Source organism: Photorhabdus sp. RM71S (assembly GCF_042879355.1).
Taxonomy (GTDB): Bacteria; Pseudomonadota; Gammaproteobacteria; order Enterobacterales; family Enterobacteriaceae; genus Photorhabdus; species Photorhabdus kayaii.
This window is the reverse complement of record NZ_JBHFKV010000015.1, coordinates 1-87,761: the sequence shown is the minus strand read 5'-3', so window position 1 is coordinate 87,761 and position 87,761 is coordinate 1. Positions and strand designations below refer to the sequence as shown.

Below are 87,761 nucleotides of genomic sequence, written 5' to 3'. Positions count from 1 at the left end.
AAGGGCAAGATGTACGATGACTGTCTGCATATTGCTAAAGCGTGGGCGAGTAAATACAGCTCGGTCAAGCCGTCAAAGTAACTCATTCAGAGCATTCTGCTGACAGAGTGCTCGATAGTAGTGATTTCTTTATGGGCGCCCAGCGAGCAGATACCGACTTTTTAGCATAAAGTTCTGATTACAACTGTTTCCGTGTTGGAAAGGGTTCAGAGAGGATTTAATATGAAATTTGAAGATTTAACAATCGAGTCACAACAGGCAGCACGTGAAGTATTAGCAGATATGTTGAGGATGGAATACCAACATGAACTTGGTTTAGATCCTAATGTGATTAGATTTCTAGGCCACAATGTAAGGAAAGCGTTTGTGGCCTTGGAGAGTGAAGAGCCTAAAATCGAATACGGAAGAACTGGTTCGTCATCTAGCAAATGATAACCAGGCTTCCCAGTCACCAGTCAAAGCACAAGCAATGATAGATGGACTTCCCTTTGATAGTGGAGATGCAACCCTGTTTATTCTGGAACATAATTCTTTCGCACTAAGGTTAGATTTTCCTTGATACGTTCCTTGTGGTAATTGCAGTGCTCTATTATTATCACCTAATATTGTTTTGTACAATCCGATGGATCCCATGCCTTCGTGGAGAGTTTCATATTCATTGCCTTCAGCGCCATATAGTTCAACTCTGACCATGTATCTTGCCATTTTTGTTATTCCTTAGTTTGACTGTGGGCTGACCAAAATATCAATTTTTCTTGACTGTGGAAAGCAGGAAGCCCGCGCCGCCTGAGTGGGTTAACAAAGCAGGCATAAATTCAATCCGGTCGCCCAGTGCGGCCTTTTTATTTAAGGGAAAGAGATGGGACGTCCAACCAAGTATCAGGAGGCGTATGCTGAGCAAGCACGTAAACTGTGCTTGTTAGGATATACAGACGCTGAATTAGCTGATTTCTTTGAAGTCAGTGAATCAACTATAAACAAATGGAAGATTGATTATCCTGGATTTTCGGAGTCCATAAAAAAGGGAAAACAAGTAGCTGATGGAAATGTGGCAGAACGTCTTTATTTACGGGCTATGGGATATGTAGCGCCTGATGTTGATATCAGGGTTATTAATGACCAGATAGTCGAAACGCCACTTGAAAAGCATTATCCCCCCGATACAACAGCCGCAATCTTCTGGCTTAAGAACAGGCAAGGTAGGAATTGGCGCGATAAACAGGAGATTGATTTAAGTTCTTCTGATGGCTCAATGACTCCAACAGGGTTAAATGATTTTTATGCAGACATTGGAAAAGCCAAGTCTGAATCCAGCACTCAGGCCATTTTGGACGACACAAGCGAGGAATAAGATCTTATATGGTGGTAGAACATCATCTAAGTCTTGGGACGCTGCTGGATTCGCCATATTCCTCGCAGATAATTATAAGTTACGTTTTTTATGCACTAGGCAAATACAAGAAAAAATAGAAGAATCGGTGTACGCTCTCTTAAAGATCCAAATAAACCGTTTTAACCTCCGTCACAGATTCAGAATTCTCAACAATAAGATTATCAATAAGGTCACTGGTAGTGAGTTCATGTTTTATGGGCTGTGGCGACACATTGATGAAATCAAGTCATTGGAAGGTGTTGATGTACTGTGGAACGAAGAAGCTCATGCAATGACTGAGGCGCAATGGGAGATATTAGAGCCAACAATTCGAAAGGAAGGATCCGAGTGCTGGTTTATATTCAATCCCGGCCTTGTGACTGATTTTGTGTGGCGGAATTTCGTTGTTAACCCACCACCTAAAACGATAGTTCGCCGTATTAATTATGATGAAAACCCATTCCTAAGTAACACCATCAAAGGTGTTATTGAAGCTGCAAAGCTGCGTGATCCTGAGACGTTTAACCATATTTATCTCGGTGTGCCCAGAAGCGACGACGATACAGCGGTCATTAAATTATCATGGGTGGAGGCGGCTATTGATGCGCATAAACTCATTGGATTTGAGCCAAGCGGGCGTAAACGTATCGGGTTCGACGTTGCCGATGACGGTGATGATAGGTGCGCTACGGTGTTTTCTCATGGCTCGGTAGCATTATGGTGCGATGAATGGAAAGGCAAGGAAGATGAGTTATTGAAAAGTTGTTCTCGAACTTACCAGGCTGCAAGAGTACGTGATGCTGAGATTTTCTATGACAGTATCGGTGTGGGGGCTAGCGCTGGTGGTAAATTCAAGGAACTTAACAAAGAGCACAAATCAAGCATCGGTTATCACAAATTTAATGCTGGCTCAGCGGTGATGAAGCCTGAGCAATATTATCAACCCAAGGTTAAGAATAAGGACTTCTTTTCTAACCTGAAAGCTCAGGCGTGGTGGACGGTGGCAGATCGATTCAGAAATACCTATGTAGTGGTTAATGCCATCAAGAATGGGGTAGAACCTGAGAAGTTTAGAGATGATGAATTAATCAGTATTTCTTCTGATATTCCATACCTTGAAAAATTGAAATTCGAGTTAGCTATACCTAAACGTGATTTTGATAACAATGGTCGAGTAAAAGTAGAGGGAAAAAAAGACCTTGCGAAGCGTGACATCAAGTCACCTAACATTGCTGACGCATTCATTATGTCATTTGCAAATATCAACTCTGGTATGCGCATCAGTCCTAACGCTCTAATGGGTATCTAAATGAAATGGTTTAAATCTGGTAAAAAGCAACGTCTGTTAGAGTTAGAATTGGAGTTGATTGAGCGGGAGCTGGCTATTGAAAAAGCTAAGACAGAGCAGGCTCAAGCTAAATTAGAACAATCGAAAGCCTATGAAAAAGCATTGCTGAACCTCATGAATGACAGCAATAACGCTAAGCAATCTGTCAAAATAGAACCACCTAAGATCCACCCCTCAGTGGTACCCAAAGGCAAGCAAGCGCCTGTAGCGATGGACTCAGTATCATGCAATGGTGTTTATGATTACGTCAATGCTGACCCGCAGTTCTATTCTGGATTTCTGGGCTACCCTGCTCTTGCCGTTATGTCTCAGTCAAGTGATTACCGAAGCGTACCTGAGACGACAGCCAAAGAGATGACCCGCGAATGGGGTAAAGTTAAGGCACGCAGCAGCGGGAAAATCAATGAAGGTGAAGATAAAACAGATAAAATCGCTGCTATTACTGCGGAGATGGAGCGGCTCAAGGTTCGTGACCTGATGCGTAAACATATTGAGAATGAAATGATATTTGGTCGTTCTCAGTTGTTTATCGATATTAAGGAGCATGAGGATAAAACTAAGTTACCACTAGTAATCAGTCCAACAGGTATAAAGGAAGGCTGCCTCAGAGGATTCAATCTGATAGAACCTATTTGGTCAACTCCAAGTCTGTATAACGCTCATGACCCGATGGCAGATGATTTTTTTAAGCCATCTCAATGGTTCGTGTTGGGTAAAGAGGTTCATGCTGACAGGTTGATGACACTGATAATGCGGCCTGTGTCTGACATTCTAAAACCTGCGTACAATTTCAGCGGTGTAAGTATGTTGCAGCTCATGAAGCCCTACGTAGAGCGCTGGCAGAGAACAACAGACTCAATCAGTGAACTAATACACTCATTTTCTATGACTGGGCTGGCGACTAACATGCAGGGCATTTTAAATGGCGAAGATGGCGCTGATATCAAGCTTAGAGCGGCTATGTTCTCTCTCTACAAAGACAATCGTAATTTGATGTTGTTGGATAAAGAGAATGAAGAGTTCTTCCAGTTCAACACGCCGCTCTCTGGACTTGACTCATTACAGAGACAAGCACAAGAACAGATGGCGGCACCCAGCCACACACCGTTAGTCAAACTATTGGGTTTAACCCCTAATGGACTGAATGCCAGTAGTGAGGGTGAAATACGTGTCTATAACGACTATATAGCATCATTACAGAGCGCTCATTTACTGCCGCAGATGACGATCATCTTGAAACTGATTCAGCTCCATTTGTTCTGTGATATCGATGATAGTCTCTATTTTGAGTTCAATTCGCTGCATCAACTGACGGATGAGCAGAGAGCGACAACAGAGAAAACTAAGGCCGAAACTGCGGTAGTTTACTATCAGGCTGGTGTGGTGGATGGTGAAGAGGTTCGGCAAGTTATTTCATCAGACGAAGAAAACCCATTCAGGTTTATCGACCCAGATAAAATAATACCATCACCGTTCGGAGTTCCAGATTATGGTGAAGAAACCGATGCTAAGGCCGATACAGCCCGGTCGTAATGTCATGCCAGAAATCAAGCCGAGTATTATCATTGAGGGTGACTATTATCATGCTCTCATGGATATCACCAAAGAGATGAGGAGTGATGTTGATGCTGCTCTGGTGCGTGAGTTCAGGAATAAGGCGCGGGCAGAACTGGCAAATGATGGCATCTCAGACTGGATAGCCCATGTTGTTGATTACATGCTCGACAAATGGAATAAGAAGCTGGATATATTATCTCAGGACATTGCTAAATTGTTTGTTGATAAGACCGTGAATAATTACGATATTCGGCTGGCTAACTTGCTACGGAAACGAGGGTTTACTGTTCGGATGCAAAACAACGAGCAGACACTCAATGCGCTCAGGGCGGTAATGGGAGAAAATGTTGGTCTAATTAAATCAATTGGCACTGAGTATTTGAGTAAAGTTCAAATGCATGTCTGGCAGACTGTAACTGGTGGTTATGATCTTGCTTCACTGACAGAAAACCTACAGCATGATTTCCATGTCACGCGAAATAGGGCTGAATTTATTGCGACCGATCAGGCGGGAAAAGCCCATGCGGTTATTGAACAAGCGAGGCGTAAAGAGCTGGGAATTAAAAAAGCCATCTGGATTCACTCACACGCAGGGAAGCAGCCTAGACCATCACATCTGGCAGCACATGGCAAAGAATTTGACGTTGAAAAGGGTATGTATATAGAGGGTGAGTGGATATTGCCAGGACAAAAGATTCGGTGCAAATGTGGCAGTAAGTCGATACTGCCGTTTTGATTTTGCTGTATTTTGTTTGAGCAATTGACCTATAATTGAGCCAGTTTAATTTATTCAGTGAGGTTTAACATGGAAGCAGGAATGCCCTATTTAACAATAATTACCATCGTTTCGTATGTGTTTTTGTTCGCTATAGCGTGGTTTATTGTAAAGAAAGCGTCAAAAACAGAACAGCAAATAGCAATGCTGAAAGAAATAGTTGAGAAGCAGGACAGTATTATCGCTGAGTTAAAACATATGAAGCGTGATTGAGGGCAAAGTATGTTAAAGAAAATTGTTATCGCTTTATTTCTAGTATCTGCTACTGCTAATTCTGCGAGCTTTGATTGCGCAAAAGCTACTAGTAAGGCTGAAAAGTTAATCTGCTCAACCCCGGCATTATCCCAAGCTGATGATGTTCTGTATGTCGATTATCTGCAAGCGAAAGTTGTCACTGGTAATAGTGATGACTTTAAAGCATTGGTTAAACAGAATTGGAAACTGCGTGAGAATAACTGCGATACAAAAGAATGTTTACTGAATTGGTATAAGAGATCTGCGGAACTATATAGGCAGATTGCAGCGGGAAGCGGCAAAGAGGACACAAAATCGAGCCAGGTGTCACGAGGACAACAGGTAGATGAGTTTGGTTTGCCCGCCCCTAAAAATAATATAGCCTATAACAACTATATGAAAATGATGTTCGAAGGGTTATCAGGTGATGGGGACATATTAGATAGATCCAACGTTATGGGGACGTTTACTGGAACTGAAATTTATGCTGATTACGAGAGCAACCTTCTCTCAGCAAGCAAAAAGTATACAGGAAAAAAAATAAGAATAACTGGCACCATTAATAGTGTAGGTACTGATTATTCTGATGAGCATGCTGTTGTGAATGTATCAGGGGATTCTGCAAACATTTGGGATACGCTCAGCATAGTCTCGTTGTACGCAGATAAAAATGATGATTATGTTTATGGTTTGAAGAAAAACGGCAAAGTAGACATGGTTTGTGTTGGCGCTGGTGCTGGTGATATGGATGAGCCATTATTTACTGATTGTGTTTCTTATGATGCTTTTGTCCGCAAAGCCACTAACATTGAAAATGCATTTATATACTCTCTGTACATGTCAAATGAAAATATCATGAGTCAGTGGTGTGCAAAAAGTGTCGATGAATGCAAGGATAATATCAAAAATGGCAAAGGTGGAGATACTAATAAAATAAGCGCAAATGTCAAAGCGTTTGTCTTAAAGTACGACAAGCAGCTTACAGCCAAATACGGACGAGTTAGTTAGAAGTGACTTAATTTTTAATAATTGTATTTATAAAACAGCAAATTACCAAAAGATAACCCGCTCTAATGGCGGGTTATTTAGAAAAATTAAGCATGTTTTGCCGGTTTTATTAAGCTTTCCGCTGGTATTCCGAACATTTTATGTAAATTCCATACCATAGGTAGAGTGAGGCTACGTTTGCGATTAAGTATTTCATACACGCGATTTACTTTGCCAATTGCTGGTACCAAGTCTTTTGCTGTCAATCCAGATTGTTCCATTCTGAATTTTATAGCTTCAATCGGATCGGGCGGGTCTATGTGATAGTGTTCTGCTTCATAAGCTTCAATGAGAAGGACCATCACTTCCATGTAATCAAATTCAGGTGTTCCGATTTCAGGCTGATTATCGAAAAGTGGCGAAATAGCCTTTAACGCTGCTTGATAGTCTTGTTCGGTACGAATAGGTTTAATGTTCATTTTTACTCCGGTTCTACGGTATTGGCATCTACAGTATCGTATTGTTTATGTGTGCCAATGAATTTTACGTACACCCAGCCGATGGGATAAACAATAGAAACTATCAGGCGGTAGCTGTTCCCTTTAATGTTAAATACCACGCGATTGTTTTTTAGAATACTTGCGTTACGGTACTGGGTTTTAATTTCAGCAGGGGTTTTCCAAGTTGCTTTCTTTGCCTCGTCAACCCACGCTTTTAACTGTTGTTCAGCATCGGGATACGTTTCCCAGAACTGTTTTAATGTACTGACTGAGATGATTTTCATAAAGTTATACTAGTCCCAATTTGGGATGAAAGCAACTATTTATCCCGCTTAACTGCGGTTTTTTTACGTCCAAATCTAAGAGGTGAGCCAATGACTGACAAACTCGCATTTGATAGATCAATGCGTAGTAAAGACGGTAACGGGCATCTTATTGTTGAACGTACCGTTCTATCAAAGGCGGCTGTTAATACATATCGGGGAAAAGAAATACCGGGTTATGAAAAGCTCGGACTCGACCCAGAACGGGTATATCACATGTTGCGTGACTCATACGAACTGGAGAAAGCAGCAAGTACATTTAGCAAGAAACAGCTACTTATCCGACATATCCCCGTCAACGCATCCGATCCCAAGAAAGAAGACACTGTAGGCGCAATAGGTTCTGACATCACCTTTGAGGATGGCAGGCTCTACGGCGACTTGGGTGTGTGGGATGAATATGCTATCGAGTTAATTGAGAGCGGGAAAATGCAGGAGCTTTCTTCGGCCTATGCCTACGTTCCTGACATGACTCCTGGGGAGTATCAGGGGGTTAAATATGATGGCGTGATGCGTGATATTCGCGCAAATCATGTGGCGCTGGTGGAGAAAGGCAGGATTGGGCCAGACGCAATTATTTCAGACCATAAAACGGTTGATTTGGAGAAAGAGATGAAATTAAAGAAAGGGGCACTGACAAAAATTGCCGAGAAAATTCGCTTGGCTATGGACTCAGATTTATCTGATGAAGGGCTGAGAGGGGTTGTTGATGAGGTGATGGAAAACGTCGAGAAAACAACCTCTAATGAAAAGCCAGAAGGTGCAAAAGATACCGCACCTGAGCCACCAGAAGGCGGGAAAAAACCAGAGGGGGCAAGTGATGAAGAAAATGACAAAGACAAGAAGGCCAAGGAAGAGGATAAGAAGCCAGCTATGGACGCAGCAATGATAGAACAGCGTGCGGTTGAGCGTGTGACTGCCTTATTTCAAGCACGTGAGGACGTTAAGCCACTGATCGGTATTGTGGCAATGGATAGTGCAGAAGATGTCTATGCAGCAGCGTTGAAACAGAAAGGGGTAGATGTTAGCGGTGTACACCCTAGCGCTTACAAATCAATGGTTGGCATGTTGCTGAGTAATCAGGCATCGGCAACCAAACCCAATGTAGCAATGGATTACGATTCATTCGCTGATGATCCATTAACGGCCCGTTTCGGCTAAGGAGAAAATATGAGCGGTTTCCAAAGAACAATGAATAATGACCTACCATTGGGTGTTGCTGGTGATTTCGCATCAGCTAACCCACATTTTTCAATGGTGGCAGGAGAGGGGCGGCTTAAATCCGGCACTGATGGTGTAACGGTCGGGTTATTTGCGTGGGCTGACGATAAAGGGATTGTATCAAATAAGAAGGTCACTGGCGGTGTTCTGGGCTTTGTTCATCGTAACAACCAGGCGATTGTCGATCAGTACGGTGCCGAAGCATCAATGAAAATCCCCAAAGGGCGTGAAGTTACGTTGATGACTGGCGGTGATTATCTCGTTGTACTGGCGGCTGGTGGAAAACTCGGCCAGTTTATTGTTGCTGACGTGAATACTGGTGAGGCTAAAGCCGTTGATGCTATTGATCCTGAGGATAAGGCAGTTGAAGCAACTAAGTATCGTGTTGCGAAGACTGTCCCAAGCGGTTTGACAAAAATGTCCAGTTCTCTGTAAGGAAAAATTATGCCATTGAATTTAAGTGCATTAGAAAGACGCGCAGGTGTCGTATTTAACACAGGTTATCAGATGCAGGAACTGACTAACCAGCTTCGCCACATGGCAATGGATAGCGCACTGGTGACAACGCCAAACGCAGGCATTTTGTCACTATTTACCACATTCGTTGATCCAAAAGTCATTGAGGTACTGGTTACGCCAATGCGTATGGCGGAGGCATTTCAAGAGGTGAAACGGGGCGACTGGACAACCCAAACCGCTGCGTTCCCCGTAGTTGAATCAACAGGTGAAACATCCACCTATGGTGACTACAATAACAATGGTTTAACTGGCGTAAACGTCAACTGGCCTACGCGTCAGCCGTACCACTATCAAACTTTTGTCCGTGTGGGTGAGCGTGAAATGGAAATGGCGGGAGCCGCTAAGTTGGATTGGGCATCGGCAAAACAACGCGCAGCCGTGCTGACTCTGAACAAATTCCAGAATAAAACCTATCTCTACGGTGTAGCTGGTTTGGAAAACTATGGTTATCTCAATGATCCTGGTTTATTACCTAATATCACCTCTGGGGCATGGGAAAAACTTGATGGAGGCGGAGTTTACGAGTCGATTCGTAAGTTGTTCCAGCAGTTAGTCAAGCAAACTGGTGGACTGATTGATCGTAATACCCCAATGACGATGACTCTTTCGCCAGAAATGGAAGTTCAGTTAACAAAAACTAACCAGTATAACGTCAGCGTTTCAGATCAGTTGAGTAAAAACTTCCCTAACATGAAAATCACCAGTATTCCTGAGATGACTACAAATGCAGGGGAGTTGGTCAGATTGGTCGTTGAGGAATACGAAGGACAGAAAACACTGGACTTAGGCTTCACTGAAAAGATGCGTGTGCATCCAATGATTCAGGAGTCTTCTTCTTGGAAGCAGAAACGCTCTCAGGGTTCGTTTGGTGCAGTGGTTTACCGACCTCAGTTTATCGCTTCGATGCTGGTTTCCTAAGCCTCATTTCCATTCAATACAGCCGCCTTTTGGGCGGTTTTTATTCTAAAGGTGAAATATGTCTACTGTAGTTATCGCGTGCAAATTGGCTAACGGTTTGTACTTAGATGTTGGCGAACAGCGTATTGCTGTTAATGGGCCTGCCAAAGGATTTATTGACGAAACCGGATTTGGCTTGACTCATGGCGTTGACGCTGAACTTTGGGGGGTATGGCTAGAAGAGAACAAAGACCGTGACTTGGTGACAAACGGCCTTATTTTTGCCCATGAACAAGGGGCAAGCACTAAGGCAGAAGCCAAAGAAAAGCAAAAAGCGAAATCCGGGACTGAACGCATCCAACCAGATCAGGTGAAAGAAGTTGAGAAAGCGGACTAAAGGGAGACTAGCATGAGCAACATTGTTGAACTCAATATTGCGAAGTGGCGCGAACTCTATCCCAATATCACTGCGACCGATGCGCAACTGGAAATGTATTTTGTGGAAGCCTGTATGATCCTGAATAACACCGAGCATAGCTGTGTTAAGAATCTGAAAGAACGGGAAACGCTTCTTTACCTACTCATGGCCCATATAGCAATACTGGAAAACAATGTGGCCGTGGGCAATAACTCGGTTGGCAGAGCGGCAAACGCCAGTGAGGGTAGTGTGTCTATATCTCTGGATTACGGCACGACCAAGGACGCCGAGAAATGGTACATCCAAACACCATATGGGGCGAAATACTGGCAATTGACCGCCCGTTATCGATCATTCCTCTATGTGATCGGTCAGATGCCAATACATGTTAGGAGGTGATATGTCAAAGCTTGAAGAAGCGCTGATGAAATATCTGAATAACAGCAACCTTGAATTAAGGGCTGGTATTTTTGAGTCAGCTACTTATCCCGATGGAACACCAGTCGCTACGGCGGGCTATATCAATGAATATGGTGCTCCTGAAGCAAGCATACCGCCAAGGCCATTTTTTAGAACAGTGATCGCCAATGGTAACCATGAATGGTCTGGAGTTTTAGCAAGAGGCATCAAACATTATAACGGTAATGCAAAACAGGCAATGTCAGCACTCGGAGGAGTTATCGTTGATGAATTACAGGCATCTGTTTTGTCATGGACGGCACCACCGAATAGCCCATTAACTGTAGCGAAAAAGGGCTTTAATAAACCACTAGTAGAAACTGCGCAACTGTCGCGTTCATTCAGTTATGAGGTGAATGATGATTGATGTCAGAGGTATTGCTAACGGGTTAATTGTCAGCGTTAACCCCAACATTAACGCCATCCTGGTTGTAAACAACGGTTACGCCATTGATGAAGCGGGTGAGCAAATCCCTGATTACACAGAGCATGAAATTACTGTTCAGTTACAAAGCCTGAATACACAGGATTTAGAACATCTGGGCGTCATTAATCAACAGGGCCAGTTCATCTATGCTTATGCCAGAGGGCAAATATCAGCGTTGCGCAGGGCTAAGGACAAAGGCTCTGACAAGATGCGATTTGCTGCTTATGGCGAAGATGAAGTGTCAGAATGGAATGTGACCCAAGTTATTGAGTCGTATCCCACGTGGGTTAAGGTGTTGTTATGGCGACAATAGCGGTAACTCATAGAGATATATTCATCGACTTACGAAAATATCTCATTGAATTATTCAAATGTGATGTTGCTCAGGGTTATCAAAATGGTGTCCCAATACCTAAAAACGGCATTGTGATGCACGCATTGTTTGAGCGTGACCTTGATTATACCGCCAATTATTACCATCACGGATCGTCAGAAATCACCGCGCAACGCTCCGTAGAACTGACGATACAGATAGATTTTTACGGCGTGGACGCGGATTCACGAGCGCGGGTGATGGCGAATCTTTGGCAGTCAAGTTACACCACTGAACGGCTGAAAAAATGCCAGCCACTTTACAGTGAACAACCCAAGAAAAATGTATTGGTTAATGAGGCCAGCCAATATGAAAACCGCGTCATGCTTGAAATCAAACTGCAATACAACCCTGAAACAACCTACTCAATCGACAATTCTGATTCATTCTCTATTGATATCAATTCTATTTAAGGTGAATACGTATGAATACTATTCCGGCGAGTGACATTGTCAGCGTCTTACCCGGTGTTGTTGGCACTGGCGGAAACCCGTTGGCACTGAACGCTGTATTTGTCACAAAGCAGACACCCCCGGCAATGTTAGGTGTTAAGGCTTTCGGCTCTGCCGAACAGGTCGCCGAAATCTTTGGTACCAAGTCCAAAGAGCATGAGGCCACTCAGGTTTATTTTACCGGTTTCGTTGGTTCAACAACCAGACCCGAAACGCTTTATATTGCATCAATGATGACGACCGCACAGGCGGCGAAGCTGGTGGGGGGGAAGGTTGCGTTGCGGACTGATTTTTCCTATATACCGCAAGGCTTTGCATTGGATATCGACGGTAAGCGCGTGGTTATCACCATTACCCCTGCCGATATTAAAAGCTATTCAGCATTAGCTGAGGCGGTATCTGCTTCACTAGCGAAGTCTGGTGTATGCAAATATGACACTGCGAGTCGTACTTTCACAATTGAAGGGGCAACAAAAGGATCGGCGGGTACTATCGGATTGGGGGCTGGCGACCTGGCTGAATACATGGGACTAACAGAGGAAACTGGTGCACAGAAAAACGACGGACTCAATGCTGACACTATTGATGAATTGATGCCACGCATTACCAAGACAGTGAGTAATTTCGTTTCCATCATGGCTATTGGTGATTTTAGTTCAGACGAAAAATTAGCTATATCTCGATGGGTGTCACTGCAAAATGACCAATACGTGCATGTCCTGTATTCGGACAGTAAAGATAAAGTTGCGCTGGAGGTGATCGCTAACACGATTGCTGAGTCTGAAATTGGCGGTACATGTCTAATGTACGGCGACCATACTCATGGCGCATTCGCCTGTACCTATGCTGCGTCGTTGAATTTTAACGAGCTAAATGGTCGTGCAACATTCGCTTTCCGTCGTCAAGAGGGGTTAACCCCGACTGTGACCGACAAAGCACTGGCTGATGAGCTATTACGGTTGCGATTCAACTTTTACGGTGCTTATGGCACAGCAAATGATCGATTCGTATTTGTCAATCAGGGTTCGATTTCCGGCAAGTTCAAATGGATGGACAGCTACGTTAATCAGGTATTCCTGAATAGCCAGTTGCAATTGGCATTGATGACGATGTTAACCAGTTTCAAGAGCATTCCGTATAACGCGCAGGGGAAAGCCATTCATCGTGCAGCTATCAAAGATCCGATTGACCAGATGCTGAATTTTGGTGCTATTCAGCGTGGTGTCGTTCTGTCTGAACAGCAGAAGAAACAGATTAACGTTGAGGCGGGTTTCGATGCGGCGGCTCAGATTCAAACCGAAGGCTGGTGTGTGCTCATTGATGATACTCCCGCACAAACTCGCGGATTGCGCAAATCCATGCCGTTAAAATTCTGGTATGCGGATGGTGGAAGCGTCCAGAAAGTCACCTTGCCATCAATCAACGTTCAGTAAGAGGTAAATCATTATGCCAATGGGACATAACCCACGCACCATTACATCAGCTAACGCAGTGTTGATGCTGCGCTGTAAAGGGATTTATGACGATTACGTCACGATTCAGGGGTTCCAAGCTAACAACGCGTGGGAATTCGGTGAGGTCAATATCGGGGAAACCCGTATCGGAGTGGATGGTAAACAGTCAATCGGCTACACGCCGCATGAAACGCAATGGACGCTGCACTTAGAAGCCAACAGCTCATCTACTCAGATCCTCGAAAATATTCGCAAAGATTTTAACTCCAATATGGAAGCGCGTTTTATCGATATCGTTGTTGAAATTCCGTCAATCGGGAAACGTTACTCTGGTACCGGTGCATTAATTAGCATGACAGGTGGTGCAAGTGGCAAGAAGCTACTGGATGGCACGAGCTACAACTTCAACGTGGTAACTAACGGTGCTGAGGAAATCGCATAATGGCTCTAAAATCCAAGACGATCACTATCGAATCGGGTCGTGACATGGGTAAAACGTTTGTCATCACTGAAATGCCCATCGTTCAGGCTGATAACTGGGCTATGCGTGCCCTGTTTGCTATTGCAAATGGTGGTATTGATATTGGTGATATCAAACCCGAAATGGGGATGCTTGGCATGGCTCAGGTTGCGATTAAAGCACTGTCGGGCATTCGGGCGGATGTCGGCATTCCTCTACTGGATGAGTTGCTAGAGTGCGCCCAAATCGTCCCGTCAGGGGGCAATGCTCGTAGTATCGAATTTAACTCTGATATCAGTGATATCAAAACTATGTTCACTCTGCGAAAAGAGGCTCTCGCAATCCACATCGATTTTTTAACACAAGGCGGTGGCTCAGATTAGAAAAGTTGAAAGCCGGGCTGCCACTGAAAGACGGTGTATTTGCTGAAACTGTGAACGTCTCCAGCGTTGTGTATCAGGTTATCTCGGCAGGTAATAAAGGGTATGCAACGCTGCATGAGCTTTCAACGATATACAGCCTTGAAGATGCGCTGAACCTGATTGAAATACATCAGGTGAGCGAATACAACAAACGTCTCATAGAAGAAATCGCAAATGGCAACTCTAATTGATACTTTACTTGTCTCATTGAAATTGGATGGCGGCAGCTTTGAAAGTGACTCAAGCAAAGCGATCAAATCCAATGATAAATTAGCCAAATCCGCCGATAATGTTAGCAAATCCTCTGGTGGCGCATCTGGCGCAATGGGTGGATTCTCAGATAGCCTGAAACGTGCAACTAAAAAATCTGATGATTTTAGTCAATCCATCAACAATGGCATTAAAGCATTAACAGGTTTATTTTCTGCGATATTCGTTTCTACGGGCTTAACTAAGCTGGTTAACGATATTTCACGGTCTAACGATCAGCTTAATTTCCTGAGTAAAAATCTCGGAATGAGCGCGGATACCATCAAAAAGTGGCAGAATGTCGCGGAAATGTCAGGCGGTAGTGCTGACGGCATGGCAGCCAGCATGACAAGTCTCAGTAAATCATTGTGGGATTTAGTGACAGTGGGAGATGCATCTATTCTGCCATATTTCAATGCGCTTGGTGTCGGTGTAGTCGATGCATCAGGTAAGATCCGCAATCTTGATGATATTCTTATTGATGTTGCTGATAGTCTGTCGAAGTTGGAAAGACCACAGGCATATAACATTGCAAAAAGCATGGGCTTTGATGAGGGAACAATTAACACCTTATTGCAAGGGCGTGATGCAATCCAGAAGAGACTTGATGCACAGAAAAACCTTGTTATCTCCACGAAAGAAGAATTGGAACTAAACCGCAAGCTACGGGAACAAAACTCAATACTCGGTCAACAATGGGAGGGATTAAAAACCATTGTAGCCAATTACCTGATCCCGCACTTGCTCACTCTCACAGCAAAAGTGACAGGTTTTTTTGAATACCTGAATAAACACAGGGATACGGCACTCAACATATTCAAAACGCTGTCAGTTTTCTTGGCTGCAACATTGATCCCCGTTCTGTGGCGTGTTGGTGCAGTGATGCTTGCGGCTTTTGCCCCTCTATTTGGCACAACAGGCTTGATCCTCGCTCTTGCTGCCGCGTTCCTGTTGCTTTATGACGATTACCAGACCTGGGCGAAGGGCGGAAAGTCACTTTTCGATTGGTCTTCGTGGTCTGAAACCATAGAAATGGTTCTTAGATGGCTTAAGCAATTAGGAGAATGGTTCAAAAGTTCTCCATTGTCTAATTGGTTTAAGGATACAAATGGTGAGATAGATATGCTGAAAGTGGCATTTGCTGGTTTTGCTACATATTTGGGAACTAAATGGCTGAAAAGTATTTTAGGCACTTTTGGTGAAGTATCTAAGGCCGCAAAAAATATAAAAATTCCAGGCGGGAAAGGTGGAAAATTAGGTGTAGCAGGAAGGGCTGGGTTCATTGGTATGGCCGCAGCTGCGGCATATGAGAGTGAGGAGTATATAGATTCTGCCCTCAATTGGGCATTTGGTAAATATGATTTGTTTCAAAGATTCAGATCTGCTCCAGACTGGAAATCTGCCGGGTTGGCTCTAATAGGTGAAGGGGATGCCAAATGGGTTGGTGGTAAGTGGGTTGATAATAGATATAAAAAATCATACAAAACTTCCATCACGCCAACTACTCTAGATATTCCTACCGGTGATCCTGAAATCGACGAGTTAAAGGCCAAGATTTTAAAAGGGGAACTAATACTGAATGATGATGGAACTATCACAGAGCCTAGCAGGAAATCAACATCTAAGGGAGGTGAATTTCTCGACTCAATGGCGGGTACTTTTGCGTCACTGGAGAAGCGCTATAATTTACCTCCGGGTTTATTGCGCGGCGTTGCGATGACTGAATCAACAGGGAACCCTAACGCGATTGGTCCTCAGACAAAGTACGGTTCGGCAAAAGGGATGTTTCAGTTCATTGATTCCACTGCGCGAAGTTTTGGGCTGACAAGTGATGATGTATTCAATCCTGATAAGTCAGCGGAAGCAGCCGCCAAATATTTAAGCCAGATGTTGAAAACTCACAATGGCGACATTGAAAAGGCGCTCGCGTCTTACAATTGGGGTATAGGAAACGTACAGAAGTATGGTATGGATATGATGCCAAAAGAGACACGTGACTATATCCCACGAGTCAGAAAATATATGTCTGACGCGCCAAACGATCAACAAAAAGGAACGGGATTTTTAAATTCTATCGGCGGTTTTTCACAGTCGATTGCTAAGCTACAGGACTCAATCAATAAACCACTTGTGTCAAATATGGATATAGGCGCAAATCAGTTTCTTGCTCAAACCAACAAGATAGGTGCTCAGCCTGTATCTAACGTGAATAATGTTAAGGTGGATCTGAACGGTGATATTAACGTTCAGACGACTGCAAGCACGATTACTGGCACAGTATCAGAAGCAAGCCAGGCAGCCAGAGAGTATCTATCCCAAATAATACCGTCAATGGGGTGATTATGTTTGGAATACCGGAGATACCGAATTGGAAAGGTATACCTGATGCCGCGCTGGACGCTGGTATTAGTCTCGGTGGGGCTGCGTTGATTAACACTTTATTTGGCAATTATTGGGGGATCTTCAATCAATATGGAGTCCCCCTTTTACTTGCTGACAACGTAATATCGCTGCAATACCAAAATCAGTTCAGAGTTATGAGTGCGCCGATAGAAAACGGCTCATTTGCCAGTTACAACAAAGTCAGTGATCCGTACAAAGTCACAGTTCAGTTAAGTAAAGGTAGTGGTGGAACGTTGGAGCGCGGTGCTTTTCTGTCTCAGATTGAAATTTTGGCAAAAAGTACGCTGAAATTTCATGTTGTCACACCTGAATTTGTCTATACCAACGCGGCTATTGTTGGTTATGACATGGCGAGAGAGGCAAAAGATGGGGCGACGCTCATTAAAGTTAACCTGCATCTCGAAGAAATTAGAGAGATTAAGGTTAAATATGATGAAGAAAAGGTCAAGAATCCCGAAGATACCAAGAAAAAAGATACAGGCGATCAGACTCAGAAAGTGGAGTCTCAAGTACAGAAAGCTCCTGATAACCGTTCCGAACTCCAAAAGATCAAGGAAGATGGGGTGGCTAAATGGGCTACAGACTGGGGAGCCAAGTTTTTCGATGAGGGTGTAAAGATGGCTAATCAATGGATTAATGGAGGGTTACCGCAATGATTGTCGAGATTGCATTATCGCCGCTCCCCAATCAAACAACCTCATTTTCCATTAATGGGGACTTAATTGATTTAACTCTAGAGTCTAGATTAGGGAAGATTTTCGCCACGGTACAGAAAAATGGGGAATACCTGGTCTGCAATCGTATTTGTCGAAACCTTTCTTATCTCTGCCGATGGCTGATATTTGTGGATATTGAGGGTAACTCAGATCCTGAATATTCCGGTCTCGGTTCCCGCTATAAATTGGTATGGAATGATGAAATTTAATCGCAAGGTAATCAGGATAACACTGACATTATCGGGCAAAAACGAATCGTTCGCTTCAGATAACAAAAACAAACTCTCAGCAACTGGGTTAAGAATCAATACCGAAATCAACTACGGCAATGGCGCTATTGCTCCCCATGCTCGCATCAAGGCTTACGGTTTGCCGATGGAGACAATGGAAAAGCTGTTACGCATCAAATGGAACGATATAAAGGCACTGCGCAATAACGTGACAATTGAAACGGGCGAGCAGGGAGAGGAGCTATCACAGGCGTTTAAGGGCGGGATCACTTTTGCTTATCCCGATTTCGGTGATGCGCCCAATGTTGCACTTGTGATTGAAGCTCAGACGGCTGTTCTGGAGAAGATGACGCCAACAGATGCTGAGAGTTATGAGGGTGAGCATGATGTTGTCAATATCATGGGTAACATCTGTAAACGTATGGGATATTCGCTTGATCCCAATGGTGTCAGTGAAAAACTATCTAATGTATATCTATGCAATACGGATATAGAAAAAGTTAAGTGGTTGGCAGAGGCTGCCAACCTGAACTTATACATCGAAAGTAATACAATCAGTGTGACCAAGAAAGGCCAGCCCCGGACATTGAAAATTCCTGTTATTTCGCCTGAAACAGGATTAATCAGTTATCCGGCCCCCACAATGATCGGCGTTCAGTTTAAATGTTTTTACGACCCTTTAGTAAGGTTCGGGGGCATTGTTCGCATTACTGGCAGCCAGATATCTATCTGTAATGGTGACTGGCTGGTCTATGGCATCAGGACGATTTTGGAGACAGAACAAGACTCCGCTCAGTGGTTCATGGAAGTTGCAGCCAGCCGGAGGGGTGATAATTATGCCGCAATCAAGAAATGAAGAACAAATATCACTATATGACCCACAGGTAACAGCAGGCGGAGCCATGACCCAAGAGGCCATTATTTGGTCGCTCATTGGTCGGATGGGTACGGTAACGATATGCAGGGTGACCAAAGTAAAAAATGGTGGGGTGAATCCTGTTGGGTATGTCGATATTCTGCCTTTGGTGCTACAAGTAGACGGAGCAGGAAATACCTACGATAACGCCACTATCTATAACGTGCCCTATTTTCGGTATCAGGGCGGCAAGAATGCTGTCATTCTTGATCCTAAGGTGGGTGACTTGGGTTTCTGCTTTACTGCCAGTCGGGATATCTCCAAAGTGAAGCGAGTAAAAGGTTCTGCGCCTCCAGGCAGTAAACGCAAATTTGACCTGTCGGATAGTCTTTATATCGGAGGCTTGCTTAATGGCACACCTAGCCAGTTCGTGCACTTTAAGGATGGTGGCATTGATATTGTTTCACCTGGTAAAGTGACGATTAAAGGCTCTGAGATTGAACTTGACGCACCAGTAAAAGCTACGAGCACTATTCAGGCTCAAAGTGATATCACCGATAATACCGCGATTAATTCTCAGTCTATGGCGGGCATGAGATCGCTCTATAACAGCCATACACACCACGAGAACGGACAAGGCTCAAATACCAGCCCACCTAACCAAAAGGCTTAACTATGCGGACATTGTTTTTAATGCCTGCCACATGGGATTTAACTCTCGATGCGGCGGGGAATCTTGCTATTGCTTCAGATCAGTATGCCAGAGCGCAGTCAGTAGCTAATAAGTGTCGTGTATTCCTGAGTGATATGTATTACTCGCAAGATGAGGGTATTCCTTACTTAGAGCAGATATTCGGTAAAAATCGTTACTCCCTGGCAATGTACAGAAAATATATCGAGGATGCTGCAATGTCCGTTGATGGGGTTATTTCTGTAAAGGCGGAACTCAGCACGGCAAATGACCGGGTAGTGAAAGGCAGGATCATATTCATTGATATTGACGGGAGAAAAGGGGTAATAGAATTATGATCCCTGCATTAAGAATCACGCAGAAAGGCATATTGACGCCTTCAACCCAAGAAGTTATAGATGGCTTGTGGCAACTAATGCAGGAATGTTTTGGTGATAAAATCAACAAATCAATGGATACGCCACAGGGACAACTAGTAACAGCGCTAACGGCAATTATCACAGATGAGCGTAACTATCTTGTTAATCTTTTGAACGGTTTTGATCCGCGATATGCTGACGGCATGATGCAAGATGCTTTGGCCTATATCTATTTTCTCCAGCGTCATCAAGCAACTAAATCAGTTGCCGAAATTACGATTAACGGGCTGGCAAATACCGTTATTCCGGTCGGTTTTCAAGTGGCTGATGACTCAGGGAAAACATGGAGCACACAGGTAGAAGCAAAAATAGGTGATGATGGACTGATAACTGTCAGTGTTTATTGTGATGTTGCCGGAAAAGTTGGTGCATCTGCAAAAACCATTAATCGCATTGTTAAAAATATTAATGGCTTGGATTCGGTTACGAATAAAAGTGCGGCCATTGTTGGTAAAGATGAAGAAACTCGGCAAGAGTTTGAATTACGCCGTCAGCAATCTGTCGCTGTAAACGCGAAAAATACCAACGCGTCAACTTATGGCGCAGTAGCGAACGTTAAGGGTGTGATTGATTGTTATGTTATTGATAATCCAACAGATGGAACTATTAATGTAGGTAAAACAAACTACCCGTTGATACGTAACTCAATTGCTGTGTCGGTGGTAGGTGGTGATGATCACGAGATCGCAAAACAAATCCTCATTAAGGCGGGAACGGGGTGTTCATTCGTGGGAAATACTACAGTTATTTATGAGGATAAAGAAAACTTCCCTTACATGCCACCTATTTATGACATTAAATTTATCAGACCAAATCACATTCCTGTCGAGTTTATTATCACATTTGAAGATAAGTTGAAACTCACGCACCAAGATAAAGAAGCCATTAGAAATGCGGTACTGAATGAATTTGAAACCGGAAGAGGTAAGGGACAAATAGCTAAAAAGCTGCTCGCAAGCGATTATATTTGCGTGGTCGCTCAGTCTACAACTGAGAGGCTTATTTCAATTCAGGTTGCGAGAAAAATGGGGAGTGCAGTCAATTATCTTGAGTTTGGTATTGACGAATTTCCGGTACTATCTGTTGACGATATAAGGATTGAGTGATGCAAGATATCAGGGAAACATTACTTAGCCAGTATGCTAATAGCCCAATAATTTGCTCAATATTGAAATCAGTTAATGAGACTGTAGATCCGAGAACAAATGCTACTGAATTCTACAACCTGGCTGTGAATGTTCTGACAGCAAAAGGGTTTGGTCTTGATATCTGGGGAAGAATAGTAGGCATAAATCGGACTATCTCTATCCCAGATCCAAATGTCGATTATTTCGGATTCAATGAAACGGAAAAGTATCTTCCGTTCAATCAGGCTCCTTTTTATGGGGGAGAAAATAGTGAGGTGTCTTATATGATGGATGATGCAACTTTCAAAGATATTGTCATGATTAAAGCTTATTCAAACATATTATACGCCACGGCACATAATATTAATAAATTCTTAAAAACAGCATTTAAGGGTGGAAGATCGTATTATTTGATTACAGGGCATATGATGGCAAGATATGTTTTTGAATACAGATTATCTGGGTTTGAAAAAAACCTAATACACCGTCACAACATCCTACCAAGACCATCCGGCGTTCAAATCAGTATTAAGGAAATACCCACATCAGATTATTTCGGTTTTTTCGGTACAGGTTTTCAACCATTCGGACAAGCGCCATTCGCTTAATAGGTGAGAAATGAAAAATCCAAATTTAATTCCAATGCCCTTCGCAAAAGACGGGCAGAAAGATGACATTCCCGCAACTCACACCTCTGAGTTGGCAAATCAGAAAGCTACATGGGACGTTGGCTTTCCGCCAATCACCATGCTGCCTGTTACTGCGGGTGGTTTACCTCCTAGCGGAAGGGATTTCAACGGAATTTTAAATCAAATTTCTGAAAATATAGTCCATTTATCGAAAGGCGGTAAATTCAAGTTTTCGACAGAATACACAGAACAAATAGGCGGTTACTCAAAAGGAGCAATACTTCAATCTGACGATGAGTTGAAGGAATACCAGAGCCTCATTGATAATAATAAGATTAATTTCAACATAGCTACACAAGATCAGGTGAATGCAGCATGGAAATTGGTAAATACATCATCTCTTATCGATAATCTTAATAAAAAACTCAATAAGTCAGATGTATTACAAGCTGTGGGTCAATCTACAACTCAAGTGATGAGTCAGAAAGCCGTGACTGACGCTTTAAACACAAAGCAAGACAAGGGAGACTACGCTACAAATACAGCGCTTAAGACTGTCAACGACAACGCCAATAGCAAACTTGCAAAAAACCAAAACGGCGCCGACATCCCTAATAAAAGTGAGTTTGTGAAAAACCTCGGATTGGTGGAGACGGTGAATAAGGCGAATAATGCCGTACCGAGCAGCCGGAAAGTGAACGGTAAGGCGCTGACCGGGGATATCAGTTTGAATGCGGGGGATGTGGGGGCTTTCCCCGCCGCTATTTCAGTTAACAGCATCCCCGGCCGAGGATTTATCGGACCGTTTTCTGGTGAAAGAGGTGCATATTGGGCAAAAGGGATCAATATCGGGCAGTCTTCAGATGTGGGTCAAATATACATCACAGCGAACGGACTTTTATATGCGTATTTTTTAAACTCGAATGGAACTGTGGCTGGCGGTGCAATGGGTGGTTGCCCTGTCGGCGTCCCGCTCCCATATCCACACCGCTACACACCCGCAGGTTATCTTACGTGTAACGGCCAATCATTTAATAAATCTCTATATCCAAAATTAGCTGAAGCTTATCCTGCCGGTAGAGTACCTGATTTAAGGGGCGAATTTATTCGTGGTTGGGATGATAGCCGAGGGGTAGATCCGGGTAGGGTGTGTGGGTCGTGGCAGGGGGAAGGACTCGTAAAGCATAATCATAACTATCGCGACAGATATTATATCGAAGCACTGGGGAGCCTTCACTATGCTAACAATAAAGAAACGACTCCGACAGGGTATAACGGCAACACTGGGTCTGCTGGTACAGACAGAGATAATAATGGTTTTTTATATATCGACAGCACAACATCACTAGCGGGCGGTGACGAAACCCGCCCCCGCAACGTTGCATTTAACTACATAGTGAGAGCAGCATAATGACAGAACAAAAGTACTCTTTAGAACACGAAACAGCCGTATTGGGTAAAGACGGATTGGCAATTCAGGCAGGCTGGATAAAGGTTTATCACTCGAATCAGATAACGAGAGAATTCACAGTTTCAGATATTGAGTATGTGATGCTCGGTGTCAGTCTATCAGCCGGTGCTTATCCCGATGCGCCAAAGCTTCCCGATTCTCACGATGTGGCCGTTTGTCGCAGTGAAGACGGTAAGTGCTGGCAAATCCTCCCGGATTACCGTGGCAAAACAGCTTACGACACGTTAACTCGCGCTCCGCAAGAAGTCACTGAAATCGGTGAACTGCCGGATACCCTAACCTTCAAGAAGCCTCCCACAGATTTCGATACATGGAACGGCAAAGAATGGGTAGTTGATAAAGACCTTCTCAAATCTCATCAGATTAATGAAGCGAAGCAACAACAAGCAGCACTGTTACAACAAGCAAATGAAACACTCTCATTGCTACAAGACTCTGTTGACTTAGAAGTTGCTACTGACTCAGAGAAAGCCGCTCTACTCGAATGGAAGAAGTACAGAGTATTGCTTACGCGTGTAGATGTTAATCAAGCGCCTGATGTGGAATGGCCAGAGGTGCCGAAGTGAAGAGGAATAATTAGATAAACTTATATTTTTAGGTAAGAAAAGCTGGCTTATCAGTAGCTATAAATACCAGATTTGAAGTTGGGGTTTTACCAGAGTTTTACCAAAATTTTACCAGAGCCAAATCCCAGCCATAAAAAAACCAACCATAAGAGGTTGGTTTTTCTAGGGAAATTTGGTCGGCATGATAGGATTTGAACCTACGACCCCCGACACCCCATGACGGTGCGCTACCAAGCTGCGCTACATGCCGATAATTCCTATTATGGTACTGATTTTTTATCTAAAAGCAAGCACTGAATTTTGTGACCGATTGATTTTTAAGCATTTAGTTGGCTATAAAATGTTTAACCTCGGTTAGTATCTGTAACAGTTGTGCCAGATTGGGTTTAGCATCTTTGATTTCGTTGCCTTCCAGGTCATATAGGTGATAGTCACCATTTTTATCCAAGAACAAGGTGTTTTCACTGGTTGTGATGATTAAGGAACCATCATCACCGGTAATTATCCACGGGTTATCACGCTGTGCTGCAAATAGATCTTCGCCTTGAGAATAATCATCAGGAGAATTGCTGACGTGCAACAAACGTTGCATTAATGTTGTCATGATGTCCTGATGGCTTGTCAGTTTACTAATTGTCTGTGATGGTGTTCCTGGCCAATGAATCAGCAGTGGAACATGCATTTGAGCACGATTGAATCTGCCATTATTTATCCACTTAGGTGGATGTGTCGCGGCAAGTTCACTGTGTTCAGCGGTAATAACAATGACCGTATTGTTCAGTGCATTTTTGTTTTTTAGTGTCTCTAGTACAGTATTAATCTGACCATCAAAAGCTGCGGCATTTCCTACTGCATCTGCTTTATCCAAGCCACTTAGCCTCAAGAAGGAGAACCAAGGAGCGTTAGTATTGGGTAAATTCAGCCATTGCTGCCATTGTTCGATGGTGAGTTGGTTGCTTTGGTTGACCTCAATAGGTAATGAATAGTCGGAAAGTAATGCATGACGATAAAGCGGAGTGTCAAATCCCACGGAAGAGAATAGGCCAAATTGATATCCGTGATGAGTCAGGGCATTAATCAGCGCTGATGATTTACGTCCAGCCAGTATTCCATCCAGATAACCAGAAGAAATGCCATAAAACAACCCGAATAAGGCAGTATCATTTTGAATCCCGGTGCTGAAATGTTGATTAAACTGAATGTTGGTTTCTCTGAAATGAGAGAGCACAGGCATATTCTCGGTAATATCTTCATTATCCAGCTTATCAGCTACCAGTATTAACAGATTGTATCCGCTTCCTTTATTCAGATAAGTCAGATCATTAAGTGGATATTCCACTGTCAGCGCAGCAGGATCACCCTGTTGCATAAGGCGGCGCTGATATTCTTGTTGATCCAGCAAACCATGTTTTTCAAGAAATTTACGCGCTGTCATTGGATAGGAGAGCGGTAGGTTGGAACGTTGCATGGTGATCGGACGATAAAAATTAGCGTCAGCCCAGATATACATCAGATGGGAAGCGACAAAGGCCAAAATAAGGACAGCAGCCAGTGGCTTACCAAATCGTTGCCGATTCAGGCTGCGTAGTTTCTGCCAACTCCAGGTGCCAAATAACATCTGTATCAGAAAAATGACCGGGATACAGATGAACATTAGCTGCCATTCTCGCGCCAGTTCCCCTTGATCAGGATTGATGACTAAATCCCAAACTAAAGGTGTAAGGTGAAGGTGGAAACGGTTGTATATGGCAATATCGAATATTAACAGTGTCAGTCCGGCAGTAGCGAAAATGGCTGAAAGAAACCTGAGCAGGCGCTGCGACATGGAAATAAATGTCAGTGGAAACAGAACCAGCAAATAAGCAGCAAAAACAATAAAACTAAAGTGCCCCAGCCAACTAGCCAGAGCATAAACACGACCGAATAGTGAACCCGGCCAGTCAGAAACAAACAGATAACGACTACCCAGTCCAAGACTGAGCAGGATGTTAAACAGGGCAAACCAGTGCCCCCAGCTAATCATCTGGGAAACTTTTTCACGATAACGCTGACGGCTAGTCACCATATTTTGTTTACGTTGTGGTCTTTAGTTAAAAATTAATGGGCTTTATCTTCGTTTACAGAAGATTTAAGCGCGTGTGCAAACGAGTCAGCAATATGTCTGCGCTGTGCAGGAGATATACTCGTATTGATTAAATTTGTCACCATATTGCCCAGCACCATTAGAGAAAGGTCTGTCGGGGTACGGTTTCTTTCCAGAACACTGACGAGTTCTGTTAATAAACGTTCAACGTGTTCGTCACTGTAACGAGATGACTGTGGCATAGATTTAAACTTCCTAAACTAACAAAGCACATTATCTTACCGTATAGATGCGTGATTTTCTGCTCTTTTGTGGCAAATTAATTTACGGTTAAGATTATGTTGCAGTAATAGCCTATTTTTAGCAATTTTTTGATATCTGTCAGCAAATTATAGTTGGTGGCAGATGATGAAATGTTATTTTCTTTTGGGGTTTTTTTATTGCAGTCGTTTGTTATCGGTGTTTGAATGCGTGTTTAAAAATGCGTGAAGTCAGCCGAAAGGAGTAGAAAGAATGAGTCTGCAAATAGACCAGATTGCCTTGCATCAATTAATCAAGCGTGATGAACAGACATTAGATGTCGTGTTGCGTGATTCTTTGCTCGCCACCGATCAAGTGGTGGAAGATATGATGGCTGAATTACACCGAGTATACAGCGCAAAAAGTAAAGCTTACGGCTTATTTAATGAAGAAAGTGAATTGGCAGAAGCACTCAGACATCAGCGTAAAGGTGATGAAGATTTTCTTGGGTTCAGTCGTGCAGCAATGGCACGTTTGAGGGATGAACTGGCAAAATATCCGTTTGCCGAGGGAGGGACGGTCCTGTTTTGTCAGTATCGCTATCTGGCAGTAGAGTATTTATTGATTGCCGTACTTAATAGCTGTAACAGTATGTCTGTTAACGATAATCTGGATTTAAATACTACGCATTATCTGGATATTCCTCATGCTGATATTGTTGCTCGTATAGATTTGACGGAGTGGGAAGCTAATCCTGAATCAAGCCGTTATTTAACATTCCTGAAAGGTCGAGTAGGGCGTAAAGTTTCAGATTTCTTTATGGATTTTCTCGCTGCTAGTGAAGGTATGAATGCTAAAGTTCAGAATAAAGGATTGCTACAAGCAGTTGATGATTATTGTGAATCTGGTGAGCTTGATAAGAATGAGCGTCAAGCCTATCGTCAGCAAGTATACAGCTATTGTAATGAACAATTGCAGGCGGGAGAGGAAATAGAAATTAAGGCGTTGTCTCAGGCATTACCCTCGTTTGGAGAACAGAATTTTCAGCAGTTTTCTCAGGAACAAGGATATGAGCTGGAAGAGAGTTTCCCAGCAGATCGCAGTACGTTACGCCAGTTGACTAAATTTGCCGGTAGTGGTGGCGGATTAACAATCAATTTTGATGCGATGTTATTTGGTGAAAGAATTTTTTGGGATCCGGCAACGGATACTTTAACTATTAAAGGCACGCCGCCAAATTTACGAGATCAGTTACAGCGTCATAGTGGTGGTCATTGATGCTAAGAAATAAATAACGCCGCAAATGCGGCGTTATTTACTCGGCGTCCCGAAAAGCTCGGCTGTGGCTAATTAAGCACGCAGGAAGTCAATGTGCGCCAGTTTTGGCTTAAACGGATGGCGCTGTACAGCCTGCACTTTAACTTTAGTCTCTTTACCGTCGATAACCAAGGTCAGAACTTCGCTATAAAATTCAGCTTGGTGTTCCATATTGATAACCAGATCATGATTCAGTTCAATAGAAACTGGCTCTTGGTTGCCACCGTATACGATAGCTGGGAACTTGTTAGTTCTGCGCAGGCGGCGGCTCGCACCTTTGCCCTGCTCTTTACGTACTTCTGCATTAATAGTAAACATTATTTTTTCTCTTCAAGAAGAAAATAAATCCTGCTACAGGCGACCCAGCGGCAGGTTCGAGATTTGGCTTAACATTTAACATAGTAACACCGTGTTAAGCGGGCGGCATTCTAGCGAAAAATGGCAGTTACAGCAAATGGAATAGGTTAATCTGAACCTATTAATACAATTCATTTTAATACAATTCATCTGCTCGTCGAAAACGCCCTTGGTAATTAAAGATCTTTTCACGAATTTGCCAGAATCGGCCTTTTTTACGGGCGACAACAAAATCTGGATGGCGTAATAAAGATTGCCGGCGAACGATATCTGAGGCGGTTTTCCAGTCAAAAGGTATTGCCGGGGCACGTTGATGCTGACGGAGAAATTGGTGCTCAAAGGCTAGTCGTTGGGCAGGGGTTGTCAGCCGAAAGCGTTCCGAAACATCAGCACCATCTTCATCGTAATAGATGATTTTCAGACATTCGCCTTTACTGTCAGTTTCAGAGATGAGTTGCATGCCACCACAACGTAGTACCAGTGCATCTTTGAGCTTCAATGCGGCTTTCAACATATCGTCGGGATCAACCAGCACTTCCTGGCAACTGTGGCAACGCCGCGCTGCAATATCATTTTCTGCATTGCAATGAGGGCAGAGTTTAAAACGAAAGCGGAACTCACATTGATGGCGTTTGCCGCATTGATCCTTTTCCCAACCCTGACAGCGGCGGCCGAAGTGTTCAATAATTTCACCGTCGGAGGTGCATTTTCCCCAAAATAGATTAGCGAAGTTACAGATAGGGCAGAATACTTGAACCGGTTGGCTCTGTTTATCCGGTTTATTGCTGCCAACTTCTGGTGTGTAGAGATCGTGAGGATTTCCTGCATAATCGAGAATTAGGCAATCTTTTTTGCCGGGAAATAATCGTAAACCCCGACCGATAATTTGCTGATATAAACTGACGGATTCAGTAGGGCGCAAAATAGCTATCAGATCAACATGGGGAGCGTCAAATCCAGTTGTCAATACAGCGACGTTAACCATATAGCGCAATTGCTGAGTTTTAAAGGCTTCGATAAATAGATCACGATCAGCGGTTGATGTATCGGCGCTGACTAATGCAGCTTGGCCGGAAGGGAGTAATTGAAAAATTTCTTTGGCATGTTCGACAGTTGCAGCAAAAAGCATAACGCCTTTGCGATCAGCGGAATATTCAATGACTTGTTTTATAATATGAGGCGTGATGCGTTTTTGTCGTTTAATTTCGTGATTTAAATCAGTTTTATTGAAGATACCTTGCTGACTGGAGCGGACTTGACTGAAATCATATTGCATAACTGGCATGTCTAGCCGCTTTGGGGGCACCAGGAAACCGTGTTTAATCATATAACGCAGGGGCAATTCATAGATGCAATCACGGAAAAAACAGTTTTCATCACCACGGATCATCCCGTGATAGTGATATTGATATATCCAGCCGATAGCCAGTCTGTAGGGTGTTGCTGTTAAGCCAAGAATACGTAGCTGCGGGTTATTTTGCCGAAGGTGATGAATAATTTGCTGATATTGGCTGTTTTCATCATCACTAATACGGTGGCATTCATCAATTATCAGCAAAGAGAATTGATTGTCAAAATATTCAAGATTACGGGCAACAGATTGTACACTGCCAAACACCACCTTGCCTGTGCTTTGCTTCTGCTGCAATCCCGCGGAAAAAATATCTGCTGGTAAACCGTATGCGCAATATTTGCTGTAGTTCTGTGCAACTAATTCTTTTACATGCGCTAATACTAATACTTTCCCATGAGCTAACTTTGCTAGTTCAGCAATAACTAGGCTTTTACCTGCTCCAGTTGGTAATACAATGACCGCAGGCTCATGATGGTGCCGGAAATGATTAATAGTGGCATCCACGGCTTCTTGCTGATAGGGACGTAAAGTAAAAATCATAATCGTTCCGCAACAGAAAAATATTCGTAAAAGAGTAACATTTTTCTTATCAATTTGCTGTGGGCGGAAGTCAAGGTAAGATAATTATCTGATTGTGTGAAACTATAACTGGTTATAACAAATAGATAATTGTTGTTTATAGTAAACATAGTTATGATTAGCTTTGAAATCTTTTGGGTTCATTTCACATCTTCTTTTTTGGTGGTTCGGTGTTGTAGTGCCGAGGTAGTGCCAAAATAGTAGAGGATCACGTTCATTTTTAAATTAATTAATATAGGTGTCTTCATCCATGCGATTGGATAAATTTTTGTCACAACAGCTTGGTATCAGCCGGAATGACGTAGGGCGCGAGTTGCGTGCGGGGCGTATCACTGTTGATGATGAGATTGTAAAAACGGGAGCTTATAAATTAACTCCAGAGCAACAGGTCATGTTTGATGGTTCATTATTGGAACAGCAGCAAGGGCCTCGTTATTTTATGCTAAATAAACCACAGGGGTATGTCTGTTCCACCGATGATCCGATAAATCCAACGGTGCTCTATTTTATTGATGAGCCGGTAGCGCATAAATTACATACTGCGGGTAGGTTGGATATGGATACTACGGGTCTGGTTTTGTTAACTGATGATGGCCAATGGTCTCACCGTATTACTTCCCCGAAACATCATTGTAAAAAAACATATCTAGTCACACTTGAATGTCCAGTTGCAGCAGAGACGGCAGATAAATTTCTTGCAGGTGTGCAACTTAATGGTGAAAAAACAGTGACAAAACCTGCCCAGCTGGAAATTCTGGAGCCTCAAGTAGCCCGTCTGACGATTAGTGAAGGGCGTTATCATCAGGTAAAACGTATGTTTGCAGCGGTAGGTAATCGGGTAACCTCGCTTCATCGTGAGCGAATCGGTGAAATCATTTTAGCTCCTGAACTGGAGCCAGGAGAGTACCGATCATTAACTGAGCAAGAAATTGCCAGTGTCACTCTTCTTTAATTCTGGTTTTAGTTAATTATTTTAAATTATTGGAGCAATATACGTGCAACAACAACGATCATCCTATTTGGGACTGATTTTAATCCTTGGGCTACTTTCTATGTTAATGCCCCTTGCCATTGATATGTATTTGCCGAGTTTGCCGACTGTTGCCGAGGATTTCGGTGTAGATAACGGACAGGTTCAGATGACGCTGAGCAGTTATATTCTTGGTTTTGCCATCGGTCAGATGGTATATGGTCCAATGGCTGACAGTTTGGGGCGTAAGCCGGTTATTCTGGGTGGGGTTACTGTATTTGCTCTAGCTTCAGCTGCGTGTGCAATGGTTCAGAATATCGATGATTTTATTTATATGCGCTTTTTGCATGGATTCTCCGCCGCCGCAGCGGGTGTTGTCATTAATGCGCTAATGCGAGATCTGTTCACCAAAGACGAATTCTCGCGTAGCATGTCTTTTGTGATATTGGTAATGACTATTGCCCCATTAATTGCTCCAATTCTTGGTGGCATGATAATGATTTGGTTCACCTGGCATGCGATTTTCTGGAGTATTGCGGTGGCTTCTGTTATTGCTGTATTCCTTGTCGCTTTCTTTATAAGAGAGACGTTGCCAAAAGAAAAAAGACAAAAATTTCATCTTCGTACAACCGTAAGCCAGTTTATTATGTTATTTCGCCAGCGTCGTGTATTTTGCTACATGCTTGCCAGCGGTTTTTCATTTGCAGGAATGTTCTCTTTTCTCAGTGCAGGGCCATTTGTTTATATTGAGTTGAATGGTGTTTCGCCCCAGAACTTTGGTTATTACTTTGCGCTTAACATCGTATTTCTGTTTGTGATGACGACAATAAATAGTCGCTATGTCCGGCGTTTTGGTGCGTTGAAGATGATGTATTTTGGTTTGAGTGTGCAGTTTATGATGGGGATCTGGTTGTTACTGTCTACCGCGCTCGATTTTGGCTTTATTGCTCTGGTCATCGGTATTGCAGCTTATGTATGTGGTATTGCAATGATTACATCCAATGTCATGGCAGTGGTTTTAGATGATTATCCACATATGGCCGGAACTGTATCTTCATTGGCAGGTACAGTTCGTTTTGGTATTAGTGCTTTGGTTGGTATATTACTTGCTATGTTACCTGCACGTAATGCCTGGCCAATGGTTGGTTCTATGGTTTTATCTGTTACTTTGGCTGTGTTGCTTATTATATACGCAAAAAAGCGGCGATAAATAAAAACAGAAGGCTGTTTTCATGTGCAGCCTTTTCCTTCAAAAGAAAATTAGGGTAAGCGAAAAATATTTTTGATGATGTTGTCTAGTTATAATTTTATGTGAGATTTTTGAGAAATTTTTTTATTCTAAAATATATGTCTACTTTCGTTGATATATTCTTGATTGACAGGGGTAAGATTTAATCTTATTTATTAAAGATAACCAATTAGAACAGAAAATTATGCTATTTTTTGTTATTCTAAGATTTGCCGTTAAGTAACGAGGTTGTAATAGCTTTGTAGTATTAGCTGCATTTTCTGTATTACTAACATTATCATTAAAAACGATAATGTCAGTAAAGAGAATGTTTTTCCTGAATATTCAGGAAAATTGAAAAATTGGTTATGCATAATATACCCTATGGATTTCAAGATGCATCGCGACGGCAAGGGGAGTTTATTTTTTTATTATTGCTGTTGCGTATTTGTTGATTTTTATATTCCTGTTGAGCTGAGAAGCTAACTTTTTACTATAAGGAAATTCCGAAATGTTTTGCCGTGTGAATAAATTGTTATTGATGCATTGATAGTGATTATAAGTCATTGTTGTATTTTTGTTAAATTAACAAAAATTAAACGGCGTTATCATTAGGTTGTCATTAATTATACCTTATAAAACACATTGTTATCTATTTGTTTTTACAGTTCTTATTTGATTTTTATGTTAAAGTGTTGAGTTGAAAAAATAAAATATGTAAACAATCATTAAACATAAAGTTGGGTTTTTGCATAAAAATTAGTTGAGTTTTCTTTAAAAAAAGTATAAATATATGAGAAATGAGAGATTGATCTCACTTTTTCTAAGGTGAAATTTGGAATTAATGTAATACTATAAACACAAATTTAACTTTTCGTTTACCTTTTTTGGGGGTTAGTTATTCGGTTTTGGCGAGTAGAACACCTGAAGATAGCCGCTAACTTTAACTTTTGTATCTATGTTCTTTCAGGTAGGAATGATTCGTGAATAATATTCAGCTTTCGGTAGTACATCGGCTGCCGCAAAGTTACAAGTGGTCACCCGGTTTTGTGGGTATCAAAGTTGAGCCGCTTCCGGTTGATGAAGTGAATGCAGAAAGCAGCCTGATGGGGTTGAAGTTACTCAGCCACGAAGACGGGGCTGCGTGGAATATTATGCAAAAATTACAGCAATCACTTGCTGATATGCAAATTGGAAGCACTGTGATTGAGTTGGAAGGTCAGCCGTGCTTATTTATTAATAGTGAAGACGAAAGTGCGGTTATGTGTCGTTTGAAGACACTTGGCGCTGCCATTGCTGAAAAGATAACAGCGCTTTATCCATTTTGATATATACCCTATGGATTTCAAGATGCATCGTGACGGCAAGGAAGCGAATCCCCAGGGGCATAGAGCATAGATAACTATGTGACCGGGATGAGTGAGTGCAGCCAATAAAGAGGCAATTTGAAAGATAGCGGGTATAAACGCGAAAAGCGCTTCCTTTAATGGGAGCGCTTTTTTGCGGGCAAGGGGGTAAGGGAAAAATTTTTAGCCGTTAGGTGCCATACTATTGCTGATGACCCGGCGACCACCATAATAACGTTTGCTCCAGTATGTACTGCTTAACCTGGAAACGATTACACCATTGCTAGTAGAGGCATGAACAAATTGGTCATTGCCAACATAGATGCCAATATGCCTGGTACGGGCACCTGTCTTAAATAAAACTAAATCGCCAGGGCGTAATCTTGAACGGTCGATTTTTTTGCCAATATTTTGTTGTTCAAATGTTGAACGTGGTAGTTCCATGCCAAACTGGTCACGGAAAGTACGTTGAACAAAGGCAGAACAATCTATACCGCGTTTAGTATCGCCACCGAGTCGATAGGCAACCCCTTTCCAGCCATTGTATTGGCTAAGAATTTTGGATTTTATGTCCAGATTGCGAACGAGTGCTTCGAATTCATCCTGAGACGCTTGAAGTAAGAAGCCGTTCTTACCATTTACTGCATGCGTATCAGTTTGTGTGTTACGAAACCTTGATGAATCTGGTGAGCTGCACGCGGATAAGGTGATCGCTACGAACAGCGCGGGTATCAGCCGCGTAATGTATCTCAGTGCCGGTTGAGACTTGACCATTATTTTTGTTTTCCCTTGCTATCCTTACCTTAGTTGGTCGCTATTATTGAAAAATATCAAACGCTTCAAAGCCTGGTGTTAGAAAAAACAATGAGTAAACAACGCGCTTGGCGAAAAAACGCGTTTGATGCCACGTTTTATAACGATATTTACAATAAATGTTATTCAGATCGAGAGTACAGAAACAATCAGGAAAAGGCGAGTATTTAATGACATAATTTACAAAAAATTAGATTTCTAAATGGGAGAGATTAGGAGTGTTGCTAATTTATGTGGGTTTTATGAACTATTAGGAAGGTTAAATACCTTCACGATATGATTCAGTAAAAAGAGTTTATGGGAAAGATCTTAAATTGGGCGGCCAATTTGCGGTAGATTTTTATCCAACCAGTTAATCATTATGTCACTTAATGGTGTTAATAGTAGCCAACTTGTTCCGATTAGCACCAGAGATAAAGAACCGACTGCAATATCAGTAAACCAGTGAGCTCCTGCTATGATGCGAGGTAACGCAAATATTACCATAATGAGTAATGCAATACAGAATGCTCTGCCTGAGATATATCGAAGAATAAAGCAGCTGAAAATCAGGAGCATTAATCCGTGATCACCTGGAAAGCTATCACCTGATGCATCTTTTGTTACCAGATTGGTCATTTCGCTAATACGATTGATATGATCGAAGGTTAATGTTGGGCTTGGACGGACAACAGGGAGTAGATGACCGATTTGGTTAAGTATAACTGCGCTTATTATCATGACCAAGCCAATCATGAATAATCTGCGTTTGCCATCGTAATTCTGTTTACGAAAAGTGTTGTAATACAGCAATCCCATACATAAAAGTGAAATGACATCGAAGGCCCTGATATTCACAAATGCTACAAATTCTGTGAATGTTGAGCCTGATGTTAATTTCTCATTAAAGAAGTAGAAGATTGCAGAGTCGATCTTGAGCCAGAAACCATGATGCTCTGGTAAATACCAGGAGAGAAATAAAGTGATACCTAACAGGTTCAGTATAAATATGGCAAATGGGTGACTGCGTGTCATGGGAGACCTATTTGTTAAAAATAAGATAAGTGGTAACTAAACTTACAATTATGTAGGTTAATATAACAAATATTGAGTAATAATGTCACAGTTCTTAATCATAAGTTAATTTTTTGTTGTTTTTATCTACTTTGTTGTGCTTTTTCCAGCATTTTTTTATTTACTTTGGTATTCCTGTTCAATTCTATGGATTTTATTGAGTGATCTTGGGGTGTTTAAGGTTGTAAATTCTTAATTTATTAAGAATTACTTCTGATAATTCTAATATTGTAAGATATAAATATCTTAATCAGTTTTAATCGCTAAAAATCATAAATAAACAATGAAAATAGCCGTTACCAATACATAGGCTCATAAATTTTTCCGATTTCTAGATTGATTTCATTTTTGGAAATCGCAGCGAATGATGCTGTTTTATGGTGGGGGCTTTATGTCTATGTTTCGGGTTATAATGGGTTGTTTTTTTCTGATAATTTCTGGTCTTGTCAATAGTGAGCCAGAAACAACATCAAATACAGGGGTTATTCGCTTTTCTGGTGCGATCGTTGAATCACCGTGTCGTTTTGATTGGCGTGATAACTGGGCTGACACCACTTGTTGGCGAAAAGGACATAAGATTACCCAACGACAAAAGCTCGATTTGCAAAATGATATTTATTTTTATTTACCACACCAAATGGGGGTAACAGAGATTAAATGGATAAAAGGAAAAGAGAAAATTGGCGTTGTTACAATTTTCTATAATTGATGTTAAGAAAAATTTTATATGTTATTTATTCAATGTTTAATTGAAGAAGAGTCGGGATTTTATCTGTCATTGCTAAAATGAATGAGTGACAGATTTACATTATATTTTATTTGGGAATTTAAATTATGCCAAAATGTTAATGGAAAGGAGCTGACTGATTTAATGAATGGAATAAAATAAAAAGTGAGTTACCCTGTTTTATACCGGGTAACTCAGAATTAGCCAATATTATTAATCGCAACGCCCCATATAGCGGCGTTCTGCAATATGAATACGGATTTTTTCCCCGCTACTGATATATTCAGGTACTTGCACGGTGAGTCCGGTGCTCATTTTAGCTGGTTTTGTTCGTGCACTGGCTGAAGCGCCTTTAATTCCAGGGGCTGTTTCTTCAATAACCATATCGACTGTTTGTGGTAGTTCAAGGGCAATGACTTGCCCCTCTATCGTCAGAACTTGCATACCAGGCAGGCCACCTTCAGGAATAAATAACAACTCTTCTTCGATTTGTTCCTTTTTAAAGTGATAAGGTGTGAAATCTTCATCATCCATGAAAACATATTCATCGCCATCAATGTAGGAAAAGTTAACGCTACGACGAGTTAGGTTGATCGTATCAAGGATATCATCGCCTTTGAAGCGTTCTTCCACTTTTTGACCAGTGCGGATATCAGTAAAGCGCATTTTATATAATGTGCTAGCTCCCCGGGCGCTTGGTGCTTGAATATCAATATCTTTAACCAGCAGTAACTTACCATTATAACTGACGGCGCTACCGCGTTTAATTTCATTGGCTTTAGCCATATGTAACCTTCCATAAAACTACAAGAGAATAATCGGCGACAAAATTACTCGCAGTCAAGACATTAGGCAAGTAGGGATTAAAAAACCCCACTGTTTTTTTACATTGGGGTTGTAGTAAGAATGTCTTATATATCAACGATACACAGGTAATAAATCAAGAGAGGACAAAATATGAGCTATAGCATTTATCAAACCAAACAGAATGACGAACCCAATGAGGAATTTCCCTCCTGGCGCTCGGTAACTGGCTTCAGGAAAGCGCTGGCGACTTGCCCGAGCCATGAGTGCTGGAATAATGACAGCCCAGATGGTTGCAGCGAATCCAGCAAAACCAATGGCATATAGAAAGCCATTGGGGAATAGTAAAGCTAGCGCTGTTGGTGGAATAAATGTCACTAATGCAGATTTTAACCGGCCGGGGTTGTTATCTTTAAAACCGAAAAAATCGGCTATGTAATCAAATAGCCCTAAGGAGACACCAAGAAATGAGCTTGCTAATGCCATATAAGAGAAGGCATTTAGAAGCTGGTGAACAGTTTTGCTGTTTGTTGTATTATCCATGTGTTTTAATAAATCACCGATATTCCCGCCATCAGCAATAATCTGTTTGAATGCTTCGCGAGGAATATTTCCCTGAATGACATATTGCCACAGGATATAAATAGCTAATGCGATTAATGTGCCTAATAACAGGCTGCGAATAACGGCTTTTCTATCTTTATGATAATATTTTACTAAACTTGGGATGTTACCGTGATATCCGAATGAAACGAGTAAATAGGGCAGAGCGGCTAAAGCGTAAGATATATAACTTGTTGTCGTGTCGTTTGATATAGCATCCGTCTGATTAAACAGAATGACATATTTCACTTCGGTAAACATGCCGCCAACCGACATAAAAAAAGTAATAACCATACCGCCGATCAAAATTGTGCTCAAACGATCGACAGCTTGAGTCGATAACCAGACAATAAATGCAACGATAAAAGCGAAAATAAAGCCAGCATTTGCCTGTGATATCGAAATAATATTTTTAAAATTGTGGGCAATAATTGAGCCACCCGCTGAAATGTAGGCGTAGGTTAATATATAAAGTACGAATGCAATAGAGATGCCATTGATTGCATTCCATCCTTTACCGAGTAAATCTTTAGTCATGGTATGGAAGCTTGCACCTGATGGGTAGTTCAGGTTGGTTTCTAGTATCATCAAGCCGGAAAAATACATACACACCCATGTGTAAACCAGCAGAATAATTGAGCCAGTAAACCAGACACCGGAAGTTGCCACAGGAGTAGAGAACATTCCTGCACCGACAGCAGTTCCGGCAATTATCATTGCACCACCCAGTATGGGAGGGCGCTTTAAACTCTGGGGTGTCTCAATGGACATATTAACTCCTGCTGGTATATTGTTTCTTTGTACTAGCTCAAAGATACATTTTTGTCTATAGAGTGTAAATAGATGTCATAAAGGATTATTTGAAATTGAACTAACATAAGTTAGTTCATTCGGTAAAATAAAATTTATTTTCTTGCCACATTTTTATTGCATTACGGCTAGCTTCAAAATGAGGTTCAGGAAGATTATCGGGATCGCACCACATAAACTGTTCACATTTTTCTGGTTCCATCAATTTTGGTTCACCACCTGGATGTTTTGCCAGTAAACATACTGAAATAGTATGTTTTCCTTCCTGTTGGTAAGTTTGAAGGTTATTACAAATACCGTAGACCTTTGGTGATTGAATCGTCAGACCCGTTTCTTCTTCAATTTCACGGATTGCACATTGCTCAAAAGTTTCTCCGTCATCAACATGACCACCAAAGATTGACCAGTATGGAGCATGTTTACTGTTACGTTTTCCGAGTAAGACTTGACCATATTCGTTCACAATAACTACGCCAACACCCACAATGACAGACATTTGGTTTATTCCTTTCATCTAAATTTCAATAAATTAGCAATTCTTTTTGAGAAAAATTCAATGCTATTCTTATCCGGAAATCAATTTAAGACAACGATCAATAACGATCAATAAAGTACGGAATTTAACTGAAACGATTCAATTTTAGTGATATAAAGTGATATAAATAGAACTGAAAATGCGTAGTAATGATGATGACTATACCCTATGGATTTCAAGATGGATCGCGACGGCAAGGGAGCGAATCCCCGGGAGCATAGCTAACTATGTGACCGGGGTGAGTGAGCGAAGCCAACAAAGAGGCAACTTGAAAGATAACGGGTATATCTACTTAGGAGACATCGGGTAAATATGAGCCGTAGAGTTGCCGCTATCACCCTAAACCCTGCTTATGATTTGGTAGGATTGTGCCCGGAAATCGTCAAAGGGGCGATCAACCGAGTGCAAGCCGCTGGACTACATGCTGCTGGGAAAGGCAATAATGTTGCTAAAGTTTTGCGTGACTTAGGTATTGATGTCACGGTGAGTGGTTTTTTGGGTAAGGAAAATCAGGAAGGATTTCAACAATTCTTCAATGAAAATGGTATGGTAAATCGTTTTCATTTAGTACCAGGCAGAACACGGATTAATGTCAAATTAACAGAAGAAAGCGGTGAAGTGACAGATTTTAACTTCACTGGTTTTTATGTCGGTGAAGCTGAATGGTCGGGATTTGTTAATGATTCGCTTTCATGGCTTGGACAGTTTGATATGGTTATTGTTAGTGGTAGCTTACCAGCTGGTGTCTCTGCTGAATCGTTTACCGACTGGATGGCCTGTCTACGTCAGCTTTGTCCTTGTATTATTTTTGACAGCAGCCGTGAAGCATTGGTTGCAGGGTTAAAAGCATCCCCTTGGTTAGTGAAGCCGAATCGCCATGAGCTTGAAGTATGGACGGGGCGTCTGTTACCTGAGTTATCCGATATCATCATGGCGGCACATCAACTTAGGGATCAGGGAATTGCTCATGTTGTCATATCATTGGGTGAGCAGGGAGCATTATGGGTTAATGCGTCTGGAGCATGGTTGGCGAAACCACCACATTGTAAAGTCGTCAGCACTGTTGGGGCTGGTGATTCAATGGTTGGTGGCTTGGTTTATGGTTTGCTGATGCGGGAATCCAGTGAACATACGTTGCGATTGGCGACCGCTGTATCTGCGCTTGCCGTTAGCCAGCCTAATGTAGGTATCAGCAATCGTCCTGAATTAGCTGCCATGATGGCTAAAGTTGAACTGATACCCGTTAGATAATGCTTTAATTAAAGAATAATTAATTTTGTTGTAATTTCAGCCAGGCAATTTCTTGTGGCCAAATATCTGGGTTTATTGTTTCAAGGATGAGTGGAATACCATCAAAACGAGCATCTTTCATAATATAACTGAAAGGTGTTTTACCAATATTTCCTTCTCCAAGGCTATGATGTCGGTCAACACGGCTGGCAAATTCACTTTTGGCATCATTTAAATGCATTCCGCATAAATATTGAAAGCCAACAATTTTTTCAAACTGTTGAAAAGTTTGTTTACAAGCATCGTTTGTACGTAAATCGTAGCCAGCAGCAAAGGCGTGACAGGTATCAATACAGACACCCACTCGGTTTTTATCTTCAACTCCATCAATAATTGCTGCCAGATGTTCAAATTTGAAACCCAGATTAGTGCCTTGACCTGCCGTATTTTCGATAACAGCAATGACTCCCTGGGTTTTATTGAGAGCAATATTGATAGATTCCGCAATACGCGCCAGGCATTTATCCACATCTATTTTATTGAGATGGCTGCCAGGATGGAAATTCAATAAATCGATCCCTAATTGTTCGCAACGTTGCATCTCATCAATAAAAGCCAGTCGGGATTTTTCCAGTGCTTCAATTTCTGGGTGACCAAGATTAATCAGATAACTATCGTGAGGGAGAATTTGTCGGCTACCATATCCATAACGTTCACAATTTTCTTTAAATTTATCGATAACGTCAGCGGCTAAAGGTGGAGCATGCCACTGGCGCTGATTTTTTGTAAATAGGGCAAAGGCGGTCGCTTTTAGTTCGTGCGCCCGGATAACTGCTTGATCAACTCCACCGGCAGCGCTGACATGTGCTCCAACAAATTTCATATTTTTCTCCTTCTTACTTTACGTCATTATGGCATTGTTCAATCACTCAATGAACCTTAAGTACGGAAAGGTTATATACCCGTTATCTTTCAAGTTGCCTCTTTGTTGGCTGCACTCGCTCACTCCGGTCACATAGTTCGCTATGCTCCCGGGGATTCTCTTCCTTGCCGTCGCGATGCATCTTGAAATCCATAAGGTATATGCTGCTGAAATAAAATTTCTCCGAGTGGATTCTGATCAGCCAAACAGATGTTGAATGCCAAGATTGATCAAAAGACCACCCGCCATCAGCCATGCAAACAAAATTAGAGCTAATAAAATGGGTTTAAATCCGGCCTGACGGATGGCACTCACATGAGTAGTTAAACCCAGTGCCCCCATTGCCATAGTAAGCATAATAGTATCAATATTAATCAGAGAATTAACTATTGCAGCAGGTAGTAAATTGAAAGAATTAAGACCTGCTATTGCAATAAAAATCACCGCAAACCAGGGGATAGTCATTGGTGTTTTCTCCTGATGGTTTCTGCCATTTTTAGTGTGGGCACGGCTAATGTAACGGGATAATAACAACAGGAATGGCGCCAACATCATAACCCTGATCATTTTACTGATAACGGCTGCGTTTTCCGTTTGATCGCTAATAGCATGTCCAATAGCAACAACTTGAGCAACTTCGTGAAGGGTGGAACCAGTAAAGATGCCGAAAGTTTCCTGAGTAAGTGGTAACCACTGATAATGCTCATTGAGTTGATAAAACCACGGATAAATGAAAATAGCGATAGTGCCAAAGATGACAATTGTCGATACCGCAACAGCAACTTTACTGGCGGGGGCATTCACTACTGGCTCTGTTGCCATAATAGCTGCTGCGCCGCAGATACTGCTGCCGGCACCAATCAGTATTACCGTTTGTTGGTCTAATCCAAAGAGTGATTTGCCTAGCCACATTGCAATAAAGAAAGTGGAAGACAACATAGCAGCATCAATCAGAAGGCCGGTAATGCCAACATCGGCAATTTGTTGAAATGTCAAACGGAAGCCATAAAGAATAATACCTGCCCGCAGAAGATAATGTTTTGAGAAATGAATACCCTCATCACAATAAGGTTTGAGTAAAGGATAGACAGTATTACCGGCAATGATCCCTGCAAGGATCGCTAGTGTTAATGTGCCCAGTCCCATATTAATAAACCACGGAATATTTCCGGCATATATTGAAATTGCAGTAAGTATTGCCGCTAATATTAACCCAAGTATTAATTTCATACCGGGAATAGATGATTGTTTGCTGAATTTTTTGGCACGAATGTCAGACATAGATGTTTTTCACTTTGCTTATATGTTTTTAAACATAAGCATATAGCAGACTGATTTATCATTAAAATTGATAATTTATTTATATGTAATCTAAAAAATTGGTAAGAAAGTGGATTTTTGTTAAGTTGTCTATTGCCGTATAAAATTAAAGCAAGCTAACTTTGACTGACACCATATTTTGCGGGGCAATATGCACATCACATTGAGGCAGTTGGAAGTTTTTACTGAGGTATTGAAAAGCGGTTCAACGACGCAAGCCTCTCAGCAATTGGCGCTATCTCAGTCCGCGGTGAGTGCCTCATTAACGGATCTGGAAAGCCAACTTGGCGTACAGCTTTTTGATCGGGTAGGAAAGCGATTGGTGACGAATGAACATGGTCGTCTACTCTATCCCAAGGCGTTGGCATTGCTAGAGCAAGCAGGGGAAATTCAGCAGTTATTCAAACAGGAGTTAGGGGCGTTACGTATCGCTGCCAGTAGCACCATTGGTAATTATATGTTGCCGGAAATGCTGGCAAATTATCGTCAGGATTTTCCTGATACGCCGCTAGAGTTAAATATCAGTAATACGCAGGATGTCATCAATTCTGTGCTGGAATTCCGTGTTGATCTTGGTTTGATAGAAGGTTCCTGTCATAGTCCTGAGTTGATAACTCAACTATGGATGGAGGATGAGTTGGTTATTTTTTCTTCTCCTGAAAATCCGCTAGCTAAACAGGATCTAAAATTGGATGATTTAGTTAAGGCATCATGGATATTAAGGGAGAGGGGATCGGGTACAAGAGAAGTGCTGGATCATCTGTTGTTTGTCCATTTACCTGGGTTCAAGATTTTGATGGAATTGGGAAATTCTGAAGCGATAAAACATGCGGTCAAATTTGGTATGGGCATCAGTTGTTTGTCCAGACGTGTCGTTGCAGAGCAATTGCAAAATCGTACTTTACTGGAGTTAAGAGTGCCAGAATTAAGACTTTTCAGAACATTGTACCTGATTCATCATCGGCAAAAGCATATGTCTATCGCACTGCAGAAATTACTCAGTTACTGCCGGTAAATTTTACGTTTTGTTTAAAATCCAAAATTAGCTGTGTTACTTATAATTTTCTCTAAATTATGAAGGTATCTTATAACAGTGCTTCCTCGCTATTTTGATAGTGAGGATTTGTTACAATCCGCCATCAGATTTATTTGCAGCTAACAGGAACAGAATGTCTCAACAACAAAAAAGTGTTTCCCGGAAACCAGCAACGCAACATTTGCGACGTGAATTGAAAGCTCGGCATCTGGCGATGATTGCCGTTGGCGGATCAATAGGCACCGGGTTATTCGTGGCTTCAGGTGCGACAGTTTCACAAGCAGGGCCTGGCGGAGCATTACTTTCCTATGCATTAATTGGCTTGATGGTTTATTTCCTGATGACCAGTTTGGGTGAACTGGCCGCTTATATGCCCGTTTCCGGTTCTTTCTCAACTTACGGTTCCAAATATGTTGAAGAAGGGTTTGGTTTCGCTCTGGGTTGGAACTACTGGTACAACTGGGCGGTGACTATTGCGGTGGATTTGGTTGCTGCCCAATTGGTCATGGGTTATTGGCTGCCGGATATGCCGGGTTGGATCTGGAGTGCGTTATTCCTCGCGCTGATTTTCCTACTGAATTTTATTTCAGTGAAAGGATTTGGTGAAGCTGAATACTGGTTCTCTTTAATTAAAGTCAGCACGGTTATTGTTTTTATTGTGGTCGGATTACTGATGATCGCCGGCATCATGAAAGGGGCAGAAGGTGCTGGATGGCATAACTGGACTATTGGTGATGCACCTTTTGCCGGTGGTTTCTCTGCCATGATTGGCGTGGCAATGATAGTTGGGTTTTCTTTCCAGGGAACTGAGTTAATTGGCATTGCGGCGGGTGAGTCAAAAGATCCGGCAAAAAATGTTCCCAGTGCTGTACGTAAGGTATTTTGGCGTATTCTGCTATTCTATATTTTTGCGATCCTGATTATCAGTTTGATTGTTCCTTATACTGATCCAAGCCTACTGCGTAATGAGGTCGGTGATATTAGTGTTAGTCCGTTTACGTTGGTATTTGAAAACGCTGGTTTGTTATCCGCCGCAGCTATGATGAATGCGGTTATTTTGACGGCTGTGTTGTCTGCGGGTAATTCAGGTATGTATGCATCGACTCGTATGTTGTTCACATTGGCAAAAGAGGGTAAAGCACCGAGGATTTTTGGCAAATTATCCAAAGGTGGTGTACCACGTAATGCCTTGTATGCAACGACAGTGGTTGCTGCGTTGTGTTTCCTCAGTTCAATGTACGGTAACCAGACCGTCTATCTGTGGTTGTTGAATACTTCTGGGATGACCGGTTTTATTGCATGGTTGGGGATTGCTATTAGCCATTATCGTTTCCGCCGTGGTTATGTAGCTCAGGGGTTGGATTTAAGTAAATTACCTTATCGTTCAGGATTTTTCCCGGTTGGCCCAATCTTTGCGTTTGTTTTGTGTCTAACCATCACATTAGGACAGAATTATCAGGCATTTCTACAAGAAAAAATTGACTGGTATGGTGTAACTGCAACTTATATTGGTATTCCATTATTCCTGTTGATTTGGTTTGGTTACAAATTAGTTAGGAAAACTCACTTTATCAAATATAGCGAGATGAAATTTCCTGATATCGCGAATCAGTGAATGTAAATACGTTAAATCGTGCTTAACAGGCCGGTAGGAATCTTTGAAAAAATTCCTACCGGCTTGGTTTTATGGTTTTTTTAATTCGATTCACGATTAATTTATTATTATCTTAATGTTTTATTTATTTGAGTAGATAAGCCGTTTTTGATAAGAAATTAAAAGAATACACTCATTTTGTGATCAAATAGGTATTTTTTATTTTTCATAGCGTTAATTCATACAATTAATCACGTAATTTACCAAAAATTGTGTAGATCATATTGATAAGTATTCTCATTTGTCCTATTGTTAGTACCATAATTATTAATATGAAAGGGCTAACAAAATGAAATTTATGTCGCGATCCATAGCAAAGAGTATCAGTGTCGGCCTGTTAGCGGGTTCGGCAGTCATGGCAAGCTTCGCATCATGGGCTGAAACGGTCACCGATATAGTTGGTCGTACTGTTGAAGTTCCTGAGAATGTAAATCGTATTTTGTTGGGCGAAGGCCGTTTGTTCCACGCTATCGCTTTACTTGAAGGTGATAAACCACTGGCCCGTATTGCGGGTTGGCAAGGTGATTTCCGCAAACTGGACCCACAGTCTTACGCCGTCTATAAAGCTAAATTCCCTGAGATTGATAAGGTTCCTTTGATTGGTAACACCAGTGCTGATAGTGTCAGCTCTGAAAAAGTGTTAACCCTAAATCCGGATATCGCCATTTTTGGCTTGTCTGGTCATGGTCCTGGTAAAAACAGCGAACTGGTCGCCCAACTTGAAAAGGCAGGTATTCCGGTGGTATTTGTTGATTTTCGTACTGAGCCGTTAAAGAATACTCTGCCGAGCATTCGTATGCTAGGTAAAGTACTAAATCGTGAAAAACAAGCGGCAGAATATGCCGATTTTTACGAGAAAAATGTAAAACTGGTGACTGATATCACCAATAAAATCCCGGAAAAGAAAAAACCAACAGTACTTATCGATTTGAGAGCAGGTGCTTTTGAAGATTGCTGTGCGACTGCCGGTGATGGCAATATGGGTAACTTTATTGATTTGGCTGGTGGTAAAAACATTGCTAAAGGTGTTCTGCCAGGCGCGCTTGGTAATATGAACCTCGAAAAAATTATTGCAGTTGACCCTTATATTTACATTGCTAGTGGGGCAAAAGCGCCAGACAGTAATGAACCTGGCGTAAAACTGGGAGCGCAATCTACGCCTGAACTAGCAAAAGCCAGTCTGAAACAAATGACTGAACGTAAAGGTATTAGCTCGTTGACTGCGGTCAAAGAGGGCAGAGACTATGCGATTTGGCATAACTACTACAACTCTCCATATAATGTGGTAGCGACTCAGGTATTTGCTAAATGGTTCTATCCTGAAAAATTTACAGATTTAGATCCGCAGAAGACACTGAATGAATTACACAGTAAATTCCTGGCAGTTGATCCATCAGGGGTTTATTGGATCAGTGAAAAATAATCAGTAAGTCAGGTAACGGGAATAATGAGTGCCACTACCGAGCCGATGCCAATGGTGAAACAACAATTAGATGACAGCAGTGTAAAAGCCCATTACCAATATATTTTACGCCGCCGTATTGTGATGATGGTCTTCATCGTGCTGATTATTGGTGTTTCACTGGTATTAGATTTTACGATAGGTCCATCAGGTTTATCTTTGTCATCTCTCTGGCAGACTTTAGTATCGCCAGAGAGTGTGGATGCGGGTACACGGGTAATTGTTTGGGATATCCGTTTACCCTATGCCCTGATGGCGGTAGTGATTGGCCTGTCCCTCGGGCTGGCTGGCGCGGAAATGCAGACGATCTTAAATAACCCATTAGCCAGTCCCTCTACTTTAGGGGTTGCCCAAGCGGCTGCATTTGGTGCTGCGTTGGCGATTGTATCTGGTATTGGTATTCCAGGCGTGCCTGATCAATGGTTCATTTCTGCGAATGCTTTTATTTTCGCCTTGTTGGCCGCATTGGTGCTGGATACGATTACTCGTTGGACACGAGTTGCTACGTCTGGGGTTGTATTATTTGGCATTGCATTAGTCTTTACCTTTGAAGCATTGGTTTCCATGATGCAGTTTATTGCAACGGAAGATACCCTTCAGGGGCTGGTACTTTGGACAATGGGTAGCCTTGCCAGAGCAACCTGGATAAAACTGGGTGTTATGTTGTTGGTGTTTGCCGCCGTTTTTCCTATTTCAATGATGAATTCTTGGAAGCTGACAGCGCTGCGCTTGGGTGAAGATCGTGCAATCAGTTTTGGTATTGATGTTCGTCGTCTGCGCTTGGGGACATTATTGCGTATCAGTGTTCTTGCCGCTTTAGCAGTTGCATTTGTTGGGCCAATTGCCTTTATCGGTTTAATTGCGCCACATATTGCCCGCATGATGTTTGGTGAAGATCATCGTTTCTATTTGCCAGCCAGTGCCTTGATTGGTGCACTGGTGCTGTCTATGGCGTCCATCGCCTCGAAAAACTTGATCCCGGGTGTTGTTATTCCGGTTGGGATCGTTACTGCGTTAGTTGGGGTTCCATTCTTCCTTAGCATAATCTTACGTAATAGGGCGAATATATGAATCCGGGATTAACCATTAACAATTTTTTTGCAGGTTATCCGAAACATTCGGTTATTGAAAATCTGAATGTTGCTCCGTTGCCTCGTGGGAAAATTACAGTATTGTTGGGGCCAAATGGTAGCGGTAAATCAACACTTTTGCGTTCTTTGGCTGGTTTAAATCGTGCAAGAGGCCAGCTTTGGCTTGATGGTCAAGATTTGATGAAGATGAGTTTTGTCCAGCGATCGGAAAATGTGGTTTATTTACCACAAAGCTTACCTGCTGGTGTTCATTTGCATGTACTGGAGTCGATTATCGTTGCTCAACGGGCATCCGGAGGGCGTCATTCTGAAACCAGCGAAGAAGAAGTGATGTTGCTGTTACGTCAGTTGGGGATTGAGCACCTGGCGTTATGTTATTTAGATCAGTTATCTGGCGGTCAAAAACAATTAGTCGGATTGGCACAATCGTTAATTCGTAAACCAGCATTATTATTATTAGATGAACCACTTAGTGCGCTGGATTTAAATTATCAATATCACGTAATGGCTTTGGTGGCACAAGAAACTTATCAGCGGAATATTATTACTGTGGTTGTTGTGCATGATATTAATATCGCTTTGCGTCATGGTGACCATGTATTAATGTTGCAAAAAGGGCATTTAATTGCCGAGGGAACTCCTGAGCAGGTTATTACGCCAGATAGTCTGGCACAGGTTTATGGTGTCAAAGGCAGAATTGAACGTTGTTCTCAGGGTATTCCTCAGGTATTAGTTGATGGATTGGTTTCAAAGCTAGTGAGTGAAAATTCATTTTAACTTATTGTTTAAACTATATTTTTAATAAAGCGTAGGCGCAGAATGCGCACAAAAATCAGAACGTGCATTGTCGTATATGAGGAGTGGTTTATTTACCTTGTATTACTGTGTATTTAAAAGCTAAGCCATATTTGAAAGCTACAGCTTTTGTCTGGTTAATGCTGAGATTCATTCTTTACTGTGAAGAATAGTAAATGGAATAAGTTAATAAGATGGATTGTTGTAATTAATAAAAAATATTGTCTTATGTCTTATAGCAATAAGATATAAGAAAAATAATAAAACTACACAGAGGTAAATATTTTATCCTCGTTATTTGAGCACATGTTGATTATCCATTTTTATAGATAAATAAAGTGTAATTATATCTCTTGGAGAATCGGGAATGGGTGTTTTTAATCAAAGAAAAATCGCGTTAGGTATTATTGCTGCAATCTCATCTGGCTCAGTTTTTGCGGCTAGTAGCAGTAATGACACTATTCTTGTCACTACGGCAGCTGGTTTTCAACAGAAAATTGAAGATGCGCCAGCGTCTATTTCTGTGGTGAGCCGTGAACAATTGGAAACTAAGGCTTATCGTGATGTGACTGATGCACTGAAAGATGTGCCAGGTGTCGTTGTTACAGGTGGTGCTAGCAGTAGTGACATCAGTATTCGCGGTATGGCGTCTCAATATACAATGATTCTGGTTGATGGTAAGCGTGTTGATACCCGTGGTACTCGTCCAAACCGTGATAATTCGGGGATTGAACAGGGGTGGTTGCCGCCATTGGCCGCGATAGAACGTATCGAGGTTGTTCGTGGTCCTATGTCTTCTCTTTATGGTTCTGATGCGATGGGAGGGGTGATTAACATCATTACCCGTAAGGCACAGAAAGAGTGGAAAACCAGCTTCCGCGCTGATGGCACTTTGCAGGAGCGTTCTAAATCAGGTAATAGTCATCAGAGTAGTGTGTATACTTCAGGTCCAATTATTGATGGATTATTAGGGCTGAAAGTGAGCGGCCTGTATTCTCACCGTAATGAAGATAAATTTATCGGTGGGTTTAACAAACAGGAAATGCGTAATGGTTCAGCCACTTTCTCTTTCACTCCCGATGAGCAGAATACTTTTGATTTTGAAGCGGGACGTTATGAGCAAGATCGTGATTCTACTGTAGGGAAAACAAAGACAAGTAGTTGGCGATCTCCAGGTAATAGTGAAAGTCGATATAAAAGAAATAATTACTCTATCACCCATAATGGCGTTTACGATTTTGGAACGTCGACAACGTACTTCCAGCGTGATGAATCACGTAATCCTGGTCGTGATATGAAATATTACGATAATTTGTTCAATACTCATACAGTGTTTATGTTGGATGATCATTCATTGAGTATAGGTGGTCAGTATCGTTATGAAGATTTACGCGATGAAGGGAATCAATTAGCTTCTGCTAAAAATATCAATAAGCTGAACCGTTGGAGTTGGGCGTTATTTGCTGAAGATGAATGGCAAATGACCAATGACTTTGCTCTGACCGGTGGTATCCGCATGGATAAAGACGAAAACTTCGGTGACCATTGGACTCCACGTTTGTACGGTGTATGGCATGTTGATGAGCAATGGACGATTAAAGGAGGCGTTTCTACAGGATATCGTTCACCAGAATTACGTCAGGCAGCATCTAATTGGGGGCAGATTACGGGTGGCGGTGGTGATCCAGCGATTATCGTCGGTAATCCGGATTTGAAACCGGAGAAGAGCTTCAATCAGGAAATTGGTGTTATCTGGAACAATCGGGATAACTTTAATGTCGGTTTAACAATATTCAACACTGAATTTAAAGATAAAATTACTGAATTACGTCGTTGTACCGATCCAAGTGGTAAATCTCAGGGTAAATGTGTTATTGATGGCACTGCTTATAAATTTATCAGTGACCGTGTGAACATTGATAAAGCCAATATGCGTGGTGTAGAAGCGACGATGAACTGGGATATTGTTGATAACTGGGTATTGGCTGCAAACTATACGTATACTGATTCTGAGCAAAAGAGCGGTAACTTCAAAGGGAAGCCTTTGAATAAGATGCCTAAACATATGGTGAATGCAACCTTAAACTGGCAGGTTTTACCAGAAATGCAAACTTGGGCGCGTGTTAACTACCGTGGCAAAACGTCGAATTATTTATCACGTACCTCTATGGGGACAGGAACACCGTCTTATACCTTTGTGGATATCGGTGTCAGCTATTATCTGGCTGAAGGTTTACGCTTGGTAGGGGGGGTATATAATGTGTTTGAAAAACAAGTGACTGAAGACACCCATGATATAGTATTGGATGGTCGTCGTTATAACATTGGTATTAATTACGACTTTTGATAATGCGTTCTAACTAACTGTTTTATAATCCTCCTTGTTTGTCGCTGACAAGGAGGATTTTTGTTTTTTGCTTATACCTGTAAAACTGAATAGAAATCCGTTTTGTGTTGTGTTAAAACTTAGCCATATCAAAGAAATGTATATGACACCGTCAAATTCCATAGCGTCATCAATGAGTGTGGTAAAAAATAATGAACTTTTAGTGTGGTGAGTATTGCTATTTCAGGTCTTCAAGTGCAGAATTCGCCCACTAGAGAATAACTGATGCGTTTATATGCGTCGGTTATTTTTTTTGCTTTGACTTATTTTTTACTATACCAGAGGCCGGACTCTGAGCCGGATAGATAATTGGCCCACGATCAACCGCAATGAGAATCGGTTGCCGTAATGAGGAACGCTAATATGGAGCAATTATTTCCTTTCGCACTTGTGCCAATTGGCACATGCTGCTGCATCGATGACTATGGAGCATTGAGCTCTGCATATAATCCAGCCTCTAATTCTACTGCCTATAGGCAGAAGCGAAGTCTTCCCAGTAACTATCGATTAAGTAGTGTCATAACACGAATCGGAGTTATGGGAGGTTTTGCTCATGACTCATAATACTGTAATCACACTAGGCACTAACCAGACTGGTGCTAACAATCGTGTTCAGCTCAGAAAAACACTGACCTTGGTTCAGGTAGTGATGATGGGTCTTGCTTATCTGCAACCTATGACTATCTTTGATACTTTCGGTATTGTTTCTGGTTTGACTAACGGTCACGTAGCGACATCCTACGCTATTGCTTTGATCGCAATTCTGTTTACCGCCGTGAGCTACGGGAAGTTGGTAAAACGTTTCCCTTCTGCTGGATCTGCATATACTTATGCACAAAAATCCATTAGTCCGCATGTTGGCTTTATGGTGGGTTGGTCATCGCTATTGGACTATATGTTCATGCCGATGATTAATATCTTGTTAGCGAAAATTTATCTTCAGGCCATTTTTCCTAGCGTAGATCCGTGGATCTTCGTTGTGGGTTTTGCATTACTGATGACAGCCTTTAACCTGCGTGGCATTAACGTTGTTGCTAATCTCAACACGGCTATTGTTATTGTTCAGGTGGCCATTATGGTCGTATTTGTGGGTTTACTGATCCACGGTGTGTACAACGGGGAAGGAGTAGGAACTTTATGGAATGCGAAACCATTCGTTTCTGAAGATGCCCATTTGATCCCAATGATTACTGGGGCGACGATTTTGTGCTTCTCATTTCTAGGGTTTGATGGCATTAGTTCGTTGTCCGAAGAGACTCCGAATGCTGGTAAGGTGATTCCGAAAGCGATTTTCCTGACAGTATTAATCGGTGGTGTTATCTTCATTGCGGTTTCTTATTTCTTGCAGCTCTATTTTCCGGATATTTCTCGGTTCAAGAACCCGGATGAATCTCAGCCAGAAATTATGCTGTATGTAGCAGGTACCCTGTTCCAATCCATTATTTTGGTGTTCTCTTGTGTCACTGTTTTGGCTTCTGGTATGGCGGCTCACGCGGGGGTTTCCCGTTTGCTCTATGTTATGGGGCGCGATGGTGTATTTCCTGAGAAAATATTTGGCTATGTTCATCCAAAATGGCGGACTCCGATAATCAACGTATTGTTGGTAGGCACCATAGGGTTATCTGCGATTACCTTTGATCTGGTTACTGCAACAGCTCTGATTAACTTTGGTGCGTTGATAGCGTTCACCTTTGTAAACTTATCAGTCATTTCTCAATTCTATATCCGTGAATGTCGTAACCGTACATTAAAAGATATCATTAATTTCTTGATATTACCTGTGATAGGTGCTTGTACTGTTAGCGTACTATGGATGAATCTGGAGCAAAGTTCTATGGAATTGGGGCTAACTTGGGGAGCAATTGGTCTGGTTTATATGGTATTCCTGACCCGTCGCTTCCGTCAGCCGATGCCTCAATGCTCTGAAATGGTTTAATATTTAGCAAAAGAATAATGGCGCCGAATTTGGCGCCATTATTTTTACTATGTTGCTAATTTTACCGTAATAGTTAAGGAAAAGGAGCTTAAGAAAAAAAACAGCGAGGTCGCTTACAGATAAGAAAAATTTCAACGGTAAGCGAAGAAAAACAATCTATGCTCTGAGAGGTAATTGTATATTAAGGAAGAGACTATGAATGATGCAAAGACCTCTCAAAATCAGCAACTCATTACTACCCTGACCAATATTGTCGGTAAATCTCATATCCTGACTGCTCCCCATAAAACTGAACGTTATCGTAAAGGCTTTCGCTCCGGCCAGGGAGATGCTTTAGCCGTTGTGTTTCCCGGCTCGCTGGTGGAACAGTGGCGTGTGTTTAAGGTCTGCGTTGAAGCAGATAAAATCATTTTAATGCAGGCGGCCAACACGGGTATAACTGAAGGTTCTACCCCGAATGGTAAGGATTACGATCGTGACATAGTCATTATTAGCACGCTGCGCATGAATAAAATTCAGATTTTAAAACAGTGTAATCAGGTAGTTGCATTACCTGGCAGTACATTATGGCAACTTGAACGGGCGCTCAAGCCGCTGGGACGTGAACCACATTCAGTTATCGGTTCTTCCTGTATTGGCGCTTCTGTGATTGGGGGCATCTGTAATAACTCAGGAGGTTCTTTAGTTCATCGTGGGCCGGCTTATACCGAAATGGCATTATATGGACGTGTTAATGAGTGTGGTAAGCCAGAATTAATTAATCATCTGGGTATCTATTTGGGAGAAACACCAGAAGAGATTCTCTCTTGTCTGGAAGAACAGCGTTACAGTGATCAGGATGTAGAACAGGGTCAGCGTAAAGCATCTGATCATGAATATGCCCAACGAGTACGTGACGTAGATGCTGATACTCCATCTCGTTTTAATTCTGACGAGCGCCGTTTATTTGAAGCTTCAGGTTGTGCGGGTAAGTTGGTTGTGTTTGCTGTCCGGCTCGATACTTTTCCGGCAGAACCTTTGTCTCAAGTATTTTATATCGGTACCAACCAAACTGGCGTATTGACGGAATTGCGTCGTCATATATTAGCAAATTTTCATAATTTACCGGTGGCGGGTGAATATATGCACCGGGATATTTTCGATATTGCGGAAACTTACGGTAAAGATACTTTCATCATGATTGATAAGCTTGGCACGGATAAGATGCCGGCTTATTTTACTTTGAAAGGGAGAATGGACGCTATTTTCAACCGAATTTCATTTTTACCTGTCAATCTTATCGATCGCATTATGCAGGGGTTAAGTCGTTTACTTTCCTCTCACTTGCCTAAGCGTTTGAAAGAATATCGTAATCGTTTTGAGCACCATTTGATATTAAAAATGTCAGGTGATGGGATTGAAGAGGCCAGAAGCTGGTTGGAAGAATATTTTAGCCGGGTGGAAGGGGATTTCTTTGCTTGTACGCCGGAGGAGGGTGCTAAAGCGTTCTTGCATCGTTTTTCCGCTGGTGGTTCAGCGATCCGTTATCAAGCGGTGCATAGTAACGAAGTAGAGAATATCCTGTCACTTGATATCGCTTTGCGCCGCAATGATCGTGAATGGTTTGAACAATTACCCCCAGAGTTTGATGATGTATTGGTACACAAACTTTATTGCGGGCATTTTATGTGCTACGTGTTTCATCAGGATTACATTGTGAAAAAAGGGGTGGACATACAGGCATTGAAAGAAAGAATGATAGAGCTGCTTGATAAACGAGGAGCGGAATATCCCGCAGAGCATAATGTGGGTCATCTATATCAGGCTAAACTTCAACTTAAGGCTTTTTATCGGATGACTGATCCCACTAACACTCTCAATCCCGGAATTGGGAAAACATCCAAGTTGAAAAATTGGGGTGAAAGATCTTAATGTCAATATTCTCAGTAGTTACAACGTCATGTTGGCACTAGGAAAGTTTAAATCTGTAAAGATTGATGAGAGAGTTATCCTGTCAGAAAGGCGAGTATATATGACTCGCCGTTTTATATTTACCTACTGTCTGTTTAATTATCCGACCAGTTTTGCCGCATACTCCATGAGTGCTTTAAGTTGACGGCATTTTTCTTCGTTGCCTTGATATTCAGTGAAGAGTTGTTCAATTATAAAGAAATATTCACTCAGCTTATCTTGAGTTAATACATCTTGACGATAACGTAACCAGTGTTGTTGTTCATCGTAAGTTAGAGTAGCAGGGTAGTTTCTGGCTCTATAGCGGAATAACAGCGTTTTAATACGTGGGTCCTGAAAAGTCAGATCGAGTGCAGGTAAATTCTGAGGTAATGTCTCACGGATAATATTCATTGCTGCTTTATCGGCACTGCTAAAAAAACCATCATACAGCTTAGCGTCAATATTATCAGATTCAGGGAAAGGTTCTGCCTCTGCAAATAGTTCTACAACTTTTTCTCTAATTTGTGGATTATTTCGCAGAATAGCCAGATTTCTTTCACAATGATCACGATCTAATCCGATACGTTCAGCGTCTTCTGTTCGCAAAGTATTATCGTGGGCGACTATTGGACACTTATTAATATGAACCAGTTTTATCGGGACTGGTGGTTGATCTGGCTGTAATTCATCATGGCGGGTATATAGACGTTCACGCAATGTATCTGCATCCAATTCCAGTAATGGTGAAATATCTCCGGCTAAATCGCACATAATAACCGCATTCTGATTTACCGGATGCCAGGCAAGAGGTGCAACCAAACTGAGGTTGCTGCGAGCAGCGCCAAACATCCCGGAAACATGAACCAGCGGTTTCATTTGGGGAATATCGATGAGGGCGCTAATTTTCTGCTTATTTCTTAACTGAAAGAAATAATTGAACATCCTTGGCTGTACTTCTTTGAGTAATTTTGCCATTGCGATTGTGGCATAGACATCGGACATCGCATCGTGAGCATGTGAATGTTCAACGCCATTTGCCTTAGTCAGATGTTCTAGCTTAAAGCTAGGTAGACCATCTTCATTCTTTGGCCAGACAATACCTTTGGGACGCAAGGCATAACAGGCACGTAATACATCAAGTAAATCCCAACGGGAATTACCTTTTTGCCAACTATAAGCGTACGGATCATAAAAATTGCGGTAAAAAATATTACGGCTGACTTCATCATCAAATCGAATATTGTTATAACCGAGGATACAACTGTTCGGTACACTGAATACATTATGAATCTGGCGGGCAAATTCCGCTTCATTGACCCCTTTTTCTAAGGTAATTTGCGGAGTAATACCTGTAATCATGACAGCTTCTGGTTGTGGCAGATAATCATCAGCAGGTGAACAGTAAATAACTAATGGCTCTTCAATAATATTGAAATCCATATCAGTACGAACACCAGCAAATTGAGCCGGTCTGTCTAAGGCCGGATGTTGACCAAAAGTTTCGTAGTCGTGGATGTAGAAAGTGGGTTGTTCGCTGCTATTTTTCATTGTTGTTCAATGTCCAATGAGGTTAGTTAATTATTTGTTTTTTTCTGCTTTTTAGAGAGGGGAATGATATTTTGTCCAGAAATGTAGGTAATCATTGCTTACTATCTTAGAGAATCCATGTGATTGCAATATTATATCCATATTTTCCTACTTTCTGCGCCACGATGGGATGTCAGTTATTAACATTTTTGGGGCTTGGAATAAATTATTGTATGTTTTTAGAACATTTATCCTTGACAATATTGATCTGCCTACTGCAGTATGCATTAAAGTATTGAAATGATAAATGAGGTGAATATGTAAAATTTAATTTATTTAACGGTTAAAGGTCAAAACCAAGGGTTAATTTCTGCGGGTTGTGGCAGAAGAGACTCAATAGGTATCAAAGCGCAAAATGGGCACGAAGATCAGATCTTCGTCTATAGTCTGCAACATCTTATGACTCGCAAACAAAATGTTTCACATTATCCGGTAATTATCACTAAACCTATTGATAAAGCTTCTCCTTTATTAGCAAAAAGCTTGGATGATAACGAAAGGTTAGAGTATTTTCTTGAATCTTACCGTACCAGTGAAAATGGTGGACTTGAGCTTTACTATACAATTCGTCTCGGGCAAGCGTATATTGTTAGTTTAAAATCAGACCACCCGCATTCATTAACCAGTAATCATATGATGCCACAGGAAATTCTTTCAATGGTATATACTAATATTACTTGGAATAATGTAGCTTGTTCAACAGGTGCCTATAGCATTTGGGATGAAAGGGTTTTTTAATGGACGGGGCTAAAGAAATCGCTGAAAAAATGGTTGCAACAATTGACGATGACAGTAGCTGGCTTACTGGGTTTGCCGAAGGGGTATTAGATATTCCTGTGGATTTTTATTATGTTGGTTACGATTATCTTGATACTGAGTATAGATGGGATAATGAAAATGACAAATATCGTTTTGTTGGATTGATAAAGTCGGAAGCTATTACGCTTAATAATCTTGAAAGGATTATTCAGATTATTTTTGAGGATTACTTAGGTAAACTTAGTGAAGAGCAAAAGCAACGATTAATCGAAACGAAAGTTGGGAAAATATTTGGAGGTATGATTTCGAAATATGTCATATTTAGGGGGAGCCTTGGTGCTTTTTTTGGCGCAAAATGGTTCACTAAACTTGGAGGATCTGTAACATTTACTGCGACCTTGGGGGTTGGGGCGTCAGTATCCAGAGCGATCTATACTTCTAGGGAATTAGCTCAAACAAACCCGAATTTATATATGTTGTTAAGGCGAGAGGGTAACCTGGATTTACTTTATTTTTTGGTTGAGAGTAAAATGGAGCCATATGTCAGAGCATTGGAAGCGTATGACGAAAATCGAGGTTTATTTAATGAAATATTTGATGAATTCTCTGTAGGGTTAGATAAATGAAGATAATAAGCATATTGATGAACACCGTGGTGCATATAGTGCAGGCGGTAATTGGGACTCTGTGTGTATTTTCAGTCATGGGGTTAGTTTACTTTACACTGATGTCAACGTTGGAGAATCGATATCAATATGCGATAGTTGCGAGTACATGCTTGGCGTTTTCTGTTCTTTTTTACTATATAACAGAAAAAATAAAAGAAAAATGTAGACTGTTTCATTAGATTCTGATTTATATATGAGGTATATTTTGGCGTTTATCCTATATAAGAATTATATGATTTCTTTATTAGGTTAAAATACGTCATTATATATGAAGTTAATGTGAGAAAGTGGCTTTTTTGGGTTGAGAGTAAAATGGAGTCATATGTCAGAGCGTTAGAGGCGTATGAAGAAGATCGCAGTTTATTTAATGCGATATTTAATGAATTCTCCGCAGGACTGGATAAATGCTGATGGCGATAATAAGTATATTGATGAAAATAGTGATGCATATACCCTATGGATTTCAAGATGCATCGCGACGGCAAGGGAGCGAATCCCCGGGAGCATAGAGAACTATGTGACCGGGGTGAGTGAGTGCAGCCAACAAAGAGGCAACTTGAAAGATAACGGGTATATAACTCAAGGGATAATTGGTGGGGTAGGTGTATTTTCAGTTATGGGATTAGTTTATTTTACACTAATGTCAACATTGGAAAATCGATATCAGTATGCGATAATTGCAGGTACATGCTTGGCGTTTTCTGCTTTTATTTTCTATATATTAGGGGGTGTTATTATTTACTATCTTACATCAGGTCAGCACTTTTACCAGCTAATTACAAATGTATTCATCAGTGAATAAGATATAAAACAGAATAAACTGATATGCAGTACCTTGGTAATTTCCAAGGTACTAAAGTAAAAGGATATAATCTCCTGTTATATCTGGTTTTTTAAGGATAATTAATTTCTTGAAAATGCTCATTAATAGATTCAATATATTGATCATTTAAACCAGTTTCATATTGAATTCTTTCAAGTAAATTTATTCTATTAACACTATAAAATGGTTTGATGGAAATCCCATTTTTTGGATGAGTTATTTTTATAATTGGAATTCTTGTTCTACGTGCATGGCCAAAAGAGATTTCGTAACCATCCAAATCAAAAGGAATTTTTTTCATCACTAACCTAATCATCGTTATGTTTTTCGTCAATTTTAATTATGTTTCAGTAATAAGGAATTTTTTATTTTATTATTAAGATGAATATCACAAATATAGTGATTTTTGAAAGGTGTTTAACTAATAAACTAATAAACTAATAAACTAATAAACTAATAAACTAATAAACTAATAAACTAATAAACTAATAAACTAATAAACTAATAAACTAATAAACTAATAAACTAATGGTTTTTCCTATTTTATATAAATTATATTCAAAATAATTTACTAAAAACCCTATTTCACAAGGAATTGAAAAGTGAAAGTGTTAAGACAGTTCAAAATATATGAAATGTTGGGGGGGGTAATAACATTTTATTCAAGTTTTTATTGTGTTCTATATAATTAATTGTCTTTATTTGGTTTGTTTATTAATATCTAACTTAATTATTTAATTTATAAATAGAATTAACTTTATAGTTTTTTATTCATTTTGTATGAGATAATAGTAATTAATAATCGTGCACTTGAAATCTGAAAAAATTGTAGAGTAACAGATGGAATATGAGCTATAGGGGAAAACTGTTCTTCTGCCAGTGGAAGATTGGCGGTTTATTATTCATTCGCATTGGCCGATTGTTTTAGATTGAGTAAATATGCTGAACCTTTAGCAAGAAGTTAACTGGTTTATGTAATTAATGAAAATCAATAAATAACGGAAACTGACTTGTTTATTAATGGTTTTAGTCTTATTGTGTAGTCAGATTGGATAATTTGTACGTTTAGATTGAAGATAAGGTATGAAAATGGACAACGTAAATAAGCCGTCATTCCACAATGTGTTGGAGTTTGTACATATGTTTCGTCGTAAGAATAAGTTACAGCGCGAAATTGCAGACAATGAAAAGAAAATACGCGATAACCAGAAGCGTGTTTTATTGCTTGATAACTTGAGCGAATACATCAAGCCCGGTATGTCAATTGAGGATATTCAGAGCATCATTATGAATATGAGAAGTGATTATGAAGACCGTATAGATGATCATATAATTAAAAATGCGGATCTTTCTAAAGAGCGTCGGGAATTGTCTAAAAAGCTTAAAACAATGGGTGAACTCAAATAGCATCATTAAATAACCACGCATGAATGCGTGGTTATTCTTACCGACTACGCAATAGCCCAATCAGGTTTAAGCTCTGGATCAACTAAGGTATAAATCTGCTGATATGAAGATTCTTCTTCTGCCATAGTTGCCAGTTGATGTGCAACATCTTGGCGACTAACTGAACCATGAATTTCATGCTGATATCTTTGACAATGGCCTGTTCCTGGTTTATCTGTTAATCCTCCTGGGCGAATAATTGTGTAATTCAAGGAACTTGTCTGAAGGTAGCTTTCTGCCATTGATTTACGCCTGACAGATTGGCCAAACAATGATTTAGCTCTGGGTGACAGGGTTTTCCAGCCTTCGCCACAACCTATTGAGGTAACGAGTAACATACGTGTTATTTCAGTTTTCTCAATAGTATCAATGATAGTCATATTGCCAAAGAGATCTGAATCAATTCCACCAATAGTAGAAAAGACGATTGCTTCTGAACTTACATGTTGTACCGTTTTTTCAACATCTTCAGCATTACAGGCATCACCTTGTATCACTTTGACACCTAAAGCACTCAGTTCAGTAGCCTGCTGAAAATTGCGGATAAGCGCAATGACGGGACGTTTTTGTTGCAGTGCGACAGTCACAAGATGACGTCCAATGCCACTACCTGCACCAAAAATAAGCCACGGTTTCATAGGTTATTCTCCTGGTTAAATAAGAAATCGAATGATAATTAATTGAAGAGAGTCACGGTAATGACTGTTTAAACTAACCCTTATGTGGATAGAATAAAATTAACGGTAAGTGTTTTTGTGGGGTTAGTAGCAAAAAAATGGCTCCTAAAAAGAGCCATTCTGCTGATATTAAACAATGTTGTTTATTCAAAGAATTGCGGTTTAGCCATTGGTGAAGTAGCCGCATTAGTGGCTGAATGGCCCCCAGCTCCCCCTTTCCCTTCAAAATGAGAAAAAGGCCGTTGCCATTCTCTGATAACAATAGGTTTTTCAATCATCTCAGGGGCTGGTGCTTTGGTCATCGGCGCGTAAGAATGATGAAATTTGGCTATAATAGCAACAGGTTGTTTAACCATTTCATCTTTATTCTCTTCAATAATCATCACTGCTGCAATTTCTTTAGAAACAACGATGTCATCTTCTACTTCAGATTGCTGCTCAAATTCAGGGATAATCGGTGTTATTGCAACCAGTTCAATAACTGACCGTTCTTCCTGCACTGATTCAGTTTGCTGTAGAACAATGTCATTTTGTTCTGTAATGCCTGTTTCAGATTTGATTCCGTTTTGGTGAGTTTCTAGCGTCTTTGCTACTTTCGGAGATTCAATGATGGTTTGTTCAGATTCTGCAACAACGATGATTGCAGGTACTGTTTCTGTTGCTATTGCCGACAATACCTCATTTTGCTGTTCTTGCTGTTCGATCATAGAAATTTCCTCAGGCATTTCTATGGAAATCGGAACCACCGGATAGCGAACCCAAACTTTACCGGAAGCCATTTCTGGTGATGCAACAGCCATAGATAATGGTACCGGTGATTGAAGTAGATTTCTTTCATCGCGGTAACGGCGGCGGCGCTGACCACTAACGCGCAAATGACGAGGTGAGCGACGAGAGCGGCGTGGCATAACATTATCTTGTTGCTCTTTATTTTCAGTCAATTGTTGCGGCTGAGCTGTTTCTACCGGTATTTCAACAGGTACTGGTAATTGCTCTTCTGTAACAACAGGTACGGGCAGCGAGGCGGCAGTTGTAACTTCTTTCACTTCATCTATGATGCGAATTTTTTGCTCAAGCTGACGACGTTGGCGACGTGGTATAACCGGTAGACGTTCTTCAACCTCATTTTCAACGACTTCTGGCTTCTGGGTTTCAAGTTGCTGCTGGCGTTTTTCTTCCTGACGACGGCGTTGACGTTCTGCACGTTGCTCGCGACGTTGCTGCTGTTGGGTTTCACGAGCAGCAGTATCTATCGTTACATTGTTATCTTGAGTGCCATTTTTCTGTTGAGTATTACGATTTTTCCGTTGTTCGTCACGATCACGGTTATTACGTTGTTCATCACGTAGATTATTATCATCACGATCTTTACGTGAATTTTGGCGGCGTTGATTGCGTCGTTCAGAAGAGCGACGGTTATCATGACCAGATAATTTATTCTCTTTTTTCTGTGCCAGTTTTTCTTCTTCTGCTTCTGTACTGAACATTTTTTTCAAAGCAGCCAAGAAGCGGCTTAAGAGACCGGGTTGTTCCGTTATAGTCTGAGCCGTGTGGTTTGGCTTTTTCTCTTTTGTTTTATGTGATGGTTGCTGTGCTGGCGTATCGGCTGGTAAAGCAAAAGCAGAAATAGCGGGCTGCTCAGGACGCTTACGTTCAGGTTGGACATCTTCTTGAGGATTTATCGTTCCTGCTTCATAAAATTGAGGAAGCAGATAGCTCAGTGCAGAAATTTCCTCACCCTTACGCACGCGTAGAACAGAGAAGTGAGGAGTCTGCATTTGATCGTTAGGCACGATCACTACGCCAACATCTCCCTGACGGCGTTCAATTGCACTGACTGCCTGGCGCTTTTCGTTTAGTAGATATGAGGCGATTTGTACTGGAACAATAGCATGGACTTGATGCGTGTTCTCTTTCAGTGCCTCTTCTTCAATCAGACGCAAAATGGATAGCGATAGGGATTCATTATCACGAATAGTCCCTGTGCCGCTACAGCGTGGGCAAACGTGGTGGCTGGATTCACCTAGTGATGGGCTCAGGCGCTGACGGGACATTTCCAGTAGACCAAAACGGGAAATACGGCCAATTTGAATACGAGCACGATCCTGGCGAACAGCATCACGTAGGCGGTTTTCCACTTCACGTTGATGACGTACTGGTGTCATATCGATAAAATCGATAACAATCAAACCACCAAGGTCACGCAGGCGTAATTGACGGGCAATTTCATCCGCTGCTTCAAGGTTGGTATTAAAAGCCGTCTCTTCGATATCTCCTCCACGTGTTGCACGGGAAGAGTTAATATCGATCGCAGTTAATGCTTCTGTGGTATCGATAACCACAGCACCGCCTGATGGCAGACGAACTTCACGCTGAAATGCAGATTCAATCTGTGATTCAATTTGATAATGGCTGAACAGGGGAACCTCACCACTATACAGCTTAATTTTACTGGTGAAATCCGGGCGGCCAAGTGCAGTAATATGTTGCCGTGCCAGATCGAGAACCTTGGGATTGTCGATTAGGATTTCACCGATGTCTGGGCGCAAATAGTCGCGGAAAGCACGGACGATAACATTACTTTCTTGATGGATTAAGAAGGGAGCAGAGCGGTTTTCGGCGGCTTTTTTGATCGCTTCCCAGTGTTTAAGGCGGAATGATAAATCCCACTGTAGTGCTTCTGCGGACTTACCGACACCCGCAGTGCGGACGATCAGTCCCATTCCTTCTGGCACTTCTAACGATGCCAAAGCTTCTTTCAGTTCTGTGCGGTCATCTCCTTCGATACGGCGGGAAATACCGCCCGCACGAGGGTTATTAGGCATTAGTACCAGATAACTGCCCGCCAGACTGATAAAAGTGGTTAAGGCGGCCCCTTTATTACCACGTTCTTCTTTATCGACTTGAACGATAACTTCCTGGCCCTCCCTTAAAACATCTTTGATATTAGGGCGACCGTGAGGATGGTAGTTATTGGGAAAATATTCGCGGGCTATTTCTTTAATAGGAAGGAAACCATGCCGTTCAGCGCCGTAGTCAACAAAAGCAGCTTCCAGACTAGGTTCAATTCGGGTGATTTTACCTTTGTAGATATTTGCTTTTTTTTGCTCGTGTCCTGGGCTTTCGATATCCAAATCATAAAGGCGTTGCCCGTCAACCAGAGCAACACGCAACTCTTCTTGCTGAGTTGCGTTGATTAGCATTCTTTTCATTGTAACTTACTCATTATTTTTTACATTAGTTATAGAGCTACGGGTAAATATAGATGAGCGACTGGTAACCGATGGTCTCGTGTCTTTTACAAATCCGCCAACCTCCCGGTTGTCGTTTGTATAGAGACGCATATTTTCGGCAGGTCTGAATTTTCACTTAGAAAACAGTACCCTTTTCTAGGAATAATCTGCAAATATAAATGAAGCTGATTTGATCCAATTCCAGTAATCTGCTACCCGTAGCCCGCTAATTATTTGATTTCCCAGTACGTCTTACGCCATTGCTGCGTTTTTGTGCAATCAAATGAAGAACAAACGTTTAACTTCGCCATTCAGGTTTAAAAAACTGATGATGGCTACGTATTATTCCATTGCTGTTGGGGTGATAGCAAGGTGACTTTATGTCTTTAAGCGGTTTTTCTGATGAAATAGGAAGAAATAGTTAATATTTAATCTTTATCTTAAAGTAGGGAAGGTAACAACCGGAAAGTATGCGTGATTTTTACACATATTTAAAAATGAGTAGCACTCTGCTTGAGTGATAATTAAAATTGCTATCATGAAAACGAATAATCAAGTTGTACAATTTGTCACTATTGATGACGATGAAGCTGGACAGCGAGTTGATAATTTTTTATTAGCGCGTTTGAAGGGTGTTCCTAAGAGCATGATTTACCGGATTGTGCGTAAGGGGGAAGTGCGGGTAAATAAAGGCAGGATAAAACCTGAGTATAAATTGTCTGCGGGGGATGTTGTCAGAATTCCACCGGTCCGGGTTGCAGAACGGCAAGAAGCGCCAGTTTCAGCTAAACTGGATAAAGTCGCTGCATTAGACGATTGTATCTTATACGAAGATGACTATATTCTGGTGCTCAATAAACCTTCTGGTACGGCCGTTCATGGCGGTAGTGGTTTAAGTTTTGGTGTTATTGAAGGATTGCGGGTTTTGCGTCCGGAAGCAAAATTCCTCGAATTAGTGCATCGTTTAGATCGCGATACCTCTGGAATTTTGTTAATTGCTAAAAAACGCTCAGCTTTACGGGCCTTGCATGAGCAATTACGCCTTAAACAGATGCAGAAAGATTATCTGGCTTTAGTACGAGGACAATGGCAATCACATTGTAAGGTTGTTCAGGCTCCATTGCTGAAAAACATCCTGCAAAGTGGTGAGCGGATTGTTAAAGTAAACAGTGAAGGTAAGCCTTCTGAAACGCGTTTTAAAGTAGAAGAGCGTTTTGCCAATGCAACGTTAATGAAAGCCAGTCCGGTAACGGGTCGGACTCATCAAATCCGTGTTCATACTCAATATGCTGGGCATCCGATCGCTTTTGATGATCGCTATGGGGATAAAGTTTTTGATTCGCAACTGTCAGCTACGGGTCTTAACCGCCTATTCTTGCATGCCAGTGCGCTAAAATTTACTCATCCCTCGACGGGGGAGACATTATGTCTTGAAGCACCGATGGATGAGCAATTGCGCTATTGTATAAAAACGCTACGTCAGAATCACAGTAATTAACCTATCGCCGTCAGTGGGTTTACCCCCTGGCGGATTAATAATTCAGTCAATGTAATTAATGGTAAACCTATCAGCGTATTCGGATCTTTCCCTTCAAGTCGTTCAAATAAAGTGATTCCTAACCCTTCGCTTTTAAAGCTTCCGGCACAATTAAGAGGGGTTTCCGCAGTTAAATAAGCCCAGATTTCATCATCAGCCAGCTCTCTAAAATAGACATTGAATAATTCACAACGGGTATCGGTTATTCCTGTTTTGCTGTTAAAGAGAGAAATGCCGGTATAAAAGGTGACGCAATGACCACTGGCTTGCCGTAATTGTTTAAATGCATTTTCAAGATTGTGGGGCTTGCCGGTGATTTCGCCGTTAATAACACAAACTTGATCAGAACCAATAATCAAATGCTGAGAATATTTTGTTTGTAATGCCTGTGCCTTGGCTTGCGCCAAACGCATAACGAGCTGTTCTGCATTTTCATTCATTCGAGGTGTTTCATCAGTATTAGGAGCTGCACATATAAAGGGTAAACGAAGTTTTTCCAGTAACATGCGGCGATAAGCTGATGTGGAAGCTAAAATGATTTGTGTCATAATTTTTCCAAAAGACATGGCGAAATAATTGCAGGCATTTTAAACTAGGCACAGCTTAATAAGCGAATATTTGGCGGAAAGGTGCAGATGTGTGGCCTTTTTCTTTGACTATACCTCATTACAAAGATAATATGCGCGCCTTATGCAAAAGGTAAAATTACCCCTGACCATTGATGCGCTTCGCGCAGCTCAGAAACGATTAGACTACGCAGGTAGTTATTCACCTGAGCAAGTTTTGCGTATCGCGGAATCTGTGGTTAGCGTGGACAATGATGTAGACAGCGTTTTATCGTTTCAGATAGATAACCAACGTCTGGCGGTTGTGCGTGGGCATTCCGATGTGGATGTTACGCTTGAATGTCAGCGTTGTGGCGGTAATTTCAGCCATCACGTTCACATAACATATTGTTTTAGCCCGGTCGTCAATGATGAACAGGCTGAAGCATTACCGGAAGAGTATGAGCCAATTGACGTTAACGAATTTGGCGAAATAGATTTGCTGGCAATGATTGAAGATGAAATAATTCTTTCTCTGCCGGTAGTTCCGGTACATGATTCTGAACACTGTGAAGTGTCCGAAGCGGACATGGTGTTTGGTGAATTACCTCTAGAGGCTGAAAAACCAAACCCATTTGCCGTATTAGCCAGCTTAAAGAAAAGTACTTAAGGAGTAAGGTCAATGGCCGTACAACAGAATAAACCAACTCGTTCTAAACGTGGTATGCGTCGTTCTCATGATGCACTGACTGCACCATTACTATCTGTAGATAAAACTTCTGGTGAAACTCACCTGCGTCACCATGTGACTGCTGATGGCTACTACCGTGGCCGCAAAGTCATCAACAAATAATCTCCGCCAGTCATTAGCAAGTTGATACCTTGACTAATCTGACTTTAGCGTTAGATGCCATGAGCGGGGACTTTGGTCCTCGCGTTACGGTGCCTGCTGCATTGCAGGCACTGGCGTCTAACCCTAGACTTAAATTATTGCTGGTCGGAATCCCCGATATCATTTCTCCGATGCTTGTAAATAGTGATGCTGAGTTGCTCAGTCGTTTACACGTGGTTCCTGCTGAACGGGTTGTGGCTAATGATGCGAAACCGTCGCAAGCGATTCGTAACAGCCGAGGAACGTCAATGCGTATTGCCTTGGATTTAGTGAAATCAGGTGAAGCGCAGGCGTGTATCAGTGCAGGAAACACCGGAGTATTGATGGGGTTATCTAAATTGATGCTAAAATTGATAGAAGGCATTGAAAGACCTGCTTTGATGACCGTGTTGCCAAATCTGAAACAGCGGCAAACTGTCGTATTGGATTTAGGTGCCAATGTTAATTGCGATAGCCGCATGTTGGTGCAATTCGCCATTATGGGTTCAGTAATGGCCGAGGAAGTCGTGGGGGTGGTTAATCCCGCAGTAGCATTGCTTAACATTGGTACGGAAGAGAGTAAAGGGCTGGATAATATCCGCGAAGCCGCCACTATTTTAAAGCGCATTCCGACGATAAATTACATTGGTTATCTGGAAGGTGACGAATTACTGACAGGTAAGAGCGATGTATTGGTATGTGACGGCTTCGCAGGTAACGTGACGTTAAAAACGATGGAAGGGGCGATTAGAGTTATCTTATCCCTGCTTAAATCATCGGATGGACAAAAGAAAAAATTTTCCTGGTTGTTGAGAATAGTCAAGAAGTGGCTGCAAAAACGGATGACAAAACGCTTCGGTCACCTGAACCCTGACCAGTATAATGGCGCATGTCTGTTAGGATTATATGGAATTGTAATCAAAAGCCATGGGGCGGCTAATGAGCATGCGTTTAAAGCCGCAATCGAACAGGCTGTTCAGGCCGTTGAAAGGCAGGTTCCTGATAGAATTGCTGCACGCCTGGAAACAGCATTACCCAAGAGTGACTGAACATACATGTATACAAAAATTTTAGGTACAGGTAGTTATCTACCTGCGCAAGTGCGTACTAATGCTGATTTAGAAAAAATGGTGGATACTTCTGATGAGTGGATTATTACCCGTACAGGTGTCCGCGAGCGTCGTATTGCTACTGATGATGAAACTGTTGCGGTTATGGGGTTCCGGGCTGCAAAGAAAGCAATTGAAATGTCTGGCATTGATAAAGAGCAGATTGATTTAATCATTGTTGCAACAGCTTCATCCACCCATGCTTTCCCCAGTTCTGCGTGCCAAATTCAGCACATGTTGGGTACCCAAAATTCAGCGGCTTTTGATATTTCTGCTGCTTGTTCTGGTTTTGTTTATGCACTGAGTATTGCTGATAAGTTTATTAAAACCGGTGCGGCAAAACATGCATTGGTTATTGGTTCCGATTCTATTACCAGAACACTTGATCCAGAAGATCGCGGAACACTTGTCCTGTTTGGCGATGGTGCAGGTGCTATGGTGGTAGGGGCTTCTAATGAGCCAGGAATTCTTTCAACTCACCTTCATGCAAATGGTAGCTATGGTGAATTGTTGGTATTGCCTTATCAGGAGCGTCAGAATCTAAAAGAACCCGCGTATGCTAGTATGATCGGTAATGAAGTATTTAAGATTGCAGTCCGTGAATTGGCTAACATAGTTGATGAGACTTTAGAAGCAAATAACTTACCATATAGTGAGTTGGATTGGCTGGTACCTCATCAGGCTAATTTGCGTATTATCGCAGCGACAGCTAAAAAATTAAATATGACAATGGATAAAGTAGTGGTAACGCTGGATCGTTACGGTAATACTTCTGCGGCATCGGTACCCACAGCATTTGATGAAGCAGTACGTGATGGCCGGATTAAGCGCGGTCAGTTAATCTTAATTGAGGCTTTTGGTGGTGGCCTTACTTGGGGTTCAGCACTGATACGTTTTTAATTTGACAGGAAGATGAACATGTCTATGTCTGAATTTGCAATGGTATTTCCTGGTCAGGGTTCTCAAGACCTTGGTATGTTGGCCGATTTGGCTACAGCGTTCCCGGTTATCGAGCAAACTTTCGCTGAAGCGTCTGATGTGCTGGGATATGATCTCTGGGCTCTGGTTCAACAGGGACCAGAAGAAGAACTGAATAAAACATGGCAAACTCAACCCGCGTTGTTGGCCGCATCGGTTGCTATCTGGCGGGTTTGGCAGGAAAAAGGTGGAAAAGCACCATCACTGATGGCTGGACATAGCCTTGGTGAATATTCTGCACTGGTTTGTGCAGGTGTCATTGATTTCAAACAAGCAGTTAGACTTGTTGAACTGCGTGGCAAATTGATGCAAGAAGCTGTACCTGAAGGTACTGGTGCAATGTATGTTATTATTGGTTTAGATAATGAATCCATTGATCGTGCCTGTAAAGAAGTAGCTCAGGGGCAAATTGTTTCTCCTGTTAACTTTAACTCACCTGGCCAGGTTGTTATTGCGGGTGAGAAAGAGGCGGTAGAGCGTGCTGGTGATGCATGTAAAGCCGCAGGCGCGAAACGAGCGCTGCCTTTGGCAGTCAGTGTACCGTCGCATTGTGCACTGATGAAACCCGCCGCAGATAAGCTGGCAGTTGTTTTGGAAGGAATTGAATTTAGCCATCCTCAGTTCCCGGTGGTAAATAATGTTGATGTGAAAATAGAACAATCTGCTGAAGCTATCCGTGATGCACTGGTACGACAACTCTATAATCCTGTCCGTTGGAGAGAAGCAGTTGAATTTATTGCTGGACAGGGTGTTGGGCAGCTATTAGAAATAGGGCCAGGTAGAGTTTTGACAGGTTTAACTAAACGAATTGTCAATACCTTAAGCGCAGCAGCAGTTAATGACACAGCTACACTAATAACTGCATTGGAAAATAATTGAGGGCAATATGAGATTAGATGGAAAGATTGCATTAGTAACAGGTGCTAGCCGTGGGATCGGCCGTGCAACTGCTGAGCTATTAGCAGAGCGTGGAGCCTATATCATTGGTACAGCAACAAGCGATAAAGGCGCTGAAGTCATCAGTGCTTACCTTGGTGAAAAAGGTAAAGGTTTTGTACTGGATGTCACTGAGCCGGAATCGATTGAACAGCTTATGTCTACCATCCGAACAGAGTGTGGCGGGCTTGACATTTTAGTGAACAATGCGGGTATCACCGGTGATAATCTGGTGATGCGTATAAAGGATGATGAATGGCAGCATGTTATTGACACTAATCTTTCATCCGTTTTCCGTATGTCAAAAGCGGCGATGCGCTTTATGATAAAAAAACGTTACGGTCGTATCATCTCTGTTGGTTCTGTTGTTGGATCGATGGGGAATGTTGGGCAGGCAAGCTATGCAGCGGCGAAAGCAGGGCTTGTTGGTTTCAGCAAGACATTGGCTCGGGAAGTAATTTCCCGTGGTATTACTGTTAACGTTGTTGCGCCAGGGCTTATTGAAACTGATATGCTAAAAGCATTGCCAGAAGAGCAGTTGGCGAACTTTTCGAATGATATCCCCGCTAAGCGGCTTGGGGATGCAAAAGAAATTGCTAGTGCTGTGGCTTTCTTCGCTTCTGATGAAGCGGCTTACATCACAGGCGAAACATTACATGTCAATGGCGGCATGTATATGAACTAAAAAATGAGCGAACCAGTTGCATTTTTTGTGTCAAATAACGCAAAATAGAGCAAGTTTGTGGTTCGACCAGCCGGGATTGGGTTGCATCTTTTCCTGTATTTTATAAACTACGAAAACCATCGCGAAAGCGAATTTTGATAGGAAATTTAATAGCATGAGCACTATTGAAGAACGCGTTAAAAAAATCATCGTTGAACAACTTGGTGTTAAAGAGGAAGAAGTCGTTAATTCAGCTTCTTTTGTAGATGACTTGGGCGCTGATTCTCTTGACACAGTTGAACTGGTAATGGCTCTGGAAGAAGAGTTCGATATCGAAATTCCAGATGAAGAAGCAGAAAAGATCACTACAGTTCAGGCAGCTATTGATTACGTCCAGAACCAAAGCGAATAAGTGAACACACCTAGGCGGTCATTCGACCGCCTATGTTTCTGCCCTAAATAATTTCCCTCCTTGGAGGATAAGCGTGTCTAAGCGTCGAGTAGTTGTGACCGGACTAGGCATGTTATCTCCTGTCGGTAATACAGCTGAATCTTCTTGGAAAGCTGTTTGTGCCGGACAGAGTGGTATCAGCCTTATTGACCATTTTGACACCAGTCACCATGCAACTAAGTTTGCTGGTCTGGTTAAAGATTTTAATCATGAAGATTTCAATATTTCGCGCAAGGATGCACGAAAAATGGATGATTTCATTCAATATGGTATTGCAGCAGGTGTGCAAGCCATTGAAGATTCTGGAATTGAAGTAACAGAAGCCAATGCTAGTCGTTTTGGTGCTGCTATTGGTTCTGGTATTGGTGGTTTGGGTCTGATTGAAGAAAATCACGGGGCGTTGGTGGCGAGTGGTCCTCGTAAGATCAGCCCGTTCTTCGTACCTTCTACGATCGTAAATATGGTAGCAGGTCATCTGAGTATTATTTACGGTTTGCGTGGCCCAAGTATTTCTATCGCCACAGCATGTACGTCAGGTGTACATAATATTGGTCATGCTGCCCGTATTATTGCTTATAATGATGCTGACATTATGCTAGCCGGTGGTGCAGAAAAAGCCAGTACTCCTCTGGGGGTTGGTGGTTTTGGCGCTGCCCGTGCTTTATCTACCCGTAACGATAATCCACAAGGTGCAAGTCGTCCGTGGGATAAAGGCCGTGATGGTTTTGTTCTGGGGGATGGTGCAGGTATCTTGGTACTGGAAGAGTATGGGCATGCGAAGAGGCGTGGTGCGAAAATTTATGCAGAAATCGTTGGCTTTGGCATGAGCAGCGATGCTTATCATATGACGTCACCACCAGAAAATGGTGCAGGTGCTGCGTTGGCGATGGAAAATGCTCTGAAAGATGCCGGTATCACTACCAAGCAAGTGGGATATATTAATGCTCACGGTACTTCAACATCTGCTGGCGACTTAGCGGAAGCCCATGCAGTTGAGTCCGTGTTTGGTGAAGGCACTGATGTTTTAGTGAGTTCTACCAAATCAATGACGGGTCATTTATTGGGTGCTGCGGGGGCGGTTGAATCTATTTTCACTATCCTGGCATTACGTGATCAAGTTGTTCCGCCGACTATCAACCTGGAAAATCAGGATGAGAACTGCCGTCTGGATTTCGTGCCAAATGAGTCCCGTAAGGTAGAGGGGATGGAATATGCATTGTGTAATTCTTTCGGTTTCGGTGGCACTAACGGCTCACTGATTTTCCGTAAGATTAAACCTGATTAACAGGTAGAGCTTGATATTACAGAAAAATACGGTTGAGTTCCGCTCAGTATGATTTTGTAAATACTTTAAGGCGATAGTATAGAGAGCTCCAATAGTTAATAATTATTGGAGCTTTTTTTGTGGCAAGAATCATGGACATTTTGCACTGGTATCAGCGATATACTATGATACCGCTTGTTGATAAATTGCATTGAAATGCCTTTTTTGAATAATTAAGAACAAAATTATATGTATTGGATTAATGGAGAGCAGTGCGACTATTTACCGGCCAATGATCGTTCAGTTCAATTCGGTGATGGTTGCTTCACAACAGCAAGAATAGAACAGGGGCAGGCCGCTTTGTTGTCACTACATATCCAAAGATTACAAAAAGGCGTTGAAAGGTTATATCTTCCACAACCCGATTGGCAACAGCTTGAAAGTCATATAAGACAGATTGTCTCCACGACTGAACAAGGTGTACTTAAAGTTATTATTTCCCGTGGAACCGGAGGGCGTGGCTATAGTGCTCAGGGGTTTACGCAATCTAATCAGATCTTGTCTCTGAGTCCTTATCCCGATAAGTATTTGAAACAGCGTCAGGAAGGTTTATCTATGGTGCTCAGTCCGGTACCGATGGGAATAAACCCCTATCTTGCCGGAATTAAACACCTTAATCGATTAGAACAGATATTGATTAAAACATTTATCGAAAAATCAAATGCTGATGAAGCTCTGGTACTTGATACTGATGGTTTTCTGGTTGAATGTTGTACTGCAAACATTTTCTGGCGTAAAGGAAAAGATGTGTATACTCCTGATTTACGAGGTTGTGGTATCGAAGGTGTGATGCGGGAAAGAATAATCGCGTTATTATCGGAAAGCGATTATCACTTTTCTTGTGTAAGCTGTTATCCCGAAACATTGGCTGATGCAGATGAAGTGATAGTTTGTAATTCTTTAATGCCAGTGATATCTGTCAAAGAAATTCAAGCTCATGAAAATCAGCCCGGATGGAAATATCAGTCAAGGGAACTGTATGAATATTTGCTTCCTGAATGTCTGAAGTTGTAATTCACGACGTATTTAAGTGAACCGTGTGTTTAAGTGAACAATGTGTTTAAGTGATTAGATTAATTGATGAAATGGAAAAAACGCCTTTTTGCCCTATTGGCTTTGATTGTCATTACGGCAGCGATATTACTCTATGCTGGCTATGAAAAAGTTGAAAAATTTGCGGATCAAACACTAACAATTAAACAGGATCGAATATTTACCCTACCAGCAGGTATTGGTCGTCATGGTTTGGAAGCGTTACTGGTTCGGGATAACCTGATTGAAGATAGTCATATTTTCCCTTGGTTATTAAGGTTGGAGCCAAAACTTGCCGAGTTCAAGGCGGGAACTTACCAATTAACGCGAGAAATGACTTTACGGGAAATGTTGCAATTATTCTCTAGTGGTAAAGAAGCGCAATTTACGGTCCGTTTTGTTGAAGGTAGCCGTTTATCTGACTGGTGGAAAATACTACAGCAATCTGAATATCTTAAACATGAATTGGATAATAAAGATGCTCAGGAATTGGCTGAAATACTCGATATTAAAGATACAGATACTCTGGAAGGGTGGCTTTATCCTGATACCTATCACTATACGGCAGGCACAAGCGATGTAACATTGCTGAAACGAGCATATCGACAGATGAAAATGACGCTGGAAGAGGAATGGGAAGGTCGCGACAAAAATCTGCCCTATAATAATGCTTATGAAATGTTGATTATGGCGTCGATTATTGAAAAAGAGACCGGTGTTGAGGCTGAGCGGACAAAAGTTGCTTCTGTGTTTATTAATCGTTTACGGTTGAATATGCGACTTCAAACTGATCCGACAGTGATTTATGGTTTAGGTGAAAAATATACAGGCACTATTTTTCGTAAAGATTTAACGACATTGACGCCCTACAATACTTATATGATTAATGGTCTGCCCCCTACACCGATTGCAATGCCTGGTCTTACTTCTATAAAAGCGGCTGCACACCCGGCAAAAACCGAATTTCTCTATTTTGTGGCGAATGGCAAAGGTGGTCATACTTTTACAACCAATCTGGCTGCGCATAACAAGGCGGTAAATATTTACCGTCAGAGGTTAAAACAGGACAAATGAACGGCAAATTTATTGTTATTGAAGGGCTGGAAGGTGCAGGAAAAACGTCAGCGATGAAAACAGTCGTTGAAATATTGCAGCAGCACGGTATTCAGAATTTAATTTTTACCCGTGAACCGGGTGGAACACCTCTGGCAGAAAAATTACGTGGGTTAATTAAACAAGGTGTTGAAGGTGAACCTCTGACGGATAAAGCAGAGGTGTTAATGTTATATGCAGCCAGAGTTCAATTAGTCGAAAATGTGATTAAACCTGCTTTGGCCCGTGGCACATGGGTTGTGGGTGATCGTCATGACCTCTCTTCCCAGGCATATCAAGGGGGAGGACGTGGTATTGATAAAAACTTGATGACTTCGCTACGTGATACTGTGCTGGGTGATTTTCGTCCTGACCTGACTATTTATCTCGATCTTCCTCCTCAAATTGGTTTACTGCGTGCCCGTGAGCGTGGAGAGTTAGATCGAATTGAAAAAGAGTCGATAGATTTTTTTGATCGTACGCGCAGTCGTTACCTGGAGTTTGCAGCACAGGATAAGCGTATTGTGACCGTTGATGCGGCTCAACCAATAGAGCAAGTACAAGCCGATATTTGCCAGGTGTTTGGGCAATGGCTGAAGCGGCAGGAAAATGGCTAAATGAATTGGTATCCGTGGCTTAATCAGGCATATCGTCAGTTGGTGGAATCTCATCAGCAAGGACGAGGCCATCATGCTTTATTGGTTCATGCTAATGCAGGTACTGGGGCCGATGTGTTGATCTATGGATTAAGCCGATGGTTAATGTGTCGGAATAGACAGGGGATGAAAAGTTGTGGAAAGTGTCATAGTTGTCACCTGATGATGGCAGAAACTCATCCTGATTGGCATATTATGTCACCGGAGAAGGGGAAAACCAGTGTTGGTGTGGAAGCGGTACGGCAAATTACGGAAAAACTCTATAGCCGTTCTCAGCAAGGTGGGGTAAAAATTGTCTGGTTACCTTTGACCGAATGTCTGACAGATGCTGCTGCCAATGCATTATTGAAAACGTTGGAAGAGCCGCCGGAACATACCTATTTTCTTCTGAAATGTCGGCAGCCGTCCAGTCTTTTGGCTACTTTACGCAGCCGCTGTTTTTACTATTTTCTGCCGGTACCTGAGACGGAAAGTAGCCTTTATTGGTTGCAAAAACAGTTGCCTTTAATTTCTTCGGTCGATGCAATGACAGCCTTGAAACTGTCTCAGGGAGCACCTGTAGCAGCAGAACAATTGTTGCAACCGGAGCAATGGCAGATACGGGAACAGTTTTGCCAGGCTGTTAAACAGGCTTTGGATAAACGTGATGCTTTGTCACTTTTACCCCAACTGAATCATGAAAATGCGCCACAACGCCTTCATTGGCTTATCAGTTTGTTATTTGATGCGGTGAAGTGGCAACAGCAGTTACAGCGTTATTGTATCAATCAGGATCAACAAACGCTGATTTATCAATTGAGTTCCATGCATACTATGGCTGTTTTACTGCAAAGCGTTGATGACTGGATGTCTTGTCGTCATCAGTTGCTTTCAGTCGTGGGCGTAAATTGGGAATTGTTACTGGCAGAACAGTTGCTTAATTGGGAAAAACAGTTTACTTCATAACCCTGAAATCTTTTTGTATACGAGTTTAAATATGTTGTTAGTTGATTCGCATTGTCATCTCGATTGTCTCGATTATGAAAACCTACATAAAAATGTAGATGATGTTGTTGCGAAAGCGGCAGATCGGGAAGTTAAATTTATGCTGGCAGTAGCGACGACGCTACCCGGTTTCCAGCAAATGAAAACCCTAATTGGTGAACGGGAAAATATCGTATTTTCCTGTGGTATTCATCCACTTAACTTGGATGAAGGTTATAATTTTGATGAGTTAGCGCGTTTAGCTGCTGGGAATGAAGTTGTTGCACTAGGTGAAACTGGGCTGGATTACTATTATCAACAGGATAATGCTGAATTACAGCGCACTTCATTTCGTGAACATATCCGTATCGGACGCAAACTCAACAAGCCTGTTATCGTTCATACCCGTAGTGCCCGTGATGATACTTTGAGGGTATTACGTGAAGAACAGGCACGAGAATGTGGTGGTGTTTTGCACTGTTTTACCGAAGATAAAGATACGGCTAGAGAATTACTGGATTTAGGCTTCTATATTTCATTCTCTGGTATTGTTACTTTCCGTAATGCGGAGCAGATCCGTGAAGCAGCAAGATATGTACCATTGGATCGTATTCTAATTGAAACCGATTCTCCTTATCTTGCACCTGTGCCTCATCGTGGTAAAGAAAACCAGCCTGCTTATGTGCGTGATGTTGCGGAATATATGGCTGTACTCAAGGGGGTGAATATTGAGGCATTGGCAGAAGTGACCACACAGAATTTTTGCGATTTATTTCATATTGATGTGGACAAAATTTGATTTATCAACTTGAATCTTTGGTTTGTAAGCGCTCATATATCTGTTGTTTTTTTATAAAAGGAAAATGTGATGGCAGAAGAAACTATTTTCAGTAAAATTATTCGCCGTGAAATACCTTCTGATATTGTTTATCAGGACGATCTGGTCACTGCATTCCGCGATATTTCTCCACAGGCCCCGACTCATATTTTGATTATTCCAAATGACCTGATCCCAACAGTGAACGATGTTAAACCGGAGCATGAAGCAGCATTAGGTCGAATGATGACGGTTGCAGCAAAAATTGCTGAACAAGAAGGCATTGCTGAAGATGGATATCGTTTGATTATGAACTGTAATCGCCATGCGGGGCAGGAGGTTTATCATATTCATATGCATTTGGTTGGTGGTCGCCATTTAGGGCCATTGTTGATGAAGTCGATGTGAAGTACTGAAATTCATGGACATAGGCAGATATTCGGGGGGATGTTTATTTTAAGCTGGCCCCTGAATATTTCGATTTTTTAAATAAATGCTGCAAATTTATCATTGGAGTTGAACTGATAATTTGTTGCTGGTGTCACAGCAAAAACTTATCTGTTTTTTAAAACTCTGTAATTGGAATAGGTTGATGAAAAGAATTCTTTTTGTAGCACTATCGGTTATGTTTTTGGCGGGATGTCCATCCTTGCCACCGGAGCAGCCTGAACCTCCGACGCCGGTTGTACCAGTGACCCCATCGGAAAAACCGACACCACCATCTGAAAAGGTACCAGAGCCTCCTAAAATGAGCGCGGTTGACTGGGAAAATACAGTGCAACCATTAGTAGAGCAACTCGTTAAGGCTCATGGGTTGGAAAACGCGAAGTTACTATTAGTTGATACAGTGAAAAATAATACTAACGGCGCATTACAAACCATGCAAGCAACCGATACTTTGCGTCAGGCTCTCAGTAGCGAGCATGTTTTTGAATTAATACCACAAAATCAGGTGCAAAATGCCCGTCAATCTCTGGGCTTATCTGAAGAAGATAGTTTGGGATTGCGTAGTAAAGCGATTGGTCTGGCGCGTTATTTGAATGCGGATTATGTTCTCTATTCCATAGTTTCAGGTAACAGTGATAAGCTTGATATCGTCATGCAACTGATGCTGGTAAAGACGGGCGAGATTCTTTGGTCAGGGCACGGTGACGTTAAATAATCATAATTGTTTATTGCAGGCATTGCGCAAACAATGGCCGCATACCGCAGTAAACGATTGGAAGATAAGACCGTTAAGTGGGCTGACGAATGAGAGTTATTATGCCACCAATGGTGAATATCATATTGTCGGCCGCAGGCAGGGGCAGCAAGGGAAACAGCTTGGTGTTAATCGTCAGCGTGAAAGCGCCATTTTACGCCATCTCAGCCAGGTAAAAATTGCTCCGCAAGTCATAGCAATGGTTCCTCACTGGCTAATGTTGGAGTGGTTGCCTGGTCATATTATTGGGCAAAATGAGTTTTCTCAGCCTGATTTTTTGCAAAAACTGGCGGCATTATTGGCTATTTTGCATCACCAGCCTCTGTTTGGTTACCGGCTTCAACTGAGGAATCAGCTAGAAAGCCATTGGTTGCAAATTGATAAAGCGCGTCTTACTCCCTGTTGGTTGCGGCTGCATAAACGTTTTATGTCATCTCCGATGCCTTCAATACTAAAATTATCACCCGTTCATATGGACGTGCATTGTGGTAATTTGCTTAATACCTCTCAAGGGCTGAAACTCATTGATTGGGAATATGCAACTGATACTGATATTGGATTTGCGTTAGCGGCGTTGTTTCGCACTGATCATTGGGATGAGCCGCAGCAGCAGGATTTTTTGAATTACTATTGTAGTCAGCCATCAGGATATTTAAACCGGACACTATTAGAACGCCAAATTAAACGTTGGCAACCTTGGGTTGATTACATGATTTTAATGTGGTTTGAAGTGCGCTGGAAACAGAGTGGTGATCCACACTTTTTAGAACTAGCACAACCGTTGCGTCTCTCTTTTGGTCTAACGTTTTAAGCTGCATTGATTGCAGTAATATGAATATAAGCGAGGAATGTTATGGGTCCGATCATGTTAGATGTTGTCGGTTATGAATTGGATAATGAAGAAAAGGAAATTTTGCAACATCCATTAGTGGGCGGATTAATTCTGTTTACCCGCAATTTTTATGATGTTGAGCAATTACGAGAATTAGTCCGTCAGATTCGTGAGGCCTCTCGTCATCGTCTTGTGATTGCTGTTGATCAAGAAGGCGGCAGAGTTCAGCGTTTCCGAGAAGGTTTCACTTGTTTACCGGCGGCTCAATCTTTTGCTGGATTGAGTGACAATCTCAATGGCACTCAATTGGCGGAAGAGGCGGGCTGGTTGATGGCGTCTGAAATGATTGCTATGGATATCGATATCAGCTTTGCACCGGTATTGGATTTAGGTCACCAGTGTGTGGCTATTGGTGAGCGTTCATTCCATGAAGATCCTGAACAGGCCAAGATGATGGCGGAGCACTTTATTAAAGGCATGCATTCTGCCGGAATGAAATCGACGGGTAAACATTTTCCGGGGCATGGTGCTGTCGATGCTGATTCTCATAAAGAAACTCCCTGTGATGATCGCCCGTTAGAAGCGATTTGTCATCATGACATGTCTATTTTCCGTGATTTTATCCAGCGTAATTTATTGGATGCGATTATGCCGGCTCATGTGATCTATTCTCAGGTAGATGAACATCCCGCCAGCGGGTCGTCATATTGGTTAAAATCAGTGCTGCGTCAGCAATTGGGCTTTAATGGCGTGGTATTTTCCGATGATCTCTCTATGGAAGGGGCGGCAATGATGGGAAGTTATGTTGAGCGCGGACAGACTGCTCTCAATGCAGGTTGTGACATAATTTTGATATGTAATAACCGTGATGGAGCAGTTAGCGTGCTTGATAATCTGCCTTTGACCAAAGTGGAGAAATTATCAGAATTGTATCATCGAGGTGGTCAATACAGTCTGAATGAGTTAAAGAATTCAAAACGTTGGCAACAGGCTAATAAAGCACTAACGGTTTTACATGAGCAATGGCAAGGTTGTGTGCGGTAATTTGTAAAGTCGTATCTTATGTTTGTTCTATTACTAAATAAATAACTTTTAATGTTAATTGTGCGGGAAAATATCCCGCTTTTTGTATACATAGCATGGTCACATTCCTAAAATTTCATTGATATCAGGTTCTTTAAGGCATCTTTTTTGAAGCATATTTCATTTCCTATGTAAATAAGAAAATAAAATAAATAAGAGCTGAATCCAACCAACTGAAAATAAATTGACAAATTTTGTGATTGATGTTTATTTATTCAAAAGAATTTGATGTTGTTCAATTTTGGTATGACCCACTAACCAGTCATGATATTCTGTAATTATCACATCAGTTATTTGTATAAAACTAAATGTTATTTAAAGGTATTATTTTACTGTCCTTAAATAACATTTGGTTTACATTTTAGTGGAGTAGTCATGACAACACCAAAGAAGAGAATTGTTATCATTGGTGGAGGTGCCGGTGGTTTGGAACTGGCAACCAGTCTGGGGCATAAGTTGGGTCGTAAGAAGAAAGCAGAAATTGTGCTAGTGGATCGTAACCAAAGCCATTTATGGAAGCCGTTATTACATGAAGTGGCAACAGGCTCCCTTGACGATGGGGTTGATGCGTTGAGTTATCTGGCTCATGCCCGTAACCACTATTTCAGTTACCAATTAGGGACGTTAACTGATATTCACCGTGATAGCAAAAAAATTACTTTGACTGAGATCAGGGATGAATATAACGAAGTATTGGTTCCTGAACGTGAATTGAGCTATGACATTCTAGTTATGGCCTTGGGAAGTACATCTAATGATTTTAATACACAAGGTGTGAAAGAGCATTGTATCTTCCTGGATAACCCACAACAGGCTCACCGTTTCCATAATGAAATGTTGAATCTGTTTCTTAAATATTCTGCAAACTGTGGTCAGCAAGATAAGGTTAATATTACTATCGTTGGCGGTGGTGCGACAGGTGTTGAGTTATCAGCGGAATTGCACAATGCGGTAAAACAGCTTAACAGTTATGGTTTTGAAGGGCTGAGTTCAGAAGCATTGAACGTGACACTAGTCGAAGCAGGGGAGCGAATTTTGCCTGCATTGCCGGTACGTATTTCTGCTGCGGCACATCAAGAACTCACAAAACTTGGCGTTCATGTATTAACCAAAACTATGGTGACCAGCGCTGATGAACGTGGGTTGAATACTAAAGAAGGTGAGCTGATTAAAGCTGATCTCATGGTATGGGCTGCTGGTATCAAAGCACCTGATTTTATGAAAGATATTGCCGGTCTTGAAACTAACCGAATTAATCAGCTAGTGGTAAAGCCAACTCTGCAAACGACACTTGATGATCATATTTTTGCCATTGGTGATTGTGCCTCATGCTCGAAGAAGGAAGGTGGTTTTGTTCCACCAAGGGCACAGGCGGCTCATCAAATGGCTAGCCGCTGTTACAGTAATATTATTGCCTTGTTGCATGATAAACCGTTAAAAGAGTATACCTACAAAGATTATGGCTCATTGGTATCATTGTCTAAATTTAGTACGGTGGGTAGTTTGATGGGCAATTTGATGCGTGGTTCAATGATGATCGAAGGGCGTATAGCTCGTGCTGTCTATATCTCTTTATATCGTATGCATCAGGTGGCTTTACATGGTTATATTAAAACTGGCTTGATGATGCTTGTTGGCGGTATTAACCGTGTTATCCGTCCACGATTAAAACTGCATTAATTATTTAATTGATATAAGGCCACCCGTAGAATAACGGGTGGCCCTGATAAAGCATTACGACTTTAATCTGAAATCATTTACTTTAATTAAGAAAACAGACGATCAACTAATTTGAAAGCATTTGCGACATTTGGTCGCGTGCCGATTCCTTGTAATTCTCCTATTGTAAAACCGCTACTTCTAACCAGTGCTGCTATTTGAGTGCCATTAAGATATTTATGATATTTTGATTTAATATAGGATTGAATAAGCGCTAACGCACCTGCGACTAAAGGTGTAGCGCTGGATGTGCCATTATAACTGCGAGTATAATTTCTATTATTTCCTGGTAGGTACTGTAAGTTTGTGTACCCAGTAGTTGTGACATTCTCACCCCAGGAGTTTAAACTGGTGTGAAGATTATGATTGGAAAAGCCTAACCTGTGTCCATTAATTGATGTACAGGCACCGATCATAATACCGCCAGGATCGCCATAATTAGGGAAAGTGAAGTCATAGGCTAAATTAAGACCACTATTACCAGAAGCGAAAATAATTATTGCCCCTGCATCAGCACAGCTTTTTATTTTTTGCCAATTAGATTTGAGATAAGTAAAAGGATAATATCTATTATTGGCTACAGTTTGAATATTTAAACTAATAATATCTCCTGGTAAAAAGCTATATATTATTCTGTCAAAATCATCGACGTCATAAAAACGAAATTGACATTCGTGAGCAATACCCGTCACACCGAATTTATTATCTTTTGCAGCAATACAGCCGGTGGCTGCTGTGCCGTGATTACAATCTTGTGTTTCTGGGCGGCTGTTGATAACCGTAATATTACCAACTAAATCTTCATGGTTTCTATAAACGCCAAAATCAAGATGGTGTACAGTGACGCCTTTGCCTTTATAACCTTCATCCCAGACCTTCCTAATATTCATACCGCTGTGTTCGTCTAAATATCCCTGTAGATGTGAAAAATCAGGTGTAACGATATGAGTAGTATCAAATTCAGGAATTATTGTTTCCTCTTCGGACAGAAGTAAAGGCGGTGGCGGTAGCTCTTTCAAAATCGGCGTAAGAGAGCAAAATTCGACATAATCCAGTTTCTCCAGTTCATTGGCTAACTTGATTAAATCAGCATGATTAATATCAGCATCTATCTTGTAGAGGTGAATTAACTTACTGAATTCTGGTGTTTTCCAGGTTTTATTATCTAAATCTTCTTGATTAAAAACAGGTTTTATCTCTATTGCGTGTTGAGATGAATTAAAAATAGATAATAAATTATCTTTTTCTATTTCAAATTTTTTTAGGCCATCAGGGGAAAACATAATCTCAAGGTTATATTTCAAATTCTTGTTTGGGATATCATTGTTTCCTTTTAAAGAGGTAGTATTTTCTTTGGAAGGTATCTGTTTCGATGGAATATGGTTAATATTGATATTATTAGTTTTGTCTTTATCTATCTCATCGATTTTTTTATCGATATCAAACAGAAAGTCTGATTCTTTTATTTCTATATTTTCTGGTGTAAGCGCAGCAATTGTTTTACCATCTTTTTTAATGGTGGTTTCTATTGTATAATTTGCGGGTTTAAGTGAAGTCAAACAGATGAGTTGATTATCTTCACTATAACGTTCATATATCTCTTTTGTGTTTGAATTGGTTACGGTGTATTTTATTTCTGTATCGTTACTAATTTCACCGTGACATTTAAGATATAAATTACCGTCAAATTTTGCAGATTGAAAATACTCAAGGGATATGGACATTTTCATTCTCCTCTTTGGTTAATTTCATCCTTAGTATAACTATAATTGGGTATTTCATATTATTATTATTTCTTAGTCCATTGTTCTGTTAGAGAGTAACTGGGTTATCTATACTAATTATTACTGAGTGTGATTTTAAAATTAATTTATAATCTCTTTGGTGAGGAAGTTATTTTTCTTAAAATAAAAAGTAGGTTTTTATTAAGGTGGATAAGTTTGAATCACCCTATTAATAGTGTAGGGAAGATTCATATAATAAGTACAATATCGTTACTCTGGAAGTAAACATATCCGCATTCCTTTAAATAATTCATTGGGTGTTTTACCCCCTAGTTTTTCGGGAGCGATTACTTAATCGGTTTACCACAAAATTTATTTCCTGCTCAGAGACTTTATTCAGTTTGGTTCCTTTGGAAAGTATTGCCTGATTAATCCATTGATCCCCTCTTTTCCTGAGGTGAGTAGAGGTGTGATAAAAGTAAATTTGTGCCTCTAATTTTTCACTGATGAGTTCATGCTCTGCAAACACCAAACTGTTGTTGAATGTGATAATCCTAACCGTTTGTTTTAACCCGTATAACACTTTCACGGCGGCTTGCACGACTTCTGATGCTGTTTGCTATTGAGCTTAACGATAAGGGTATACCGCGTCTTATTTTTCTGCCAACTGAGCTAAAAGTTACCATCTAACCTCATCAAAAAAGATAATATTTCATCACCAATTTACGATAATCATCACTTTTCCAGTGATTTCATCCTGAAATAAAACATCATAAATGTGATGTATATCACATAATTAACACAAAAAATGAAATTAATTTGAAATTATTAGTATTGGTTATTAAATGATTAATATTAATCTGTTTTTTATACAATGTTGTCACAAAATAATCACATTGGCCTGTTTTTTGCTTTTCAATATAACCCCTTGTTTTTGCTGCTAACTTAACCAATCCCCTATTTTAGATGCCCGGTTGATCATCAATCCTAAATATTGATCGCTAAGTTAAATTCGTGGTTAATACCGCTCTGGCATTGTGGAATAGAAAGTCAATGAAAAGCAGTATTTTAGTGTTTGCGGTTTTTTATAGCGTGGTTTCAGGCAGTCAGGCTGCCGACCTCTCAGCACAACAACTCATTCATCAACAGGCCCGCCAGCAAGCCCTGGAGGCGCAATTAGCCCCACCCCCTGCGGAGGTTCACCTGTCTGTCCCCGAACAGGCGGTGTCATCCGCCTTTCCGCTGGAAACGCCGTGTTTTCCGATCACCCGCGTCGTGTTGGCAGGCACTGAAAATTTCCCGCACTGGTTGCCGTTCAGGCGTGTCGCTCAACAGGGTGAAAACCATTGCCTCGGCGCTCAGGGCATTAACCAACTGATGACCCGGCTGCAAAATCAGCTTATCGATCATGGTTATGTCACCAGTCGAGTATTAGCGCCCAGTCAGGATTTGCATACCCAAACGCTAAAACTGGTGATGATACCGGGCAACATCCGGCATATCCGCTATACCCCTGACAGCGGGAAATATATCCAGCGGATAACCCCCTTTCCCGCGCGTGAAGGCAAACTGCTGGATTTACGGGACATTGAGCAGGGACTGGAAAACTTGCAACGTTTCCCGACCGTTCAGGCGGAGATGAATATTGTCCCGGCAGCGCAACCGGGCGAGAGTGATATTGTGCTGGACTGGCGTCAGTCCCGGCACTGGCGAGTCGCCACGTATCTGGATGATACCGGCGCCAAAAGCACCGGGCGTTATCAGGGCGGATTCACCTTTTTTCTGGATAACCCGCTGGCGTTAAGCGACCTGTTCTATCTCTCCGGTGGGCGCGATATTCACGCGTCTGCCGGGAAAGGCAGCCAAAACGACACGCTCTATTATTCGCTGCCCTTCGGCTACTGGATGGCGAGCGTGACGGCCAGTCATTACGATTATATGCAGACCATCGCCGGGCTGAATCAGGCGATCCAATACCGGGGCAAAAGCCAAAATCTGGCGGTCCAGATCAGTCGGGTTTTACACCGCAACGCCGACCAGAAAACCCTGCTCAACAGTGAAATTTATCGCCGGGCGTCCCGCAATTTTATTGACCACACCGAAATCGATGTTCAGCGCCGGGAAACCGCAGGCTGGAAGCTGGGGCTGTCCCATCATCACGCTATCGGCAACGCCACTCTCGATACCAAGGTCACTTACCAACAGGGCATGCGCTGGTTTGGCGCGCAACCGGCGCCGGAAGAGTACCGCAATGAAGGGACGGCTTTACCCAAAATCACCCAGTTCTCGGCGACGCTGGCCGGGCCGGTAACGCTGTTTTCTCAACCCTTTTCTTATCAAACCCAGTATCTGCGCCAGATAAGCGCCAGCCCATTGACGCCCCAGGATCGCTTTTCGATTGGCGGCCGCTGGACGGTACGCGGCTTTGATGGCGAGTTGACCTTATCCGCTGACCGGGGTTGGTACAGCCGGAACGAACTGGACTGGCAAACCCCGCTACGCGGGCAATCGCTGTATCTGGGGATCGATTATGGCGAAGTGGGCGGACGGGGCAGTGACGCGCTGCTTGGAAAACACCTGGCGGGAAGTGCCCTGGGCTGGCGAGGCAGCCTGAAAGGGGTGAGCTACGACCTGTTTGTCGGCATCCCGCTGTCCAAACCCGCCGGTTTCCAAACCTCCCCGGTCACGGCCGGATTCAACCTGTATTGGCAGTATTAATTCAAATAGCAAAACTGCCAGTGGGTAATGTTGTGTGGAGCAAAAATCATGAACAAGCCGTTATATCGTATTATCTTTAATCAGGCCCGTCAGATGTGGATGGTGGTCGCTGAGATAGTGTGTGCCGGGCGCGGACGAACGGGACGCCGCGCTCGTCGGCCATCTCTGCCGTCGTGTCGTTGCCGGTTCACGGCGTTACGATTCAGTCTCTTGTTAGCGCTGGGCGGGATTTCACTCACGGCACAGGCGGCGATTGTGGCCGATAGACAGGCGCCGGGGCGTCAGCAGCCGACCCTTATTCGCAGCGCCAACGGCACGCCGCAGGTCAATATCCAGACGCCCGGAGCCGATGGCGTTTCCCACAACAGCTACCGTCAGTTTGATGTGGATAAACAAGGAGTTATCCTCAATAACAGCCATCAGGCCACGCAGACGCAACTCGGCGGCAGGGTGGCCGGTAATCCGTGGTTAGCCAAAGGGGACGCCAGCGTTATCCTCAATGAAGTCAACAGCCACGACCGCAGTCACCTCAACGGCTGGATTGAAGTGGCCGGGCATAAAGCCGAGGTGATTATTGCCAACCCGGCCGGTATCACCTGTAACGGTTGCGGTTTTATTAATGCGCACCGCACCACGCTCACCACCGGACAGGCGCTGATGGAGCGGGGCCGATTGAAAGGGTTTGATGTCAATCAGGGGGAAGTGCGGATTGACGGGCACGGCATGGACAGCACCCGGCAAAGTTACACCGATATTATCGCCCGCTCCGTGGCGATTAACGCCAAATTACATGCGCAAGACCTGAAAGTGACTACCGGGCGCAATATTGTGGATATTACGCATCAACAGATTGAGAAAAAATCGGCAGACAATGAGAAGCACCCGGAGTTTGCGTTGGATGTGGCGGCACTGGGCGGCATGTATGCCCATAAAATTAGGCTAATAGGCACCGAAGCCGGGGTGGGCGTCCATAATGCCGGCAATATCGGGGCCTCAGCCGGGGAAGTGCATATCACCGCCGATGGCCGGATAGAAAACCGCGGCGCCATCAGCAGCCGTGACGGGCTGCAATTAACGTCGTCTGCCGATGTGACTAACGCGGGCAAATTGCTGTCACAATCATCGGTGAATTTACAGGCGGGCGGCGCGTTAAAGAATCAAGGCCGGGTGGAAGCCCGCGGCGATACCACGGTCACCGCAGGCACCATACACAGCAGCCATGACAGCGTCTGGGCCGCCGGACTGAATGATAAGGGCAACACCACCCGCCCCGGTTCACTGACCCTGACCGCGCAACACGTTCAGGCCAATGGGAAAAATCTGGCGACCGATACGCTGGCGATCCACAGTCAACAAATTGACTTAAGTGACAGCCAGACCGCAGCCAGCCAGATTCAACTGACGGCCAGTCAATCGGGGATAAGTACCGCTCGCGCCACCGTCAACGCCGACCGTTTTAGCGCGAAAACCCCCGGCCAGTTCAACAACGACGGCGGGCAATTGGTGGCACAGGAAATCCACCTTACGACGCCGGCTATCTCCAACCAGCAGGGGAAAATTAATCAAACCGGGACCGGTGAATGGCGGCTGAATACCCACACGTTGAATAACGGTGGCGGGACCCTGTTCAGCCAGAGCAAACAGCTCACAATTACCACGGACACACTGAACAACCATCAGGGCAACATTGCCAGTCAGGGCGAGGACCTGCATCTCACTGCGCGTCAGGCAGATAACACTCAGGGCACAGTGCAACTGGCAGGCAACGGCAAACTGTCACTCAATATCCAACGCTGGCTGGGTGATAAGGGCAAACTGCTCACCAATGGCGCCCTGACGATACAGGCCGATGAACTGCAACTGAACCACGCCGAGACGCAGGCCGGGCAGATTACCCTCAATGCGGACACCCTGAGCCATCAAAACGGGCTGATGCAACAACGCGGCAAAGATACGCTGTCTCTGACGGTGAACACCCTGAATAATCAGAACGGCGCCATTGCCGGTAACGGTAACCTGAACCTTAAGGCAACGACCGTCGATAATCGTCACGGCAACCTCGTAGCCGCCGACAAGGGCTCGCTGACACTGACGGTCAAAGACACGCTGGACAATCAGGCGGGCCGGCTGGAAGCGGGTAACGCGCTCCGGCTCAGCGCTGCCCAACTGGATAATCGC

At 42.2% G+C, this 87,761-nt stretch carries 88 protein-coding genes, 1 tRNA gene and 1 pseudogene; 68 read left to right on the top strand and 22 right to left on the bottom strand.

What is annotated here, in order from left to right; all coding sequences use genetic code 11:
• Positions 1-222: 222 nt before the first annotated feature.
• On the top strand, positions 223-432 hold the full coding sequence (locus ACGF5R_RS10675) for a hypothetical protein (RefSeq protein ID WP_112879489.1): 210 nt from the start codon (positions 223-225) through the stop codon (positions 430-432).
• Here ACGF5R_RS10675 and ACGF5R_RS10670 read toward each other — a convergent pair.
• Positions 418-705, bottom strand: a complete 288-nt coding sequence (locus tag ACGF5R_RS10670) for a DUF2622 domain-containing protein (protein WP_387690809.1) — start codon at positions 703-705, stop codon at positions 418-420. The two genes, ACGF5R_RS10675 and ACGF5R_RS10670, sit on opposite strands and share 15 nt — an antisense overlap.
• 154 nt (positions 706-859) lie before the next feature.
• On the opposite strand from ACGF5R_RS10670, the gene ACGF5R_RS10665 reads away from it, so the two are divergent.
• The 6 genes from ACGF5R_RS10665 (at position 860) to ACGF5R_RS10640 (ending at position 6,294) form a co-directional block, all read left to right on the top strand.
• Positions 860-1,351 carry a helix-turn-helix domain-containing protein gene (locus ACGF5R_RS10665; protein ID WP_387690807.1) on the top strand — a complete coding sequence of 164 codons (492 nt, stop codon included), beginning with the start codon at positions 860-862 and terminating at the stop codon, positions 1,349-1,351.
• Positions 1,281-2,681 carry a PBSX family phage terminase large subunit gene (locus ACGF5R_RS10660; protein WP_387690806.1) on the top strand — a complete coding sequence of 467 codons (1,401 nt, stop codon included), beginning with the start codon at positions 1,281-1,283 and terminating at the stop codon, positions 2,679-2,681. Before ACGF5R_RS10665 ends, ACGF5R_RS10660 begins: the two co-directional genes overlap by 71 nt.
• Complete coding sequence (locus tag ACGF5R_RS10655) at positions 2,682-4,253, top strand: DUF1073 domain-containing protein (protein WP_387690804.1); 1,572 nt, start codon at positions 2,682-2,684, stop codon at positions 4,251-4,253.
• On the top strand, positions 4,210-5,013 hold the full coding sequence (locus ACGF5R_RS10650; RefSeq protein ID WP_387690802.1) for a phage minor head protein: 804 nt from the start codon (positions 4,210-4,212) through the stop codon (positions 5,011-5,013). Before ACGF5R_RS10655 ends, ACGF5R_RS10650 begins: the two co-directional genes overlap by 44 nt.
• Before the next feature lie 69 nt (positions 5,014-5,082).
• On the top strand, positions 5,083-5,265 hold the full coding sequence (locus ACGF5R_RS10645) for a YebO family protein (protein WP_387690800.1): 183 nt from the start codon (positions 5,083-5,085) through the stop codon (positions 5,263-5,265).
• 9 nt (positions 5,266-5,274) lie between these two features.
• A complete protein-coding gene (locus ACGF5R_RS10640; protein WP_387690798.1) occupies positions 5,275-6,294 on the top strand; it encodes a hypothetical protein in 1,020 nt (339 codons plus the stop codon).
• An 86-nt stretch (positions 6,295-6,380) separates the two neighbouring features.
• Here ACGF5R_RS10640 and ACGF5R_RS10635 read toward each other — a convergent pair whose 3' ends face one another.
• Together ACGF5R_RS10635 and ACGF5R_RS10630 are read right to left on the bottom strand one after the other, a co-directional pair.
• Entirely contained in the window at positions 6,381-6,752 is a 372-nt protein-coding gene (locus tag ACGF5R_RS10635) for a type II toxin-antitoxin system HigA family antitoxin (protein ID WP_387690796.1), read from the bottom strand.
• A gap of 2 nt (positions 6,753-6,754) precedes the next feature.
• Positions 6,755-7,057, bottom strand: coding sequence for a type II toxin-antitoxin system HigB family toxin (locus ACGF5R_RS10630; RefSeq protein WP_036847750.1), 303 nt, complete (start codon positions 7,055-7,057; stop codon positions 6,755-6,757).
• Between the two features lie 90 nt (positions 7,058-7,147).
• On the opposite strand from ACGF5R_RS10630, the gene ACGF5R_RS10625 reads away from it, so the two are divergent.
• Genes ACGF5R_RS10625 through ACGF5R_RS10520 form a run of 22 tightly spaced genes read left to right on the top strand, consistent with a single transcriptional unit; the run spans position 7,148 to position 23,555 of the window.
• Complete coding sequence (locus ACGF5R_RS10625) at positions 7,148-8,257, top strand: DUF2213 domain-containing protein (RefSeq protein ID WP_387690794.1); 1,110 nt, start codon at positions 7,148-7,150, stop codon at positions 8,255-8,257.
• A gap of 9 nt (positions 8,258-8,266) precedes the next feature.
• Positions 8,267-8,752, top strand: coding sequence for a hypothetical protein (locus ACGF5R_RS10620; RefSeq protein WP_387690792.1), 486 nt, complete (start codon positions 8,267-8,269; stop codon positions 8,750-8,752).
• Between the two features lie 9 nt (positions 8,753-8,761).
• Positions 8,762-9,754 carry a DUF2184 domain-containing protein gene (locus ACGF5R_RS10615; RefSeq protein ID WP_387690790.1) on the top strand — a complete coding sequence of 331 codons (993 nt, stop codon included), beginning with the start codon at positions 8,762-8,764 and terminating at the stop codon, positions 9,752-9,754.
• Positions 9,755-9,812: 58 nt separating this feature from the next.
• Positions 9,813-10,130, top strand: coding sequence for a hypothetical protein (locus tag ACGF5R_RS10610; protein ID WP_387690789.1), 318 nt, complete (start codon positions 9,813-9,815; stop codon positions 10,128-10,130).
• Positions 10,131-10,142: 12 nt separating this feature from the next.
• Entirely contained in the window at positions 10,143-10,550 is a 408-nt protein-coding gene (locus ACGF5R_RS10605) for a DUF4054 domain-containing protein (RefSeq protein ID WP_387690787.1), read from the top strand.
• Between the two features lies 1 nt (position 10,551).
• Positions 10,552-10,977 (top strand): hypothetical protein, encoded by a 426-nt coding sequence (locus tag ACGF5R_RS10600; RefSeq protein ID WP_387690785.1) that lies wholly within the window; start codon positions 10,552-10,554, stop codon positions 10,975-10,977.
• On the top strand, positions 10,970-11,350 hold the full coding sequence (locus ACGF5R_RS10595; protein WP_387690783.1) for a hypothetical protein: 381 nt from the start codon (positions 10,970-10,972) through the stop codon (positions 11,348-11,350). Before ACGF5R_RS10600 ends, ACGF5R_RS10595 begins: the two co-directional genes overlap by 8 nt.
• Positions 11,338-11,823: an LIC_12616 family protein gene (locus ACGF5R_RS10590; RefSeq protein ID WP_387690781.1), complete on the top strand. Its 486-nt coding sequence runs from the start codon at positions 11,338-11,340 to the stop codon at positions 11,821-11,823. Before ACGF5R_RS10595 ends, ACGF5R_RS10590 begins: the two co-directional genes overlap by 13 nt.
• An 11-nt stretch (positions 11,824-11,834) precedes the next feature.
• Positions 11,835-13,295, top strand: a complete 1,461-nt coding sequence (locus ACGF5R_RS10585) for a DUF3383 domain-containing protein (RefSeq protein WP_387690779.1) — start codon at positions 11,835-11,837, stop codon at positions 13,293-13,295.
• A 13-nt stretch (positions 13,296-13,308) separates the two neighbouring features.
• Entirely contained in the window at positions 13,309-13,758 is a 450-nt protein-coding gene (locus ACGF5R_RS10580; RefSeq protein WP_387690777.1) for a phage tail fiber protein, read from the top strand.
• Positions 13,758-14,159: a hypothetical protein gene (locus tag ACGF5R_RS10575; RefSeq protein ID WP_387690775.1), complete on the top strand. Its 402-nt coding sequence runs from the start codon at positions 13,758-13,760 to the stop codon at positions 14,157-14,159. Before ACGF5R_RS10580 ends, ACGF5R_RS10575 begins: the two co-directional genes overlap by 1 nt.
• A gap of 5 nt (positions 14,160-14,164) precedes the next feature.
• A complete protein-coding gene (locus ACGF5R_RS10570) occupies positions 14,165-14,389 on the top strand; it encodes a hypothetical protein (RefSeq protein ID WP_387690773.1) in 225 nt (74 codons plus the stop codon).
• Positions 14,373-16,787 carry a transglycosylase SLT domain-containing protein gene (locus ACGF5R_RS10565; RefSeq protein WP_387690771.1) on the top strand — a complete coding sequence of 805 codons (2,415 nt, stop codon included), beginning with the start codon at positions 14,373-14,375 and terminating at the stop codon, positions 16,785-16,787. The genes ACGF5R_RS10570 and ACGF5R_RS10565 overlap by 17 nt, the downstream gene beginning before the upstream one ends.
• A 2-nt stretch (positions 16,788-16,789) precedes the next feature.
• A complete protein-coding gene (locus ACGF5R_RS10560) occupies positions 16,790-17,506 on the top strand; it encodes a phage baseplate protein (RefSeq protein ID WP_139655456.1) in 717 nt (238 codons plus the stop codon).
• Positions 17,503-17,775 (top strand): hypothetical protein, encoded by a 273-nt coding sequence (locus ACGF5R_RS10555; RefSeq protein ID WP_387690769.1) that lies wholly within the window; start codon positions 17,503-17,505, stop codon positions 17,773-17,775. The genes ACGF5R_RS10560 and ACGF5R_RS10555 overlap by 4 nt, the downstream gene beginning before the upstream one ends.
• Positions 17,762-18,652, top strand: a complete 891-nt coding sequence (locus tag ACGF5R_RS10550; RefSeq protein WP_387690767.1) for a baseplate hub protein — start codon at positions 17,762-17,764, stop codon at positions 18,650-18,652. The genes ACGF5R_RS10555 and ACGF5R_RS10550 overlap by 14 nt, the downstream gene beginning before the upstream one ends.
• Positions 18,633-19,325 (top strand): phage baseplate protein, encoded by a 693-nt coding sequence (locus ACGF5R_RS10545; protein WP_387690765.1) that lies wholly within the window; start codon positions 18,633-18,635, stop codon positions 19,323-19,325. Before ACGF5R_RS10550 ends, ACGF5R_RS10545 begins: the two co-directional genes overlap by 20 nt.
• Positions 19,326-19,345: 20 nt before the next feature.
• A complete protein-coding gene (locus ACGF5R_RS10540; RefSeq protein ID WP_387690763.1) occupies positions 19,346-19,681 on the top strand; it encodes a hypothetical protein in 336 nt (111 codons plus the stop codon).
• Positions 19,678-20,868: a baseplate J/gp47 family protein gene (locus ACGF5R_RS10535; RefSeq protein ID WP_387690761.1), complete on the top strand. Its 1,191-nt coding sequence runs from the start codon at positions 19,678-19,680 to the stop codon at positions 20,866-20,868. The genes ACGF5R_RS10540 and ACGF5R_RS10535 overlap by 4 nt, the downstream gene beginning before the upstream one ends.
• Positions 20,868-21,497, top strand: a complete 630-nt coding sequence (locus tag ACGF5R_RS10530) for a DUF2612 domain-containing protein (RefSeq protein WP_387690759.1) — start codon at positions 20,868-20,870, stop codon at positions 21,495-21,497. The genes ACGF5R_RS10535 and ACGF5R_RS10530 overlap by 1 nt, the downstream gene beginning before the upstream one ends.
• Before the next feature lie 10 nt (positions 21,498-21,507).
• Positions 21,508-22,929 (top strand): phage tail protein, encoded by a 1,422-nt coding sequence (locus ACGF5R_RS10525; RefSeq protein WP_387690757.1) that lies wholly within the window; start codon positions 21,508-21,510, stop codon positions 22,927-22,929.
• The gene (locus ACGF5R_RS10520) at positions 22,929-23,555 is read left to right on the top strand and encodes a tail fiber assembly protein (protein ID WP_387690756.1); all 627 of its coding nucleotides are present in this window, start codon (positions 22,929-22,931) and stop codon (positions 23,553-23,555) included. The genes ACGF5R_RS10525 and ACGF5R_RS10520 overlap by 1 nt, the downstream gene beginning before the upstream one ends.
• Positions 23,556-23,728: 173 nt before the next feature.
• Here the strand turns inward: ACGF5R_RS10520 and ACGF5R_RS10515 are convergent.
• The 3 genes from ACGF5R_RS10515 to ACGF5R_RS10505 form a co-directional block, all read right to left on the bottom strand.
• Positions 23,729-23,805 (bottom strand) — tRNA-Pro (locus ACGF5R_RS10515).
• A 75-nt stretch (positions 23,806-23,880) separates the two neighbouring features.
• On the bottom strand, positions 23,881-25,620 hold the full coding sequence (yejM, locus tag ACGF5R_RS10510) for an LPS biosynthesis-modulating metalloenzyme YejM (protein ID WP_112878526.1): 1,740 nt from the start codon (positions 25,618-25,620) through the stop codon (positions 23,881-23,883).
• A gap of 32 nt (positions 25,621-25,652) precedes the next feature.
• The gene (locus ACGF5R_RS10505) at positions 25,653-25,880 is read right to left on the bottom strand and encodes a YejL family protein (protein WP_011147091.1); all 228 of its coding nucleotides are present in this window, start codon (positions 25,878-25,880) and stop codon (positions 25,653-25,655) included.
• 271 nt (positions 25,881-26,151) lie between these two features.
• On the opposite strand from ACGF5R_RS10505, the gene yejK reads away from it, so the two are divergent.
• A complete protein-coding gene (yejK, locus tag ACGF5R_RS10500) occupies positions 26,152-27,156 on the top strand; it encodes a nucleoid-associated protein YejK (RefSeq protein WP_112878525.1) in 1,005 nt (334 codons plus the stop codon).
• A gap of 72 nt (positions 27,157-27,228) precedes the next feature.
• On the opposite strand, the gene rplY is transcribed toward yejK, so the two are convergent.
• Both rplY and ACGF5R_RS10490 read right to left on the bottom strand, forming a co-directional pair.
• On the bottom strand, positions 27,229-27,513 hold the full coding sequence (rplY, locus tag ACGF5R_RS10495) for a 50S ribosomal protein L25 (protein WP_112878524.1): 285 nt from the start codon (positions 27,511-27,513) through the stop codon (positions 27,229-27,231).
• A gap of 175 nt (positions 27,514-27,688) precedes the next feature.
• Positions 27,689-29,446, bottom strand: a complete 1,758-nt coding sequence (locus ACGF5R_RS10490) for a DEAD/DEAH box helicase (protein ID WP_112878523.1) — start codon at positions 29,444-29,446, stop codon at positions 27,689-27,691.
• 289 nt (positions 29,447-29,735) lie between these two features.
• Here ACGF5R_RS10490 and rsuA point away from each other — a divergent pair, with 289 nt between their 5' ends.
• From rsuA to ACGF5R_RS10475, 3 genes are all read left to right on the top strand, one after another.
• Entirely contained in the window at positions 29,736-30,437 is a 702-nt protein-coding gene (gene rsuA / locus ACGF5R_RS10485) for a 16S rRNA pseudouridine(516) synthase RsuA (RefSeq protein ID WP_112878522.1), read from the top strand.
• Between the two features lie 43 nt (positions 30,438-30,480).
• On the top strand, positions 30,481-31,665 hold the full coding sequence (locus ACGF5R_RS10480) for a Bcr/CflA family multidrug efflux MFS transporter (RefSeq protein WP_112878521.1): 1,185 nt from the start codon (positions 30,481-30,483) through the stop codon (positions 31,663-31,665).
• A 1,001-nt stretch (positions 31,666-32,666) separates the two neighbouring features.
• Positions 32,667-33,011 (top strand): YejG family protein, encoded by a 345-nt coding sequence (locus tag ACGF5R_RS10475; protein ID WP_113041925.1) that lies wholly within the window; start codon positions 32,667-32,669, stop codon positions 33,009-33,011.
• 201 nt (positions 33,012-33,212) lie between these two features.
• On the opposite strand, the gene mepS is transcribed toward ACGF5R_RS10475, so the two are convergent.
• Positions 33,213-33,803 (bottom strand): bifunctional murein DD-endopeptidase/murein LD-carboxypeptidase, encoded by a 591-nt coding sequence (gene mepS / locus ACGF5R_RS10470; protein ID WP_112878520.1) that lies wholly within the window; start codon positions 33,801-33,803, stop codon positions 33,213-33,215.
• Positions 33,804-34,151: 348 nt separating this feature from the next.
• Positions 34,152-34,856 carry a phosphatase PAP2 family protein gene (locus ACGF5R_RS10465; protein ID WP_112878519.1) on the bottom strand — a complete coding sequence of 235 codons (705 nt, stop codon included), beginning with the start codon at positions 34,854-34,856 and terminating at the stop codon, positions 34,152-34,154.
• A 403-nt stretch (positions 34,857-35,259) separates the two neighbouring features.
• Here ACGF5R_RS10465 and ACGF5R_RS10460 point away from each other — a divergent pair, with 403 nt between their 5' ends.
• Positions 35,260-35,604, top strand: a complete 345-nt coding sequence (locus ACGF5R_RS10460) for a hypothetical protein (protein ID WP_240000791.1) — start codon at positions 35,260-35,262, stop codon at positions 35,602-35,604.
• A gap of 231 nt (positions 35,605-35,835) precedes the next feature.
• Here the strand turns inward: ACGF5R_RS10460 and yeiP are convergent, their stop codons facing one another.
• From yeiP to ACGF5R_RS10445, 3 genes are all read right to left on the bottom strand, one after another.
• Complete coding sequence (gene yeiP, locus ACGF5R_RS10455) at positions 35,836-36,408, bottom strand: elongation factor P-like protein YeiP (protein ID WP_112878518.1); 573 nt, start codon at positions 36,406-36,408, stop codon at positions 35,836-35,838.
• 132 nt (positions 36,409-36,540) lie between these two features.
• Positions 36,541-37,800 carry a tryptophan permease gene (gene mtr, locus ACGF5R_RS10450; RefSeq protein ID WP_387690754.1) on the bottom strand — a complete coding sequence of 420 codons (1,260 nt, stop codon included), beginning with the start codon at positions 37,798-37,800 and terminating at the stop codon, positions 36,541-36,543.
• A 115-nt stretch (positions 37,801-37,915) separates the two neighbouring features.
• Positions 37,916-38,335 carry an NUDIX hydrolase gene (locus ACGF5R_RS10445; RefSeq protein ID WP_387690752.1) on the bottom strand — a complete coding sequence of 140 codons (420 nt, stop codon included), beginning with the start codon at positions 38,333-38,335 and terminating at the stop codon, positions 37,916-37,918.
• A 351-nt stretch (positions 38,336-38,686) separates the two neighbouring features.
• Between ACGF5R_RS10445 and fruK the strand changes: the two genes are divergently transcribed.
• Positions 38,687-39,625: a 1-phosphofructokinase gene (gene fruK / locus ACGF5R_RS10440; RefSeq protein ID WP_112878515.1), complete on the top strand. Its 939-nt coding sequence runs from the start codon at positions 38,687-38,689 to the stop codon at positions 39,623-39,625.
• Between the two features lie 19 nt (positions 39,626-39,644).
• Here fruK and nfo read toward each other — a convergent pair whose 3' ends face one another.
• Positions 39,645-40,487, bottom strand: coding sequence for a deoxyribonuclease IV (gene nfo, locus ACGF5R_RS10435; RefSeq protein WP_228902666.1), 843 nt, complete (start codon positions 40,485-40,487; stop codon positions 39,645-39,647).
• A 237-nt stretch (positions 40,488-40,724) separates the two neighbouring features.
• Positions 40,725-41,807 (bottom strand): YeiH family protein, encoded by a 1,083-nt coding sequence (locus ACGF5R_RS10430; protein WP_112878513.1) that lies wholly within the window; start codon positions 41,805-41,807, stop codon positions 40,725-40,727.
• Between the two features lie 190 nt (positions 41,808-41,997).
• On the opposite strand from ACGF5R_RS10430, the gene yieE reads away from it, so the two are divergent.
• From yieE to dld, 8 genes are all read left to right on the top strand, one after another.
• Positions 41,998-42,861 carry a DNA-binding transcriptional regulator YeiE gene (yieE, locus tag ACGF5R_RS10425; RefSeq protein WP_112878512.1) on the top strand — a complete coding sequence of 288 codons (864 nt, stop codon included), beginning with the start codon at positions 41,998-42,000 and terminating at the stop codon, positions 42,859-42,861.
• A 154-nt stretch (positions 42,862-43,015) separates the two neighbouring features.
• Positions 43,016-44,497: an amino acid permease gene (locus ACGF5R_RS10420; RefSeq protein WP_112878511.1), complete on the top strand. Its 1,482-nt coding sequence runs from the start codon at positions 43,016-43,018 to the stop codon at positions 44,495-44,497.
• Between the two features lie 328 nt (positions 44,498-44,825).
• On the top strand, positions 44,826-45,959 hold the full coding sequence (locus tag ACGF5R_RS10415) for an ABC transporter substrate-binding protein (protein WP_112878510.1): 1,134 nt from the start codon (positions 44,826-44,828) through the stop codon (positions 45,957-45,959).
• A 24-nt stretch (positions 45,960-45,983) separates the two neighbouring features.
• Entirely contained in the window at positions 45,984-47,069 is a 1,086-nt protein-coding gene (locus ACGF5R_RS10410; RefSeq protein WP_387690750.1) for a FecCD family ABC transporter permease, read from the top strand.
• Positions 47,066-47,866 carry an ABC transporter ATP-binding protein gene (locus ACGF5R_RS10405; protein WP_387690748.1) on the top strand — a complete coding sequence of 267 codons (801 nt, stop codon included), beginning with the start codon at positions 47,066-47,068 and terminating at the stop codon, positions 47,864-47,866. The genes ACGF5R_RS10410 and ACGF5R_RS10405 overlap by 4 nt, the downstream gene beginning before the upstream one ends.
• 385 nt (positions 47,867-48,251) lie before the next feature.
• Positions 48,252-50,231: a ligand-gated channel protein gene (locus ACGF5R_RS10400; protein ID WP_112878507.1), complete on the top strand. Its 1,980-nt coding sequence runs from the start codon at positions 48,252-48,254 to the stop codon at positions 50,229-50,231.
• A gap of 592 nt (positions 50,232-50,823) precedes the next feature.
• Complete coding sequence (locus ACGF5R_RS10395; protein ID WP_387690746.1) at positions 50,824-52,206, top strand: APC family permease; 1,383 nt, start codon at positions 50,824-50,826, stop codon at positions 52,204-52,206.
• Between the two features lie 195 nt (positions 52,207-52,401).
• The gene (gene dld, locus ACGF5R_RS10390) at positions 52,402-54,117 is read left to right on the top strand and encodes a D-lactate dehydrogenase (protein WP_387690745.1); all 1,716 of its coding nucleotides are present in this window, start codon (positions 52,402-52,404) and stop codon (positions 54,115-54,117) included.
• 138 nt (positions 54,118-54,255) lie between these two features.
• Here the strand turns inward: dld and sbcB are convergent, their stop codons facing one another.
• Positions 54,256-55,686, bottom strand: coding sequence for an exodeoxyribonuclease I (gene sbcB / locus ACGF5R_RS10385; RefSeq protein ID WP_387690743.1), 1,431 nt, complete (start codon positions 55,684-55,686; stop codon positions 54,256-54,258).
• Positions 55,687-55,995: 309 nt separating this feature from the next.
• Here sbcB and ACGF5R_RS10380 point away from each other — a divergent pair, with 309 nt between their 5' ends.
• The 3 genes from ACGF5R_RS10380 (at position 55,996) to ACGF5R_RS10370 (ending at position 57,954) form a co-directional block, all read left to right on the top strand.
• Positions 55,996-56,463, top strand: a complete 468-nt coding sequence (locus ACGF5R_RS10380) for an Hcp family type VI secretion system effector (protein WP_240000793.1) — start codon at positions 55,996-55,998, stop codon at positions 56,461-56,463.
• A complete protein-coding gene (locus tag ACGF5R_RS10375) occupies positions 56,463-57,110 on the top strand; it encodes a hypothetical protein (protein ID WP_387690741.1) in 648 nt (215 codons plus the stop codon). Before ACGF5R_RS10380 ends, ACGF5R_RS10375 begins: the two co-directional genes overlap by 1 nt.
• Before the next feature lie 385 nt (positions 57,111-57,495).
• Positions 57,496-57,954 carry a hypothetical protein gene (locus ACGF5R_RS10370; RefSeq protein WP_158537787.1) on the top strand — a complete coding sequence of 153 codons (459 nt, stop codon included), beginning with the start codon at positions 57,496-57,498 and terminating at the stop codon, positions 57,952-57,954.
• A 91-nt stretch (positions 57,955-58,045) separates the two neighbouring features.
• Here the strand turns inward: ACGF5R_RS10370 and ACGF5R_RS10365 are convergent, their stop codons facing one another.
• Positions 58,046-58,276, bottom strand: a complete 231-nt coding sequence (locus tag ACGF5R_RS10365) for a hypothetical protein (RefSeq protein WP_112878500.1) — start codon at positions 58,274-58,276, stop codon at positions 58,046-58,048.
• A 788-nt stretch (positions 58,277-59,064) separates the two neighbouring features.
• Between ACGF5R_RS10365 and tmaR the strand changes: the two genes are divergently transcribed.
• The gene (gene tmaR / locus ACGF5R_RS10360) at positions 59,065-59,382 is read left to right on the top strand and encodes a PTS system regulator TmaR (RefSeq protein ID WP_112878499.1); all 318 of its coding nucleotides are present in this window, start codon (positions 59,065-59,067) and stop codon (positions 59,380-59,382) included.
• Between the two features lie 44 nt (positions 59,383-59,426).
• Here tmaR and ACGF5R_RS10355 read toward each other — a convergent pair whose 3' ends face one another.
• Both ACGF5R_RS10355 and rne read right to left on the bottom strand, forming a co-directional pair.
• A complete protein-coding gene (locus ACGF5R_RS10355; protein WP_112878498.1) occupies positions 59,427-60,059 on the bottom strand; it encodes an NAD(P)-binding oxidoreductase in 633 nt (210 codons plus the stop codon).
• Positions 60,060-60,241: 182 nt separating this feature from the next.
• Complete coding sequence (gene rne, locus ACGF5R_RS10350) at positions 60,242-63,310, bottom strand: ribonuclease E (protein ID WP_112878497.1); 3,069 nt, start codon at positions 63,308-63,310, stop codon at positions 60,242-60,244.
• Positions 63,311-63,869: 559 nt separating this feature from the next.
• Between rne and rluC the strand changes: the two genes are divergently transcribed.
• Positions 63,870-64,829: a 23S rRNA pseudouridine(955/2504/2580) synthase RluC gene (gene rluC, locus ACGF5R_RS10345; RefSeq protein WP_387690739.1), complete on the top strand. Its 960-nt coding sequence runs from the start codon at positions 63,870-63,872 to the stop codon at positions 64,827-64,829.
• Here rluC and ACGF5R_RS10340 read toward each other — a convergent pair.
• Positions 64,826-65,416 carry a Maf family protein gene (locus tag ACGF5R_RS10340; protein ID WP_387690737.1) on the bottom strand — a complete coding sequence of 197 codons (591 nt, stop codon included), beginning with the start codon at positions 65,414-65,416 and terminating at the stop codon, positions 64,826-64,828. The two genes, rluC and ACGF5R_RS10340, sit on opposite strands and share 4 nt — an antisense overlap.
• Before the next feature lie 142 nt (positions 65,417-65,558).
• Here ACGF5R_RS10340 and yceD point away from each other — a divergent pair, with 142 nt between their 5' ends.
• The 18 genes from yceD to ACGF5R_RS10250 all read left to right on the top strand — a co-directional run bounded on the left by yceD (position 65,559) and on the right by ACGF5R_RS10250 (position 81,102).
• Positions 65,559-66,083 (top strand): 23S rRNA accumulation protein YceD, encoded by a 525-nt coding sequence (yceD, locus tag ACGF5R_RS10335; RefSeq protein WP_036782159.1) that lies wholly within the window; start codon positions 65,559-65,561, stop codon positions 66,081-66,083.
• Between the two features lie 12 nt (positions 66,084-66,095).
• On the top strand, positions 66,096-66,266 hold the full coding sequence (rpmF, locus tag ACGF5R_RS10330; RefSeq protein ID WP_011147057.1) for a 50S ribosomal protein L32: 171 nt from the start codon (positions 66,096-66,098) through the stop codon (positions 66,264-66,266).
• Positions 66,267-66,295: 29 nt separating this feature from the next.
• Complete coding sequence (plsX, locus tag ACGF5R_RS10325) at positions 66,296-67,333, top strand: phosphate acyltransferase PlsX (RefSeq protein WP_112878495.1); 1,038 nt, start codon at positions 66,296-66,298, stop codon at positions 67,331-67,333.
• Positions 67,334-67,339: 6 nt separating this feature from the next.
• On the top strand, positions 67,340-68,293 hold the full coding sequence (locus ACGF5R_RS10320; RefSeq protein ID WP_112878494.1) for a beta-ketoacyl-ACP synthase III: 954 nt from the start codon (positions 67,340-67,342) through the stop codon (positions 68,291-68,293).
• A gap of 24 nt (positions 68,294-68,317) precedes the next feature.
• Complete coding sequence (fabD, locus tag ACGF5R_RS10315) at positions 68,318-69,250, top strand: ACP S-malonyltransferase (RefSeq protein WP_112878528.1); 933 nt, start codon at positions 68,318-68,320, stop codon at positions 69,248-69,250.
• A gap of 7 nt (positions 69,251-69,257) precedes the next feature.
• Positions 69,258-69,992: a 3-oxoacyl-ACP reductase FabG gene (gene fabG, locus ACGF5R_RS10310; RefSeq protein WP_387690735.1), complete on the top strand. Its 735-nt coding sequence runs from the start codon at positions 69,258-69,260 to the stop codon at positions 69,990-69,992.
• A 154-nt stretch (positions 69,993-70,146) separates the two neighbouring features.
• Complete coding sequence (gene acpP, locus ACGF5R_RS10305) at positions 70,147-70,383, top strand: acyl carrier protein (protein ID WP_011147052.1); 237 nt, start codon at positions 70,147-70,149, stop codon at positions 70,381-70,383.
• A gap of 73 nt (positions 70,384-70,456) precedes the next feature.
• Positions 70,457-71,707 (top strand): beta-ketoacyl-ACP synthase II, encoded by a 1,251-nt coding sequence (fabF, locus tag ACGF5R_RS10300; RefSeq protein ID WP_112878492.1) that lies wholly within the window; start codon positions 70,457-70,459, stop codon positions 71,705-71,707.
• A 228-nt stretch (positions 71,708-71,935) separates the two neighbouring features.
• Complete coding sequence (gene pabC, locus ACGF5R_RS10295; RefSeq protein WP_387690733.1) at positions 71,936-72,760, top strand: aminodeoxychorismate lyase; 825 nt, start codon at positions 71,936-71,938, stop codon at positions 72,758-72,760.
• 66 nt (positions 72,761-72,826) lie between these two features.
• A complete protein-coding gene (mltG, locus tag ACGF5R_RS10290; protein ID WP_387690731.1) occupies positions 72,827-73,852 on the top strand; it encodes an endolytic transglycosylase MltG in 1,026 nt (341 codons plus the stop codon).
• Positions 73,849-74,487, top strand: coding sequence for a dTMP kinase (gene tmk, locus ACGF5R_RS10285; protein ID WP_112878489.1), 639 nt, complete (start codon positions 73,849-73,851; stop codon positions 74,485-74,487). Before mltG ends, tmk begins: the two co-directional genes overlap by 4 nt.
• A complete protein-coding gene (gene holB, locus ACGF5R_RS10280; protein WP_112878488.1) occupies positions 74,488-75,471 on the top strand; it encodes a DNA polymerase III subunit delta' in 984 nt (327 codons plus the stop codon). It begins immediately after the preceding gene.
• A gap of 31 nt (positions 75,472-75,502) precedes the next feature.
• Positions 75,503-76,288: a metal-dependent hydrolase gene (locus ACGF5R_RS10275; RefSeq protein WP_112878487.1), complete on the top strand. Its 786-nt coding sequence runs from the start codon at positions 75,503-75,505 to the stop codon at positions 76,286-76,288.
• Positions 76,289-76,357: 69 nt separating this feature from the next.
• Positions 76,358-76,714 carry a purine nucleoside phosphoramidase gene (gene hinT, locus ACGF5R_RS10270; protein WP_112878486.1) on the top strand — a complete coding sequence of 119 codons (357 nt, stop codon included), beginning with the start codon at positions 76,358-76,360 and terminating at the stop codon, positions 76,712-76,714.
• Between the two features lie 184 nt (positions 76,715-76,898).
• On the top strand, positions 76,899-77,468 hold the full coding sequence (gene lpoB / locus ACGF5R_RS10265) for a penicillin-binding protein activator LpoB (protein WP_387690729.1): 570 nt from the start codon (positions 76,899-76,901) through the stop codon (positions 77,466-77,468).
• Positions 77,455-78,318 (top strand): thiamine kinase, encoded by an 864-nt coding sequence (thiK, locus tag ACGF5R_RS10260; protein ID WP_112878484.1) that lies wholly within the window; start codon positions 77,455-77,457, stop codon positions 78,316-78,318. Before lpoB ends, thiK begins: the two co-directional genes overlap by 14 nt.
• A gap of 42 nt (positions 78,319-78,360) precedes the next feature.
• Complete coding sequence (gene nagZ / locus ACGF5R_RS10255) at positions 78,361-79,383, top strand: beta-N-acetylhexosaminidase (RefSeq protein WP_112878483.1); 1,023 nt, start codon at positions 78,361-78,363, stop codon at positions 79,381-79,383.
• 414 nt (positions 79,384-79,797) lie between these two features.
• Positions 79,798-81,102 (top strand): NAD(P)/FAD-dependent oxidoreductase, encoded by a 1,305-nt coding sequence (locus tag ACGF5R_RS10250; RefSeq protein WP_387690727.1) that lies wholly within the window; start codon positions 79,798-79,800, stop codon positions 81,100-81,102.
• 86 nt (positions 81,103-81,188) lie between these two features.
• Here ACGF5R_RS10250 and ACGF5R_RS10245 read toward each other — a convergent pair whose 3' ends face one another.
• Positions 81,189-82,865: a S8 family peptidase gene (locus ACGF5R_RS10245; RefSeq protein ID WP_387690725.1), complete on the bottom strand. Its 1,677-nt coding sequence runs from the start codon at positions 82,863-82,865 to the stop codon at positions 81,189-81,191.
• Positions 82,866-83,135: 270 nt separating this feature from the next.
• Positions 83,136-83,519 (bottom strand): annotated as a pseudogene (locus ACGF5R_RS10240) (IS30 family transposase); the annotation flags it as partial.
• 399 nt (positions 83,520-83,918) lie between these two features.
• Between ACGF5R_RS10240 and ACGF5R_RS10235 the strand changes: the two are divergent.
• Together ACGF5R_RS10235 and ACGF5R_RS10230 are read left to right on the top strand one after the other, a co-directional pair.
• Positions 83,919-85,583 (top strand): ShlB/FhaC/HecB family hemolysin secretion/activation protein, encoded by a 1,665-nt coding sequence (locus tag ACGF5R_RS10235; protein ID WP_387690723.1) that lies wholly within the window; start codon positions 83,919-83,921, stop codon positions 85,581-85,583.
• Between the two features lie 48 nt (positions 85,584-85,631).
• Positions 85,632-87,761: filamentous hemagglutinin N-terminal domain-containing protein (locus tag ACGF5R_RS10230; protein ID WP_387690721.1), on the top strand; the 2,130-nt coding region annotated here is incomplete at its 3' end.

What these genes read in the sequence shown, in the direction of transcription:
- ACGF5R_RS10340 (WP_387690737.1), bottom strand. Translation starts at nt 65,416, where the DNA reads ATGACACAAATCATTTTAGCTTCCACATCAGCTTATCGCCGCATGTTA.
- ACGF5R_RS10670 (WP_387690809.1), bottom strand. Translation starts at nt 705, where the DNA reads ATGGCAAGATACATGGTCAGAGTTGAACTATATGGCGCTGAAGGCAAT.
- ACGF5R_RS10245 (WP_387690725.1), bottom strand. Translation starts at nt 82,865, where the DNA reads ATGTCCATATCCCTTGAGTATTTTCAATCTGCAAAATTTGACGGTAAT.
- holB (WP_112878488.1), top strand. Translation starts at nt 74,488, where the DNA reads ATGAATTGGTATCCGTGGCTTAATCAGGCATATCGTCAGTTGGTGGAA.
- ACGF5R_RS10420 (WP_112878511.1), top strand. Translation starts at nt 43,016, where the DNA reads ATGTCTCAACAACAAAAAAGTGTTTCCCGGAAACCAGCAACGCAACAT.
- ACGF5R_RS10600 (WP_387690785.1), top strand. Translation starts at nt 10,552, where the DNA reads ATGTCAAAGCTTGAAGAAGCGCTGATGAAATATCTGAATAACAGCAAC.
- ACGF5R_RS10625 (WP_387690794.1), top strand. Translation starts at nt 7,148, where the DNA reads ATGACTGACAAACTCGCATTTGATAGATCAATGCGTAGTAAAGACGGT.
- fruK (WP_112878515.1), top strand. Translation starts at nt 38,687, where the DNA reads ATGAGCCGTAGAGTTGCCGCTATCACCCTAAACCCTGCTTATGATTTG.
- ACGF5R_RS10525 (WP_387690757.1), top strand. Translation starts at nt 21,508, where the DNA reads ATGAAAAATCCAAATTTAATTCCAATGCCCTTCGCAAAAGACGGGCAG.
- yejM (WP_112878526.1), bottom strand. Translation starts at nt 25,620, where the DNA reads ATGGTGACTAGCCGTCAGCGTTATCGTGAAAAAGTTTCCCAGATGATT.
- ACGF5R_RS10595 (WP_387690783.1), top strand. Translation starts at nt 10,970, where the DNA reads ATGATTGATGTCAGAGGTATTGCTAACGGGTTAATTGTCAGCGTTAAC.
- acpP (WP_011147052.1), top strand. Translation starts at nt 70,147, where the DNA reads ATGAGCACTATTGAAGAACGCGTTAAAAAAATCATCGTTGAACAACTT.
- rpmF (WP_011147057.1), top strand. Translation starts at nt 66,096, where the DNA reads ATGGCCGTACAACAGAATAAACCAACTCGTTCTAAACGTGGTATGCGT.
- ACGF5R_RS10415 (WP_112878510.1), top strand. Translation starts at nt 44,826, where the DNA reads ATGAAATTTATGTCGCGATCCATAGCAAAGAGTATCAGTGTCGGCCTG.
- ACGF5R_RS10590 (WP_387690781.1), top strand. Translation starts at nt 11,338, where the DNA reads ATGGCGACAATAGCGGTAACTCATAGAGATATATTCATCGACTTACGA.
- ACGF5R_RS10650 (WP_387690802.1), top strand. Translation starts at nt 4,210, where the DNA reads ATGGTGAAGAAACCGATGCTAAGGCCGATACAGCCCGGTCGTAATGTC.
- fabD (WP_112878528.1), top strand. Translation starts at nt 68,318, where the DNA reads ATGTCTGAATTTGCAATGGTATTTCCTGGTCAGGGTTCTCAAGACCTT.
- ACGF5R_RS10355 (WP_112878498.1), bottom strand. Translation starts at nt 60,059, where the DNA reads ATGAAACCGTGGCTTATTTTTGGTGCAGGTAGTGGCATTGGACGTCAT.
- ACGF5R_RS10250 (WP_387690727.1), top strand. Translation starts at nt 79,798, where the DNA reads ATGACAACACCAAAGAAGAGAATTGTTATCATTGGTGGAGGTGCCGGT.
- sbcB (WP_387690743.1), bottom strand. Translation starts at nt 55,686, where the DNA reads ATGAAAAATAGCAGCGAACAACCCACTTTCTACATCCACGACTACGAA.
- ACGF5R_RS10545 (WP_387690765.1), top strand. Translation starts at nt 18,633, where the DNA reads ATGCCGCAATCAAGAAATGAAGAACAAATATCACTATATGACCCACAG.
- ACGF5R_RS10535 (WP_387690761.1), top strand. Translation starts at nt 19,678, where the DNA reads ATGATCCCTGCATTAAGAATCACGCAGAAAGGCATATTGACGCCTTCA.
- nagZ (WP_112878483.1), top strand. Translation starts at nt 78,361, where the DNA reads ATGGGTCCGATCATGTTAGATGTTGTCGGTTATGAATTGGATAATGAA.
- ACGF5R_RS10550 (WP_387690767.1), top strand. Translation starts at nt 17,762, where the DNA reads ATGATGAAATTTAATCGCAAGGTAATCAGGATAACACTGACATTATCG.
- ACGF5R_RS10620 (WP_387690792.1), top strand. Translation starts at nt 8,267, where the DNA reads ATGAGCGGTTTCCAAAGAACAATGAATAATGACCTACCATTGGGTGTT.
- ACGF5R_RS10365 (WP_112878500.1), bottom strand. Translation starts at nt 58,276, where the DNA reads ATGAAAAAAATTCCTTTTGATTTGGATGGTTACGAAATCTCTTTTGGC.
- hinT (WP_112878486.1), top strand. Translation starts at nt 76,358, where the DNA reads ATGGCAGAAGAAACTATTTTCAGTAAAATTATTCGCCGTGAAATACCT.
- ACGF5R_RS10640 (WP_387690798.1), top strand. Translation starts at nt 5,275, where the DNA reads ATGTTAAAGAAAATTGTTATCGCTTTATTTCTAGTATCTGCTACTGCT.
- ACGF5R_RS10505 (WP_011147091.1), bottom strand. Translation starts at nt 25,880, where the DNA reads ATGCCACAGTCATCTCGTTACAGTGACGAACACGTTGAACGTTTATTA.
- lpoB (WP_387690729.1), top strand. Translation starts at nt 76,899, where the DNA reads ATGAAAAGAATTCTTTTTGTAGCACTATCGGTTATGTTTTTGGCGGGA.
- ACGF5R_RS10555 (WP_387690769.1), top strand. Translation starts at nt 17,503, where the DNA reads ATGATTGTCGAGATTGCATTATCGCCGCTCCCCAATCAAACAACCTCA.
- ACGF5R_RS10400 (WP_112878507.1), top strand. Translation starts at nt 48,252, where the DNA reads ATGGGTGTTTTTAATCAAAGAAAAATCGCGTTAGGTATTATTGCTGCA.
- ACGF5R_RS10635 (WP_387690796.1), bottom strand. Translation starts at nt 6,752, where the DNA reads ATGAACATTAAACCTATTCGTACCGAACAAGACTATCAAGCAGCGTTA.
- ACGF5R_RS10540 (WP_387690763.1), top strand. Translation starts at nt 19,346, where the DNA reads ATGCCTGCCACATGGGATTTAACTCTCGATGCGGCGGGGAATCTTGCT.
- ACGF5R_RS10655 (WP_387690804.1), top strand. Translation starts at nt 2,682, where the DNA reads ATGAAATGGTTTAAATCTGGTAAAAAGCAACGTCTGTTAGAGTTAGAA.
- ACGF5R_RS10490 (WP_112878523.1), bottom strand. Translation starts at nt 29,446, where the DNA reads ATGATTTTTACTTTACGTCCCTATCAGCAAGAAGCCGTGGATGCCACT.
- nfo (WP_228902666.1), bottom strand. Translation starts at nt 40,487, where the DNA reads ATGAAATTTGTTGGAGCACATGTCAGCGCTGCCGGTGGAGTTGATCAA.
- ACGF5R_RS10645 (WP_387690800.1), top strand. Translation starts at nt 5,083, where the DNA reads ATGGAAGCAGGAATGCCCTATTTAACAATAATTACCATCGTTTCGTAT.
- yceD (WP_036782159.1), top strand. Translation starts at nt 65,559, where the DNA reads ATGCAAAAGGTAAAATTACCCCTGACCATTGATGCGCTTCGCGCAGCT.
- ACGF5R_RS10410 (WP_387690750.1), top strand. Translation starts at nt 45,984, where the DNA reads ATGAGTGCCACTACCGAGCCGATGCCAATGGTGAAACAACAATTAGAT.
- ACGF5R_RS10375 (WP_387690741.1), top strand. Translation starts at nt 56,463, where the DNA reads ATGGACGGGGCTAAAGAAATCGCTGAAAAAATGGTTGCAACAATTGAC.
- mtr (WP_387690754.1), bottom strand. Translation starts at nt 37,800, where the DNA reads ATGTCCATTGAGACACCCCAGAGTTTAAAGCGCCCTCCCATACTGGGT.
- yejK (WP_112878525.1), top strand. Translation starts at nt 26,152, where the DNA reads ATGAGTCTGCAAATAGACCAGATTGCCTTGCATCAATTAATCAAGCGT.
- ACGF5R_RS10370 (WP_158537787.1), top strand. Translation starts at nt 57,496, where the DNA reads ATGAAGAAGATCGCAGTTTATTTAATGCGATATTTAATGAATTCTCCG.
- ACGF5R_RS10275 (WP_112878487.1), top strand. Translation starts at nt 75,503, where the DNA reads ATGTTGTTAGTTGATTCGCATTGTCATCTCGATTGTCTCGATTATGAA.
- rplY (WP_112878524.1), bottom strand. Translation starts at nt 27,513, where the DNA reads ATGTTTACTATTAATGCAGAAGTACGTAAAGAGCAGGGCAAAGGTGCG.
- rsuA (WP_112878522.1), top strand. Translation starts at nt 29,736, where the DNA reads ATGCGATTGGATAAATTTTTGTCACAACAGCTTGGTATCAGCCGGAAT.
- ACGF5R_RS10575 (WP_387690775.1), top strand. Translation starts at nt 13,758, where the DNA reads ATGGCTCTAAAATCCAAGACGATCACTATCGAATCGGGTCGTGACATG.
- ACGF5R_RS10445 (WP_387690752.1), bottom strand. Translation starts at nt 38,335, where the DNA reads ATGTCTGTCATTGTGGGTGTTGGCGTAGTTATTGTGAACGAATATGGT.
- yieE (WP_112878512.1), top strand. Translation starts at nt 41,998, where the DNA reads ATGCACATCACATTGAGGCAGTTGGAAGTTTTTACTGAGGTATTGAAA.
- ACGF5R_RS10520 (WP_387690756.1), top strand. Translation starts at nt 22,929, where the DNA reads ATGACAGAACAAAAGTACTCTTTAGAACACGAAACAGCCGTATTGGGT.
- ACGF5R_RS10565 (WP_387690771.1), top strand. Translation starts at nt 14,373, where the DNA reads ATGGCAACTCTAATTGATACTTTACTTGTCTCATTGAAATTGGATGGC.
- pabC (WP_387690733.1), top strand. Translation starts at nt 71,936, where the DNA reads ATGTATTGGATTAATGGAGAGCAGTGCGACTATTTACCGGCCAATGAT.
- ACGF5R_RS10405 (WP_387690748.1), top strand. Translation starts at nt 47,066, where the DNA reads ATGAATCCGGGATTAACCATTAACAATTTTTTTGCAGGTTATCCGAAA.
- ACGF5R_RS10430 (WP_112878513.1), bottom strand. Translation starts at nt 41,807, where the DNA reads ATGTCTGACATTCGTGCCAAAAAATTCAGCAAACAATCATCTATTCCC.
- ACGF5R_RS10530 (WP_387690759.1), top strand. Translation starts at nt 20,868, where the DNA reads ATGCAAGATATCAGGGAAACATTACTTAGCCAGTATGCTAATAGCCCA.
- tmaR (WP_112878499.1), top strand. Translation starts at nt 59,065, where the DNA reads ATGGACAACGTAAATAAGCCGTCATTCCACAATGTGTTGGAGTTTGTA.
- ACGF5R_RS10630 (WP_036847750.1), bottom strand. Translation starts at nt 7,057, where the DNA reads ATGAAAATCATCTCAGTCAGTACATTAAAACAGTTCTGGGAAACGTAT.
- ACGF5R_RS10665 (WP_387690807.1), top strand. Translation starts at nt 860, where the DNA reads ATGGGACGTCCAACCAAGTATCAGGAGGCGTATGCTGAGCAAGCACGT.
- rne (WP_112878497.1), bottom strand. Translation starts at nt 63,310, where the DNA reads ATGAAAAGAATGCTAATCAACGCAACTCAGCAAGAAGAGTTGCGTGTT.
- ACGF5R_RS10585 (WP_387690779.1), top strand. Translation starts at nt 11,835, where the DNA reads ATGAATACTATTCCGGCGAGTGACATTGTCAGCGTCTTACCCGGTGTT.
- ACGF5R_RS10580 (WP_387690777.1), top strand. Translation starts at nt 13,309, where the DNA reads ATGCCAATGGGACATAACCCACGCACCATTACATCAGCTAACGCAGTG.
- ACGF5R_RS10610 (WP_387690789.1), top strand. Translation starts at nt 9,813, where the DNA reads ATGTCTACTGTAGTTATCGCGTGCAAATTGGCTAACGGTTTGTACTTA.
- ACGF5R_RS10465 (WP_112878519.1), bottom strand. Translation starts at nt 34,856, where the DNA reads ATGACACGCAGTCACCCATTTGCCATATTTATACTGAACCTGTTAGGT.
- ACGF5R_RS10660 (WP_387690806.1), top strand. Translation starts at nt 1,281, where the DNA reads ATGCAGACATTGGAAAAGCCAAGTCTGAATCCAGCACTCAGGCCATTT.
- yeiP (WP_112878518.1), bottom strand. Translation starts at nt 36,408, where the DNA reads ATGGCTAAAGCCAATGAAATTAAACGCGGTAGCGCCGTCAGTTATAAT.
- ACGF5R_RS10560 (WP_139655456.1), top strand. Translation starts at nt 16,790, where the DNA reads ATGTTTGGAATACCGGAGATACCGAATTGGAAAGGTATACCTGATGCC.
- mltG (WP_387690731.1), top strand. Translation starts at nt 72,827, where the DNA reads ATGAAATGGAAAAAACGCCTTTTTGCCCTATTGGCTTTGATTGTCATT.
- rluC (WP_387690739.1), top strand. Translation starts at nt 63,870, where the DNA reads ATGAAAACGAATAATCAAGTTGTACAATTTGTCACTATTGATGACGAT.
- fabG (WP_387690735.1), top strand. Translation starts at nt 69,258, where the DNA reads ATGAGATTAGATGGAAAGATTGCATTAGTAACAGGTGCTAGCCGTGGG.
- ACGF5R_RS10675 (WP_112879489.1), top strand. Translation starts at nt 223, where the DNA reads ATGAAATTTGAAGATTTAACAATCGAGTCACAACAGGCAGCACGTGAA.
- ACGF5R_RS10235 (WP_387690723.1), top strand. Translation starts at nt 83,919, where the DNA reads ATGAAAAGCAGTATTTTAGTGTTTGCGGTTTTTTATAGCGTGGTTTCA.
- ACGF5R_RS10460 (WP_240000791.1), top strand. Translation starts at nt 35,260, where the DNA reads ATGATGCTGTTTTATGGTGGGGGCTTTATGTCTATGTTTCGGGTTATA.
- ACGF5R_RS10320 (WP_112878494.1), top strand. Translation starts at nt 67,340, where the DNA reads ATGTATACAAAAATTTTAGGTACAGGTAGTTATCTACCTGCGCAAGTG.
- ACGF5R_RS10605 (WP_387690787.1), top strand. Translation starts at nt 10,143, where the DNA reads ATGAGCAACATTGTTGAACTCAATATTGCGAAGTGGCGCGAACTCTAT.
- dld (WP_387690745.1), top strand. Translation starts at nt 52,402, where the DNA reads ATGAATGATGCAAAGACCTCTCAAAATCAGCAACTCATTACTACCCTG.
- tmk (WP_112878489.1), top strand. Translation starts at nt 73,849, where the DNA reads ATGAACGGCAAATTTATTGTTATTGAAGGGCTGGAAGGTGCAGGAAAA.
- ACGF5R_RS10615 (WP_387690790.1), top strand. Translation starts at nt 8,762, where the DNA reads ATGCCATTGAATTTAAGTGCATTAGAAAGACGCGCAGGTGTCGTATTT.
- mepS (WP_112878520.1), bottom strand. Translation starts at nt 33,803, where the DNA reads ATGGTCAAGTCTCAACCGGCACTGAGATACATTACGCGGCTGATACCC.
- ACGF5R_RS10395 (WP_387690746.1), top strand. Translation starts at nt 50,824, where the DNA reads ATGACTCATAATACTGTAATCACACTAGGCACTAACCAGACTGGTGCT.